We start from the raw sequence: 115,343 nt of genomic DNA on the forward strand, positions 1-115,343 counted from the left end.
TGGTTCTGACTGTCTTGTTGGTCCTGACCGTCTTGCTGGTTCTGACCGTCCTGTTGGTTCTGACCGTCTTGGTCTTTATCACCTTGCTGCTGTTTCTGTTGCTGCTTCATTTTCTTGGTGACTTCCAGATTGGCTTTGGCATCGTTATTTTCAGGATCCAATCTTAGCGCTTGTTCATAAGCCTTGGTTGCTTCGTCAATATTACCGAGTTGCATTAACGCATTACCTTGGTTATACGCAGAATCACTACTTGTATCATCGGCCCATAGGTCGATAGCTTGTTGGTATTCACCGGCTTTATACAGGGCACTCGCTTGCCAATTAGCATCAGAGAAGGAGTCTGCGGCTTGTTGATATTTTTCATCTTGATACAACAATGCTCCATTCTCATTACTGTTTTTCCATATCGAAGTATCAGCCGCATAACTTGATTCTGGTTGTAATAAAAATACCAAAAAAAAGCTGAAAAACAGTTCTTTACGAAAACTAAATGCCGTTAATAAGGCGATCAAAGGCAGTAGCCAAATACCATCATCGTTCCGCTGTTCTGTGGTTAACTCGGTTTTTTGGTTATTTTGACTATTGTTAAATCGAGACGCGTGGTTGAACAAATCTGTTAATTGCTGGCTACCATGGCTGATCACTTGTACTTGGCCTGAATTGGCTTGCGCTGTGTCTTGCAATAACCTCACGTCTAGTTGCGGTACGACAATGGTGCCTTGGTTGTTTTTAAGGAATTGGCCATCACGCAGTTTAATCGGCGCGCCTTGCGCTGTGCCTATACCAAGAATCGATAAGCTGTAATCCGTGTCTGCTAATAACGCGTTGATGCTATCTGCTTGGGCTGGATTGATACCATCAGTAACCAGTAATATTTGGCCTTGCTGATAACCTGCGTTGGTTAATAATTCGATTGCTTGACGAATACCTGCGGTAGGTTTTGACCCTTTCACTGGCATGATTTCTGGTGACAAGTTTGGCAACAAGTTTAATAGGGTGCTTGTGTCTGTAGTTAATGGCGAGATAACGAAGGCATCGCCGGCATAAGCGACTAAACCTATTTCACCTTCTTTAATACTGCTAAGAATATCAGTGCTTTTAAAACGTAGTTGCGTTAAACGGTTAGGTTTTAGATCGGTGGCGCGCATCGAAAGTGACATATCTAATACCATGACTTTAGCTTGCGATATACTGGCAACTGGACGCTCGGTATAGCTAAAACTCGGGCCTGATAATGCAATTGTAGCCAGTAGCCAAATACAAGCTAACGGTATAAAGAAGTTATTCGATTTTGTTGCTGGTTGCTGTTGGGCTAATAAGAACTTAGCGATTTCAGGCGACAGCACGGTATGCCAGCCTTGCGCTTGATCATTCTTACGGAAATACCAAGCAAGGGCGATGAGTGGCAATAGCGCCAATAACCATAATGGTCGTAATAACATAAAATCAGTCATGGTTTTTCCCTGACGTGAATCGTAAACCTTGGCTTAAAGAAAGCCCTTGACGTAGAAAGCAGGCGAAAATTGACAGCAATAACGCGATGGCTAATGGCCAGTGGAATAGATCGGTTTGTGGCCTAAATTGTTGTTGTGCTTGCTCAACAGGTTCGAGTTTATCGAGTTCCGCATAGATAGCCGCTAAGCTCTCGGCATCACGGGCGCGGAAGTATTGCCCACCGGTTTGTGCTGCGATTGCCTTTAGCGTGGTCTCATCTAGATCCTGTGATGGATCTACTTTCTGATTACCGAATATCGTACGTTTATAATAAGCATCGGCGCCGACGCCAATTGTGTAGATTTTAACACCTTGTTCTTTTGCGAACTTAGCGGCTTCAAGTGGTTTAACCTCACCAGCAGTATTCTGGCCATCGGTCAGTAATACCAATACTTTTTGTGCCTTCTTTTTGGCATTTTCGGCGGCATCAAAACGTTTTAATGCCAAGCCAATGCCTTCGCCGATCGCGGTTTGTTGACCAACAAGGCCAAGTACAGCTTGTTGCATGTAGCCACTGACCGTTTTCAAATCGAATGTTAACGGGGCTTGTAAATAGGCATTGTCAGCGAAGAAAATAAGCCCGACACGATCGCCTTTACGTTGTTGGATAAAATCAGCAACCACTGTTTTTACCAATGACAAACGGTCAACCATGCGGTTATTGATTTGCATGTCTTCAATCTGCATCGAACCAGACAGATCGACCGCGAGCATCATTTCACGACCATGTTGAGGAATGGATTGCGGTTCGCCGATCCACATCGGGCGTGCAGCTGCGAGCACCAAACATAACCACATTAAGCTTAATAGCCAGATGGTACGCGGCTTTTTACTAACTGTGCTTGTTGCTGTCTCAATGTAAGGCAGATTTGGTAATACTAATGGGGCTTGTGCTTGACCTGCCTGACTAAAAAAGCGGATCAGCGCGGGTAAGGGTAATAGGATTAACAGCCAAGGCCAGTTAAATTCAAACATGACTGTTCTCCGCTTTATTTTTTATTTTTTTATTCACATGACAATCAATAGGTATAAGCGGGGTTTGCTTGATCCAATCTTGGCATGTTTTAAAGTGTGCTAATTCAGCGAGCATGTTTGGCTTGGCACTATATAAGTCCAGAGTCCATGCCGCGGCGTTATTTGAGAAGGCATTGAAAACACGTTTATTAGTACTGGCTTGTTGGTCGAGGAAAGCTAGCCATGCGTCGCTGTGCAATGATGCCGCTGTTTCACGTGGGAAACTCGACAATACAATGCGTTTGAGCAGATGATGTAAGTCATTTACTTCGCAACCTTGCTGCTGTAATAAGGCTAATTCGGCTAAGGCTAAGCGGGTTAATCTGGTTTTTTTAATGTACTGCAGTACAGCATAAATGGCTAAGCCGACTATTAATACGAGTACGATAATAACTAGCCACCAATACAGTGATAACGGCCACGCCGACACGGGTGTTGGTAAATGAATATCTTTTAACTGTGCTAACGGATCCATGCGCTTTATTTACCCTTACTCTTATCTTGCTTATTTTTGATCTGGCTAAGTAATGACTCACCGCTACTGATTTTATGATGACGAATACCGTATCGATTCATTACTTGTCGTAAGGCTTGTTGTTTAACATCTGCGTGTTGTTGATATTTCTGACGGCTGCTGGCGTCACCTGGACTAACGAAACCTTGTTGTTGCCCATCTGATACGGCAAGACGAACATTGGCGCTAATGCTTGGGAGAGCTTGTTCTAAAGGATCGAAAATTTGCCAAGCTTCGATTTCATTATGGCGTTTTAATAACGCTAATTGCTTTTGGGCTTTGTCGTCTAGATTAAGAAAATCACTGACGATCATAATATGGCTACCGGTTTTACACACCATGCGTAAACGGGTGAGGGCACCTGCTAGCGATTCTGGCGTAGTAACGTCATTGCCATTGGCTACATTTGTCTGGTTAAGTTGGGCGTTATGCAGGGTCACTGTCTGACTGAGTAATTGCATAATACCGCGTTGTTGACGCTGGGGTTTTAATTCTTTATGGCCAAATTCGCCAATGATAATACCGCCTACACGATCACTTTTGTGCTTTGTTGCCCAAGCCAGTAATGCAGTTAGGTGGCAGGCTTGTACTGACTTTAATCGATACTGACTACCAAAATACATGCTCGATGACAGATCAAGTAACACATATACAGGGCGCTCTTTTTCTTCACTGAATAACTTGCAGTAAGTTTTGCCGGTACGGGCGGTAATACGCCAGTCAATACTGCGGATGTCATCACCGGGTTGGTATTGACGACATTCACTAAATTCCATACCGCGGCCTTTGATTGGCGACAGGTGACCGCCAGCAAGTTTTGCTCTTGCTAAGGTCTTATTCGCCAATACGCTGTTGGTTTGGTAGCTGTATTGTTGTAGCTCTTTTAGCGTAACTTCGATTGCTGACATAGGCTAACTCAGTTTACGAAAATGCAATTAATGACAAGATACGGTCAATAACTTGATTGGCGGTAATACCGTCTGCTTCAGCTTCAAAGCTCAGTAATAAGCGATGGCGTAAGATTGGATATAGACATGTCTGGATATCTTCAGGTAATACATGGTCACGGCCGTTTAACCAAGCGCGGGCGCGTACACAGCTAGCAAGGGAAATAGTCGCACGTGGACTGGCACCGAAGGTGATCCAACTAGCAAGTTCTGGATCCAAGGTCGCAGGGTTTCGGGTTGCCATGATCAAATCGACAAGATAATGCTCAAGCGCAGGGGCTAGGTGGATGTTAAGCACTTCTGTTCGCGCTTGCATGATTGCTTGCTGACTTATTTTCGTTATCGGTGCACTGGTACTTTGTTGTGCTTCTTGCGTTGTTAAGCGCAATATTTGTAATTCAGTGTCTTTATCTGGGTAATCAATTTCCAAATGTAACATGAAGCGATCTAGCTGGGCTTCTGGTAATGGGTAAGTACCTTCTTGCTCAATCGGGTTCTGCGTTGCCATTACCATAAACAGCTTTGGTAATAACATGGTTTTGTTGCCAACGGTTATCTGCTGTTCGGCCATAGCTTCTAAAAGCGCAGACTGTACCTTAGCAGGTGCACGATTAATCTCGTCCGCTAGTACGATATTGTGAAACAGAGGACCAGGTTGAAAATCAAAGGTTCCGGTTTCGGCGCGATAGATATCTGTACCAGTTAAATCGGCTGGCAGTAAATCAGGTGTGAACTGAATACGATGGAAGTTGGCATCCAAGCTATCGGCAAGTGCTTTGACTGCACGTGTTTTCGCCAATCCGGGTGGACCTTCTACTAAGATATGTCCATCTGCGAGTAGCGCGATTAATAAATTGTCGACAAGTTTTTCTTGCCCAAGAATTTGGCTGTTAAGATAGCCTCTTAATTGATTAAAGTTTGATTTTGGCATAATTATCTATCGCATAAAGTTAATATAAACACTAGTTTACCGACAATCGATTAACTGTAAAAGTTCAAAAATTATTTTATAGACAGCTTTATAAAACGTTTTACAGAACTTTACTGGTAATGACTATTTTATAGTGTAAATGGTGAGTAATATATCCGTATCTAAACATTGTTTAGGTTGATATGACTATTATTTGGGGCTATTTTTTCACACAATATTTTTTCTAGGTCACAGTTCTAAGATGAAACACTCAATTTTCAAACTAATGTTTGAATATTGTGACCAAAAGGTTAATATTGACTTAATTTTATGAGGTCTGACCTCTCTTACTTAACGGAATGAGGATAAGTGATGGCTAAACCACAAAGCCTAACCACCCGCAACGGCGATCGTATCGCGGTGGTCACTGGATTACGTACCCCGTTTGCTAAACAAGCAACAGCGTTTCATGGGGTTCCAGCATTAGATTTAGGCAAAATGGTTGTTAACGAGATGCTTACTCGTAACGACATTGATCCTAAAATTGTTCAGCAAGTTGTCTTTGGACAAGTAGTTCAAATGCCGGAAGCGCCAAATATTGCGCGTGAAATCGTATTAGGTACTGGTATGGACATCGGTACTGATGCATACAGTGTATCGCGTGCATGTGCGACAAGTTTCCAAGCTATTTCAAATGTTACCGAGTCTATTATGGCTGGTTCGATTGACTGTGGTATTGCTGGTGGTGCTGATTCATCTTCAGTTGTGCCAATTGGCGTATCTAAAAAATTGGCTCATCAGTTAATTAACTTGAGCAAAGCTAAAACGACTGGCGATAAATTAAAGATTGCCCGTCAACTAAGCTTGAAAGATTTAATGCCAGTTGCCCCTGCTGTTTCAGAATACAGTACCGGTATCACGATGGGACAGACTGCAGAACAAATGGCGAAGTCTTATAGCATTACGCGCCAAGCGCAAGATGAATTTGCTCACCGTTCTCACTCTCTTGCAGCTAAAGCATGGGAAGAAGGCAAGTTAAAAGATGAAGTAATGACGGCTTATCCAGAGCCAATGAAGTCATTTATTTCTGAAGATAACAACATTCGTAAAAACTCAACAGTTGAAGGTTACGCTAAATTGCGTCCTGCATTTGACCGTAAACACGGTACTGTTACTGCTGCAACAAGTACGCCACTAACAGATGGCGCTGCTGCGGTATTATTAATGAGTGAAGGACGTGCGAAAGAACTGGGTCTAGAAGTACTCGGTTATATTCGTAGCTATGCTTATGCTGCTGTACCTGCTGATGTTGATGGTCTTATTGGCCCATCTTATGCGATACCTGAAGCGTTAGATCGTGCTGGTATTAAATTCGATGATTTAGCATTATTTGATATGCATGAAGCATTTGCGGCACAGACATTAGCAAACATAAAATGTCTAGAATCTGATACGTTTGCCCAAGAAAAATTAGGCCGTGCAGAGCGCGTTGCTACTATTGATGAAAGCAAATTCAATGTACTCGGTGGTTCACTGGCATATGGTCACCCATTTGCAGCAACTGGTGCACGTATGATCACGCAAACATTACATGAATTAAAACGTCGTGGTGGTGGTCTAGGATTAACAGCTGCCTGTGCTGCTGGTGGTCTAGGTGTAGCAATGATTGTGGAGAGTGCGTAATGAGTCAGCAAGATAAAACATTTTCACTTGAGATCCGTGAAGATAAAATTGGCGTTCTAACAATGGACGTACCCGGCGAAACGATGAACACTTTACGTGCTGAGTTCGCTGATGAAATTTCTGATTTGATGAAAGAGATCAAATCAAACTCAGATCTACAAGGTCTAGTCCTGATCAGTGGCAAGAAAGACAGCTTTGTTGCTGGCGCTGATGTGACTATGATTGATGCATGTGAAACTGCTGCAGACGCAGAGACGTTATCACTTGAAGGTCACCGCGTTATGGGTGAACTGGAAGCATTAAACATTCCTGTTGTTGCTGCTATCCACGGTCCTTGTTTAGGTGGTGGTTTAGAGCTAGCACTGGCATGTCATATCCGTGTATGTACAGAAAGCACTAAAACAGTACTAGGTGTACCTGAAGTCATGTTAGGTCTATTACCTGGCAGTGGTGGTACTCAACGTCTACCGCGTTTAATCGGTGTGGCTAAGTCACTTGATTTGATGCTTACGGGTAAACAAATTCGTGGTAAACAAGCGCTGAAAATGGGCCTTGTTGATGAAGTGGTACCGGAAACTGTATTACTTGAAGTCGCGGTTAAACTAGCGAAAAAAGGTAAGTTCAAACGTGAATTGAAACGTGATCTTACGAGTAAGCTTTTAGAAACAAATAAATTTGGTCGTAACATCATGTTCGATCAAGCTGCAAAGCAAACGTTCTCTAAAACACGTGGCAACTACCCAGCACCTGAAGCCATTCTAGAAGTGGTTAAAGTAGGTCAAGAAAAAGGTTTTGAAGCAGGTTTAAAACTTGAAGCAAAACGTTTTGCTGAACTAGCAATGACATCTGAATCTGCATGTCTACGTGGCATTTTCTTTGCTACAACAGAGATGAAGAAAGAAGACGGCGTTGAAGGTGTTGCACCGAAGAAAGTGAAAAAAGCAATCGTACTTGGTGGTGGTTTAATGGGTGGCGGTATCGCTAACGTTACTGCAACTAAAGCGAAAGTACCTGTGCGAATTAAAGATATTGCGCCACAAGGTCTGCTTAACGCACAAAAATATACGTATGACATTCTAAACAAGAAAGTTAAACGTCGCTTTATGTCTAAAGCTGAAATGCAAAGTCAACTTGCTATGATCACTGGTACAACTGAGTACACTGGTGTGAAGAGTGCTGACATTGTGATTGAAGCGGTATTTGAAGATCTTAAATTGAAGCACCAAATGGTGGCTGATATTGAAGCTAACTGTAACGAAAATACTATTTTCGCATCAAACACGTCTTCTTTACCTATCACGCAAATTGCATCTGAAGCAAAGCGTCCTGAAAACGTAATTGGTTTACATTACTTCAGCCCTGTGGACAAAATGCCACTTGCTGAAATTATTACGCATGAAGGCACGTCTGACCAAACTATCTCGACAACGGTTGAATTTGCGCGTAAGCAAGGCAAAACGCCAATCGTTGTTAAAGATGGTGCTGGTTTCTATGTAAACCGTATTCTTGCGCCTTACATGAACGAAGCAGCACGTTTGGTACTAGAACAAGAACCTATCGAAGCGGTTGATAAAGCGTTGGTTGATTTTGGTTTCCCTGTTGGTCCTGTAACGCTTCTTGATGAAGTTGGTATCGATGTTGGCGCTAAGATCGGTCCAATCCTAACGAAAGAGCTAGGTAGCCGTTTTGAAGCTCCAGCTGCGTTCGATAAGCTATTAGCTGATGATCGTAAAGGTCGTAAGAACGAGAAAGGTTTCTATCTATACGGTAAGAAAGCCAAGAAGGGTAAGAAGCAAGTTGATGAATCAATCTACAAGCTATTTAACCTGAAACCTGAAGCAACAATGGATCCTAAAGCGCTTGCAGAACGTGCAGTATTATTAATGCTGAACGAAGCTGCTCGCTGTCTTGATGAAGGTATCTTACGTAGCGCACGAGATGGTGACATCGGTGCAATCTTCGGTATTGGTTTCCCACCATTCCTAGGTGGTCCATTCCACTATATGGATTCTATCGGTATTGCTGCACTTGTTGACAAGCTAGAACGTCATCAAGATAAATACGGTGAGCGTTTTGCGCCGTGTGACTCGCTTAAAGCAATGGCGAAAGAAGATAAAAAATTCTATAACTAATCGCGAAATGCATTAGCTTATACAATTTACTCATTTATAAAAAATAAAGCGGCGTTAGATGTAAATCTAACGCCGCTTTTTTTGTAACTTATTTTGCGTGAGTAGGCTATATGGAGTGGAATGCTAGCATTCTAGTATCATTTCTATTGAAGTCCCGAACATCGTTATGCTCGGGCTGTACAGTAATGGTCATCTATTATAATTAATTAGAGATCAACATATTGATAATTGAATCATCAATTTCATTAATGTACACCCCTTCACCATAAGTCCAACCCCAAGGTGAAAAATACTGAGAGTAAGATATTTTGAGCTGCTGTTCTCGGTTCGTATTACCGTAATAAAAATAAGATGAATAGCCCGAATTATTTCGGTATACAGCTTCAGTACGTAATAATTGGTATAGTTTTACGCCATTAATATTAATCTCATTTTTGACATTTTTATTGAGCATCGCGGCATTATTAATTGATTCTAGAAGAAGATAATCGTCGTTAAAAACAAAAACATAATTCTTATTTTTAAAGTTGATTTGATGAATTTCTTTAATCGACTTCTGCTGTGCTTCAGCAAGACTTAGCTCACCGTCAAGATAGCCTTGATAGTGACGATTGATGAGAGACCCAATAAATTTAATTTTAGGTTCCAATCCATATCGTTGCTGTTCAATGACATTACAACGGACATATAAAAAATAGCGAGTGCTTAACACAATAAATAGTAACGATAAACTTACTGTTATTAATAGCAGCTTTTTTTTCAGTGAAATTGTACTTAACATTTTATTAATCTCATGGACGTTACACCCTATTGTTCATTCACATCACGAAAGTATTGTAAGTATTATGTGGTTGCTGCATTGATATTACTTTTATATTGTCTTGATATTATGTTGAGGAGCGTCTATTCATTAATTGTGAACGCCGAGGGACTTCGTCGTATAATCGTACAACCCTTCACTCTTTCAGTGAACATCACGTGGATCCCCACTAGTCATTCAATTACTTACTTTATAGATGTATATTGACTTAGTTTAACTAAGCTGTTGTAGTTAAATGTCTATCTAACATAACGACATTCATCATAATGAAAAGGAATTACTATGCTTAGCTATGCAACAATAGGTGTAACGGATTTAGAAAAGTCAGAAGCTTTTTATAATGCATTATTGGCACCAATAGGCGCTAAAACATTAATGAAAATGGAGCGGATTATATTCATTGGTAAGAGTATGAAAGAGCCTATGCTTGCCATTTGTATTCCGTACGATAAAGAAGAACAACACGCTGGTAATGGCAATATGTTAGCTATTGCGCCGGGCTCAAAAGAAAAGTGTGAAGAACTGTACCATAAGGCAATGGCTTTGGGTGCAACCTGTGATGGTGAACCAGGACAACGAATTCCTGACGTTTTTTATGGCGCTTACTTCCGTGATTTAGATGGTAATAAAATAGCTTTTAATCACTTTGGTTAACAGATTTATCGCCCTAAACTAAACTAAACTAAACTAAACTAATCTAGGGTTGGAACAGTCCCGTCGTTTTTAGCCCCACCATTTATACCAAATAAAACAGGGGCTATTTAATAATAGAAATAACTAACAGCTCACCGATGTGGTTACGGGATCACCATTAATTCCAACCGCCATTTTAATACCTGAATCGCCAGTGCAATAACGAATTATATTACCTGTTGCGATAGTTCCATTGGCACGAAAGTTTATAATTTGTGCGCCAAGAGCTCTAAAAGATAAGCTTGAATTACTGCTAGTCGCTATCGTTGTTTTGTTGACGATATCAGCGTCTGATGTCGTTAAGGTTAAAGTATTCCCTGCTACTCGCATATATAACGTTCGGTTATGGGCAATCGCGGTATTTTTCGCATAGATAAGGCTGCTATTAATCAGTGTGGTTGCGTCATCAATACGGCTTTGTTTTACCATGTTTTGGTAACTGGGTACGCCAATACCAACGAGTATTGCGAAGATAGAAATAGTGATCATTAATTCGATGAGGGTAAAACCGACAGATTTTTTCATTCTTATACATCCTTGTTAAAGAAAACAATAGATTAACATGATAAGACGAGATGTATTGATGAATTTATTGTGTTGTTAGGTTATTGAGAGCTGGATAAGGTTTGTTATTAAGATCAAAAAAGGGACCACACTTGAGTATATAGTGTGGTCCCTTGATATTAGCTAATTAGTACTTAATACCGATTAGATTACCAATGCACACCGCGCATGATAGCTGCAAATGCAACTTGTTCAGTGCTTGCTTGTGTCGGTTCATCTTTATCTTCTAGTTTACCTTTAGCCGCTGCTGAATCATTAAACATACGGTAGCCCGTGTTCATGATAATTTCGCTTACTTTAGGGAATAGTGAGTACAGTACTTCTGACATGATACCGACTTTTGTCGCAATACGTTTTGGCTTACGAATAATTGCTTGAACAATTAAATCGGCTGCTTCTGACGGTGCGAGTGTTGGTACATTGTCGTATACTTTTGTAGGACCGATCATCGGAGTACGCACAAGCGGCATATTAATCGTCGTCATGTTGACGTTACGGTCAGAGAACTCTGATGCGGCACAGCGAGTGAATGCATCAAGTGCAGCTTTAGACGCTACGTATGCAGAGAAACGCGGCGAATTTGTTAACACACCAATTGAAGAGATGTTGATAACATGCCCTTTTTTATTCTCTAACATGCTTGGTGAGAAGCCCATGATTAAACGAACCGCACCAAAGTAGTTTAACTGCATCGTTCTTTCGTAATCGTGGAAGCGGTCAAAGGATAAATCAATTGAACGGCGGATTGAACGACCCGCATTGTTGATTAATATATCAACAAAGTTATGCTCTGCAAGTACATTCTTTACTAACTCATCACATGATTCCATGTTGGAAATGTCACATGAATAGATGTGTGCTTCGCCACCAAGCTCCTTGATTTGAGCCTGTGTTGCTTCTAGTTTTGTTACATCACGTGCTACAAGGATTAATTTAGCGCCTGTTGGTGCCAGTTTTAATGCCGTTGCTTCACCAATACCAGAACTTGCACCTGTGATGACGATTGTTTTACCACTAACATTACCTTTTAAAGTCATGTCATTGATTAGGTCATCATTTAGGTTACGTTCCCAATAATCCCATACCGCTGGTGCGTATGCATCTAAACGAGGTACTTTGATGTTAGAGCCTTCTAATGCACGTGCTGTTTCACGGTCATCGAAGCTCGTAGGATAGTTAAGGAAGTTTAATACATCTTTTGGAATGCCAAGGTCACCTAATACCCCTTCAGTAAGCTGTTTCACTGCAGGTAAGTGTGCAACCGCTTGGCGTACTGATGCTGGTAAGAAGTTGGCAATACGAGAATCAATACGGAATGCCGTTTTTGGTGCGTTACCAGCTGTTGCGAAGATATTAAGTACTTCACCAACCTTGAATGGTTTTGGATCGACAAGGTGGAAGCAGTTGCTATGAACGTCTTCTTTATGACTGATGTAGTCAATTGCATCAGCAACATAATCAACCGGTACGATATTAAGGCGACGGCCTTCAACACCGATCATAGGCATCCATGTTGGAATTGTTTCACGAATTTTTTTCAATAATTTAAAGAAGTAGTAAGGACCATCTACTTTGTCGATTTCACCCGTTTTAGAATGGCCAACAACCATGCCTGGACGGTAGATACGGAAAGGAATAGAACATTCATCACGCACTACTTTTTCAGAGATATGTTTGGTACGTAAATATGGGTTGTCCATATTTTCAGCTTCTTCAAACATGTCTTCGTAAAAAGTACCGTTGAACAAACCTGCGGCTGCAATAGAGCTAACATGGTGGAAACTTTTCGCTTTAATATGAACAGAAGCTTCAACCGCGTTACGTGTACCAACAACATTTGCCGTTTCTTGTGATTCAGCATCTGCTTTCATATCGTAGATTGCTGCAAGGTGGTAAACATTATCAATTTGGTCAGTGTGTGTTGCTAACCATTGCTCATTAATCCCTAAATTAGCTTTAGTGATATCACCTGTAACCATTTTGATACGACTTTTAACACTCTTATGCACTCGATCCTGTAATGCATTGAATTTGTGTTCTGAGCCTGGGCGAGTTAATACATAAACTTGCGCATCTTCTCTTTCTACTAAACGTTCAATTAAGAAACGACCAATAAATCCTGTACCACCGGTAACTAAGTATTTCATTCCATTATCCTTAACTAAGCTATGTTTAATTTTTGTTAATTAAAATGACCGTGTATCACTTTTGTAGTAGTAATATCATCGAAATCGAAATGAATGTCAATGATGTGCCGTTAACGTAACTGGAAAATAGGCAAGTTATACAACACGCCGTCAGTATTATGTGACGAGTTGTTGGTTTAATTTGATTGTTAATCCTGTTAACAAATATTCAACGACAAGAGTAAATACTCAATTCGTGTAAATCATCAGTACGTCGAATTTTTACAAGCTCAGAGTTTACTTAGTTACATTCCATTAACAAGTATTGAAGCTAGTCGTTCAAAATAATACTTTATTTGGGTGGTTAATTCTAACTTTTGTAATCGTTGAATTTAGGTGGGGTGGGTATTAAGTTTAATTTCATTTTTGAATAGATAAATACTTTATTTATTAGTTGCTTACTGTAATTTTGGTTTGGTTTTTTGATCCTTAATGAGACGGATACCAATAAACATTCATACTTTAGTGTTAAGTTATATAAAATATAGTGGTTTCTCATCGGAGTTTTTGATGAGTTAGATGTGATTAAAGTCAAAAAAAATAAATTTTTAATGACTCATATGGGAAGGTTACTTTAGTGCTTCAGCATATGTAATTAAGTGACTAATCGTGCGTTATAAGACTTTAATATTAGAATATTTATTCCATCATTAGATAGTATCCCTAAAGTATTAAATTCTGAATTTAGCTTTTTTACAATTTATAATTTTTAAATTCAATTTTTGCTAATGATAGCGGTATCAGCATTCATTTCATCATGATTAATCACTGTCTATTTTTGAGAATGTATATTTAAACCCTGCAACGTCATCATTTTTGCTAATGGTGATGATACGTTGATTACCACTACCTCTAAATTTTAAAGCCGGATCAACTTGCGACTGTTCAAACTTCCCATCGATGAGATAATCGATGTATTGCACGACTGTTTTTTGTTGCGGTGTTAATTGTTCTATCGTATAACCACTCCATAGCCATATATCTTTTCCAACACATTCTTTTTTAACTCTTTTTACTAGTTTTAAAATAGCATCTAGATTCGCGGGGTAAAGTGGATCGCCGCCGCTTAAACTTAATCCTCGACGCCGGATTCGCGGATCATTTAAATCATTGATTATCTTATCTTCCATTGCCTGGCTAAAGAGTGAACCATTAGAGGGAGACCAAGTTGATTGGTTGTAGCAGCCCTTGCATTGATGCTCGCAACCGCTGACAAACAAAGTTACGCGTGTACCTGTGCCATTGATCACATCAAGAGGGTAATATTGAGAATAATGCATAGTTGCTCTTAAACGCTAGCCAATGAGGCATTGGCTAGCCAGTTAATTAAACTGAGGTCGGATGAGTGGTCATTGTTTACATATTATAAAAATATTATAAGTGTTTAACGCGGCGTTTTACTTCTTCTTGTTTACCAGCATTAAAGGGCCGAGCATCGGGACTGCCCAGATAACCACAGACTCGACGGGTCACAGATACCTTGGCAATATCGTGATTGTCGCACTTAGGGCAGGTAAAGCCTTTACTGGTACAGCTAAACTCACCCGTATAGCCACATTCATAACACTCATCAATCGGTGTGTTGGTGCCATAATAAGGAACACGCGTATAGCTGTAGTCCCACACATCTTCTAACGCTTCAATGTTGTGCTGCATATTAGGATATTCGCCATAACAGATAAAACCACCGTTACTGACTGCCGGGTAAGGCATTTCAAAATCGATTTTATCGTACGGATTGACTTGTTTCTCAACATCAAGATGGAAGCTGTTGGTGTAATATCCTTTATCTGTCACGTCTTTGATATCACCAAACGTGATCTTATCTAATTTAGCAAAACGGCTGCATAAGTTTTCACTTGGTGTGGCGTATAAGCTATAAGCATAACCGCTTTCTGCAGTCCATTGTTCAGTGCTGGCTTTCATGTGGCTAAGCATAGCAATGGCTTTTTGTTGTAATACTTCACTATCGTAAGGATGGGTAGCATTACCAAACAGTGCATTAATCGCTTCGTGCAAACCGATGTAACCTAAAGAAATAGAGGCGCGACCATGCTTGAAAATATCTAATACGTCATCATCAGCATTGAGTCTAACACCGCAAGCACCTTCCATATAAAGGATAGGGGCAACACGGGCTTTAACGCCTTTAAGACGAGAAATACGGGTTTCTAGAGCACGTTTACACAGGATTAAACGTTCATCTAATAATTGATAGAAGCGTGATTCATCGCCTTTTGCTTGAATGGCAATGCGCGGTAAATTAAGACTCACTACACCTAAGTTATTACGGCCTTCATGAATTAGTTCACCTTGCTCTTCATAGGTGCCTAAGAAACTACGGCAACCCATAGGCGTTTTAAACGAACCCGTTACTTTAACTACTTGCTCATAGTTTAAAATATCTGGGTACATGCGTTTTGTTGAGCATTCTAGTGCTAGCTGTTTAATATCGTAGCTTGGATCTTCTGGCTTATGGTTTAGGCCATCTTTGATTGCAAACACCAGTTTTGGAAAAACTGCGGTTTTATGGTTTCTGCCTAAACCAGCAATACGATTTTTAAGAATTGATTGCTGAATTAAACGTGCTTCCCAGTTTGTGCCTAAACCAAAACCGAAAGTTACAAACGGTGTTTGTCCATTTGCTGTGTGTAAGGTATTAACTTCATATTCCAATGATTGGAATGCATCGAAACATTCTTTTTCAGTGCGTGAACGTGCAAACTCCGCTTTATTTGGTATCGACCATTCTTCGGCTAGTTGGGTATTTTTATCAAAGCTTGCTGTTACGTAAGGCGCTAAGATCTCGTCAATGCGATTGATCGTGGTGCCACCATAAATATGGCTAGCTACTTGTGCAATGATTTGTGCGGTTACGGCAGTTGCTGTGGTGATTGATTTTGGCGTTTCAATTTCAGCATTACCCATTTTAAAGCCACGGGTCAGCATGCCATCAAGGTCGATCAACATGCAGTTAAACATCGGAAAGAAAGGTGCATAATCAAGATCGTGATAATGAATGTCGCCAGCTTCATGCGCATGGACAATATCGCGAGGTAAGATATGTTGCTTAGCATAATGCTTAGCAACAATACCTGCGAGTAGATCGCGTTGAGTCGGGATCACTTTACTGTCTTTATTGGCATTTTCATTCAACAGTGATTCGTTGCTTTGCTCAATAAGGCCTTTGATCTCGTTAGTCAGAATACTTTGTGTTTCACGAGCAATATCACGTTGATGACGGTATTCGATGTAAGCGCGGGCAATGAGCTTGTTGCTTTCTTGCATTAACACATCTTCAACGGTGTTTTGGATGGTATGGATCTCAATGGCGTGTTCGCTAGAGACATCTTGTTGAATCAGTATTTGATGTACTTTATTTGCCATATTGACCGCATAATCACGGTTTTCTTGTTGCACTGACTTAGCTGCAGCGTAAATAGCGTCTTGTATGCATTGAATGTTGAACGGCACACGACAACCATCTCGTTTGATGACAAATAGATCCACAAAATACTCCTTCAGTTTTAAATTGACATTATCATGCAATACTATATATAGGTGTTGTTTTAATCAACGGCACAATATGTAGTGTATTAGGCTTGAAGTTTGTTTTTGATTCATTGATTTTGATCAATAATTATTACGCCAAAATAGGGGATTGATAAGGGAACTATTCTCGATCAATAAATGGCACTATTACACTTGTAAGTTTATTTTTGAACGATATTCAAACGCAAACTGAACAGCGCAGAGCTCATGATGAATAAAGCTTTACAACTTCAGGTGGTTGCTCTAATATTCGCTCCATTGCTGCGGAGGGGTGGCAGAGTGGCCGAATGCACTGGTCTTGAAAACCAGCAGGGGTTAATAGCTCCTCGAGAGTTCAAATCTCTCCTCCTCCGCCATCCATTCAAGAGAACGCTAATTGATTACTGTTTATAGTAACTGGTTGGCGTTTTTTTATATCTATTTTTCACATAATCAACATTTTTTTCACTAATCCTCAGCTAACTTCATTATCATAGCCAGACATCTATTCAGCCTATTTGAGAATTCAGTTTATGAATCAATCTATCTGTCATCGTCTTCGCGACTTTTTAATTTCTACTTCTATTATTATCAGTGTTGTTTTTTCAACCGCAGTATTTGCTGAGAATAGTGCCAAACTTGCCCCTGATTTTTCATTACCCGGTGTTAATAATAGCCAAATAAACCTTGCTGATTATCGTGGTAAAGTGGTGTTGGTCGATTTTTGGGCTTCGTGGTGTACACCGTGTATTCGTTCGTTCCCGTGGATGGATGAAATGGTTGAAAAATATGGCGAGCAGGGCTTTGAAATTATCGCGATTAATATGGATCAAGAAGCCATTCTTGCGAAGAAGTTTTTAACACGCTACCCGAACAAATTGACTATCGCCTTTGATCCACAAGGTGTGGTGGCTGAGCAATATGAAATCATGGGCTTACCAAATTCGTTTATACTTAATAAACAAGGTGAAATTGTCTATAAGCACGTCGGGTTTAGGTTATCAGAATTAGACAAATATGAAGCAGAGATCTTATCGTTATTACCGTAAAGATGAGAATCGTTAAAACACCATTGATAGAAGTAAATTGATAGAAGTAAATGAGTAGTCATAACTTATAGAAAGCACTTATATAAGTAATTTTTATAAGTAATTGTTTATTTAATGTTTGGAGCGGCTATGAGACGGATTTTATTATTAGCCTGTATATTGAGTTTAACGGCCTGTTCGTCACTTGGGGTAAAACCTTGGGAACGTGACTTGCTGGCTAAACCAGAAATGCAGCTTGCAGAAAACCCAATGGAAATGGGGTTTGACGACCATACCTATTTTAGTAAAGAAGGCTCAAGTGGCGGCGGTAGTTTTGCTGGTGGAGGTTGTGGATGCAACTAAAATGCCAGATTAAGAGTAAAAGAAAGAGTCAAAGCAAGAGTAAAACTTTTGCTAACATTTCGCTGACCCTTGCTGCTGCGACATGTGTACTTGCAGCTCCAGCCATGGCTGAGACGCCTGAATTAGATAGCTGGGATGTCGACCTGGGGTTACTTATCTATGCTGAAAGTGATGACCAAGTGCAAGCTTATGAAGGTGCTCTTTCTGTTACTAAGCAAATTGATGACGAGCGCAGCATTAATGTCAAAGGTGTAATTGATGTGCTGACTGGTGCGTCACCCAATGGCGCGGTTGCTCAAAATAGAGCGCAAACCTTCACCCGGCCTTCTGGTAATGGAACCTATACAACGGCTGCAGGTGATACGCCGCTTGATGATACCTTTAAAGATACCCGCGTTGCCCTTAGTACCCAATATCAACAACAATTAAATCGCTTGTGGCTCTATTCTGGTGGCGCAAACGTGTCTAAAGAATACGATTACCTTGCGTTGTCGATCAACAGTGCATTGGCGCGTGATTTTAATAATCGTAATACTACCGCATCGGTCGGTTTTTCCTATGCCTACGATACCATTGAGCCGGAAGGCGGTATTCCTAATCCTGGTGTGCCAGTCGATGCTGTAGATAATCGTTTAGAAGACCGTGAAACGAAGCAAACGCTTGATTTGTTGTTGGGGTTAACCCAAGTCATTAACCGCCAGACGTTAATGCAATTAAACTACTCGATTAGTGATGTCAGTGGTTATCAAACCGACCCGTTTAAAATATTGTCTGTGGTTGATAGCGATGGTTGGGCAAGTGATTATGTGTATGAAAGCCGCCCTGAACAGCGTACTAAACAAAGCCTATTTTGGCGGACTAAATATAACCTGCAACCATCTGGGCAAGTATTCGATGTTAGTTATCGTTATTTTTGGGATGACTGGGGCATGGCTTCACACACCATAGATAGCAAATGGCGCATGCCGCTGGCGAACAGCCACTTTATCGAGCCGCATATCCGTTATTATAACCAACAAGCGGTCGACTTTTATCAAGTTTATTTGGATGAAGGCCAGCCAATACCAGAGTACATGACGGCTGATTATCGCTTGGGTGAATTACAAACTTATACCATAGGGCTGAAATATGGCTTTCCGATTGCCGGTAATGAATTCAGTGTACGATTTGAATATTACCTGACTCAGGTATCGGGTGATGAATCATTGGCGAAAGGCGCTGGTATGTCAGGTGTTGATCTGTATCCAGACAAAAGTGCTGTTATGTTGCAGAGCTTCTATCGTTTCTGACCTCGTTTCTAATTCGGCTCTCGTCACTGATACGGTTTTAATGTCGATATGAATAGGAATAGGAATATAGTTTGAGCAAAGCTTATAGCCTAAAGCGACAAGCGGATTACTGGTTAGGCGAATTTTTCGTCATGGCCAGCCCTTGTCAGATCTTATTAGATAACGCCACTAAAGCCCAGGCGGATAGTCTTACTGCACTGGCATATGCAGAAGCAAAACGCATTGAATTAAAGTTCAGTCGTTTTCGTGATGACAATATTATTGCCCGCCTTAATCATGCTAAGGGGAGGGGGATAACACTCGATGACGAAACAGTGACATTGATTAATTTAGCCGATTTATGTTTCCAACTCAGTGATGGTTTGTTTGATATCAGCTCTGGAGTATTAGGCAAGCTCTGGCATTTTAAGCAACAAACACAGCTGCCGAGTGATGCTGACATTAAGGCCTTATTACCCAATATCGGTTGGCAACAAGTGAAATGGCAAGCGCCGTTATTAAGTTTACCAATAGGTATGCAAATTGACCTTGGCGGTATTGGTAAAGAGTACGCGGTCGATAAAGTCGCGCAGCTATTAGAAAGTGAAATGCGATTGCAACAAATCGATAGTGCATTTTTGGTTAATTTTGGTGGTGATATTTACGCCAATAAATTACGCCGTAACGGCAATGCTTGGCAGGTTGCAATTGAAGACCCACAGCATCTTGGAAAAAGTAAGCTGATGGTTGGTTTAACCCAAGGCGGACTCGCGAGTAGCGGTGACAGTCAACGTTTTATTGATATTGACGGTCAGCGTTATAGCCATATTCTAAATCCTAAAACCGGTTATCCCATTGCAGGTGGGCCGGCTCAGGTTACTGTCTACGCGCAAAATTGTGTGCAAGCGGGTATGTTAGCCACCATGGCGCTATTACAAGGCGAGTTCGCTGAAGATTTTTTAAAAGTCCAAGATTGCCGTTATTGGTTATGATGCTTATGATTAGCTTGAACCCGAATCTAAGCTAATCATAAGCGCTGTAATCAAACTTGGTTTTGTGGCTTTCCAGCGATAAATTGTTCAATATTATTAATCAACTGATTGGCCAAAGTCTGAATGGCTGAATCGGAACCCCAGGCCACATGTGGGGTTAATATCAGATTTGGTAAGTGGGCATTGGCAATTAACGGGTTACTGTTATCGGCAGGTTCTTGAGTAAACACATCAACACCCGCGCCAGCAATTTGTTGAGTCTGCAATGCTTCTACTAGTGCGACTTCATCAACCAAACCACCACGTCCTGCATTAATCAAAATACTACTGTTTTTCATTCGCTTAAACTCTTCACGACCGATGATGTTTCGGGTCTGTACTGCCAGTGGGCAATGTAATGTCAGCACATCTGCTTGGGCTAAAACGTCTGTAAATGGACTGTAACCTTTACGGCATGTTTCAGCGCCTTTACGCTCTGAAAAAATGACCTTCATACCCAACGCTTTAGCCAATACTGCTACGGCATTACCTAAACCGCCTTTACCTATAACGCCTAATGTTGAACCGGCGATGTCAGAAATCGGGTGACTAAAGAAACAGAACTGTTTTTGCTGCTGCCACACACCCGCTTGAATATCTTGATGGTAACCGACTAGATTGCGTTTTAGCGCAAACATCATCGCCACCACATGTTCAGGTACTGAGTTAGTCGCATAACCTTGGATATTACTGACGGTAATATTGTGCTGATGGCAATACGCCAAATCGATATTATTGGTGCCTGTTGCTGCCACCGCAATCATTTTTAACTGCGGGCATTGGCTTAATATCTGCGCATCTAAAATAACTTTATTGGTAATGACAATACTTGCCGTTTGCAGTCGCTCAATCACTTGTTCTGGCGTCGTTGTCACATATTCTTGCCATTGACATTCAACGTTAGGTTGAGGAATCGTGATGTGTTCTGGGATTGTAGCGCGGTCGAGAAAGACAATAGTTTCCATGCAAGTAAATCCATTTTTAAGTTAATGCTGAAAGTCGGCCTAAATACCGCTTGCGATAATTTTAACAGGCTGATACTTTGAATAGATGAAATTAAACCTTATTTTTACGCTTATCACAACATCTTGGTGGCACTCTCTTCTATAAGAGCGGTGTTGAATACTTTTGTTCACAGATCGCCGGATGGCAGCTGATGAATAAATCGTAAGTATGTCTCCGGTAATTTATTTTGGAGATATACAATGAAAAACAATCAATCAATAGTTTTAAAGCAAGCATCTCATTTAGCCCCAAATACCGATATTAAAGAAAAAATTCTCACTGGCGATCGCGCTACTGGCTCTTTGCACCTCGGCCATTATGTCGGTTCCTTACAACAACGCGTTAAGCTACAGCATCAGTATCAGCAAACGATCTTAGTCGCTGACATGCAGGGGCTTACTGATAACGGCCATAATCCGCAAAAAGTATCATCAAATATTCTCAATGTTGTCGCGGACTATCTTGCCGCAGGCATCGATCCATTAAAAACCACGATCTGTTTACAATCAGGGATCCCTGCACTCGCAGAGCTAACGATGTATTATTCAAACTTGGTGTCTATTGCCCGTTTAGAACGTAATCCCACGGTTAAAAATGAGATCAAAAGTAAATCATTTGGCCGCTCTATTCCTGCTGGTTTCTTAACATATCCAATTAGTCAGGCAGCAGACATTACTGCATTTAAAGCTACATTAGTACCTGTGGGTGAAGATCAGTTACCCATGTTGGAACAGACCAATGAGATCGTCAGAAGATTAAACCATATTGCCCAGCAAAGCATTTTAGTTGAATGTAAGCCATTATTAAGTAAGGTTTCACGTTTACCGAGTGTCGATGGTAAAAGCAAAATGTCTAAATCGATGGGCAATACCATCATGCTAAGTTCAAGTGAAAAAGAGATCAGCAAAGCGGTGAAAGCCATGTATACAGATCCGAATCATTTACGTGTGTGTGATCCAGGGAAAATCGAAGGCAATGTGGTATTTACGTATTTAGATGCATTCCATCAAGATCAAGACTATGTGGCTAATTTAAAAGCGCAATATTCCGCTGGTGGTTTAGGTGATGGCACTGTTAAGAAGATCTTAGAAGAATGTTTACAAGATCTGCTAAAGCCAATTCGTCAGCGCCGAGAAGAATTCATCGCAGATCGCTCACAGCTAATTGCGATCTTGAAAGCAGGAACAGAACGCTCTCAAGATGAGTCTAATGAGGTATTACGTCAGGTAAAAAGTGCCTTTGGGTTAAATCTGTTTTAAAGGATGATTAAACATGCATAATATTTTTGATTCGATCCCCACAGATCTAAGTAACGAGGTATTTGAAGATCTCGTTAGCAGTGACAAGGTAACAATAGAACGTATTATCTCTAAAGGGCATACATCGCCAGATTTTGGTTGGTATGATCAAGAACAGCATGAGTGGGTTATTGTGCTTGCAGGTAGCGCAATTATCGGCTTTGATGACAAGCCATCAGTGACCTTGAAAGCGGGTGATTACCTTAATATCCCTGCACATCAAAAACACAAAGTGGCTTGGACAGATCCAAATGTTGAAACCATCTGGTTAGCAGTGCATTATTGAAGGCTCACGTTGTCATCAGCCAACTGTACAGAACATTACCAATGGGAACTGAAATGGAAATTCGAATTGATGATTTAACAGGTAAAGAAGTCGCGTTGTTGTTGCAAGAGCATCATCAAGACATGCTCGACCATACGCCTGCTGAAAGTGTGCATTCGTTAGATATTAGTGGATTACAGGCGCCAGAAGTGACCTTTTGGAGTGCGTGGATAGCGGGTGAACTTGCTGGCTGTGGTGCGATAAAAGTGATTGAAGCAGGGCATGCGGAGTTAAAATCAATGCGCACATCAAGTACCCATCTTCGACAAGGTGTTGCTCAGCGATTACTCAAACATATTATCACTTCAGCTCAGCAGCAAGGGATCACCAAAATGAGCTTAGAAACGGGTACGCCTGATTCATTCATACCTGCGCAAAAGTTATATCGCGATTTTGGTTTTAATGAATGCGCGCCGTTTGCTGACTATTGTGAAGACCCGTACAGTCTGTATATGACCAAAGAATTAGGTTGATGGCTTTAGCAGCCTTGAGCAATTCTCGGTGTACCCAAATTATGATCAAGGCGCTAAGCTAATGGCATTAAATATGACTTAAATAGTCGTTTCGCTAAAGACCATCACGCCTTCAAGTAAGTTGTACATGATCGCAGTTGATACCGTCATAAACAGTAAGCCGGTAACCAAGTTGATTGCAGGTGCCGCTTTTTGTACGCGCGTTTGTACCGCTGGTTTTGATAAAATTAACGCGATAAATACAAACCATATTAGTGACAGTACTAACATGATAACGGTTGCGACTAATTTCGTCATCAGGCTCACATCGGGCGTGATCATCGCCGAAAATAAGACGATGAAAAACACCATACATTTCGGATTTAATAAGTTAGTCCAAAGCCCTTGCATGAAACCTTGTGTTGGCGTTAATTTATTTAATTTTAGTTGGTTACCATCGACAGATACTCTCGCCTTCCAATGTTGGATTGCGCCTTTTACTGCGCCAAACCCCATCCATGCTAAGTAACTTGCACCCATCATTTGTACGATAATATACAAGGTTTGTGAGCTCTTAATAATCAGACTCACGCCAGTCAAACTCAAAATAGTATGAATTAAAATAGCAATCGAGATACCTACAGCGGATGCGATAGCGGTGTTGCGAGATTCTTGGCTAGCGAGTTTTACCACCAAAGCAAAGTCTGGACCTGGGCTCGCTAATGCGACCGCGTGGATAATAGCGAGAGATAACAGCAGTTCGATGTTCATTGATAAACCTTAATATAGTAATTATGCCGCTATATTGCAGTGTAAAAGAAAACCATTATAGGAAAAAATTGCAGTCAAAGATTAAATTTACAGCACACGACGCTGAAAGTGAGATGGGGTAATCAGGTAGGCATTTTTGAATGCTTTATTAAAATGGCTTTGATCAAAAAAACCAACTTGATGGGCGACATCAGATAGGTTTCCGCCTTTCATTAATGCTTTCTTGGCATATTCTAAACGCACTCGTTTTAAGTAAGCGTGCGGTGTCATGCCCATTGATTGTTTGAATTGACGTAAAAACTGAAATTTACTGAGATCCAGGTTTTGTGCTAATTCATCTAATTGAAATGATTGACTTGGTTCATCATGAAACAAGGCTCTGATGTAGTTTAACTGCTGGGTCGAAAGCTTTTTTGTCGAGGAATATTGTTGTACAGGTATTCCACCATTATGGATAAATAGCTCGGTGATAAAAGCCATCATGGTGGTTTCAATCTGCAATTTTGCACTGCTAACTTGCTCTGTCGTTAACAGTTGATGTAAATGTAAAAATGCATTTGATAGTACCGCATTGTTAACTAAAGGCGCGTTAAAGAAGGTTTCTGATTGATTCATTTCTCGGCTAATATCATTAACATAATCAACAGGTAATGCCATGACATGGGATTGATAACCGCCAAGGGTGATATTGTCGCCGTTATGCGCTTCATCTGGATTTAAAGTTGAGATAAAACCGGGCGCAAGGTGATACACCTTACCTTGGTGGCTATATTGCTGGCAGCCGCTGGTGACAATACCAATGTGGTAATCAAGATGCACATGGCGCTCGAAAGAAAATTTTTCAACATTCGCTGAGCTTAACTCAATATTAGGCAGGATAGGGTTGTGCCAATATTCAATTTTCTCTATTTTTTTCCCATCGACACTCATCTACACGCTCATATTTTTAGATATACGGTCTTCATTTACACGAACTAAGCCATTAACTACCTATGTTAACAGTTAGTGGCCACTTGATTATAGTAAATAATTGCACAGCCTTTTGGGGATTATTATCTGAACAGCGAAATATCATGATCACTATTCTGACGTTATTTCATCACCATATGTGTACTGGTACCTACAAAGTTGTAAGTTTGATGTGACACGTGTTGCATTATGGTTAACAATACTTTACATCGTTATAAACCCTATGTATTGTCCTTGTCACTGGTTTTGACGCTTTATGTAGTCAAGATATCTATATTTACATTGTTAACCAGATAGATACACTGCATTAAATATACCCAAGGATTAATACGTGTTAAATATTAAAAGTAGTCAATCTAATTCTAATTCAGCATCTTCTAGTTGGAACGCGCATGATACTAAGTGGACGCTTAGTTTATTTGGTACCGCTGTAGGGGCTGGCATACTGTTTTTACCTATCAATATTGGTGCTGGTGGATTTTGGCCACTTATTATTATGGCTCTACTTGCTGGGCCGATGACTTTTTTCGCACACAGAGGTTTATCTCGATTCGTGCTTTCCTCTAAGCATCCTGAAGCTGATTTTACCGATGTGGTTGAGGAGCACTTTGGTCCGAATGCGGGTCGTATTATCTCTGTGCTTTATTTTCTCTCTATTTATCCTATCTTACTGATTTATGGTGTTGGCTTAACCAATACGGTCGATAGCTTTATCGTTAATCAGCTTGGCTTTGCATCACCATCTCGTGTATTGCTATCTGGTGTATTGGTTGCTGGTATGGTCGGTGTAATGATGGGAGGAGAAAAACTCGTTCTTAAAGCGTTTGAGATCATCGTGTATCCATTGGTACTTATTCTTGCTGGACTATCAATCTACATGATCCAAGATTGGCAAGTGCCTGACGTATCAATGGCGACGGATATGGCTGAGTTTTCGCGTACATTATGGTTAGCGGTACCAGTTACTGTATTTGCGTTTAGCCATGCTGCGGCAATTTCTAGTTTTACCACGGCACAAAAGCGCCATTACGGTAAACAAGCAGGGCTAAAATCAGAACAGATCCTGAAGCGTACGTCGATTATGCTTATTTCGTTTGTGGTCTTTTTTGTTTTTTCTTGTGTGTTTAGCCTAACGCCAGCGCAGTTGCTAGAAGCTAAAATACAAAACATATCTGTTTTATCGTATCTTGCAAATGTGAAAGATAACGCCTTGATTGCTTCTTTAGGTCCTTTAATCGCTTTCATTGCAATTACATCATCATTCTTTGGGCATTTTTTAGGGGCGCGAGAAGGTCTAAATGGCCTAATACGTAAACAAGTCAACATGAAACCTGCGGCGATAAATAAGCTGACTATTTTTATATTGTTTACCAGTATCTGGGCTGTTTCAGTGATGAATCCAAGTATATTAAATATGATGGAAATGTTTTCTGGCCCGGTTATTGCGATGATTTTGTTTGTGATGCCGATGTATGCGATACACAAAGTCGAAGCATTGGCTCAATACCGTGGCGCGTTAAGTAACATCTTCGTGATGACGATGGGGTTGATTGCCATCTCAGCGTTAATATTTAACGTGTTCTTATAAGTATGACGGAATAATAAAAGAAGGGAATGTCAGTTTCTTGAAGAGGACTCAATTGCATATGTGTAAATGGCACAGGCAATTGAGTCTTATTGTTTATTACAAACAGTTATGACAACGCTTATGACGTAGCTTGAATACTCGCTAAACGCGGCAACTTGCCTTTTAGTGCTGTGATATGCAATGTCTTGTTAGACAGATAATCATTCAGTCCATTGTTACGTAATAGACACGCAGGGCAGTCGCCACAACCTTTCCCAACAACACCGTTATAACAAGTCAGTGATTGGTGCGTCACAAAATCAAGTTCGTCATGCAAGTCTGCAAGTGCCCATGTTTCTGCTTTGTTTAACCACATTAAGGGTGTTTCAAATTTAAAGTCTTTCGCCATGCCTAAGTTACAAGCCTGGTTAATCGATTTAATGAATTCATCGCGACAATCAGGGTAACCAGAAAAATCTGTCTCACATACGCCAGTGATAACCGTGTTAGCACCGACTTGGTAAGCATAGATACTTGCCAGCGTCATGAAGATGATATTACGACCTGGGACAAAAGAATTCGGTAAGCCATTATCCATTAGCTCGTGAGATACGGATATATCGTCACGTGTTAATGAGCTAATTGCGAGTTCACCAAGCACATCAGCATTAATGATTTTATGATTTTTAACACCGAAATAAGCCGCTGTTTTCTTCGCTACCTCGATCTCTTGGCTATGGCGCTGGCCATAATCAAAGGTAATACAGTCTACACTGTCATAACGTTGCAGTGCATCGACTAAACAAGTAGTGCTATCTTGACCACCACTGAATACTAATACGGCTTTGTTTGCTGTCTGCTGTGACATTTTTTGTCCTTATATCTATCATAGTAATGCCTTAATGAGGCGATAATAGCACAAGAATATTCAAACACGGCTAAATCGGTGGTTAAAGTCGCTTAAACAATTGCCTGTCACTGGTTAAAAAAAAACGTAGTAATAGCAACTAGGCAGGATTGATTTGTTTCGGTAGAATGTACTACTGCTGTATATAAACATAGTTGTATAAAGGTGTTTTTTTATAAATCTGTCCTTGTATAAATAGACTCTTGTATAAATACAGCGGCACAGTGGTCAATTTTATCTATCAGTCGGCTCTTGCTGGCTTTTTGTTTTTTATTGGTAAGCACAAGCATGTCAAATAATACTAAAAATACGCAATCAAAGCCGAAGGATCCCGGTTTACAAATTATCTCTGAAGCAGAGCAGGGCAGTCCTTTTTCGCAACTTGCAGCGGCAGATATGTGCTATGCGAGAAGCAATTTTGATGACGCCTTTTATTGGTACAGCATTGCGGTGCGCTCATTTACCAGTAATCCTGATGCGTACTCAGCAGAAGTGATTAAGTATGAAGTATCTGCAGCAGAATGTAACCTTGCAGGTATGTTCTTTAATGGACTTGGCACTGACTCAGATAAGATCCAAGCGTTTAGACTGTACGCAGAAGCGGCGCGTAAGCGTTATGTGAAAGCACAAGTACAGCTAGGCATGATGTATGTGTACGCCGAAGGCATTCAGCAACACTACGGTTTAGGTTATGCTTGGCTTAATGCTGCCCAACTCAATGGCGAAGATAATAAAGACATTAAGAAAGTGTTGAAAATGATCGAAGCTAAAATGGATCGTAAAGCATTGGATAATGCCCGTAAAATGTCAGAACAATGGATTGATGAAGCGATTTTAGAAAAACTCGCGCAACGTAAGAAAACCCGTTTTTCGTTCATCAGCAATTGGTTTAAAAAGTCTAAATAAGACATCAATCATATAATGAAAGAATAATACGTTAACATTACCTGTAAAATTATCTGCACTCTTCTAAACTTAACTTATCGACATATTATTGATAGGTGATGAAGATGGATTTAAGTAATTTTGAACAAATGGATACCGCGATATTACTGGGTATTGTTAACGAAAAACTACGATTAGAATGTCCTGACCTACATGATCTGTCGGCGTCTTATGACATGCCCACCGAAGCTCTCGCTAATAAACTCGATACACTGGGTTATCATTACGACACAAAAACTAACCAGTTTAAAAGCTTTTAGTCGATTAGGTTTGGCTAACATTTTACTATTGCTAATACCCTCCTTATACTGGCTGGATAGAAAATTATCTATTTACCGAAAAAACAATTTATCGGTAAAATAATAAGCCAATATGGAGGGCGCATGTTTAAACAAGTTTTACCTTTAGTCGTATTATCATCTTTAGTTGTCGGCTGTACAGCATCGCCAACAGGCCGTAATCAAGTATTGTTATATTCAAGCGGTGACATGACGCAGCTTGGCGCGCAGTCATTTGATCAAATCAAACAACAAGAAAAAATAAACACAGATCCTAAACTGAATAACTACGTGCAATGTATCGCTGATACTTTGACGCACTATGTCGATCAACCCACTAACTGGGATGTGGTCATTTTTGATAGCCCACAAGTGAATGCCTTTGCCCTGCCGGGTGGTCATATCGGTGTATATACTGGATTACTCAAAGTAGCCAAAACACCATCTCAATTAGCTGCGGTGATGGGACATGAAATTGTTCACGTGACGGCGAATCACAGTAACGAGCGCTTATCACAATCTAAAATTACCAATATTGGGTTGCAGGTAACTGATTACGCTTTGCAAAATCAAGAATACAAAGACACGGCAATGCAAGCGCTCGGTTTAGGCCTACAGTATGGCGTGGTATTACCGTACGGACGTACACAAGAATCTGAAGCGGATATTGTCGGTTTAAAATTGATGGCGAAAGCGGGTTTTGATCCTGAAGAAAGTATTGCGTTGTGGCAGAACATGGCGGCGGCATCGGGTGGCGAACAACCGCCGGAACTATTATCAACGCATCCATCACACGATACCCGTATCAAAGATTTACGTAAGGCTATCGCCAAACTACCTGCAGAATATCGTCGACCAAAAGAGTTAAGCTGCAGCTATTAATCGTAAATAGTGAGGCGTTTATCATTGGCCGTTATGTGCTAAATTGCTGATTTTAAATGATTGATTAAGCGATTGATAAAGCTATTGATAAAACTGTTGATAAAAAAGGGGGCGATGCATGCTTTCTACCCGAGATAGCCATGACATCGCCCTTATTGCTGTTAATACTTAAAGCCTAATGTTGTAACGCAAGTCGATATTACCAAGTCTGGTAACGTTGAGCGGCATGCTGTTGGCGTGATGTTAATTGCTGTTTACGTTGTTCTGTATTAAACATCGGAATGTCTGCAGGTAAATGCTGGCGTAACTCGCTAAGCTTCACTAATTTCGTTTCTGGTGTTGTCGAGGTAATGAGTTTGTCATCAACCCCACTTTGAATACGTAACATCAACACACCAGTCGGTGTACTGCTGGTATCCAGCCAATCTTGGATGCCTGGATCTTGTGGTGACGCAACGATGTAGTAGAAACCATCATCACTTTTATAAGCCTGGGCTTTACCATTAAGACCCCAAGACACACTGCTTTGTTTGTTTACCCAGTCTGGTGATGCAGCCCAGTAGTTCATGACATGGAAGCCGTTATAATCAGATTCTATTTCAGGTAGTTTAATAATCAGCGCTTCGTCTTCTTTTACATCATAGTGACCGACGCTGTTATATTGACCGAGAATACCGATGTCACCCGTTGGGCGGAATGTGATCAAGGTATTCTCTGGTAACCATGAGATCTTATCGGCAAAATCAGGCCAGAATGTACCTTGACGTTTTACCATAGACGTTGCGTTGTTAATTCGCTCTGTTAATGACGCTGCGCTGTCTGGTCTACTTGCAACCCCTTCACTGCCAATACGCTTGATATGAATGTTACCTGCAGATTCTGTTTTCCAATCAGCATGAGTGTAACGGGCGATCACAATCAGATTTTGCTGTTGTTGTGGCAACGCCATCCAGTTACCAGCCACTTTATCCTTACTTATTGTCACACTAAAGTTACCATCGGCATCAAATGTCATGTGGTTATCATCCAGAACGGAAACTGCACCTTGTGGATTCGCTGCTTCAAATAACTCTAATAAAAAGTCAGCGCTGGTGCCACGATTCCCCGTGACGATATAGACATTATTACCCTTTTTATTACTTAAATTTGCCGCGCGGTAATACGTATCGGGATTATCAATACCAATGCGTTTACCGGGATCAAGTAAGTTACGAAAATGTGGGTAACTACCATCACCACCTGCAATCGCGCCACTCATTGCGGCGTTGGTGATTGCTGATAATAGTTCATAAGCGTCGACACGATGTTGTGGATCGCGCTGGTAAATACTGCTGTCGCGAAATTGCTGCTCAACATCACCGAGGGTGCGGTAGAACTCTGCCCAAGCTTGTTCTAATTCTTGTTGCGCCACTACATCAGACTGAATATCACTTTGCGATGGCGTGTCTGCTGTGTTAGCACAGGCGGTGAGCAAACCTGCTAGTAGCAAGCTGCTAGCTATTTTGGTGCAGGGATGGCTTATTAAATTAAATGACCTTGTTTTAAATAACATAGGGATTATATTATCCTATTTGTTCAATTTAGAAATATGGTAATGAACTACAGTTCTGTTTCCATACAGTATTTATCTATAGTGTTATGTGCGTATTATTAAAAAGCTTCTGTGAAATTAAAGTAGAAACCACTACCAAATTCACTCATGCCTAAATCTAGGCGAATGTTCATTTTTGGTTGGATTTGATAACGATAACCAACGCCGTAACTTAAGAATAAATCGTCAGATAGCTTATCGACACTCTCGCCGACACCGCCAATACCAGACCATAATGTCATGCCGTGATTGGATGGTAAGCCGTTAGTGCGGCTAAAGGTATGACGCCATTCAACCGTGGTTTCAAAGGCTGATTTTTCAATAAATTGGCCTTTAAAAATACCGCGCATTGAATTGGCACCACCCAAGGTCGCAAGGTCATAAAAAGGCACATCACCTTTCGTTGCTTGGAACTGAGTAAAGCTGGCAATAGTATTGGTTGGGTTAAAGCTGTAATAAGAGCGGAACTCGACATTAGCTTTATAATAATCACTGTCAGAGCCAATTTTTTCATTAAAATTTAAGTAATTCGTTTTGAAATAGATGCCTTCTTTGGCGTTCACGGCAAAATCACGTGAATCATATTCCAATACTAACCCTAAACCCAATGTAAACGGCTTGTCGGCATAATCTTGAAAGTCTTGGTCTGCTAAAATGTAGTCAGATTGTTCCGTCACTTTCACATAATTCATTTCAGTGTTCGCACCAAGGTACCAGTCACCGAAGACTCGATAAGCAAGGCTACCGATATATTCACCACGATTAGCATCATACGTAGTGTCTTCACCCATCTCTACCGTAGAGCCTTTGTCATAACCAACACCAAAGTATTGCGATGACTGCTGACCGAAGTTGACCACACCTTCATATTTAGTGTTGTTGTGGTTAAAGAAGATGTTTTGTTTCGACTGAAAACCATAACCCATGCTGCCATTAGTCGGGAAGTTGACCATTAAAAATCCGGTCACACTTGAGCGTTGTAAATCTATGTCATTGCTATCAGTGGTAAAAGAGTACAGGCCACCACCGGCCAATAAAGCACCTTGCTCGGGTGTATAAGCAGGACCACCTAGTAGACTAAACATGCTATCGCCATTCTTTTCACGTAATGGTTTGATGGCGTAATCGAGATCTTCAGCGTATTGGCTTAACACCGCTTTATCTTCAGTGTCTTCGGCGTGTTTGGCTAAGTTACTCACGTACGTTTGTGCGTCGTTATAATTAGCGATAATTTGTTGTACGTCATCTTCAGATTGATAACGTGGCAATTCTGCATACAAAGTGGGTAATTGGGTACGCTTCGCGGCAAGTAAGGTATCTGGCGATTGCGTGGTTAACCGCGTTTTAACTTCGCTCGCAGCTTGGCTTATCTCGTCACTTGAAGGGATTGGATTTGTTGCACAACCGACAACGGCAGTGATAGACAGTAATAATATCGTTGGATTATGCAATTTCATAATAACACCACTAAGAATTTTAGAGTGCGATAATAATGCTTAGATAGGGTTGTACATATGTTGTTTATAAAAAAAAGTCGCTAAACGAAATATTTTTAGGTTCTCTTTATTGTTATTGCTGTTTATTTTATTGGCCTGCGCTTGGTCAGTTTATTTTTAATCACATTGACGACAGTAAGTGGGTGATTTGTGCTCTTATCTATCAAGCGCTGAATGTCTTCAGGGTTAATTTCGGTATAACCATCGTGCGCCATTAAGATTTTACTGATGTTGAGTTGTAATAATTTGTTCAGTGACTGCTTGTAGGCATCGGGCTGATAGATGGGGAAAGGGGAGGCGAACTTATTGCGCAGTTTTAAGATCATATCACCGACATACATCTGCTGCGTTGGTTGGTGTAAAAATGATAAATCACGGTCGGTATGTCCGGGCGTAAAGTGCACCATCCAATCATCAAAGTCAGGGACGCTGGTTTGGTCTTGTAAAATAATATCCGGTTTAAGGTAGGGATGGTAATAAATGTTTTGCAGTTTTTTACCTTTACGGCGCGCGACATATAACGCCAACATGACATCAATGGTATGTGCCACTCGGCCTTTGAATCCCTGATACCACTGCTTCTCAAAACCCACTGACGCAATTTTACAGCCAAACTGTTTACGTAATAAGTGCGCGCCGCCAGCATGGTCTGGGTGCATATGTGATACCAATACGAGTGTTAAATCCGCCATATCACGCTTGAGTGTATCGGTAATGAAGGATTTTATTGTTGCTACATCACAACGACAGCCGCCATCAAGCAATAATAACCTGTCTGGATATTCAACTAATAGAATCGTTTGAATATAGCCTTTAATCTGGTGTATCTGCATGGACGCTACTGCTTTTATAATATGGGATGGTGAAACGATCTCAGCTCAGGGCTGTTATTTTCGTACCGGACGCCTATTCTCGCACAGTTCGATGCTGATAAAATCGTGGTATGTTAAATTTTTGTAACTTAAGCGATTAATCTTAAAACAACTGGAAGTAAAACCAGTATTTATCTACACTAGCGATAGCTTACCTTTACCGCTAGGAAACCAACGTTTCATGAAAATACTGCACACCTCAGATTGGCACCTTGGCCAGCATTTCATTACTAAAAGCCGCGCTAACGAACACAGTTGTTTTATGGCTTGGTTGCTCGAACAGATAGAACAGCATCAAGTCGATGCAGTTATTGTCGCGGGTGACATTTTTGATACCGGTACGCCGCCAAGTTATGCGCGCGAGTTATACAATAGTTTTGTTGTCGCGATCAGCAAAGTGCAGTGCCAGTTAATTATTCTAGCGGGTAATCATGATTCCGTGGCGACATTAAATGAATCAAAGCAATTATTATCGCAACTCAATACCCAAGTTATCTCGAGTGTGTCGCTGGATTTAGAGCAGCAGGTTTTAACATTAAAAAATAGAGCTGGCGACGTCGGCGCATTACTTTGCGCTGTCCCGTTTGTACGTCCGCGAGACGTGATGCAAAGTGAAGCATGGCAGTCTGGCACTGAAAAGCAGCAACGTTTAGGTTCGGCTATTACTGAACATTATGCTGGCTTGTATCAGCTGGCACAGCAAAAACGTGAAGCTCTTGGCATTGCAGTACCGGTTATTGCTACTGGCCATTTGACCGCATTAGGTGTATCGGTGACTGAGTCGGTTCGTGATATTTACATTGGTACGCTGGAAGCATTCCCTGCTAATCAATTCCCTGCTGCAGATTACATTGCCCTTGGTCATATTCATCGCGCGCAGAAAGTCGCTAAGTCAGAACATATTCGTTATAGCGGTTCGCCAATTCCATTAAGTTTTGATGAAGTGAAGCAGCAAAAGAGCGTTAATTTAGTCAGCTTTTCACAAGGGAAGTTAGATGCGGTAACGGAATTAACCATTCCCCAGTTTCAGCCTATGCAAGTATTGAAAGGCAACCTAGAAAGTATTGAAGCGCAATTAGCCCAGTTTAAAACTCACGAAGGTGAACTGCCGGTTTGGCTAAGCATTGAAGTGCAAGAACAAGATTATTTAACCGATTTACAAACTCGTATCGAAATGATGACTACTGACTTATCTGTTGAAGTATTACAAGTGCGTCGTGCCCGTAAAGACAGAGAGCAGCATTTGCATAGCCCAGTAAAAGAAACCTTATCAGAATTGTCGGTCAATGATGTTTTTCAACGTTGTTTAGAAGGCGTTGAATTTACTACTGATGCGGAAATTGCCCGTAAATCACGTATCGAGTTAGCGTTTAGCCAAATTGTTGAGCAAGTAGAGCATGCAACTCAGGAGGAGAAATAATGAAGATTAAACGTCTTTCCTTTAAAAATATTAACTCGTTAAAAGGTGAGTGGCAGCTTAACTTCGACCAAGAACCCTTTTTAAGTAATGGTTTGTTTGCTATTACAGGACCAACGGGCGCGGGTAAAACTACGATTTTAGATGCGATCTGTTTGGCCTTGTATCACGAGACACCACGACTGGCAATATCGAAATCTCAGAACGAGGTCATGACCCGTAATACGGCGGAATGTGCAGCTGAAGTTGAATTTGAAGTTCAGGGTAAAGGTTACCGTGCCAGCTGGAGTCAGCGCCGAGCTAAAAATAGTCCGGAGGGTAATTTACAAGACATGAAGGTAGAGTTAGCTGAGGTGGTGTCGGGTGACATTCTTGCTAGCCAAATTAATTTGAAAAAGCAGCTGGTGGCTGAGATCACGGGATTGGATTTTTCACGTTTCCGTAAATCTATGTTGTTATCGCAAGGGGAATTTGCTGCGTTTTTGAACGCCAAAGCGAACGACCGCGCGGAGTTATTAGAAGAACTGACTGGTACCGAAATTTACGGCCAGATCTCGCAAGCGGTATTTGAAAGCCATAATGTAGCGAAAGCAGAGTTAGATAAATTACGCGCTAAAGCGGATGGCGTTAACTTACTCAATGACGAGCAACGCGCCGAGATTGTCACTGAACAAAGCAATGTCGAAATCTTAGTGACCGATTTAACGCAGCAGCAAACCAGTTTACAACAGCAGAAGCAATGGCGTGATCAACTGGGAAAAGCACAAGTCAGCGTCACTGACGCGCAAGTAAGTTTAGCGAATGCAGAACAACAGGCTATAACGCAACAGCCCGAATTAAATAGATTAGAACAAGCTGAACCTGCAGAAGCATTACGTTTACCTTTTACCCATTTAAGCCAAGCCAATACAAAACTAGCGGCGTTAGAACAGCAGCAGCAGATATTACAAACGTCAGTTGTTACCGCGCAAACGGCGGTTGCTGATAACCAACTAAAACTGCAATCGAGCCAAACACAACTTGATGCCAGCAAGCAACAAAGCCAAGCACAAGAAACATTAATCAATGAGCAGATCATGCCATTGGATAATGATTGTGCGCAGTTAAGCAAAGAGCAGCTGCAATTAACATCACAACAGCAACAGCAAAATACTGAACTGCAAACAACCCAACAGAGCTTCGCTACATTAACGCGCACAGCAGAAACAGCGAAGGCTACGGTCAATGCATGCCAAGACTATCAACAGCAACATGCCCAAGATGCGCAGTTAAGTACCCGATTACCGTTATGGCAAAGCCAGATACAACAATGTAATCAACAGCAAACACATGTCACGTCGCTGCAACAGCAAGTGGTTGCTAATCAGCAATCATTACAACAAAGCGTTAGCGCGCAGCAGCAGTTAGCGAACAAGGTGACTGTCAATGCAGAGCGTGAATCATCGGTAAAGTACGCGGTTAATCAAGCGCAGCAGCATGTAGCCGATTTACTCGCTGGTGATGACTTAATCGAGCTTGAACAGGCTTTGAGCCAACAATCACGTTTGCAGGGCATTGTTGATCAGCTATCGGGTTTACAACAGCGTTACCTGGGCGAGTCGCAAGAGTTTGAAACTAACCAAGCAAGCATGGTTGCACTAGAGCAACAACTTGCCGGTATTAATGTTGAGATCAGTGCCAAGCGCGAGTTGTTTAAAAGTAAAAAGAACGAATTGAATGATGTTCAGCGTTTATTAGAACAAGAACAGAAAATTGCCAGCCTAGAACAATTGCGCAGCCAGTTAGAAGTAGGGCAAGCTTGTCAGTTATGTGGTTCGACTGAGCATCCACTGATCGCTGAATATCAGCACATAGCCGATTCATTGACTGTGCAACGTAAGAGCCAGTTAGATCTCGATTTAAAACAGATAGAAACCGAGGGCGGAGAGCTTAAAAATAGCTTGGTCGAAGCCAATACCAAGCTGGATAACTTTAATCGTCGTAATGCGACATTACAGCCACAGTTAGGATCCTTGATTGCGCAATGGCAGGATCATAATCAGCAGCTTAACGCTAACCTGATGATCGCAGATAGCGCTAATACTCAGGCATTTATCCAGCAGCAAGGCATGCAACTTACGCAGTTATCACAACGTATTCAAGCCTTAAAAACCGCGAACATACAGTTACAAAATACGCAGCTAACCTTAACGGAATTCGATAAGAACAGTGCACAGCTGCAACATCAAATAGAGTTAGTGAACCGTGATGTAAAAGCCGCGCAAGATGCTGAGCAGAAGTTAACACAAGACGCCCTGCAACAAGCGCAAGTATTAACGGAACTACAACAAGCTTTAATTAATAGCGTGACCGAGTTAGGCCTTACGTTACCGGAATGGACGCAGCTTGATAACTGGTTAGTACAATGCCAGCAAGCACTGCAAACGTGGGAACAACAAGCGCAGTTATTACAATCGGCGAATGAGCAGTATGTCGGGGCAGAAAGTCAGTTAACACCTTTACGTCAGCAGTTGACGAAATTGGACGTTGCGATAGCGCAGACATCAGAAACATTGTCTAGTTTGTCTGTGGCTCTAACGGCTAAACAGCAGCAACGTCAGCAGTTATTCGGTCAGCGCAGCGTGGCAGATGCAAGACAAGCAATGCAGCAGCAATTAACTACCGCAGAACAAGCATATCAAGCCTGTTCAATGCAAAGTAATGCATTATCGAATCAGTTGCATGCACAGCAAGGTGAATTGACGACATTACAGCAAGGTTTGACGCAGCAACAGCAAGAATCAAGCGACTGTTTAGCGACGTGGCAACTGGCATTAGCTGCAAGTCCTTTTACTACTGAAACTGAGTTTAACCAAGCGTTATTACCAGCAGAAGAAAAGCAACGTTTATTGGCGCTTAAATCACAGCTAACCGCGACGCTAACTCGTTGTCAGGCGCTGTTTGAACAAGCCAATGAGCATTTGCTTACACTGCAACAGACACCATTAACTGAATTAGACATTGCCACTCTGGTTGCTCAGTTAGACGAGATCACTACTCAGCTAAACCAAGGTTTACAGCGTCAAGGTGAGTTAAAGCAGCGCCTTGCTGATGATGCCGCTCGTAGCGCTGATTTAGCTGATTTCTATCAGCAGATTAAAGATTGTGAAGCTGACTACGATGATAAAGCCTATCTACATAGCTTGATTGGCTCGAAAGACGGCAGTAAGTTCCGCCGCTTCGCGCAGGGCTTAACGCTGGATCATCTGGTTACTTTAGCCAACCAACAATTAGACCGTTTACACAGTCGTTATCAGTTGCAACGTAAACTAGCCTCTGGCTCTGAAGCATTGGCACTACAGGTCGTGGATACTTGGCTCGCTGATGCAGTACGTGATACCAAAACCTTATCCGGCGGTGAAAGCTTCTTAGTGAGCTTGGCACTGGCGCTAGGCTTGTCTGACTTGGTTAGCCATAAGACCAGCATTGACTCGTTATTCCTTGATGAAGGCTTTGGTACGCTCGATGCGGAGACATTAGACATCGCTTTGGATGCACTCGATAACTTAAATGCGTCAGGAAAAATGATTGGTGTTATTAGTCACGTTGAAGCATTGAAAGAGCGTATTCCAGTGCAAGTTAAAGTGAACAAGGGCAGTGGGTTAGGGTTGAGCTCGTTTACAGTTGTTAGTTAGTTAGTTTTTAGGTGTATTAATTTAATTAGAAGCGTGTTGTATATAAATTTTCATAACACGCTGTTATAACTCAAGGAAAGTTTGCGCTATCAATTTTTAAGCCCACTTTTAAAAAGGATTCACCATGATTCAACTTCGCTCGATGACATCCGCTGAATATCCAGCTTATTGTGATTATTTCATTGATGATTACAGCCGTGAAATAGCGGAGAACTACGGGCATTCAATGGACAAAGCTATCGCATTAGCCGAGCAAGATCTTACTCGTTGCTTCCCTAATGGATTGGAAACCAATGAACATGATTTATTATGCCTTGAATTTAAATCAGGGGCTGAATCTGAAGTGGTTGGCTATCTATGGCATTCGATTAAGGTCAGTGATAAATCGACGTTTATTTACGATTTTTTCATTTTCTCAAATCACCGTAATAATGGATATGGAAAACTAACCATTCAAGCACTTGAGTCTCAACTACAAACGATTGGTATCGAACAAATAAAGTTAAGAGTCGCCTACCAAAATCAACGCGCGTTAAAGCTATATCAAGAAGTTGGCTTTGCTATTACTGGCTATAATATGTCAAAAACAATAGCGAGTTAACATTTCTAATATGTGCATAAAAATAACGCTATAACTGCACGTCGACCTTTAATTTGAATTCTCAGCGCTACTGAGAACAAGCTTTAATGGTCGCGAACGTTTACCTCGAACCCTTAAGTTGTTAATGTATTGTGAATACGTTAATTTAGGAGGTTCACATGATCCCGTTAGATACATTGATGCTTTTTATAGCCGCTACTTTTGTCGTGGTGCTTTCACCTGGACCTGCCGCAATAGCTGTAACGGCTGAGTCTGCGTCCAATGGATTTAAAAGTTCTGTTTGGGTGATATTAGGTATTGCGATAGCAAATGTTGTGTTTTTCTTCTTGTCGGCGACAGGTATCGCTGGACTCCTCATTGCGTCGCACAGTCTGTTCTCGATAATTAAATGGGTAGGTGTTGCATATCTTCTGTATCTTGGCTTCAGTGCAATTTTTAGTGATGCGGGCCCTTTAAAGATTAACAAGTCAGATAATAAAAAAGGCAGCTGGTATAAAGTATTTTTGAAAGGCTTTATTTTAGAGATATCGAACCCAAAAGCACTTTTATATTTCTCAGCATTACTGCCACAGTTTATTGATATAGCTAATCCCATCATTCCTCAGTTAGCTATATTGTGTTTAATCACTCTTTTTATAGACCTTTTTTGTTATTCGCTATATGGGTATTTAGGCTTCAAATCAATGAGTGTGGGCATAAAACCCATTGTAACTAAATTGATAAATCGTTCTGCTGGTTGTATGTTAATTTTCGCTGGGGTAAAAATGGCTTCTGTGAAAAACTAATCAATAGAACAACTACCTTGAAAAACATCGCATACTAACCAAAAGTTAAAACCACGCACCAGTGCCGGTATGTGCTGCCTCTGGTGTTTCAGAATGAAATATTTAGGAGATAAAATGTCAGTTATCGCTAATACACCTAAACCACCTTATTTTGCTGTTATTTTTACGTCAACCCGTACAGACGGTGATCATGGTTATGATGAAATGGCCAATCGAATGGTTGAATTAGCTGAGCTGCAACCTGGATTTCTGGGCGTGGAATCAGCAAGGGAAAGCGTGGGGATAACCGTGTCTTATTGGGCCGATCTAGAGTCAATTAAACATTGGAAAGCGAACACTGAACACTTAGCGGCGCAAAAGACGGGTCGTGAGTCTTGGTATGATTCTTTTAAGGTTCGTATTTCAAAAGTAGAACGAGATTACGGCATATAATAAATTTTCAATTAAATTAAATTCAATACAATTCAGCATAACTTAATAGGTGAAATATATGAAATACGTTGTTTATTTATCAGGTGAAATTCACAGTGATTGGCGCGCACAAATTATTAATGGTTGCGAGCAGAAAGGCCTCGATATTGAATTTACCTCAGCAATAACAAATCATGAAGCAAGTGATGCCGCTGGCGATTGTTTAGGTGACGAAAGTACTTCATTTTGGCGTGATCATAAATCATCAAAAGTGAACGCGATCCGTATTCAAACCGCTATCAAAAATTGTGATCTTGCAGTAATACGTTTCGGTGACAAGTATAAACAGTGGAATGCTGCGTTCGATGCCGGTTATTGCGCGGCTTTGGGTAAACCTTATATTACCCTGCATGATGAAAGCCTGATCCATGCGTTAAAAGAAGTGGATGGTTCAGCGCAATCTTGGGCTACTTCACCAAGTCAAATTGTGGAAATATTGTCATATTTGGTCGCGAAGTAACAAGTTGAATAAATAAAAATCGAATATATAATAGCAGCTATTACGCCTGCATTGTTTATCGCAGAGTAAAGTGAACTCAATTTCTGATAGGAGAATATGAATGATTGGATATGTAATGTTAGGATCACAAAATATCGACGTTTCGCGTTATTTTTACAGCTCTTTAATGAAGATGATGGGGGCGGAAAAAGTAGCTGATTCGAAAACATTTTTAGCGTGGAGTTTTGGTGAAGGAAAACCTAAGCTCGCAATCGGCAGCCCGTTTGATGGTGAAGATGCAAGTTACGGTAATGGCACCATGGTTGCTTTAAGTGTTTCTTCGGTTGAAGAGGTAGATAAGTTACATAAAAAAGCATTAGCGTTAGGTGGACAAAATGAAGGTGATCCAGGTGTGCGTGCTGGTGGCTTTTATTGTGCTTATTTTAGAGATCTAGATGGTAATAAGTTAAATTTTCATTGTAAGCCGTAAGCCGTAAGCCTTAAACAATAATTACGATTTTAAGGATAAATAATGTATCAGGATGTCGCCCAAATTGTTTTCATCAAAGGTTCTCAAGTACTGCTTAGTTTCCGTCAAAATACCGAGTTTCTCGATCTACAGTGGAGCCTTCCTGGTGGAAGAATAGAAATCGGTGAAACCCCAAAGGTGAGTGCGTTGCGCGAGTCATTTGAAGAAGTGGGAGTTGAACCTATTAGCCTCAACTTTTTAATTCAATTTCCAGATCCTAATGTTGCTTGTCAGCATCACGTTTATGTATGTGATGATTGGCAAGGTGAACTCACAAATGCAGAACCGCATTTATGTGGTGAAGTGAGTTGGTTTGATATTAACGCCGTACCTCGCGTTTGTGCTCCGACAATCGCGCCGATAATCGCTGCACTAAAACGGTATTTAGCGTGAATATCGCATTCTTTGATTTCGATGGCACGATACCAGCGAAGATTTACCTATGCTAGCGCTTGCTGACATAAAGATTTATCAATGGTGTGAAATACTTGATTGATAATGATGAGCAACGAGTCCATTTTGCACTGCAAATTTAATGAGTTCTGCCTGAGATGATAAATTTAGCACGTTTAGCATGAGATATTTATGTGATTCAATGGTGCGATGACTCAGCGTTAACGCTATCGCACACTCTTTGGCTGTCATGCCTGTTGCAAGCAAACTGAGCACTTCTTTTTGACGCGGACTTAACAATGAGGCAGCGTTGTTTGGTGTCACTTTACTCGACAAATGTCGTGAAAGTTTAGAGAATTGCCAATAAACAGCCCACATTTCGGCAAGTAATTTGAGCAGGATTAATTGATTGTATGTTAAAGGCTGGGCATCTTCGCCAAAACGACTCATCGAAAGTGCTCCCCATTTCTTACCGTGGATCTTTAACGGCAAAATAGTATGCCCGCGAACACCATTTTTATAGAGCGTGCTGAGAATGCCATTTTTTTGAGTACTTAGCTGTTCTGCATTAAAGTGAATGGGCATTTGTGCTTGTAACATTTTTAAATAACCTTGAATACCTAGGCTATCCACCGATATGAGCGCATTGTCTATCGTGTTAGGCCATTTGTTTGCCACGTGGATAAATTTAAGTTCGGTACCTGTGCTGGTAGTTTCTTCTACCAATGATTTATCATTTTGGTAAAGGCACATACGATCCAGTTTAAACCAGTCAAGTGCTTGGCTAGCAAGTCGATTCCAGTGTTTTTCAAAATTATCAGGGTCGCAAGTTATTAATGACGATTGTTCGACCAAAAGTTGTTCAAATGATGTAATTGATGTTGTCATTAATATAGCCTTAATAATTTTTTTATACGCCAATATTACACCGCCTCTTATTTTGTTAGTAGTAGTAAAAACACTAGTTTATTTCCTCTAACAGTCCTTAATCCCCTTGTTTGAAAGATTACCGGTACTGAAATTGATTCAGGTCAAATTAGCTTGCGCAAATGATCCATAGTTCGATTTGGTACAGTAGTTTTACGGTATTCAATAAATGATTACATCGCATAATTGCCCTGTTAATTAAAGTTCTTAACTAATAATGGGTACATGAAATGTTAAAACGTAAAACATTACTTCAGCTTTGTATTGGTGCTGCGTTAGCTACCACAGCTACTGCAAGTTTCGCAACAACGGACACCAGCCGTCCAAACATCCTCGCAATCTGGGGCGATGATATTGGTATTGATAACCTGAGTGCATACACGCAAGGTCAAGCGGGTCACTGGACGCCAAATATCGATCGTATTGCTAACGAAGGCGTATTATTTACCGATTTCTACGGTGAAAACTCTTGTACTGCTGGTCGCGCTGCATTCATCACGGGTCAGCATCCAATGCGTACAGGTCTAACGAAAGTGGGTATTCCAGGCGCTAAAGAAGGCATGCGTAAAGAAGATCCAACGCTAGCGGTCATGCTTAAAGACAAAGGCTATGCTACTGGTCAGTTTGGTAAAAACCACCTTGGCGATCGTGATGATCAACTACCAACTGAACATGGTTTTGATGAATTCTTTGGTAACCTTTACCACTTAAATGCAGAAGAAGAACCTGAGAATGTTGATTATCCTAAAAGTGCTGGATTCAAGAAAAAATTCGGTCCTCGTGGTGTTATCCATTCATATGCTGATGGTCGTATCGAAGATACTGGTTCGTTAACACGTAAGCGTATGGAAACGGTAGACGAAGAATTTTTAGGCGCAGCACTTAAATTCATCGACAAAGCGCATGAAGAGAAAAAACCTTTCTTCGTTTGGTTTAACTCTACACGTATGCACGTTTGGACTCACCTTAAAGAAGAGTCTAAAGGTCTTTCTAAGCGTGGTGGTCTATACGGCGATGGTCTAGTTGAGCATGACAACATGGTTGGTCAACTACTCGACAAACTAGATGATCTAAAAATTGCAGACAACACCATTGTTTCTTATACCACTGATAACGGTGCTGAGAAATTTACTTGGCCTGATGGTGCAACAGCACGTTACCGCGGTGAGAAAAACTCAACGTGGGAAGGTGGTTTCCGTGTTCCTGCTATGGTTCGATGGCCAGGTAAAATCCCTGCAGGTCAAGTGGTTAACGAAATCGCTGCGCATAATGATTGGATCCCAACATACATGGCAGCGCTTGGTGATGATTCTATCGTTGCTGATTTGAAAAAAGGTAAAACGCTTAACGGCAAAGACTATAAAGTGCATCTTGATGGTTACAATTTGCTAGATAAACTTAAAGAAGGCAAAAATACCACCGCTGATGACAATACTGATTGGCCGCGAAAATCATTTTTCTATGTAACTGACGGTGGTGAAGTCTCTGGTGTACGTGTTGGTGACTGGAAAATACTTTACAGTGTTCAAGAATGTAAAGGGCTAGAGGTATGGCAGTGTCCGTTGAAAAAACTACGTGTACCTTACGTATTTAACCTACGTCAGGACCCATATGAAGATGCAATGCTGAATTCCGGTAGATATCAATCTTGGATGTTCGAGCGTGCACCTTATGTTTATATGGGCGCAGCAACAACTGCACAGTGGTTACAAACATTTATCGAATTCCCACCACGCCAAGTACCTGGTTCATTCTCTATCGATAAAATCGTAGATAAAATGAATATTTGGGAGAATACACAATACAAATAAACAATTGGAATAATTGTTTATTAATACATTTGTAAACAAGGAAGTTACATCTGGTTATACCGGGTGTAGCTCCTTTTGGTTTTTAAAACCATCAATATAAATAGTCTAAATACTGTATTTTTACAGTTCAGGTAGTGAGTGATATGAGTAATAATCAAATTCGCCAACACAATGGCAAACCTCAGCAACGCATGAATGTGATGACCAAACCTATTGGGCCTGCATGTAACATTGACTGCACGTATTGTTATTATTTGAGTAAGCAACAGCTGCTTGATTATGATAAAGGTTGCAAACCGACAATGAACCCTGAAATGTTAGAGCGCTATATCCGCACCTACATTGAACAGCAAAATTTTCCTGAGATTGTGTTTCACTGGCAAGGTGGTGAACCGACATTGTTAGGCGTTAAATTTTTCCGTGAAGTGGTTAAATTACAAAAGAAATATTGCCCGCCTGGCGTGACTATTGAGAATGATTTACAAACCAACGGTATTCTGCTTGATGATGAGTGGGGTAAATTCCTCGCAAAAAATAAATTTTTGGTCGGTATTAGTATTGATGGTCCAGAGATGATCCACAATACTTACCGAACTAACCGTGCTGGTCGTGGCACGTTTAAACAAACAATGAAAGGTATCGATATTTTACATAAACATAATGTGAATTTCGCTACTTTAACCTGCGTTAACAATGTGTCTGGTGCTGAGCCATTAGCGGTTTATCGCTTTTTACGTGATGTTGTTCGCTCATCACAAATGCAGTTTATTCCGATTGTCGAAGCTAAAAGTTTCCGTGATACCGCACCACAATATTGGGATGAAGCGGAAATACTATTTCAAGGTGCACCTGAAGCAGAACCCGGCCATCCAGACTCTGTTGTTGAAGCTTGGTGTGTATCAGCAGGGCAGTGGGGTGACTTTCTATGTACAATTTTTGATGAATGGTTGAATGAAGATATTGGTAAGATTAATGTGCCTTATTTTGAAGCTGCGATTGAAGCCTGGATGGGACGTGTTAATCCATTATGTACACTCGGCCCTATGTGCGGTAAAGGTTTAGCTATTGAAGCCAATGGTGATGTATTTGCTTGTGATCACTATGTTTATCCTGATTTTAAATTAGGTAATATTAAGCAGGATGACTTGCAAGACATGCAGTTTTCCGAAAAACAGCAAGCGTTTGGTTATGCTAAAGAAAGCACCTTACCGGATCAATGTCGTCAGTGTGATTATCAGTTTGCATGCTTTGGTGAATGTCCAAAAAATAGATTATTGAAAACCTTGCAAGGGCAGAAAGGACTGAATTATTTATGCGCAGGTTGGAATAAGTTTTTCCGTCACATAGACCCTTATATTACCTTGGTAGTGAATACCATGGGTCACAAGGTTTATAAGAAGATTAATCGTCACGCAATGCAGCTTAAATTAAAATAATAAGGTAATTGAAATGAAACATATGAATAACAGATTGCTACTGGTGTTATTGAGCCTTTTTAGCTTGCAAAGCATGGCTGTAGAACCCCAACCTGAACTTGCCAATGCCGTATTCCCACAAGTACAACTACAACCTTTAGTTGAAAAGACATATGCCGAAATGAGCCGTCGTTATACGATATTTGCAGAACAGTTTAATTATTGCCAACAAAAGCCGAAATCAGAAAGTTGTCAGAAGTCGTATGAAGAAGTAAAGCAAAGTTATACGGCGGCTAAAGCCCTTTATGATACGGTTGAAATGACCCAATTACCTCAATTTATGTTACTCGAATCACCACAAGGCAGTTTATCATCATTAAATGTATCTTTGGTAAAACTGAATTACCTTGATGCAGAGTTACCTGCTGAAGAGATAAGTGATGTTGCATTACTTCCTGCAGTAAATAAGTGGTTAAAAGCACATGATCTGCCTGCAACCGAAAAATTGTATTTATTGCAAACCTTGTTGATTGAGTCTGACAACTTACAACAGCAAGCGCTACCGCCGTCGTTACAAGATTAGCAGTTACAACGGTTGCTAAAACATAGTTACAACACGTGGATTATCTATGAAATTATTACGCTATACCGCTGCTAGCTTACTGGTCAGCTTGTTTACTTGGCAAAGCGTGCAAGCTGCGCCTCAATCGAGTACTACTGCGAGATCTATAACGGCCGTTGTGCCACAAGTCCGCACAATTGATAGCCAAACAGAGGAAGAGGAACGCCTTTCTCGTATAGCGCAAGATAATGAACAGTCGATAAAACAGCGGATTCAAGCTGTCGTAGCGCTGGGTCAATACTCAGGGCCAAATGCCTTTATTTCTGTTGCTCGTGCTAGTCGTGCAAAACAACCTGAATTAAGGCTCGCAGCAATTGAAGCTGTTCGGTTCTGGAGTGTGAAAGCACGTTGGGATGTTGTCTCACCGTTGGTGAATGACAGTAATGAACGCGTTCAGGTTGCAGCGGGTAATGTATTGGTCTCGTTGTGGGGTGAGCTTAATATTAATCAACAAGCTTACTTACAACCCGCAGTGGACCAGTACGTAGCGGCGCTTAAGAAAATGCCGACTGATTTTCAATCTCAGTTAGCATTAGCAAATGTATATCGTTATCAGCAACAGACTGAGCAGGCCGAACTCGCTTATAAAGCGTTAATTAAGCAGTTCCCACAGGAAGACGAAAGTTACTTACAACTGGGGGAACTGTATCGTAAAGATTTGGCTAAAGTACAAGAAGTGACGATCTTAAAGCAAGGTATTCTGGTTAATCCGCAAGCGGGTAATTTACATTATGCGCTGGGTCTTACTTATTATCGCCAGAAGGAAAGTGAGCAAGCACAGCGTCAAATACAACTGGCAATCGATAATGAACCAAGTAATGGTCGTTATCCGTATACGTTGGCTGTCATGATAAAAGCAGCTGAGCCAGCTCAAGCAATCAAACTATTCCAACAAGCGTATGACAATGCGGGTTCACCGCAATATTTGTACGCGTTATGTGAGAGCTACCTTGAACAAGGACATGAGGTTCAAGCGCGGCAATGTATCGGAAAATTAAAGCAAGTAGCACCTGACAATATCGTTAAGCAATTGACAGGTAAACGCGCTAATTTACAATGAATTAAGCTGTGTCAGTCTGTTGTTTATGGCTAGATTGATAGGTCTTATTTGGTGTTTCAGCAAACAAACGTTGATATCTCGCGGCGTAGCGGCTCCAGCCGTCAATGTTAATATTACTGGCAGCCTGAATGACGGATTCGGTTGCTGGTTTTTGTAGCTCTTGACGAAAAGCAAATAACTTCATTAACAGATAAAAACGTTTTGGTGCAAATCCGGTATAGTGTTTAAACAATTGGTTGATTGTTTTGGTACTGATATTAAGTGCTTCGGCAGTGCGGTTTAGAGAAAACGGGGTGATACCATCTTGCTCCATCTGGGATACTATTTTGGGAATGAGTACCTTTCTGGGCAGGCGGCTACGTCCTTTTAATGACTGCGGACGCAGTGGCGGTACCTGCTGTTGTAGTTCCGTGGTAAGTTTCAATAATGCACGAGTGCCCCCAAGTGGACTGTTTTCAAGTTGACCTCGATCGGTAATATCGGCAGTTATCCTCAACTTATTCATATATTGCTGATTAACATCTAAAGGGATCAATGCGTTACTAAACTCCCTTAGTTGTTTTCCCGTATCATCAATTTCAGCCAGTAATACACGGGTATAGGCCGGGATGTTAACAACAAAAGGTACCGATGATTGCGCGGATACCAGGGCAATTTGAGACTTACTCAACCATACTCCATTAAAGCAAATTCTTCCCTCATCAATCGACATAATAACTAAACTGAGTTTGGTGTTCGAAGGTTGGTAGCAACTAGATATAAGTGTGACGTCATGTTTAAGCATAATGGCGGTATAACGAACTCGAGGGCGTTTTCCTTGATGAAAATAACAGTGAGGAATATTGACATTATGCTCAACACATTGATCATAATCAAACATCATTTTACCGCAAGTTAACTCACTTAATCGGATATTAAATTCATCCAAAAAATAGAAATGATCTGGCGACAGACAAGGATGAGGTAAGTGATCTTTATGCATGGTTTATCCCTGTTATTTTAGTGTGTCGCATCATAAAATGAATCGTATAACCTAACACTTATACGATTCATTTTTTTGCTTATTGTTTAAATGATGTGACTTCTGTTAATACATCACCTGTTGCACCACTTGGTAAATTAATACCCAGTATATTCGACAATGTTGGTGCTATGTCATAAGGCGTGATATTACGACTAATAATTTGTGATTTCACGTTATAGCCGGCGAAGATAACCGGTACATGCGTATCGTAACGCCAAGGCGAACCATGAGTCGATGCGATAGTTAACCCGTCCATATTGTTTATGTAGGTGCGAGATGAAAATACCAAATGAATATTTCCCGAACGTTGTGGGTGATAGTTTTGTTGCACTAATTTATTAATACGGGTTTGCGGTAGACTATTTTTCTCAATATCAGTTTTGGTTATTGCCGCGCTTATCCCTGTTATTTTTAGCATTTCCTCTGCGATCACGTTTTCAACTTTAGCCACAGAAAGATTATTTTTTTTGATTAAATCGGTATTTAAATAAATGTAAGGTTGAGCGTATAAACGGATCAGTTCATTACCAAGACCAAACGCTTGTTGCAGGCGAGCGTCGAGTGCAGGATTGGTTATTTTATCTTGTTCGAAGTAATGTGCATCATGATCACCTGTATCTTGTGATACTGGTGCTGCTTCTGGCACGCCGTGATCGGCAGAAAACGCAATGACAACATTTTTGAGACCAACTTGGTTATCGATATTGCTAAATAAATCGGCAAGGGTGCGGTCTAAACGGATCAGGTTATCTTCTGTTTCACGGGTTGATGGCCCAAACATATGCGATACATAGTCCGTCGATGAAAAACTAACGGATAAATAATCGGTAATATTATCTTGCCCTAACTTTTCTTCTTTAAGTATCGTCTTAGCAAAATCAGCGGTAAGTTCATCTCCTGCGGGACTGAGTGTGAGTAATGTGCCAAAATATTTACCTTTAGCTGGACCGTAAGGATGGGGAAAGTGTTTGCTGAAACCTGCGAGTCCAACTTTGTGGTCACCATTGCCAACTGCGGGAGCATAAGTGCTTTCTGGTTGGCTCAATGTCCATGCCTTATCTCCGTAACTCGCCGCTAGATCTTGCTGATTCCATGCATTGACCCATTCAGGATATTGTTGGTAGTAGTAATTACTCGTGACAAATTGATGTTTACTTTTTGAGAACCAAAATGCCTTACCATTATCACCACCGAGTGAGATCGCGCCACGATCTTTTACTGAGACCGAGAATATTTTAGCTTGACCATTAGTCGCGATAGATAGTTCATCACTGAATGTCGACGACAACATTGGCAGTGGCGAACGACCGTCTTTTTTAGCTACCTTTTGAGTCGGGTCTACTTCGGTTTCTTTATTGACACCAGCGCCTTTGGTTAGCATGTTGTAGTTTGAATCTTCAACATTATAAACCAGCCTATCTTTGCTGCGATCAAACCACACATTACCAACCATGCCATGCACACTGGGTGGCGCGCCTGTTGCTAGCGATACGTGCCCAACGATTGTTTCGGTATTGGCGTGTTCATAATTGGCATTAGTGAAGTAAGCACCTTGATCCATTAAATAGCGGAAACCGTTTTCACCGAATTGGTGCTTATAGCGCTGAATGAGATCGGCGCGCAGACCGTCGACTGTGATTTGTACTATCAATTTTGGTTGTGTTTGAGGCGGCTCTGCTGCATTCACTGACGTGAAAGCAAATAAACCGCAAAGAACAGAATAAGGGATTTTTTTCATCGTTGTACCTAAGTTGGTATTTATATTTTGGGGTCATGATGAATTAATTTATACCGATAAGGATATGTAAAAACGGAAAAAATGGAAGGCGTGTTGCTTAAATTTAATGGGGATACTATTGTGGAGTCAGATTAAATTAGTTTACCTTTTGTACAGAAATTAGAAATTAGAAATTAGAAATTAGAAATTAGAAATTAGAAATTAGAAATTAGAGGTTAGAGGTTAGAGGTTAGAGGTTAGGATGTTTGAGCTTATCGACGAAGAACCCGTGAATATTGTTATTGCTACAGTTGAAAAAAATGAGTTAATGCCATCAATTTTCGCTTTTAGTGATTTATCTGAAAGCCAATTACGTTCAGAAAAAGTGGACTTTCTGATGGTTTATGGTGCAACTGAAATAGTGAATGATAGGCTAAAAGTGCCGTGTGATAATACAGGGTGTGTGCTTGCAGTTATTGATAGTGAACTGACTAATACAGATCTTGCTACGCAGGTAATGACCAATATTAAAGGTAAGTTAGATGGCCATGAAATGCCAAATAACCTTGATATCTGCGATATTAGACAGCTTGCTGAAGATGCGCATAAACTCGTTGGTTTTGATTGTCTTGATAAGCTGCATCAATTTCTTCAACGCGCTGAATCAAGAACGGTTATTGGTGTTGTATTGTTATTACATGGACGAGTGGATGAAGCGATTTTTAGTGACGCAGGACAAAGAATACAAAAGCATATTTCTGATTTTTCAGTCTTGTATTTAAGTGTGTTTTCTAAAGGTATAGGACGTTGTAGTGCGTTAGTCGGTATAAAATAACCGTCACTTATTAAGTAACTCGTCCTACCTATTTATGATCAACCCATAGAAGTTTCTGCACTTTAATGGTGCTTCCCATCTCTGACTCTACACGAAGTTTGCACTTAAGGTTTTGATTTTATTGTTCTATTTAAACTTGGCATAGAAATGGCTACTTGTAGTTTAATTAACATTACAGGGAGTATGTCAATGTCTTACATTGAACCAAAAGAATTTGTGACCAAGATGGTCGATGCCGGTGAACAGAAAATATTTATGTCCACCCAAGATACATTAGTTCGATCTTTTATGGCTGGCGCTATTTTAGCCTTAGCCGCTTTTTTTGCGATTACCGTGATTGTTAAAACGGGACAACCGTTACTCGGAGCCGTTTTATTCCCAGTCGGTTTTATTATGCTGTATTTAATGAAATTTGATCTGTTAACAGGGGTGTTCACACTTGTCCCTTTGGCTGTCATCGATAAACGACCTGGTTGTACTATCGATCAGCTTTTACGTAACTGGGGACTGGTATTTTTAGGTAACCTAGGTGGTGCGTTAACCGTGGCTTTTTTTGCTTCGTTTATTTTAACTTATGGCTACAATACCGACGGCGGGTCGTTGGCCGCGAAAGTGAGTAGTATTGGTGAAGCGCGTACATTGGGTTATCAGGAGTTCGGCACGGCGGGTTGGTTTACTATTTTTATTCGCGGCATGTTGTGTAACTGGATGGTGTCGATGGGCGTTGTCGGTGCGATGATTTCAACCTCTGCAACCGGTAAAATGTTGGCGATGTGGATGCCTATCATGTTGTTCTTCTATATGGGGTTTGAGCACTCGATTGTAAATATGTTTTTATTCCCATTCTCGATGATTATGGGCGGTGAATTCACGTTAATGGATTACCTTATTTGGAATGAACTCCCAACTGTATTGGGTAACTTAGCGGGTGGTTTATTATTAGTTGGTTTACCGCTGTATATCACCCATGTTAAAACCTCTGCGCAACGTAAGTCACCAGTATTGCCGACTAACAATATGAATGCGTTGAAATAAGATGATTAATCCCGGAAGCTCTGATGCGAGGTGTTAATGTGCAAAAATCATTAACGCTGAGCATTGGCCAAGCTACCCATGCCGGCATAAAACCGCGTAATCAAGATTGTGTTGGGGTATTTGTTCCTCCTGCATCAGTGTTAAGTACGAAGGGGGCTGTGGTAGCCATTGCGGATGGGATAAGTTCGAGTGAGGTCAGTCAGATAGCCAGTAACACGGCTGTCACTGGCTTTATCGCTGATTACTATTGTACGAGTGATGCGTGGTCGGTTAAAACAGCTGCGTTGAAAGTATTAAAAGCAACGAATTATTGGCTTTATGCTCAGGGTCAAGACAGTCCGAATCGGCATAATTTAGATAAAGGTTATGTTTGTACCTTCAGTGCGGCGGTATTTAAATCCCATATAGCGCATCTATTTCATTGCGGTGATTCACGTATATTTAGACTTGTAGGTGAAACTTTAGAGCAACTAACTCAAGATCACCGGCGCAGTGTCGATGACAACAATAGCTATTTAACCCATGCTTTGGGTATCCATCAATCATTAGATATCGATTATCAGACTTTGCCACTAAGCAGAGGTGATATATTTGTGTTTACCACCGATGGTGTACATGAATTTTTGACCAATAAAACGATTGCGCTGTTTATTAACAAATCGATAAAGCAATCGATAAACCAATCAATAGCATCATCCATACTATCTGCTGAACAACATACCGACACTTTATTTGATGATATCGCGAATGACTTAGTGGCAATGGCACTTGCGGCGGGGAGTGATGATAACGTATCAATTCAGATTGTACGTGTTAATAGTTTACCCGAAACTGGCTATGCTGAGATCCAAGCGCAAGCCATGTTACTGCCGCTGCCTCCGGTATTACAGCCTAAGCAAGTGTTTGATGGGTTTGAAATAGTACGTGATATTTATATCAGTAGCCGCAGTCATGTGTTTTTGGCCAAACAGCTCGCGACCCAACAGTTAGTGGTTTTAAAAACACCGTCAGTAGAGCTCCGTAATGATGCTAATTATCGAGAAAGCTTATTGATGGAAGATTGGATTGCGAATCGGATTAATAATGTACACGTGTTAAAGGCGATCAAACCCATACAAGCGCGAAATTACCTGTATACCGTTACTGAATATATTGAGGGTAAGCACTTAGCACAGTGGTTTAATGATAACCCCAAGCCCGATTTGGACGTGGTTCGTGACATTGTTAAGCAGATAGCCAAAGGGTTACAGGCTTTGCATCGCCAAGAGATGGTGCATCAAGATATCCGTCCTAATAACATCATGATTGATATTGCAGGTACGGTGAAAATTATTGATTTTGGCGCTATCCGAGTCGCGGGTATTGCCGAAACTGGCAATGATACCGTCGATATCTTGGGGACCGCGCAATATACCGCTCCAGAGTATTTTGTTGGTGAACAAGGCAATAATAGAGCCGATATTTTCTCATTAGCGGTCATTACTTATCAATTGCTAACGGGGCGACTACCTTATGGTAACGAAGTCGCTAAGTCACACAGCCGAAAAGCTCAGCAACGACTGCGCTACATATCGGCATGTCATCATGATAATAATGTCCCACATTGGGTCGATTTTGCGTTAAATAAAGCCTTAGCGGTTGAGCCTAATAAGCGTTATGCCGAAGTCGGTGAGTTTATTCATGATCTCTACCATCCTAATCCCGAAGCTTTATTGTGTCACAAACTGCCAATGATAGAGCGTGACCCTCTCGTCTTTTGGCAAGGTTTTTGTCTATTACTTACTGTACTACTGGTCTTTGCTGTACTTAATTAAATTAAAGCGGATGTCCTCAGAACATTTACCAGATAACGTATGATTGTTAAGATATTATTCATTAGATAATTAGAAACTTAAGATTTAAAGGAAAGCCAGTGGACATCGCACTTTTTGATTTTGACGGTACGATCACCCATGAAGATGCGTTTACCAAATTCATCTTTTACGCTACCCCCAAGCATCGCTTAATTGCAGGCATGGTACTGCTATCCCCAGTTATCTTATTACACAAGTTAGGCGTATTTCCGGCTGCTAGAGTTCGGCCTCTTTTAGCGAAATTTGCATTTTGGCATCGCAGTGAACAGCAGGTGCTTGAGCTGGGATCACAGTTTGCAACGGATTATTTACCTTCTGTATTAAGACCAAAGGCAATGGAGCAGATTAACTGGCATAAAAGCCGCGGAGATAAAATAGTTGTCGTCTCAGCGTCATTAAATGCCTATCTCTACTTCTGGTGCAAAGCACATAATTTAGAACTGATATGCAGTGAATTGGAATCAAACGATTCAGTGCTGACTGGTCATTATATCCAAGGTGATTGTGGCGGTGAAAACAAAGTAGTCTTCATACATCGTCGTATTGATCTTACTGAATTTGACGTTGTGTTTGCATATGGTGATACCGAAGAGGATTTACCTATGTTGGCATTAGCGCAAACCAAGTATTATCAGTGGCGTGAAATGGCTTAAAGTAAGCGGGGTAGAGAGTCATGAATGTAGCTTCTTTGGCGCGTATTAAATTAAAAATTTATGCTTAGTGCCGATTTGAACGAATAGGGTAAATATTCACCACTCCTCGCCTTTTTTATTTTTTTGCCTTACACTTATTTTAAATTTATATCACCTCGTAAAATAAAGGAAAAAAACATGGCTCAAGCAACAGCACGACACATTTTAGTAGACGACGAAGCAAAATGTAATGAACTAAAAGCGCAAATTGAAGCGGGTACTGATTTTGCTGAAGTTGCAAAGCAACATTCAAATTGCCCATCAGGCGCTAAAGGCGGTGATTTAGGTAAATTTGGTCCAGGTATGATGGTTCCAGAATTCGATAAAGTTGTATTTTCAGCACCGGTAAATACAGTTCAAGGCCCAGTGAAAACACAGTTTGGTTATCACTTATTAGAAGTGACTAGCCGTAGCTAATCACTATTCTATGTTTCTCGCATCCTCTGTGGTGCGAGAGATTACCCCTTCTGAATTCAGTTTCAATGTCAGATAATGTCTAATCCAACAATCCACGATTCAAATATGCCGAAATAACAGCTAATGTAACCCAAAAACTAAATCTCATAAAAAATAATATACATGCACTATATAAAATAATTTATAAATCAATGTGATTTTTGTTGACTCGAAATCAAATCGGGATTAAATTCCGCTCGATGTTTTCACGACCCTGTCCCAAGCAGTGTAAACAAGCGCTAGTAACCTCCTACCCAGCTAGTGTTTTGCGCATGTAAAGCAGCATTAAACTCAGATAAAAACACCTGTTCCATTTGAGTCTTTTAATTTACTTAGCCATTTTGGCTCTATTTTAGAAGGATCTTAAAGCATGTCAGAAGCGACAGCCTTAAGTCTTATTCCACCTGTGGTGGTTTTGGTGTTAGCCGTTGTATTACGACGTCCTATCCTTTCGTTGGTTATTGGTTCATTTGTCGGACTCATGTTAATTGAGTCTGCTAGTGCGTTGACCAGTTTTTCTGCAATATCTCTCTCTGTGATGACAGATGAGACTATCGGTTGGCTTATTTTAGTCTGCGGTGGTTTTGGTGCCTTAATTGCATTACTCGTTAAAACGGGTGGCTCGATGGCATTTGGCCGCTATGCGATGAGATTTGCCAAAGGGCCTAAATCGTCCTTGTTAATGACATTTTTATTAGGCGTCGCTATTTTTATCGACGACTATTTAAACGCATTAACGGTTGGCTCGACGATGAAGCGCGTGACAGATAAGTTTAAAGTGTCTCGCGAAATGCTGGCTTATGTTGTTGATTCGACTGCCGCACCGATTTGTGTGTTAGTCCCCTTATCGACATGGGCGGTATTTTTTGGCGGCTTACTTGTCGACAATGGTATTGCTGCTGAAGGGCAGGGCATCGCGGTTTATATGGAAGCCATTCCTTATATGTTATACGCGTGGCTGTCGGTGATCATGGTGGTATTAGTGATTGTTGGTATTGTGCCTACATTTGGTCCGATGAAGAAAGCACAGTTAGCCGCGGCGCAAGGTGTACCGGCTTTGGTCCAAGTTAATTTAGGCGAGATCCAAACCTCGGATGAATACGCGCTTAAAGCCATTGAAGATGAATTTAGGCATGCTGACGACACGGGTAAGTTACATAACTTTGTTGTGCCTATTCTATTGTTAGTTGGCTTTACTGTGTATTTTGACATTGATGTTTTAATGGGGTTGTTAGCGACATTAGCTATTACATTGCCGTTTTATGCAGTGCAAAAAATAATGCCATTGGCTGAAATGATGGAGCAAATGATTGATGGTTTTAAATCCATGCTACCGGCGATTTGCACCGTTATAGCTGCTTTTATTTTTAAAGATGTGAGCGACCAATTACTGTTGTCACAATATGTCATTGAGCATTTGACGCCATTTATGACACCGAAATTATTACCAGCAGTGGTGTTTTTATCTATGTCTATATTAGCGTTTGTTACTGGATCTAGCTGGGGTATTTTTGCCGTCTCTATTCCAATTGTAATGCCGTTAGCGCAATCGCTGAATGCGGATATTCCGTTAGTGATTGGTGCGTTATTATCGGCATCATCATTTGGTAGTCAGGCTTGTTTTTACTCTGACTCGACGGTATTAGCTGCACAAGGTTCTGATTGTAATTTGATGAGCCACGCTATAACACAATTACCTTATACATTGATTGCTGCAGCGGTTACGTTTTTCGGATTTATATGGCTTGCTTAGTCGTCAATCGTAGATTCGTTATCTGATATCCCCAATTAAAGGTGTCGTATGTACTAATACGGCACCTTTGTTAGATAATTAACATTCGTTATCCGCAACGATTTAAAATATAGCTCTTAGTGTCAAATATTAGTTTATTGCAGTGGTTTATTGTTATCACTTAGATTTCACCCCCTTTATTTAATATCTTTAATTTACAATTATTGAGCGTTTAGTTATGAAAAAATCACTCTCTTTTAGAGCGTTTATCACTACAGTGTGTGTCGCTATCATCTTATTGCTGAGCATTGTGTTAATTCGAGTCAGTATTAATCATTCACGTGAAGTCACGACCAGTCTTTCTGAAGATATAGTAGCAAGTCACGCTGAAGCGCTCATTGGCCGGATTGGATTGCTGGGCACACCGCTAGCAACGCTACTCGATACCTTAGCGTTTACCGATTTTGTCCATTCAAAATTAGACGTAAAAGACCGTGTCTGGTTGGGGACGTTAGCTAAAATTTTGGCTAAAAATCCACATTTATCGACATTGTATTTTGGAGATGAAAACGGTAATTCCTTTGTGGTTAGACCTATTTATGATGCGAGTGATCGTGGGCGGTTAAGTGCGCCTGAACATTCGCTGATCATGGTCGATTATAATCAATTCAATGGCGAGCAGACCCGTATTTTCTTTGATCGAAATATGTTAGTTATTACCGAGTTTCTTTATGATAATGACAACTATGATCCGCGTGTTAGGCCTTGGTTTATTGAAACCAAGCAAGGTGGCAATATTAATGTCACTGAACCGTACTATTTTTATTTCTTCCAACATTTTGGTATTACTTTTTCGCGTCGTTCCCTTGATGGTAAGAGTGTTATAGCTGCTGATTTCACGCTTGATTCGCTTAACGATGTCATGACTGAAATGGCCTATTCAGCAGACTCTAAAATATATTTGTTTACGGCGAAAGAAAGCTTATTAGCAAGCAATCAAATAATTAAATCGGACGACCCCACCAAAAAAGTAGCATTAAAGGATTTGGGGTTAAAAGCGTTTATTCCAAATTTAAGCCACGTGAGTCGAGCTGATGGTGAAAGCCGTCGTATTGACTGGCAAGGCCAAGAGTGGCAGCTAATTATTACCCCGATGGTGATGAGCGAATATGAAATTCTGTACTTGGTTAATGTTGTCTCGTTAGAGTCGGTGTTGGCGGATTCCAATGATTTTTATAATGACTTACTGCTGATCTCTTTAGCCGTGGTGGTATTATCGTTATTTATTGTGATTATTGCGACTCGCCATGTGGTTCGCCCGCTGACATTTTTAACTAAATCATTGAAAGATATTCAACGTTTTAGTTTTAAAAAGCGTCCATATAAAAGTTCTGGTATTACAGAAATAGATCAAATAAACGAAACCATGTTGATGATGGAAGAGGTACTCTTTAACTTTATCCAAAACCTAAAGCAGGTTGCGCGATCAACGGCGCCAGAAGAGATGTCATCATCTTTGGTATCGCAGGTTCAAGACATTTTAAAATCAGATGATTGTTCGTTATTTACTAACTCTCGTCAGTGTCGTTCTGAGTTTTCATTAGCGGCGAGTATTGGTCAGTATGGCGAGATGAATGTACAAGCGCTGTTTGATATCAACCCGACTGCTTTTGAGCAATCAGTATATGAATTAAGCCAAGGTGAGATGGCATTGTTGTCAACGCAACACCATTCTGGTTTTTTAATGCCGCTATTTAACCGGAATAAGCAAAATACCGGCGCGCTCTTGATCTGTTTCAACCAGCGCATTGATGCTGATATTCGTGGACGACTCGCATTTGTGCAAGAATTCATCGGCTTTAACGAATTGGTATTAGAGCACTTGGAAACAGCAGAAGCACAAACGAATTTATTCCACGCCTTTGTAATGATGACGGCCAGTGCGGTTGACGTTAAGTCTGCTTATACCGGAGAACATTGTAAACGAGTGCCAGAGATCACGCAGATGTTGGCGGAGAAAGTGGTGGCGGATAAGGACGCATTTGCCCACTTTGAACTGGATAAAAAGCAATGGGAAGAGCTGTTACTGGCCGCTTGGTTACATGACTGCGGTAAAGTATCGACGCCTGATTTTATCATGGATAAATCGACGAAATTGGAAACTGTCTACGATCGTATTCATGAAGTAAGAATGCGCTATGAAGTGCTGAAACGGGATGCCGAAATAGATTATTTAGAATCTGTACTTGAGGGTAATGATAAGCTAAAAGCGCAAGCACAATGCGAAAAACTAAAGTTAACCTTGGATAATGAGTTTGCTTTTGTCGCAGAGTGTAATCTTGGCAGTGAATTTATGGTTGATGATAAGATTGCACGTTTGGATAAACTCGCGCAACGTACTTGGTTACGTACCTTACCTGATGATATTGGTATTTCTCACCAAGAAAAAGTGAAAAAAATAGCACAAACATTACCGGCTGTTGAAACTGTTCTCACTAACAAAATTGAACATTTGTATGCTTGGGATGAGAAGAAGAAGTTACAAGTTAATGGCCTACGAGACTTTAAAATCAAGCAGCCAGAGTATCAATATAACCGTGGCGAGCTATACAATCTTGGTATTAAAGCGGGCACGTTAACAGCGGAAGATCGTTACAATATTAATGAGCATATAGTGCAAACTTATATGATGCTGGATCAACTGCCATACCCAGAGCATTTAAAGAATGTGCCGATTATTGCCGGTAGTCATCATGAACGTATTGACGGTAAAGGTTATCCATTGGAATTGGCTGGGGAAGAGATCCCATTGCAAGGTCGTATCATCGCGGTGGCTGATGTATTTGAGGCGTTAACCGCATCGGATCGCCCGTACAAAGAGGCGAAACCATTAAGTTTAGCGCTTAAAATCATGGCGAATATGGTCAAAGATAAACACTTGGATCTGGAATTATTTGACTTATTCCTAACTACTGGCGTATACAGTCAGTACGCAGCCGAATATTTAACATCGCAGCAGATTGATGTTGTTGATATTGATAGTATTCGAGGCATTTATATTCCGACAATCGATGACGACTCATTGATCGCTAAGCAAAAGGTTACCACTTGTTCAACACCCATAAATTTACCCTCGCAGGCTGTTTAGCTATTTTATTATGGAGCACTATTGTAGGGCTTATTCGTAATGTTGCCGAGCAATTAGGCCCTATTGGTGGCGCAGCCATGATCTATACCGTCAGCTCGGTATTCTTATGGATATTTTTAGGCGCACCTAAACTGAAACTTTTCCCGCCTCGTTATCTGTTCATTGGTGGTGGCTTGTTTGTGAGTTATGAAATTTGCTTGTCTTTAGCGCTGGGAATGGCGAACGATCGCACCCAAGCGGTAGAGATGGGAGTGATTAACTATCTATGGCCTTCGTTAACAGTGTTAATGGCGGTGTTTATGAGTCACAAACCCGTTAATAAACTCTTATATCCAGCTATCGCGTTGTCGTTCTTTGGCGTTGCTTGGACGGTTGGCGGTGATGAAGGTATTTCGATTAGTCAACTTAGTAGTAATATAGCCACTAATCCGGCGAGCTATTCGATGGCCTTTTTTGGTGCCTTTATTTGGGCATTTTATTGTAATATCACCAAGAAACTCGCTAACGGCATGAATGGTATTACTTGGTTCTTTATCGGAACTGCTATTGCATTATGGATTAAATATTTAATCAGTAATGAACCAGCGATGGTATTTACCACCGACGCGACGTTTGATTTGTTACTTGCGGGAATTGTCATGGGCAGTGGTTATGCACTGTGGAATATTGGTATTCTCGGTGGCAACATGGTGTTTTTAGCGACGTTATCGTATTTCACACCTATTCTATCGACATTTTTTTCAGCAATGATACTCGATATTGAACTGACGACTAAATTCTGGCAAGGCGTAGTGATGGTGACCGTCGCGTCATTAATATGCTGGTGGTTGACGCGTGAAAAGTCTTAGTCAGATGTTTGAATCACCTTGTCATACAAGGTGATTCCGCTACTAACATTTAGACTGTTTTTTATTGTAAGGCTTGTGAATACATCGGTTCCGCCCTAAATCTTTGGCTTCAAAGAGGGCGTCATCAGCGGTTTTAACTATATTTTTAATTGTTGATTCATCAAACTCAATGGCTAATGTTGAGCCTATACTGCAGGTTATCTTGATATCAGCATGTTTGGGTATTTTAACCTTTCTGACACTTTCTAGTACGCGTTGTATTATTTGTTCTAATTCTTCGTTTGATACATGCTTTAAAATAATAGCAAATTCTTCCCCGCCAATGCGAGCATGAAAATCGTTGCCTTTGGGGAGTATCGATGAAACCGCGTTTACCGTTGCAATTAAACATTCATCACCCACGTCATGTCCATATTGATCATTGATTTGTTTAAAATGGTCTAAATCATAAATAATGATCGCCAACGGTAGACTATTTTGGCAGTTTTGATTGATTATGTTATCACTGAATTCTTCATATGAACGACGGTTTGCAATTAATGTCAGTGAATCGGTGTACGCCATTTCATTTAATATGGTAGTGCGTATTTTTACTTTTTTGTCGAGTTCTCTAGATTGCTGGTGGGTGCGTTTAAGCGTGACAAACATGCCCAGCAAGCTAATAACTGAAAACGCCATAAAGATGATATAAGAATAGCGAACGATAGCGGCGAGCTTATCATTCCCGCCATTTAAAGGCACAGTGACATCAATCGCGCCACGAATATCGCCGACTTGCCAATCTTTCTTTGGACTATTTGGATGAGTATTATGGCAATTCACACAACTTTGCTCCATAAAAATAGCTTCTGCATGGCGTAGCACCTGTCTCTTGTCCAACTCTTCTATACGCTCAAATACCGGTTGCGATGTAGTAAGGTGTGCAAGTGCATCATGTTGAAATTTGTCTTGTGGGCCGCCTGTCAACGCTCTACTTTTAAATGGATATCTGCTGTAGGTATGTACAATAACTCCCGTCTCTGGATTGGATACGGCTTCACCGAGTTCAATGGCGAATGTTGTTGGGTTGGGTATTGATAATGGTTTGCCATGATATAAAGCTTCGACAGTAATATCTGGGTGCGATCTTAATTTTGCTATACGTGCACTATACGAGATGCGTGCTTGATTAACCGTGGTGGCGATAACTTCTGCCGTACGGCTTGCCAATAACGTTGTGGTCGAGTATTGGAATTTTTGGACTGCAAACAATGAGATACTGGCCATTAGCATAAAGATAACGCTGAAAAAAGCGATCGCGTGAGTTTGGGTTATCTTCATTTTATTTCTGCGCCAAGGTTAAGATTATTAATTTGCTAATATAATGGTAATTGATTAAGTGGTAAATTATCGGATAAATGCTAGATAGGGTGACGGACAGCACAGTTATATAAGATGCTGGGGACTGGTTATAAATTATGTTGTGATGCATTGTAGTAACTTAGGTTTGTGGTTAAATAAAGTACAGGTCTACATCTATTTTTATTCCTATTGGCTACTATTTAACTTATAACACATTTTATTCGATTTCATTTAATTATGTTTAATCGTAAATAAAGTTGAATCTTAACGTCACTCTGTAGTCTAAATCCAAATGCACTGTGAAACTCCAATTAGGGTTTAATCGTAATTTAAAGTAGTAATATAAGGCGATAACATGAGAACACTGGGTAATATAATTTGGTTTCTATTTGGCGGTGCGGTGATGGGATTAGCCTGGGTGTTATTCGGCATACTCGCCTGTATTAGTATTGTCGGTATTCCTTGGGGTCGTTCTTGCTTTGTTATTGCTGGTTTTTCATTTTTCCCTTTTGGTAAAGAAGCCATATTTCGAGATGAATTAACGCGAGCTGAAGATATTGGTACTGGTAGTTTCGGATTTGTCGGCAATGCGTTGTGGTTTATCTTTGCGGGCGTATGGCTAGCACTCGGTCATGTAGCATCTGCGATTGCTTGTTTCGTGACGATTATTGGTATTCCGTTTGCACTACAGCACTTGAAATTAGCGGTTATCTCGCTTGCCCCAATAGGGCAAACGATAGTTGATAAAGACGTTGCTGCAATGGCGCGTTATAAGAACAATAAATTCAAATTATAACTGCACATAAAACCCGTTTGACATATTCGTAGATGAAGATTGAACGGGTTTAAATAGCGGCTTAGCTTACACGTTGTAACAGACGTTTAAACGCTTCACTTTCTTTATCGTTTTCAGCACATACACTTAGCAAGTCATCAATAAAATGCAGTAAAGCACGATTCTCTATTTGTTTCACTTGCGCTTGCTGTGTGTCAGTTAACATGTGGTACATGGTAGCGGCGCCAAAATCACCAAAGATGATATCTGCATCAACGTCAAACAGCGTGTTGTGCGCGTACAAATCACCGTGGCAAACTTGATTGTCGTGTAAATACGTAAACACTTCATCCATCTGCGAGACGATCTTGTCAATTTGCGTAATCGATAAGCTAAAGTCTGTCGGGAAGGTATCACGCGTACAGCTGTTAAAGCACGGTGGTAGTCCTAAGTTAGCGTAGTGAGCTGGGATCAAGTTCATGATCAGTGCTAAGTAACCGTCTTCTTTTACCTGTGCTAATGATTGTACTAGGCTAGGGTGGTTACCGACTTTCAAACACGCTTGTAACTCATCTTCTGGATAACCATCACTGGTCACTTCACCTTTAAATACTTTGACTGCAATTTCATCAGGGAACTGAGTTTGTTGCTCATTCCACTCCGCTTTTGAGATCACGCCTGATGCGCCTTGGCCAAGTACGTTTTGTAATGTATAACTTGATGAGGCTAACTGCGGCACGCTATCAATTGATACGTTAGTCTGGCTAAATGGATTGCCCGAGAAGGCAAACCAAGCCAGTTTAGGCAAGCCGAACAGCTGTTCTGGGCATTCCGTCAGGCGGTTCGCTGAAATACGGACTAGCTCTAGGTTATGACACTGAGACATCGTCTGCGGTAACGCTGTTAAACAGTTGCCTGCTAGGGCTAGTTTTTGTAAACGCGGGCGCTCACCTAGTGAGTCCGGTAATACTTCAAGGCGATTATCCGTTAAGATCAACCAACGTAATTTTATTGGTAATGATGCGACCGGTACTTGGTTAATTTGGTTTGATTTAAAGCCAACCATTTCTAGATTTGGGCACTGACCAAGTACTTCAGGTAGCGTTACAAATAAGTTGTTTGATGCAAACAAGATCTTCAACTTGGTTAACTGGGTTATCTCTTCTGGCAGCGTTGTTAACTGGTTATTGGATAAATCGAGGATCTCTAAGCTGCTCGCGAGTGACAAGATTTCGAGTGGGAAAGCGGTTAGGTTTTCAGATAATGTTAAACGCTTAATACCTGTTAATTCACCAGATTTTAGCTGAGATAAAGTGTGCAAAATGATTTAGCCCGTTATTAGAATGATACAAAACCGGGCTAGTTTACGCGAAAACGAAGTCAAAAGGGGAATTAACCACTTAGCTGTGCTTCATTATCATTACGTTTTGCTATTTTATGGCCATCTTCAGTACAGCCTGATTTCCAGTAACTGCTGATATAAATATTATCTTTGTCGATGGCTTTATCATTTCTAAAGTAAGTACGTAAGGCGCGCATATCCGAAAACTCACAAGCACACCAAACCGAGACCTCACCTTGTTGCCAGGTTAATGTTTTTACTGCCGTCAGTAAGTTTGTCTTGGCAGTATTAGCGATAACCCAAATAACCTCGATACCATCAGGCTTAGTTAACGCTTGTTTATCATCGCCATGATTTATTTTGATAACCGCATAACTATTAGCTGTTGCTGGCAGTTTGGTTAGCTGCGCAGCTAGGGCTGGTAACGCTGTCATATCTGCAACTAAAAAGTACCAATCAGTATCTACATTAATGGGTTTAATTTCCCCAGGGCCTGCGATTGAAATGGTATCGCCTACGGTTGCTGATTGTGACCAGTGCGCTGCAAAACCACCCCCATTATGATCATGCTCATGGCGCACAAAATCAACGTCAAATTGATCGAGCGATTGGCGTAAATGACGAATGGTATAAGTACGCATCTTAGGACGTTCATCAGCCCCAAGCTGTGAAAGGTCTGTATCACCTTGTTCCGTGAATAAGAGCTTAATATAGCCACCTGCTGCATCGGCGGGGAAGTCAGACAAGTCATCAGCCTGAAAGCTAATACGTTGCATGTTAGGCGTGATTTGTTGGCTGTCTATTACCGTTACTAACCTACCGTTTGGTTTCTTGCTCATCTTTATCCCCTTAATATTCTGGTTGCGATTACTGCCCGTAGTACATGCAAATACGTTTGCCGTTGATTTCGTGAATATCAAAATCAGTGTCGTAAATTTCAGATAATGTGGCTTGGTTAATGATCTCTGCGACGGTGCCGTTGGCAACCACCTTGCCTTTCTTCAATGCCACAATATTGTCTGAATAACACGATGCAAAGTTAATATCGTGGATCACAATAACCACGGCTTTACCTAACTCATGCGCTAAGGTTTTAATGTTTTGCATTATTTGTAATGAATGCTTAATGTCGAGATTATTCAGAGGTTCATCTAAAAATACATAGTCGGTATCTTGCGCTACCACCATGGCAATAAACGCTAATTGACGTTGGCCACCACTGAGCTCGTCAAGATACTTGTTTTCAATCGGTGTTAAATCTAAATAGCCAATGGCTTTGTTAATAACGTCATTATCGTTAGCTGTCAGCTTGCCCTGGCTATAAGGATAGCGCCCAAACGCGACTAATTCTCGCACTGTAAAGCGCATGTTGAGATTGTTAGATTGGCGTAATACCGCCAGTTTTTTAGCCAGTGCTTTGGTATCCCAATCTAATACGTCTTGGTTATCGATAACCACACTACCACTGTCTTTGTTTAATAAACGACTGGCCATCGACAATACGGTACTTTTTCCTGCGCCATTGGGGCCGATAATCGAAGTGACTTGGCCTTTAATAAACGAGGCCGAAGCTTGGTCGACAACTTTGTGCTGGCCAAATGACTTAGATAAATTAGTTAATGAAATCATGTTGTATATATCCTGCCTGTTCTAGTAAGTAGTTAACCGTAAGTAGTCAGTAGCGATGCTATTGGATTTTTTGTCGCACAAGCAGCGATAAGAAATACAAACCACCAACAAAATTGATCACCACACTGAGCGTGGTCGAAAAACTAAAGACATTTTCGATTATCCATTGCCCCGATAACAACATCGACATTGCCATTAAACTGCTGGCAATCAGTAAGGTGTGATGACGATAGGTGTGGAAGAACTCTTTGGTTAAATTAGCCACCAATAAGCCAAAGAACATGACTGGGCCAACCAAGGCTGTTGATAACGAGATCATGATAGCGACCAATATCAATACTTGTTTAGTGACGCGTCGCGTATCTACGCCTAAGCTAATGGCATTGTCATTGTCTAACCAAAATACATCTAACACAGGTGCGAGTTTGAATAGCAGCGCGCTGATGATAAGTAGTGGGATCACGCATAAGTACACCAGTTCTTGGTTCACATTGTTAAAGCTGGCAAACATGCTTGATTGAATGCTTAAGAAGTCATTGGGATCAACCAACATCATAAAAAACGACGACACATTATTGAATAGTTGGCCGAAGACAACCCCGAGCAATAACAGCGTGATAACGTTACCCTTGCCATTGTTGCTGGCGAAGTAGAAGCCAAACAGCAATAACGAAAACCCAACCATAATGGCAACAGACAAAGCAAAGTTAACAAACGGGTTTAAGAGCAAGACACTAAAGCCGCCAAAGATAACCACGACCAATACTTGAGTGAGTAAATACAAGGCATCAAAACCCATGATACTCGGGGTTAAAATACGATTATGGGTAATGGTTTGAAACACTAATGATGATTGTGCTATGGCAATACTGGCAATGATCATGGCTAATACTTTCGGCACACGGCGGGATAAAAAGTATTCATAGTTTGACGCATCTAAGCCAATACCGATGAATAAAAATGTAAACAGTACCGTGATAACAGCCAGCGCGGTGAGCTTGATTGAATCAGACATGTTGCTTGCTCTTTACAATGAAGAAGATAAATACTGAGCCGCCGAGTATGCTGATGATCATCGAAATTGGCATCTCGTAAGGGAAGATGATAACGCGACCAACAACATCACAAAGTAAAATCAAAATCGCGCCGATAATAGCGGTTAATGGAATGTTTTTGCGTAAATTGTCACCGTAGAATTGCGCTACTAAGTTCGGTACTATCAGGCCTAAGAAGGGCAGCTGTCCAACAATCATCACCACAGATGCAGACATCACAGAGACAAGAATAATACCAATGAAGAGTACCTGTTTGTAATTCAGACCAATATTGGTGGCGAAGTCTTTACCCATACCAACCGCAGACAAGCGCGTTGCGTACCAATAGCTAATAATAGAAATGGGTAGGGCGATATAAAGCAATTCATAGTTACCTTGCAGAATGCTGGCAAAGTTAGCCACTGTCCATGCTGATAAGTTTTGCACCGCGTCATATTTGTAAGCAACGAAGGTGGCAGCAGAAGACACCACATTACCAAAAATGATACCGATTAACGGCACATAGATAGCGTTCTTAAATTGGATGCGATGGATAAACTGAATAAACACCAATGTACCCGCGATCGCCATACCAAAGATAAGTAGCAGACTGTCGCCATGGCCAAGAAAGACTAAACTTAATACATAGCCGAGCATGGCACATTCAATGGTGCCAGATGTCGATGGCGACGCAAATCGGTTTTGACTGATTTGCTGCATGATAAGTCCGGCAATACTCAGTCCTGCGCCTGATAACAAGATGGCTAACAAGCGGGGCAGGCGACTGATGAACAACAGCTCGATAGCGTCAGTATCGCCAGCTAAAATGGCAGTTAAAGACAAGTCTGCCACGCCAACAAATACCGATGCAATGCTGAGTAATACCAGCACAAATAATAACTTTTTCAAGGTAAGCCTCAATTACAGTGCGCGTGATTGCTGCATATCTTCGATCATTTTATCGGTTGCAGTGACGCCCGAAAGCGCAATGTACCAGGCGTTAATATCAAGATAATTTAACTTATCGTCTTTATAGGCTTTGGTTGATTTAACCAGTGGGTTAGCAAACTCTTCACGGGTACGACTTTTGTCTTTATTAATCAGTTTGTCTTTGTCGATAATGAATAGGTTAGCGGGATTTACGTTGCTAATAAACTCATACGAGATCAAGTCACCATGACGAGATTCTTTAATATTCGGCACCGCCTCTTGGAAACCAAAGTCACGGTAGATAGCAGAGAAACGAGATTGTGCACCAAACGTCGTGATATTACCGCCTGCACTCATGACGGTTAAGGCTTTTACGTCGTTGGTTTTGTTGTAGTTGGCAATTTCGTTGATTTGAGTATCAACGCTGGCGATCTTAGCTTCTACTTTTGGCTGAATTTCAAAGATGTCACCCAGCATACGCCATTGTTGTTGGGTGCTCTGCCAATAGCCATCTGATTCTGGTGCGAACATCACTGTTGGAGCAATTTTTGATAATTCTTTATACGATTCGACAGCGCGAGAACCAATAATAATCACGTCTGGTCTTTGCATATAAATAGTTTCAAAATCAGGTTCGTTTAAGCTACCTGAAGACGCGAATTCTTTACTTTGATATTTCAATAAATAGTCAGGCATCGTTGTCGCTTTACTTAATGCCACAGGCTTAATACCAAAATAATCTAACGCATCTAATGTACCGGTGCCAATCACCACAACGCGCTGAGGCTTAGTCTCTAATGTGGTTTTACCTAATTGATGGGTGACAGTGATGGTGTCTGATAAAGCGCTGGCTGAAAATAATAATCCAAAGAAAGTAGCTACAACTGGTCGTTTCATACTAGTGTTAATCCAAATGATAATTGTTCGTATTTCCATATCATATAGTAAAACAAACCCTAATGACCAGCAAATTATAAGTAAAGAATGTAAATCAAAAAATGTAATGTAAAACACTGTAAATTAACGTAATTTAGTGATTGTACATGTTGATTTTAGCGGTGTGCTGTTAACAGTAATGTGAAGAAAGTAAAGGACGTACTAAGGCGATAATAACTGTGTTATCTTGATTACGTTGTTTTAACGCTTTAATTTTATGAGGTATTTATGAGTTCTAACACCCATACTCGAATCCATGACAGTTATCATGCTCATTTTTATTTTGATGAGACATCGCTGGCATTAGCGACTGTATTACGAACTACGATCCGTGATGAACTTGGCTTAGAAGTCGGAAATTTAAATACCCGGTTGGTGGGGCCACATCCACAGTGGAGCTTTGCTGCTACGTTTAGCCACGATGATTTTGCTGCTTTTGTGCCTTGGGTTAAAGCCAATAGACAGGAGTTGAGTGTGTTGATACATGCAGTGACTGGCGATGATTTAATTGATCATACCAAGCATGTGCATTGGTTGGGAACACCGGTTAAACTTGATCTATCAGGTTTTTAACACAAGCTTTTTAATACCGGTGAACACCTAGGTTATTTCTGCACTAACCAGTTGATACCTGAAATATGTTTCGGGCCTTCTAAATCAACTAAGATCTCGGTTGGATCTTCAGGGTTAATTTTGATTGGAAATGCTTTTTTTGGAGCAAGTCTTGGTTCTAGTCCAGCACTAGGATAAATATCATCTTGATCTAGAGTGCCATTGTAAATTTTTTGATCGTATGAATAGGCAATATCAATCAGCACATCATTATAATCATCATATTCTTGGCTGATCACTATGGCATTTGATGGTGTCTAATCATCTGTGCCACTAAAAACAAAAAAATAAACCGCTGCCATCATTACAATAAAAGAGATTAATGCGGGTTTATTCTGTATTTCAATTCTTTCCGACATACTGCTATAACTTCCTACTGTTTATTACCCATATAAAATATAGGGGGATAATATATGGAAACAGCTCCTAACACTATTGAATTATAACTTCTTTTTTTCTGCTGAATTTATAATTAAAATGCTGATTCGTAACAACTGTACTACATTAGTTAACATTGATTGATCATATTATTCAATAACAAAAGCCAAAATGACATTCAATATTTAATTGTGTTTATAACATGGAGTACAGATAACATGGTTACTACAATGCAGAAAAGGTTAAGGCTGCTTTCATTTGCAGCCTTGGGGTTGGCGTCGCTTAATCTAAGTGCAGCTGAAAAACCGAATATTCTGGTTATTTGGGGGGATGATATTGGCCAGTCAAATGTCAGTGCTTATACCTTTGGTTTAATGGGCTATAAAACACCGAGTATTGATAGTATTGCGAAAGAAGGCATGATGTTTACCGATTACTATGCTGAGCAATCTTGTACCGCGGGTCGTTCAACGTTTATTACTGGCCAAAGTGTATTGCGTACAGGCTTAAGTAAAGTTGGTTTACCTGGTGCTGACGTTGGTTTGCAAGCATCGGACGCCACGATTGCTGAAATCCTTAAACCTATGGGTTATGCAACAGGTCAATTTGGTAAAAATCACCTTGGTGATCAAGATAAATTCTTGCCAACTGCACACGGTTTTGATGAGTTCTTTGGTAATTTATATCACTTAAATGCTGAAGAAGAACCTGAGAATATTGATTATCCGAAAGATCCTGAATTCCGTAAAAAATTCGGCCCTCGTGGTGTTATTCATTCTTATGCAGATGGAAAAATTGAAGATACAGGTCCATTAACTAAAAAACGCATGGAAACAATTGATGATGAAAGCATCGTTGCAGCCATGAAGTTTATGGATAAATCAGTAAAAGCTAAAAAGCCATTCTTTGTTTGGTGGAATGCAACACGTATGCATTTCCGTACTCATATCCAACCTTCACAGCAAGGTCAATCTAACTTAAGTAATTATGCTGATGGTATGATTGAACATGATAAACATGTTGGTACATTATTGAAGAAAGTCGATGATCTAGGTATTAAAGATAATACGATCGTGTTCTATTCTACAGATAACGGCCCACACATGAACAGCTGGCCTGATGCCGGTGCAACGCCTTTCCGTGGCGAGAAAAATACTAACTGGGAAGGTGCTTATCGTGTTCCCGCTATGGTTCGCTGGCCTGGCAAAATTAAAGCTGGTGAAGTGTCTAACGAGATCATGCATCACATGGACTGGTTACCAACGTTTGCAGCAGCAGCTGGTGATTCAGATGTGAAAGCGAAACTATTGAAAGGTCATAAAGCTGGCCCTAAGAAGTTTAAAAATCATTTAGACGGTTACAACTTCTTACCTTACCTTACGGGTAAATCAGAAACTGCACCACGTAAAGAAATCTTTTACTTCACTGATGATGGTGATTTAGCTGCATTACGTTATAACAACTGGAAAGCGGTGTTCATGGAGCAGCGTGTTCAAGGTACGATGCAAATCTGGTCTGAACCGTTTGTGACATTACGTTTACCTAAATTGTTTAACTTACGTATGGACCCATACGAAACTGCAGATATTACGTCTAATACATACTACGATTGGTTATTAGACCATGCGTACATGTTTGTGCCTGCACAAGCGTATGTTGGTGATTTCTTAAAAACATTCCAAGAGTTCCCTCCTAGTCAAAAAGCGGCAAGTTTCAGCTTAGATCAGGTAATGGATAAACTACAAGAAAGCCACAATAAATAAGTAATATCATGTTAAAGGGCGCATTGGCGCCCTTTATTTTTTATGCTTATTTATATAAGTGAGCGATAAAAAATAACACATATTCAATCTTAATCTCGTTTCAGTCATATCAGTGGTGTCATTATGGATAAACAAGCAGTCTATACGCAGCTTGAGCTACTTAAAAATGGATTACAATCGCAGGTATTGGGCCAAGCAGATATAGTCAAAGGTTTGTTAGTTGCCTTACTCGCGGATGGTCATGTACTGTTGGAAGGTTTACCAGGTACAGCTAAAACCCGCAGTGTTAAAGCGTTATCTGAATTGTTAGGACTAAGCCAAGGGCGAGTGCAATTTACCCCGGACTTATTGCCTTCTGATGTGATTGGGTATGAATCCCTATCAGTGAACAATGGTCAGCAAATTGATTTTAACCCTGGACCTGTATTTAACAGTGTGTTGTTGGCGGATGAGATCAATCGTGCGCCGCCTAAAGTACAGTCAGCACTGTTAGAGGCGATGGAAGAACGACAAGTGACCGTCGGCAATACCAGTCATAAGATGCAGCCTGTATTTATGGTAATGGCAACACAAAATCCCATAGAGCAAGAAGGTACTTATCCATTGCCTGAAGCACAAATGGACCGTTTTCTTTTTAAGCTTATCTTAGACTATCCCGACCATGACACTGAACTAGCTATCATTCGTTTAGTGCGAGGGCAGAATAAACACAAAAGTATGCAATTAACGCCATTAGATAACGCCGAGGCATTCATTTTAACGGCGCGTGATTTAGTGGATGAAGTATATATTTCTGAAAATATTGAGCAGTACATTGTTTCGTTGGTGATGGCAACACGTGATCCAACTATCACTAATAATGAACAGTTAGCCGAACTTATTCGTGTTGGAGCGAGCCCTCGAGCAAGTATTGCGTTGGATAAAGCGGCCCGTGCCCACGCATTATTGTCAGGCCGTGATTTTGTTGATCCAGATGATGTAAGAGCTGTGGCTGTACCAGTATTGAATCATCGGATCACGCTCAGTTATAACGCGGTTGCCTTGGGTAAATCAGCATCGCAAGTCGTGATTGATTTGATTAAAGCGACGCCGGTGCTTTAGGAGGCGCAATAGCAATGGATGATGCGCGGATTTACACTAATCTAGCCAGGTTAATCGCATTAAAGCAATATGCGGTGAAAATACGCCTGAGTGCCAGTTATCGGCCTGCGGGTATGCTATCTGGACAGCATGCCTCACGCTTGCGTGGCAGTGGTTTAAATTTTGAAGAATTAAGACAATATCAAGATGGGGATAATATTCGTCAAATTGATTCACGTACCAGTGCTCGTCTAGGTAAACCTTATGTGCGTATTTACTCTGAAGAAACAGATCGTCCTGTCTCGATAGTAATTGATCAACGCCTGTCTATGTTTTTTGGTAGTGTCGATAAAACCAAATCAGTGGTTGCTGCAGAGGTGGCGGCTTTATTTGCATGGATGGCACATTCAGCTGGCGACAGAGTGGGTGGTTTGGTGATCGCAGATAAAATTCACCAAATCAGCACTAAGCGTACCAGCCGAGGTGTACTGCAATTGTTAGAAACGATAGTGACAGCAAATAATCAACTGTCACTTGATCCAATAAAAGCGTCAAACAACCCCCAAACGTCTATTTTTAGCCAAGTTAAACCTTGGTTATCAAGCTTGAATAATCAAAGCGTCGTGATTCTAATTACTGACATTGAAGGTCTTGCAGAAGATGATATTAATGAATTAGAGGTGATACATCACAAGGCTAATGTTCTGTTATTTATCGTACAAGATCCGTTGGAAGTCGATATTAGTCGGGCTCATGGCCTGAGCGTTTCACAAGGACAACAGCAGATAAATATTCAAGCAAATAGTGACAGTCAGAATAAGTTTGACCAGTTATATCAAGCTAAGTTACAGCGATTAGAAAAAGCATTGGTGGCAAGCACTTTACCGATTGGATTAGTTAATACGACTGACCCGGTAGATTTGCAAATAGCGACATTATTACAGGGACATAAATAATGAATTCGTTGCAGCAACTGACAGGATTGATATTACCACAGCATGTGAGCTGGTGGCCGTTAGCGCCTGGTTGGTACGTATTGATGATGTTGTTTGTACTTGTGTTAGGTATCTTTATTTACCATAAGCGTAAGCATTATATTAACAATGCCTATCGACGCAATGCATTATCACAGCTGCAGTTGTTATCAATGCAGGATGCGACGCAGATGTTAGGTATCTTACAGCATGCACTTAGCTATGCACTTAACCATGCTCTTAATGATGCGCTTAGTCATACTACTGCACAGCAGGTTGAATTACAGGAGGAGACATTTTTAGTGAGTCTAAACAAAGGCACCGAAAGTGTGTCTTTTACTCATGTTGATTGGCAGTTATTAAACCAATTGGCTTTTCAGCAGGTAGATAAAATTAACTGTAATGATGATGAGTTCGCTACCTTGAAAACGAAGTGCCAACAATGGCTACAGGGGCATCATTATGAACATCACACTTGAGTACCCTTGGTTACTATTGCTATTAGTATTACCTTATTTTATTCATCGTTTTTTACCTGCATATATGCAGCCGAGTGTGTCGATTTATATCCCATTCTTTCAGCGTGTCGTCGCTGCCACAGGTCAAACTCCTAACGCTGGGGCTGTTGCACATCAACGTCAGCTTATTCAGTCTATTGCGTTGATTTTATTTTGGGTTGGATTGATATTTAGCTTAGCTCGGCCGGTCTTATTAGGTGAAGTCCAGATCACGGAGAAAACCGGCCGTGACTTGATGATCGCAGTCGATTTATCGCAATCGATGGAACAAAAAGATTACTTTATGGCGGGTGATGACCAGCAGGCTATTTCAAGAATTGATGCGCTTAAAGCAGTACTAAGTGCATTTTCCAAGGAGAGAACTGGCGATCGTCTGGGATTGATTGTGTTTGGATCTGGTGCGTATTTACAAGTCCCTTTCACTGACGATCTACAATTATGGTTAAATTTACTCAATGACATGGACACTCAAATGGCTGGGCCTGCCACCGCGATTGGTGATGCTATTGGCTTATCTATTCGTGCATTTGAGCAATCTAATTCGACTCAACGTTTGTTACTGCTAGTGACTGATGGTAGTGATACCAACTCACGGCTTGATGCTGTTGATGCTGCTCGTGTCGCGGCAATTGATGGTATAAAAATTTATACCTTAGGCATGGGCGATCCTGAAACCGAAGGTGATGATAAAGTCGATTTTACCAGCCTTGAGAAGATCGCGAGTGTCAGTAATGGGGCGAGTTATGTCGCCGCAGATAGTGATAGTTTACAAAAGGTGTTAGCTGATATTAATAATATAGCGCCTGCTAATTATGAACAGCAGCACTTTCAGCCTAAAACCGATCTATACCCTTGGCTGATGGGGCCATTGTTACTTTTTTATGTGTTTGTTTGGAGTTTTCTAACGATAAAAACTTATTGGCAGAATAGCAGGAGAGGCAAATATGTTGAGTGACCTCCAGTTTGTTCAACCGTTATGGTTGCTGTTATTTTTACCCATTTCATTATTGTTATTTTTGTTGTGGCGTAGCCGTATTCAGGCCGTCTCGCTGGCAGGTCAGGGTATTATTGCTAATCATCTGGCACGTGTATTTTCATTACAGGGTAATAAAAAAACCAGTTTAAAACCTATTCTGCTCGCGCTCATTGGTACTGGTCTTGTTATTATTGCCATCGCCGGGCCGCAAATACAGTTGGCTGGCGATGAGAAAATAAATGCACCGCTTATTATTGCATTAGACCTGTCCATATCGATGGAAAATGAAAAGCAGTCTGGTGTTTCAGATTTACAGCGCGGTAAATTAATAGCCGATCAGCTATTGCAGCAAGGGTTCAACCGTCCCGTGTCATTACTTGCGTTTGCGGGTAGTAGCCATCAAGTTTTACCTGTTTCAGAACAGTTAAAATTATTGCGCTTGTATCTAGGTTATTTAGCGCCCTCGGTCATGCCTGAAGAAGGAGATGATCTTAATCAGTTATTACAGGAAGTTAATCGGATTAAAGACGGACAGCAATTTGGTTATGACTTATTAATTATCAGTGATGGTTTTAGTGTCAACGTGGCTGATTTTAACCAGGCTAAAAAATCCAATAATGTGTTACTTGTTGCCTTAACGGACACTGCCGTACAGCAAGCTAAATCACTAGATATAGCCGTATTAACGGGTAAATACTTAGACAGTGCAGACAGTAGTCTTTACCTGCGATTAACGGATCTCGCAGATAATCATCGTGCTGGAGATCAAGCGCTGACCAGTATAGGCTACTGGTTGTTGTATCCGGTGTTATTGATGGCGTTGTATTTCTTCCGACGTGGTTTTAACTTGCACTGGGCTGCTGTAATCGTACTTGTTGTTAACTTGAGCCCAAATACTGCAGAAGCTGCTTTTATTGATTGGTGGATGACGGCCGATCAACAAGGGGCTTATTATTTTAATCAACAAGACTACAAAGAAGCTGCGATACGTTTTCAGGATCCAAACTGGCAAGCTGCGGCTTATGTCTATGCGAAGGATTATCGTAAAGCGGCGGCTATTTATGAACAGCAAGATGATTTGACTGGGTTATTTAATTTAGCTGTGACTAACAGCGAAGGGCGTAATTATCATCGAGCGCAAAAGTTGTATCAATTATTATTAGAAATTGATCCTGATAACGCTGATGCATTAAATAATCTACGTATTATTACCGCACTAATCGAAGAAATTAAGCTCACAGCTGAAAACCAACAAGAAGAAAAACCGCCCAGTGAGAATGCCGATTCAGAGGATATGATCGATGAACAATTGGCTGCAGAACGCGAACAAATAGGCAAGGTAACGCTTGAATTAGAAACGCTTTCACTAGATGAATTACTGGGTAGCGAACAGAAAAAGCAGCAATGGTTACGTGATATAAGTCGTGATCCTAAGTTGTTTCTAGGATCCAAGTTTCAAGCACAATATAATAAAAAGCATAATAAACAGTATAATAAAAATTATGACAAACAGAATAATAAACAATTAGACACTACAGGTGGTGTGAATGAATAAACTCATCATCCTTCTTTGCATTGTACCGCATCTGCTATGGGCTAAAAGTATACCCGCTGAAAAGCAATCTCAAGTAGCAGTGATCACGTCAACGATTAATGAATATCACCCCGTGGTTGGGCAAAAGGTAACGATAAACTATTTGCTTGCGGTGAAAGGGTATTTTAATGGTGCGACGCGATTTCAATTACCTTCTTTATCCAAGGCGCGTTTGGCACAATCGTCTCAATTTGCCATTAATGGTAGCACTGTTATTGACGGTGAAAAATATGCGACTCAGCTTTGGCAGATAGATGTATACCCAGAGCATAGCGGTTTACTCGAATTACCGGCCTTGAGCTTCAATGTTGAATATAAGGGCGCTGAAAGTGATAATCATGTGAGTCAATTGCGCAGTGAAAACTTAGCTGTATTTGCTTATGTGCCTGAACCTTTAAAACAAATTAAAAAATATATCGTGTCTAGCGATGTGCAGCTTACTCAACGTTGGTCTGAGCCGCAGACAAGTTATCAAGTGGGGGATATCATTCAGCGAGATATCACGATTAATGCCAGCGATATAAAGAGTATCCAAATACCGGCAATCAAGTTTCCTATTGTTGAGGGCATACAAATCAATGTCCAAGAGCCAAAGCTTGATGATCAAAGTAATCGTGGAGAGCAAACCGCATCAATAAAGCAAACGATTACTTATGTCATCAAACAGGCTGGTGATTATCAGCTTGGCGGTGAACAGTTAAATTGGTGGCATCTCGAAAAAGGTTTACAGCAAAGCTATTTTGAAGAAAATACTATCAAGGTATCAGGCTTTAGCCCTCTGCAAAAAAAACGCTTAATCGTCATCAGCACCGTTATTCTATTATTGTTATTTAGCTATTTAAAATATCGAAAAATGCCACCCAGTCTTAATTCCCAGCTTAAAAAATCGTTAAAAAACAAACAGTGGCCACGGTTTATCGCTTTGCTTTACCAAAAAGCAGATCTACATGCTAATTTGGGGTTATTGAAAGAAAACCAAAATAGTGAAACTGTCGCGCAGTTATTTGAAGCGTCTTATCAAGCACCGGCCAAAACAGCTGGAAAAGACAAGTTCAGCGCCTGCAAATTAAAAGAATTAATCAAATGAGTTATTTAATGCCTTTAATCATGTTGTTGTTCAACTTAATTTTATTCTCGTTAAGCGCTGTTGTGCTTGCCCAGCCCAGCTATATGGTTAATGAAAACTATGTGGGTAACGACACTTGTATTGATTGCCATCAAAGTGAAACTGCCAACTGGAAACCTTCCCATCACGCTAATTCTATGCTGCCAGCTAGCGACAATAATGTACTCGGGGACTTTAATAATGTTCGCTTTGAGTCTAAAGACGGCTGGACTATTTTCAATCAAGACCAAGCGGGCTATTACATTGAAACTGGGCAGACAGGTCAAAAAGGCAGGCGCTATGAAGTGCCTTACGTATTTGCTTATACACCTTTACAGCAAATATTGGTTGATATTGGTAAGGGGCGCTTACAAGCATACCCTGTGGCTTGGGATTCTCGAGATAAAGAAGAGGGAGGCCAACGTTGGTACAGCCTTTATGAAGACACGCATACACCAGGCACTCCTTTTAATTGGCAGGGACAGTTTAACAATTGGAACGCCCGTTGCGCTGAGTGTCACTCCACGGATCTAAAGCGTGGCTATGATGTTGAAAAAGACAGTTATAACACGACATTTAGTGAAGTGAATGTCAGTTGTGAAGCTTGCCATGGACCAGCTGAAAAACATATCAACTTAACCAAAGCGCAGCAAGGCTCAGTTGCCAATTCAGGCTTTAAAAACAAGCAGTATAAAAAGTTGGCTTGGATATTCCAAGATGGGAAGAATACTGCCGAGGTACTTCAAGGCAAACCCGTTTCTATTGACCATGGCCAACCAGACCAATGCGCAGCATGCCATAGTCGACGTGCATCATTAACTGATGGCAATGATCCAAGTGAGTTTACTCAGCACTATATTCCGCGTTTGGCACTACCTGAACTATATTACAGTGATGGACAAATTCAGGATGAAGTATACGTTTATGGTTCATTCAGTCAAAGCAAGATGGCTGCTGCTGGTGTGACTTGCAGTAATTGCCACGATCCCCATTCTGGTAAGGTGCTAACACTAGATAATAACCTGTGTGCGCAATGTCATGTGCCAAGCAAGTTTGATCCACCTGAGCATACTCTGCATGATTCAGGATCACCCGGTAGCCAATGTATTGACTGCCACATGCCTGAAAAACGTTACATGGGCGTCGATGATCGTCGTGACCATGCTTTCCGTATTCCGAATCCTTGGGTGAGCGAAAAACTAGGTACACCGGATGTATGTTTAGACTGCCACCAAGATAAGAATAGCCAGTGGTCACAAGGCCAGTTAAAGAGTAGAAAAGCTGACGTATTTGGTCAATACGATGATATCGGTACCGCGTTAGTCCTAAATGCAGAAAATCCGCCACAAGGGCAAGCTAATATCGCGAAACTGGTGGTTGATGAAAGCCAACCTGCAATGCGCCGTGCTGTATTACTTGGTCATCTTGATATGACTAAAATGGAAAATATGCAGATCTTGAATGAGGCGGCTAACTCTTCTGAAAGTTTAGTTAAGTTAGGTGTTATTGCTGTTTTAGAGCGTTCTTCACAGCAGCTTCAATTGCAAGTCGGTTTTGGGTTGCTATATGACGACCATAAAAATGTGCGCCTGCAAGCGATTAAATTACTCGCCCCTGCATTTCGCCGGGAGTTACCTGAGAAAGCGCAAAAACCAATGCAAGATGCTTTGATGGAAGCGGTCACGACTTATCAAAAGCAACAGGATTTATTATCAGCACAAATTGCGCTGGCAGACCTCGCTTATAAAGTCGGGGATCTTGAACAGGCGCAGGTGCAGTATTTAAATGCTGTGCGGATCCAGCCCAGCTTTTTACCAAGTAAACTTAACCTCGCGAGTGTCTATCGTGAAACCAGTCAGTTAGATAAAGCCCGTGTGTTACTCGAAGAGATATTAGTGGTTGAGCCAAAGCACGCGATGGCCTTACATAACTTAGGGCTGATATATGTCGTCAAACGTGACTGGCCTCAAGCCTTGGATGCGCTGATTAAAGCCAAGCAGATTGAACCTGATAATGCGCGCTTCTCTTTTGTCTATGTATTGGCTTTGGAAGCGAGTGGTAATTATAAAGACGCGTTAATGCAGGTCGATATGCTAGAGCAACGTACACCTGGTGATCCCGCGTTAAAACAATTACGAGAGCGGTTACAAAGCCAGCTATAAAAAACTATAAAACCAAGTGAAATAAATGGAGTTGATATGGTTTCTAAAAAGATGCAAAAAACAATAACCACGATTGCTTGTCTGCTCGTTACGACAGCGTCGGGAAGTGTACTTGCCAAACCGCAGGGACAACCTAAGTTAGTACTACAAATAACGGTAGATGCGTTGCGTGGTGATTTACCAACGCGGTTTTTAGGAAAAATGGAGAAGGGTGGTTTTCGCTATTTACTAGAAGAAGGTGTTGTATACAACAATGCCCATTATCAGCATGCTAATACTGAAACCATTGTCGGCCATAGTTCGTTAGCGACAGGCGCGCCACCATCGGTGCACGGCATGGTTGGCAATGTGTGGTTTGATCGTAAGCTTGATCGCGTCGTTTATAATATTGAAGATGAGGATTACCATCTATTAGGCAGCGGTGGCGTAGATAAAAATACCGAGATAGATTCAACCCAAAAAGCAGCAAAGGGTGATGGGCGCTCACCATTACCGTTATTATCAAGTACGTTAAGTGATGAGATATATACCGCTTTTAATGGTAAGTCGAAAGTCTTTGGGGTCTCAGTTAAAGACCGTGCAGCGGTTTCTCTGGCTGGTCAATACGGTAAGGCTCTGTGGTTTTCTAAGTCCACTAAACAGTTTGTAAGCAGTGACTATTATTATAAAAATTATCCAGAATGGGTCAATAATTGGAATCAACTTAACAAAGCGGACAAATTCGGTCAGCAAAGTTGGTCGCTTATGTTTGAAGAGCAGGACTACTTATTTTCAAATGAAAAACAGGTAGATTACAAAACCGATTTAGCCGGTTTTGGTCAACGTTTTCCACATCCTTACGGCAAAGCATCGGGTAAATATTTTGGTACGCTGTTAACGCTTAGTCCGGCAGGTGATGAACTGACGTTAGACTTTGCTAAAACATTAATCGAACAAGAAAAAATGGGTCAGAATTCGGTACCGGATTATCTATCTGTCAGTTTCTCTTCTACAGATTATGTCATTCATATGTTTGGTCCATCGAGTTTAGAGGCTGAGGATAATATATTACGTCTAGACCGCACGTTGGCGGAGTTATTCCGTTATGTTGATGCCACGGTAGGGCTAGATAATACTTTGATTGTATTGTCGGCGGATCACGGCGCGGCTGATGCCCCTGGTTATTTGAATGAATTGGGTGCGAAAAAACCAAAATACTTCGATGAAAAGTTAATGGCGGATGCGGGAATTTATAAAGTATTAGAACAAAAGTTTGGCGTAGGTAAAGCACTCGTAAAACTTTACTCTAAACCTTATATTTACCTTGATCATAAAGTCATAAAAAGTAATAAACTTAAGCTTGAAGATGTGCAAGCAGTGCTCGCCAAGGAAATTGAAAAAATTAGTGGCGTTGAATATGCCGTGACAACAGAAGACGTTAAGCATGGTCGTTTAGATGATCAACGTGTCTTACGTTTGGTCGCGAATAACTTTAACAAACAGCGCTCTGGAGATATCCACATTGTGTTTTCTCCGAATACCTTTATTAATGATTTTGATGGTTTAAAAGTCGCGTCGACTCATGGTTCGCCGTGGTCATATGATACGCATGTACCGATAATATTTGCTGGTATGGATATCGATGATGAGCAGGTAAGTCGCGCTGTCACGCCTTATGATATTGCGCCAACGATTGCTAACTATCTAGGGATCACTCAGCCAACAGGCACGACAGGTGAAGTGTTAAAAGAAGTCGTTACCGATGATTAGTATGGTCGATGCCGTGAATAATGAGCCTGCATATAGGCTCATTATTTGTGCTATTTAGCATTAATATTTAAAGCAATATATTGAAACTAAACGACAAACAGCCTACCATCAAAATATCAATAATACTTAAATCATAACCATTTATAGAGAGTACACATATGCACAATGATGACCTTAAAGCGCTGTTAAACAATATCCAATCTGCAGTAAATAATGATGCTGCCTCTGGTAGTAATGTAACAACTTACACATTATCAGATGAGGCGCTTACTGAAAAAGGGCTTGATGTACTTGCTGAAAATTTGAAGGGTTACAAAGACGTTAGAATTGACGGTAGTAATTTAGTGCTGACTCACGCTGAATAATAATATTATTTATCGTAAACAGAGGCTTGTTAACGGCCTCTGAATTTTCTTTGTCATTAGAACGATATTTCTACTTATACATTAAATCTTAAAGTTAATACCCATCTCATACTATCCCCTTATTGCTTGGCCTACTTACAATTCGATACACTGCTGCCCATCAACCGTATGTAAGAGATTGACCTTACTCGCAGGTGTTATTTCACTTTTTATAATGGTTAAAGTCGCAGTGTTGATCAGGATGCTAACGCAACTTAGAAAGGATTAAGGGATATGAAGAAATTTATTGTGCTGATAGTCGCGGTCGCGTTTGTGAATCACTATAATCCAAGCCTATTTAATTTTATTTGGCAAAAGGATGGGGCGTTTAATGCCAGTGGTACTGCGAAAGCTTTGCTGTTTGTGCATGACGAATGTGGCGCACCTTGCAATGCAGCGTTAGCACACCTTAAAAGTAAGTCAATAAAGCCTGAAATCATAGATATAAAAGATAATCCAGAAGGTAGAAAGCGGTTACAGAAGTTCGTGGATAGTACGACGTTACCGGTATTGGTCGTGGGTAATAACATCTACAACGGCTTTAATTCGCGCAGCTACAATGAGTTTCTATACGAGATAAAAGGCGATAGCGTTTTTAGTTGGAAAGATAAGCGTGTTTACAAACAACACTTCAATGAGTTTAATCAACCCAAGGTCGTGATTTACAGTGCGCGAAGTTGTGCTCGCTGTAGTGACATTCGCGATAGTTTTGATTCACATGATATTGAGTACATAGAATGGGATATTAATAACAATAATGACGCGAGAACCCGTTATCATATTTTGGCGCAGGCATATGGTGGTTCAAATGACGCGTTATTGTATGTCGGTACAAGACTAATAGAAGCGTTTGAAGTTGGCGGTGTATTACAGGCAATAAAAGATTTGATGTGAGGATTTAATACGATGGACCATCGCTAATTAAGGTTAATTAGCGATGGCGTCAGACGTTGCTTATATCAAGGTGATATTAAGCGTCGTCTTCTTCTGATTCGTCAGACTCTTCAGCACGATCTTCAGCACTCTCTGCAGCATTATCTTCAACGCTTTCTGAAACTAAACGAATACGACGTGCGTTACGGTCGATTTGGTTTTGTAAGAAACCTTTTAATTCAGTTTCAGCCCAAACCTGTGCTTCTGCTTCTGAAGCAAAACCAGCTTGGCTTTTTGATACTACTGTTTTTTTAGATGTGATTTTTCTAACGATTTCAGCAGTCCAAGAACCGTCTACTAATACCAAATTAAAATCGTACTTTTTACCTTTAGCCATGTGTCTATTTCCTAGCAGTTATTCAGTGTTGTATACTCAAACTGCTTGAAGGTGTGTTATCAGAGTGCGTGCTTGAGTATCTTGTTTGTGCTTTTTCATTCAATTTAATCATCGCGATAGCTTTTGTTATCAACACTGGATAAAGAGAAATGAACTAGAGGGCGGGATTCTAGGCTAAAATGACAAAAATACCAGCAGTTAATTAAATTACGCACTAGATTTTAGTATATAGCAGCGATTTTTAGCGTTTTTTGGTAAAGAAGGGTAATTTTAACAAGCCTGACTTGTGGTATTTAATGATTATCGGTAAAAAGAGACTCTATGACGAATTTAACCATAAGAATGTATGCGCTTAACTAAACCCACACACAATGCCAATATAAGCTTGCTATTAATAGTAACGTTTTTGATTGCTTGTATGGTTAACAACGCTTATACATTTAATCAACCACTTATTAATGTTGAACAGCTTGGCGATAAGCCGTTAAATCGTCAGGCTAGTGCTAATCAAAGTACTAATCAAAGTTCGAGTCAGAATACAAACAACAGCACTGAAGCTAATTTCAGTGCAACAGCTAAGATTGAACTTTACGATGCCAGTTATGTTGATAACAGTGATGGTGTTTGTAAATTGACTGAAAAGCTATTGCAGAAAGCCAGTACTCATATGGATGAACTGGTAATGGTCATTTTAATGATCATTATGTTTAGCCATTACTTTATGCGCCAGACGCCTAATGTTACCTATCTCACCAACTTATTCGTTCCTTCGCAACGCCGCCACCTCATTTTGTGTAAATTCGACGAGTAATATGTCGTTCTATCTTAGACAGAGTTAAAGACGCGATTCGTTAATAATCATTTGATATTAAATGTTTTATATTTAAATCGTCAGTCTTTACTTTAACTCAGGTATATTAACGCATTCTTATGCTTATCTATAAACACTGTCGGTGAGAATCGCACATCTGCGTGCCGTTACTTTACGAGTATTGCACTCGGCATGACCTGTTTATTGACAACTGACTAAATACAATTGGTATTGAAGTATCGATATGATGACTTTGAGTACTTTTTGGAGACAGATTTGAAGACTAATTTTAAAACTAATTTTAAGGTAATCAAAACCTTATTCGTAACTTGTTTACTGTTTATATCGGCGAGTATTTCGGCGCAAACAACAGGTTGGTTACAAGACCCGTCGCATCCTCCGATCCAGTTACGCTTTATGTTAACCGGGCAAGTGGATAAAACTAATAATACCGTACCTGCGGTACTGGAAGTAAAACTTGCAGACGATTGGAAGACCTATTGGCGCTCACCGGGTGATGGTGGCATCGCTCCCAGTATTGATTGGCAAGATTCGAGCAACCTGGTTAACACTGATTGGCAGTGGCCTGTACCTAAGCACTTTACATTACTTGGCTTAGATACTTATGGTTATAAGGATACAGTCAGTTTTCCCATTCAATTACAGTTAGAAGATCTTAATGAACCACTGATATTGGCAGGTAAATTAACCTTGTCGTCGTGTACGACTATTTGCGTGTTAACGGATTACGACATCAATATGTCGGTGGATATTCAAGCCCTTCAAGCCGATGCTGAAGCGATGTTTTTATATAATAGGAGCATCGTCCAAGTACCCAAAAAAGTAGCTGATGAGAACGCGATCCAATTGGTATGGGATCAAGCGAATAGCCAATTACAAGCGACGGTCTCGGGTTATAATTGGCTTGGAACACCGACATTATTAATCGATGGTGACTTAGACACTAGCTTTAAACTAAAGACGACAGAGGTGACCGGTGATAGCGTAATTGCCGTATTTGATGCTAGCAGTTGGTTGGGTGATGTTGAGCTAATCGATAAGCCGTTAAATTTAACGGTTATCGACTCTGAACAAGCCCTTGAGTTTTCAACGTCTGTTATTGCTGGGCAAGTCACTATCGCCGGTCAGTCTTTGGTCGGGATAGTACTATTTGCTTTGTTAGGTGGTTTGATCTTAAACATAATGCCGTGTGTATTGCCTGTGTTAGGGATGAAGTTAAGCACGATTATCGATGCGCCACGTGTTGAAAAAGGTAAAATCAGACAGCAGTTCCTTGCTTCAGCAGCGGGTATTGTCGTGTCATTCTGGTTACTTGCCGCCTTCATCTTTGCATTAAAAGTGTCAGGGCAAGCGATAGGGTGGGGAATTCAGTTCCAAAGCCCTTGGTTTATCGCTGTCATGGTTGTGATCACCGCGGTGTTCTCATTAAATATGCTCGGCGCATTTGAATTTAGCTTATCGTCAAATGTACAAACCAAACTGGCTACTGCTGGTGATGACAGTAACCGTGGGCATTTCTTGCAAGGCATGTTCGCGACGTTACTCGCTACACCTTGTAGCGCACCATTTTTAGGTACAGCCGTTGCTTATGCACTCGGCGCTGATACGCTGAGTTTATTTGTTATCTTTACCGCATTGGCGGTTGGTATGGCGCTGCCATGGTTGTTAGTGGCAACTTTCCCAAGCCTTGTCGGTCTATTACCTAAACCGGGTCGTTGGATGGGGTCGGTTAAAACGGTGTTTGCTGGTCTGTTGATGCTGACTTGTTTGTGGTTAGTTACCTTGCTTTCAAGCTTCTTACCTACGCTGGTTATTTATGTTCTATTTAGTGTTGTGAGCCTGGTATTCATTGGCTTTATGATAAAGCTAAAAGGTAAACGAGCAGTACTTATCAGTGTCAGTATTGGTTTATTACTGGGTAGTGCTGGTATGTTAGCTGCGTCGTTAACAACCAGTAAATGGTCACAAGGTCTTCCTGATGATTTAGTCTGGCAAGTACTTGATACTGCGGCTATTGAAGAACAAGTCAATGCCGGTAAAACAGTATTTGTGGATGTTACTGCAGATTGGTGTATTACTTGTAAAGCCAATAAAATCGGCGTGGTATTACAAGATCCTGTTTACAGCAAACTACAAGCAGACAACATGGTGACAATGAAAGGCGATTGGACCGTTCGTTCTGAAAAAGTGACGAATTACCTACAAAACAATGGTCGTTTTGGTGTGCCCTTTAATATCGTTTACGGCCCGAAAGCGCCAAACGGTATTCCATTACCGGTTATTTTAACGGACGATGCCGTCATCAGTGCCATTAAACGGGCGAGCGGCGAATAATCATTAATTGCCATCCTGTGTTTTTACGTGGGATGGGCGATTTATATAACCTTTGATCTAAGATAAACAGCTGCTCTGACATAAAGCAGCTACTTAACATAACACTAGGGCGCTATTCACAGAGCAATGGCGTCAACAAATTTGCTAATAGGAATAACCATGAACACGAAATCATTAACACTTTCAATTGCCATCTCTGCCGCACTTTCGATCGGCGCTTTAACTGCACCAATGGCATGGGCGGCATCGGCAAAAACAGAGATGACAGCAATGCCACAAGTAGAATTTAACCAAATGTTAAAAGAAGCCTTGGTGAATAATCCTGAGATCTTGAAAGAAGCCATTATTGCCCTGCAAGCACATGAACAGAACAAAGTGAAAGAGCAGCAAGGTGCAAGTCTAGATAGCAATAAAGCGGCGTTGTTTAACAACAAAATGGACCCGTGGATGGGCGCTGAAAACCCAGAGTTAACCATCGCTTACTTTAGTGACTTTAATTGCTCTTACTGTAAAAAAATTGAACCGTTATTAGAGCGATTAGTTAAAGAATACCCTGAAGTACGTGTTGTATATAAACTGGTGCCGATTTTAGGCCCTAGCTCGAAAGAAGCAACCGACTTTGCATTAACAGTATGGGCAAATGAACCAGCTAAATTTGCCGAGTTACATAAAAAACTAATGTCACGTCCAAGTCATTTAGACAGCAGTGCAATTGAGAAAGTGAGTAAGATCACCGACACAAATGAATGGCTAGATGATACAGCTGACAGCGTTGAAAAAACCATTGGCGGCAACATGGAATTGATGCGTGAGTTTGGTTTATCTGGTACGCCAGCGTTAATTTTTGCCGATCAGATTGTCGGCGGTCTAGTACCTTACTCACAACTAGAGAAACAAGTGAAAGCGGCACTTGAGGCAAAACGTAATAAATAATTTAGCTATTAAATTCATTATCAAAGGAAGTGAATAAATGAAACAACGATTGCTTGGTTGGAGTAAACAATTAGCTATATTCTTACTCTTAGCATTGATTATTACGGCTGTTGTAGATGTATGGCGCGGCAAAGATTTCCCTAAAGATAATGTACCTGCGTTAGTTGGGATGACATTAGCTGGAGAAGAGGTCGATCTTGCTGAGTTAAGCAAAGATCAAGCTGTGGTTGTCTATTTTTGGGCTACTTGGTGTCCAGTGTGTAGTTTTGTTAGCCCTGCTGTTGATACGCTATCGGAATATTATCCGGTAGTGACGGTGGCATTAAGTTCAGGTGAGAATCTGCGGGTGAAAAAATACATGCAGCATAATGAATATGACTTTGATGTGGTTAACGATGAAAATTATGATTTGGGTAAGGACTGGAAAGTAAAAGTTACCCCAACCATCTTAATTGTTAAAGATGGCGAGGTTAAATGGTTAACCACCGGATTTACCAGTTTACCTGGGATCTGGTGGCGCTTAATGATGAGTTAAAATTCATCCCAGCTATCATTGTTTGATAATGCGGCTATCGCCTTGTTATTGGATTGCAGCTGTTGCGCCGTTACTGGCTGTGCAGTCTGCTGTCCACTACGTTGGTTATGGTTTGCATTTGTTGAACGACGTTGGCTACCTTGTTGACGCGGTGCGCCTTGATTATGTTGTAACTGCCCTGGAGCAGGGTGTTGTCCATTTTGAATTTGACGTTCTTCTTGCTCTGACTGGATTAGCTTAAAGAATTGGATTAACTGGGTCATGTGATTGACCTGTTCTGACATCGCAGAGCTGGCTACTGAGGCTTGCTCTACCAGTGCTGCGTTCTGTTGCGTTACTTCATCCATTTGATTCACGGCCAAATTAACTTGCTCAATACCGCTAGATTGCTCTGTCGCCGCATTACTGACTTCAGATATCATATTGGCCACGTGTTCAACCGAATGCACTATCTCTTGTAAAGTCTCCCCCGAATCGTTAACTAATGATGAACCTACTTTTACTTTTTCAACACTGTCACGGATCAGATCTTTGATTTCTTTTGCTGCATCGGCAGAGCGTTGCGATAAGTTACGCACCTCACCAGCCACCACTGCAAAACCACGGCCTTGTTCACCGGCACGTGCAGCTTCGACCGCCGCATTCAATGCCAGCAGGTTGGTTTGAAACGCAATTTCATCAATAACGCCGATAATGTCATTAATACGGTTACTTGCAGTTAAGATCTCTTTCATTGCCGAGACGGCGTCTTGTACCGTCTTACCGCCATTCTGCGCTTTGTTTTTTGCCTCTGTTGCGAGTTTATTGGCTTCATCAGTATTCGCTGCACTTTGTTTCACGGTCGCGGTGATTTCTTCCATGCTCGAGGCTGTTTCTTCTAATGAACAAGCCTGTTCTTCGGTGCGTTGACTGAGGTCGGTATTACCCAGTGCAATTTCGTGTGATGCGGTACTTACCGTATTCGCTGATTCGCGGATCTGGCTGATAATGGAGGTTAATTTATCTATGGTGTTGTTTGCATCATTTTTGATCTGTTGAAATTCGCCATTGTATTCTTGCTCAATGGATTGGGTTAAATCACCTTCAGACATACGCGAGAACAAGCTGCCGACATCACTGACAAACAATGATGAGCTTTCCAGTAATTCATTTAATCCACTGCTTAACTTGGTAAAGAATTCATTTTTACCTTCAAGGCTAATACGCTTGGATAAATCACCGTTGGCAGCGGCGGCAACAATTTCGTCAATCTCCTGTTCAATGGCCAGTTCAGCGGTTTTATCATTCCACTCAACGACTGTACCAAGACGTTCATTGGCGGCGTTGGTGACTGGATTAAGCGTTAACTGCATCGTTCTGCCACCGAGCTTTATATTCGCTTGGTGAGTGGATGATAACCCTTGTAACATTTGCTGCTGATGTTGTGGACGTTTATGGAATACATCAATGTTAGCACCGAGTAAGTTTTCAACACTAAAATCAGGTAAGTCTTTTTTGAAGTCTTTTTCGGCGTTACTCAGTAGTTTATTTACCGACTCATTCATGTAGATAATATTACGTTGACCATCTGCTACCATGACATTGGCGGTGACATTATCGAGTGCATTTTTGATGCGCAGTGCTTCTTCTGCGGTTAAGCGAGACTCTTGGATATCAAAGTTAAGTTTGGTTTGCGTGACGTAAATGGCTTGGAATAGTTTGCCAAACTCACTGTTGTTACGAATTTCAAATTTGTTTTCGTATTTACCTTCATTAATATTGTTGAAAATACCAATTAACTGTTTGATTGGTTTCATGATTGCGCGGCTTAATACCATGACAGAAAGCAAGGCTAAAATGAGGAACGTCACAAGTCTTTCAGCCCCTAGACTGATAAATGAATCATTAATTTGTGTGTGTAGGGTATTGGTGGCTTGTTGTGTCAGAGATGCGTAGTTTTGTTGTAATAGCACAAGCGCATTAAGCGCAGGTTTACTATCTACTTTCACACTGCTATCAATTGCCTTAATTCCTGCACCGTTGGTGATGAGAGATTGGACGCTATCGAGGTTCTGACGATATTGGTTTGCAACATTAACAATGTCTTTTAGTGCATTTTGTTCTTTTGCAGTAATGCCAGATAAAGCTTGGTAATGATTGACCTGGCTTAGTAGGCTTGTGTAGCGTTGAATAAATGTTTGTCTGTAAGCATCATCTTGACGCAGAATATAATTTTTGAATTGATGGACAATACCGCCATAGCCTAATGATGCGGTGATTTCATTGATAACAGTGCCACGTGCAGAAATGTTGGCTTGATAGCTATCCCAAGCGGTATCAATTTTGTGGACGTTATCATATTGAATAAGCGCACCTGCCACGAGTATAAAAGCGATAAAGGTGGTTAATATGGTTAGCTTGGCTTTTAGACCGGTGTTAACAAGCAGTGTCTTGAGTGTGACGAGTGGATTTTTACGGGGAACACTATCGGTGTTCATCGCTTGATAGGTGAGTTCAGCTTCTTTTATTTCTTGCAGTGTTGGTTTCGTTCTTACCGACATAAATTCGATAACTTGGCCATTTTTCTTAATCGGGATGACATTTGCTACAACCCAGTAAAAGTCACCATTTTTGACTCTGTTTTTAATGATGCCAGTCCAAGGGCAACCTTTTTGTATGGTTTCCCAAAGGTCTTTAAAAGCAGCAGGTGGCATATCCGGATGTCGAACGATACTGTGGCTTTTGCGTAATAGTTCCTCTTCGGTGAAGCCACTTAATTCAATAAATGCTCTATTCACAAAGGTAATAGAACCTTTTAAATCTGTCTTGGAGACAAGAATATCTCCCTCTTTCATAAATTGTTCTGTATCCGTAATTGGCATGTTGATTTTCATTGCCATAGCCTCCAGCTTGAGTAAGTTCCTATGAACAACCCTAGCTCTAAATCGGTATTTGGAGAGGCTTTAGTAATAGTAAGTAGATAACTGCGAGCTAGATCGATAAAAAGAGGTATTTATTCAAAACTACGTGTGATTAGTCGTCACTGGATTTAAGTAATAACAGTCGCACGCGTAAGAACTTGGTTATGAAGATGGCTATTAACTATTAGCCATTCAAAGCTTTAACACCTTTTAATACCGAGATGGTATAACCGTATTGGTTTTGATAAAACTTAGATAGATAGCCACTGATGTAAATATATGACTTTTCAGTTATGGCTTGTCCATGGTTAAACTGCACTACGCGACCAGTATCATCTTTACCACGAATATCGTAGCGCTTGTTGATGACTTGGTATTTGCAGCTATTCACCGTTATACGGCAACGGACATAATCACCGAGTTTGCCTTTTAGTCGTAACGCTTCACTGATATCGCTGCCATCGTTATGTAGCGCCAGGTTTTTATCGGTTGCCAGTGGTGATTTATGGCTTAAAAGACCTTGGTTATTAACGATGTAATTAGAGATGATTAAGGTTGCCGTGGCCAATTCATTTTCAGCTAATACACTTTGATTACAGAGCTGTTTTAATTTGTCATTTAAGCTGGTGGACTTCATCTGTTTGGTATACAAAATAGCTTTTTCAACAAACTCAAAACTTAGATCTTTAGGATACGATGAGGTTTTGTAGCACTGCGCCGCTTTATTGTAACTGGCATGCTTAAAGTCATGGTGAAACTGGATCGCGTCTTGTTTACTGACAAAGCCGTGTTGGCTAATTTCATTCTCGACAATGGCCAAATACAAGCGTAGTGGGGCTCCGGATGCATAAGTTTGATTAAATACACTGTTTTGCAGCTGCTCAAGGTGTTCAACTAATGCGGGTAGTTTTTGCAAATAATGCACAAATGGCATTAATTCTGGCAAACGCTTTTTGACACAAGCGAGATGAGCACAAAAATCACCTTGTTGCGGATGACTAAATATTAGCCCTTGGCTACGGTTGGTGGTGGTATTACAGATGCTACAAGTACGAGTGAAACTGGGGTTTTTTAATAAATTGATCGGTTGTGCGTATTCATTTATCGCATAGATATTTTTGTTATCAGTGATATCATAATAAGCTTCGATAATGTATCGCTCGTCGCTTTGTTCCAAAAGATCTAATGTAATTTCATAACCTTGAGCAGTCACAAGTTGGTCTGCTTTTTTTACTGTTAGCGCCGCTACTGGGTTCACAGTAACAAAGTCTGAAAAAGCAAAGGAATCAAAAGGTGCAAGTAAGTCTTCTATGGTAGACTTTAGGTTAGCGTATTGCTCAGTTGTAATTAAATATGGCATTGTGGTGTTAAACAGTTATGAATAGAAAAATGGAGAGCACATACTTTATCGTGCCCGATCATATCGCGCAATCATCATCACTTTCTGATGCTGCATTTCGCTTATTGGTATGGATGTTATGCAAAAAGAATAAAGATCGCATTGCGGACTTTTCGCGTTTTTCGCTGCAATCTGATAAACAGCATAGCATTACTGAACTGATTAATAAAAACTATCTTCAGCAAGATGACAGTGGCTTGTACATCAACAGTGCCATTATGTATGAAGACTTTAAAGAACAGCTTGCAGCGCCTGTTGAAGCGGTTGATCCTAGCCTGCAGTATTTTCAGCAAGTGTTTGATTTAGTCGCTGAGTATTCGCAAAAAAGACTGAATTTTAATAACAGTAAATTCCGTGTGCGTTGTGATGAATTCATGCGCCAAGGTTTTACAATTGAGCATATCAAGGTGTTATGTATTCAGCTCAATAGTCGTAATCCAGCCTTTGATTGGTATGAGCTTGATGGCACTGAATTACAGCATATTAAAGATGTATCGGCAGTAAACCGGGTGAATGCACCCGCCAGTATTCAGTCGACTCATAATCCGAATTCTGAAGCTCGTCAGCCTTTTCAACCAACTATCAGCCGTCAAGGTGTTCGTCATATTCAAAACCAAAGTGGGTTTATGCCGAACTACCACCAGATTAGGCAAGATCCGCAAAAGATGGCTGACATTAAGCAAGTTTATGATTATTGGTTTAGTTCGAAGCGCCTGCAACAGTCGCAATATATTGCGCCAAAACAAGCACACTTTGAAAAGTTACACAGCCTGTTAATGTTACATTCGATTACTGAACTAAAGCGTGCGGTTGATGGTGTTGATCACCGTCGCGACTTGGTCAATAAAGGCCGTAATTTTAATGATATCTTTACTAACTCGGGCAATATCGAAAGCTTGGTTAGCTTAGCGGACAGCATGGAAGTAAGCCAAGCTGATTCTCCGGCGTTACGCATCTTTAATTATTGGGTTGAACGTACTCAAACTGCGGTGGGTATTAACTTACGCATGACGGCAGAGCAACGCGACCGATTGTTACTGCGTTTGGAAGTCTTTACTGAAGTCGACCTTAAATTAGCCATTGATGGCGCGCAAGTAGACCCGTATTATCAGTCTGTTAACTTTGCTTTTGGACTATTATTCAAAGATGATACCAGCGTGCATAGCCTGATATCGTTAGCATTAAATGGAAAACAAGATGTATCGAGAGCGAGCCGTCGAAATAGTAACTTGAAAAAAGCCCTAGCCGATATGGGAATTAGTAAGTTAACGGTTGGCATGACAGATCAAAACGGTGGTGTCGTGAAACCGATGACGCACGAACGGTCGATAACTCCAGCACCGTTGAAAAGATTACCTCCGCGATTTATTGATCCGGGCTTTACAGATAACGACGATGATTAACGCTATATTAGTTAGATATTTGTTCGGTAAATATAGTTTTTCACATTTTAATAGTAGGGTGTATGGAACAAAGAATTGATTTAACACAATTACAAACCGAAGCAACTGCAACTATGTACACGATGCTCGTTAGTTGTTTTCCTTCATTTAATTATGATTACGATTCTGAAGAGTTTACGATTTGGAAGTTGACGCTGATAAAATATCCACCTGAAGCCACAATTAAGGCTGCAGAACAGATCCCTACGCTACGCCGCAGTAATGGGTTACCTTATGACTTTCCGCCAAGTCTGCCTGTGGTAGCGGATATGATCATGCGTGAATCAATCGTCTTAATGGGTCACTCTGATCACGATAAAGCCTTTGAGCGTTTGTTTAAATTTAAACGTAAGACTCCGGCGGAACGTGCCGAGACTGGTGATAACTTTGTTTATACGTTATATCGTCAATTAAACCGTTACATGGCAATGGATGCAGATAAATTTAGACCTATTTTTACCCGCGAATATTTGAAACTGGCAGATGGTGTGACTAAAGGCACCATGTTGTTAGACGAGATCCCGTTAGCGATTGAGAGTAAATAAGCGATATTTTTCAACCGCATTAACCACACTTCTCCATATCCCTGCTTTACTTATAATGTTGCTCCAGCATTAGATCAATAAGCAGGGATGTTTAATGATAGGTCTCAATACGGTTACCCCACGAGTGCAAATATTACTCAGTTTGATACTAACCCTTGTGGTTGGTCTATTGTGGTATAAAACTAAAATATGGTTGGTGCCTGTAGTTTTTGTTGTCACGCCTCTGGTGCTGATTGGGCTGTTAAGGATCCCGTTTTATATTGTCATTACTTTTATTATTTTTTCCTATTTTCGTATTCATGAAGCCTTTCCGGTACTGATCCCTTTACATATTCCTTTGGCATTTTCGCTAGCGTCTTTTTTCGTGCTAGGTTGGCATATTTTCTTATCCAATAATATCAAAATATACTGGTCGACAGAACTGACCTTAGTCTGTCTATTTTTAGGTTGGGCGACGTTTGGGATGATGTTTGCTTATAATAGAGGTGCCGCGTTTAACACCTTTAGTGGTGTATTAAGTAAAGTATGGGTGATGACGATCGCGATCTGTTGGCTGGTGCGTACTATTCATCACTTTCGTATTGCCACTTATTTATATGTGATCGCTGGCGTAATGGTGGGATTAAAAGCTATTACTAACAAATTACAAGGGATTGGGCTTGTTGAGGGCACGCGGGTCACTATTTCACGAGATATAGGGTCGCTAATTGGCGATCCGAATGATTTGTCGCTAGTGCTGATGTTCCCCATGTCGTTTACCTTATCTAATCTACTACAACCGAACATAGGTAAATTACACCGAGCTTTATTAGCGGTGGCGTATGTTATTTTATTTTGGGCTATTATCGCTACGCAAAGTCGCGGTGGCCTGATGGGAATCATGGCGGTGACGGGCTACTTTGCGTTTAAGCGCATCAAAAATAAGCTATATATTATCGCTGGCGCAGCTGCGTTATTGCCTATTTTACTGGTGATGGCAGGGGTATCTGATCGTTCGTCAGGGGGCGCTGCAGAAGATGGGGTTGATGAATCCGCGATGGGGCGTATTTATGCGTGGATGGCAGCATGGGGCATGGCGGTAGAGAACCCTTTTACCGGCGTTGGGATCAATAACTTCTACCTTAACTATTATTTGTTTAGTCCACATTGGGATGGTAAAAATCATGCTGTTCACAGTACTTGGTTTCAGGTGTTAGCTGAAACTGGTTTTGTCGGATTAGGTCTGCTTATTGCACTTATTACCATGACGTTCAAACGTTTATGGCGCACTGAAGTCGATAGTCGGTTGTTACCCATGCATGAACGTAATGTTATTGTGACTTGTAATGATGGTATTTTTGCTGGGTTAATCGCATTTTGTGTTGCTGGTACGTTTCTGACTCAGGGCTTTACGTGGCCTTTGTATATCTTATTGTCGATGACCGTGGCCTTAGCTAAAATCTTATCGGAAAGACTGGAAGTTGAAGATCTCACTAAAGGAAGTAAGGAAGCGACGAATTAGTAATAAAGTTAACGCCATGTATTAAATAATTGCGGTGATTGTGCTATGTTTTCCCTACTGTTTATTATTGAGTTCATCTGCATTGCCTGATTATTCTTTTTCTAATGTCGCTCAGTTATTTGGTGCTAATTGCCGCACCTTATCATTTCGTCCTGAAGGGGCGGTTTTTACCACTAAGCGACAACAAATCTATCATTATCCTTGGGCAAGCTTTGAACCTAAATTAAAGCACTATCGGGGATCCTTCTTTGATACGATCGTACTTAACTGGGAAGACCAACGCGTACGTTTAAATGGCGTGACAAAAACCGACGTTGCAAGACTTATTGATGACTTGTACTTTCATGCGTTAGTCGGTCAAGAAGCGGAGATCCTCGGTCTCTATCAACCGCTCACACAAGTGATCGAACAAGGTTATATTCCCCACTCAAAATGGGTTAGTTTAAAGCAACAGTTATCACCTTGGGCTGAATGGTTGGAAATACTGCCGCAGATCAATAACATCCCCACAACACTCAAACTCCCTTTAGCACACTTACGTTTTTGGCAGCAAAGTCAGATAGACAACCTAGATAAATATAATCAAGCCGTGATGAACAAGCAGAAACTAAACCACAAAACGTTGTTTGATAACCTTGAAAGCCATCCTCTGACTGAAAAACAGCGAGATGCCTGTATTGTCGCCAATGACGCCAACTTAGTGCTAGCGGGCGCAGGGTGTGGTAAAACCAGTGTCATGCTGGGGCGGTGTGCTTATTTACTCGAGTCACAACAAGCCACTGCTGATTCAATTTTGATTTTGGCGTTTGCAAAAGATGCTGCGCAAGAGATGAAAACCAGACTTGCCGAGCGTTTGCCCAATGCCAAGATAACCGTCAAAACATTCCATGCACTTGCTTTAGATATTATTAAGCAAGTAGAGAGTGACAAGCCGAAAGTCAGTAAACTTGCCAGCAGTGATAGTGCCAAGCAACAATTCTTTAAACAAAAGATTGCGGCGCTGTTACTTAGTAAGGACGGAGTTGGTAATGAAGTACTTGATAGCGAATTGCCTAATAAAGAATTACCAAATAAAGAATCGGGGGATGAAGACTTTAATGCCTTGTTCAGTGCGTATTGTTACGCTTATGTCGCTTGGCTTGGTAAGCTGCCTGAGGCTAAACATGACGCTGAAGTTAAGCGATTATTAGCAGGCAAGGGCGGTTATAAAAAATTATTAAATCAGCTTGTCGAATTGACTATGCAGTATAAAAACACCCTAACAGAGCAATCTAAGCAAACATTAAATACCATACCAGATACGCACTTCGCCGCGCTAACGCATGAGATCGTTGAGATACTACTTTGTCATTATCAGGCCGATTTAGACGACAAAAATGAGTTAGATTTTGATGTCATGATAACCAAAGCCAGTGATTATGTTAGCAATGGCCAGTTTAACTCACCTTGGTTGCATATTCTTGTTGATGAATTTCAAGATATATCTCAAGCGCGCGCAACTTTAGTCAGACAGTTACAAACGCAACACGACGACAGTAAGCTATTCTGTGTTGGTGATGATTGGCAGGCTATTTATCAATTCGCAGGCAGCGACATCGCGGTGACTACGCGTTTCAGTGATTATTTTGGTATAACCAGTACCTTACCGCTTGATACCACATTCCGCTTTAATGATCAGATTAGTGCTGTGGCCAGTAAGTTTGTAATGGCCAATGATGAGCAAATGTATAAGCAAATAAGCACACATACCAAGGCCAAGAAAGCCTGTATACAGATTTGCTATTATCAGCTTGGACAGAAGCAGAAAAGTAGTAACACGCAAGATGATGCGGCACTATTGCTAGAAAAGAAATTAATTCAATTAGCGGCGGCGAGTAAAAGTGAAGGGAAAGGTAAAAATAAAGATGAAGGCAAGCAAAAGTCTGTGTTATTACTCGCACGTTTTAACTTTCAATTACCTGATGCTAAAACGCTGGCTGCATTATCTTCACAATATCCGCAGTTAGATATCAAGGCCATGACAGTACATAGCGCGAAAGGTCAAGAAGCCGATAATGTCATTGTATTAGCGATGGAGGCTGGTGAGCATGGTTTCCCTTGTCGTAAACTTCGCCATCCGTTTGCACTAATATTACAACCTGATGTGTCCGGCTTCCCTGATGCAGAAGAACGCCGCTTGTTTTATGTCGCACTCACACGTGCGCGACAGCAGGTCACTTTATTGTGTAATAAAGACAAACCATCAAGTTTTGTGGAAGAGCTAGTGGCTGGTGATTACGCCGTTACTGTGACTAAATAGCTGTAGATGTTGTCAATGAAGCGATTAAGTTACCTGGTTAACTGGCAATTCTGCTGGTTTCAGCGTCAAGTTTACGCTGGAAATCTTGTTGCACGATCGCTAATGCCTGCACGACAGTTGCTGTTGGCATCTGGTTTTCTTCGAGTAATTGAATAAGGTCCACGGCAAGTTTTATATGTTTTGGTGCGTTTTCTAACGACATGATAAAGAATCCTTAAATATTTTAGTCATTTATTTTAGTGAAATATTACGTATTAAGATTTTTAATTGTTAACGATATATTTTATTACAATCAAACTGATATTATTAGCCCATATTCATTGATTAACAACTTAATGCCGAGGCTATTATGAACAAAGAACAAGTACACCACGTTATCCAGTTATTACGCGAAGGTCATTCATTAACTAACATTACTAAAATTGCAAAAATCAACGTAATGTATGTAAGTGTAATTCGTAAGTTAATGGTAATGGATCTTCTGCAAGTAGAAGCTTAATTCATGTGGTTATCGTTCAATTGAATGGTACTTAATGGGTTACTTTTAGTACTAGCACTAGTTTTAAATCTAAACTAACTAAGATCTTTCTTTTGTTCATAGCGTTGTAGTTGTTGTCGCACTTTTGCTGTTGCGGCCTGACAACGCTGTAGCCTTTGCTTAGTTTGCTGCAATTGAAGTGGATCGCTTTGTTGATCTATCATTGTTTGTAAACGGCGTTCAAACTCGACTTGTTGCGCTAACTTTTCATATAAGTAGTGTGATTTCTGCAATAATTTCTTCGCCATTACATCATAATTGGTTGGTTCATCTTTAACTTCACCACGCCTAAAATGACACTTTTGTAATACGCCGTTAATCGCTCTAAATTGATGCGCTACTTTCTCTAATAACACTTCTTCTATCGATAATGTATTGTTTATAGCTAATGCATCTTTTGTAACTAATAAACTGTCTCGCGATGTGCTTGGCTTATTATCGTGTGCTGTGTGTTTATCAAAATAAGCTTGTAAACGCGTCATGCTCTGTTCTAATTCTGCCACGAATTGATGAATATCTTGGTTTTTACAAAGGAATAAACCCGGATAGAACAACGCGCGATCGCGTAATTTATAGTTGATCGTGGTGGTGTGACTGGAGTTAACTTGCTTACTCAATACACTCAGTTGTCGAATACGCTGAGCGAGTTGGTTGAGTTGTTGCTGCTGACGGTCTATTGTAGCCATGCTTGGTAAGCCAATTTAAACGCGATAATAATAACGACAGTAATGAACAACGGTCGAATGAATTTAGCACCAAAATGAATAGCAGTATGCGCACCGACAATCGCGCCAATCATAATGCACACTCCCATGCTTAAACCAAGATACCAATTGATATGCCCAAGGTAGATGAAGGTCAATAACGAGGTAAAGTTACTGGTGAAATTCATCGCTTTAGCGACGCCAGAGGCAAGCAGAATATTCAGTTTGTACAATGCCATTGTCGACACAGTCCAAAATGCACCGGTTCCAGGACCCGCTACACCATCATAGAAACCAATGATATAACCTTGAATACCCTGTTTCTTATGCAGTGCAGGAGTATCATCAGGTAATGTTTCACCTGTGTGTTCTTGGGTTTTGCTAAAAATAGAATAGATAGCGGTAAAGATAATCACCACGGGTAACAACTTATCTAACCAAGCGTTGCTGATGAAGTTGACCATTAAGGTACCGCAAATAGCGCCGACGGCAGTGAATATAAATGATCGCCACCAAAATCGGGGATTAAATAAGCGTTTTTTATAAAAGGTAATGGCGGCAGCGCATGAACCAAAGCTCGCCGCTAATTTATTGGTACCTAATGCCAGGTGTGGCGGCAGACCAGCACTGAGTAGTGCCGGTACTGTTAATAGACCACCACCACCGGCAATGGCATCTATGAAACCAGCAACCAGTGCGACACTGCATAAAATTATAAAAACCGAAGGTTCTAAACCAAGTTCTAACATCAAAATTCTATATTTCTTTTATAAGGGGGGAGCGAATTAAGCAATGCTGGTCCGTAGCGTTTACTGATAACTCGACGATCAAGTAGCGTGATTCTACCAGAATCTTTTTCTTTTCTCAGCAATCGGCCACAAGATTGGATCAATTTTTTACTGGCTTCGGGTACTGACACTTGCATAAACGGATTGCCCCCCGATTTAGTTATCCATTCTGACTGCGCTTCTTCAACTGGCGAAGTGGGTACTGAGAACGGGATCTTAGTGATAATTAAATTAGTTAATAAGTCACCCGGTAAATCCAGACCTTCAGACAAACTGCTAGTGCCAAATAAGATACTGGTTTTATTGGCTTTGACGTTGTCGCTGTGTTTTTGCAGTTGTTCTGTACGTGAACTTTCTTTTTGTACCAATAGCTCAAGTTTAGTCGTGCTACGGATAATTTCAGCCACTTGATTCATTTGACGGTACGAACTGAATAACACCAATGAGGCTTTTTTGTCTGGTAATAAGCTTGGCAGTTTTTCCCCTAACAACTCAGTAAAACCTTGTTCATTGGGCGCGAGTGCCAAATTCGGTATATACAGCTCTGCTTGTTCAAACTCAAACGGTGAGTTGAGTTGCAGATGTTGCGTGGATTCATCGTTGAATAAACCAACCTGGCGACGGAAATAATCAAAGTTGCCGAGTGAGGTTAATGTTGCTGATGTTAGGATCGCAGCACCGCACTGTGACCACAACATATGCTCAAGTTTACTGTCCACATCAATCAAACTGGCGGCAAAGATATGGTCGTCTTGGCGGTTGCTGCTTTTCTCAACCCATTTTGCCAGTGGCGTACCTTTGGTTTCTTTAATCAGCATATTCCATACTTGGTGTAGGTTTTCGATACGTTGTAAATAAAAACCGACCTCGGAAATGAGCTTATTAGCTTTAGCTTGTGGTAGTTGATCTTGTTTTAATTGCTCGGCAAGCACATCCACAATTTTCGCTGTTTGTGATACACCACGTTTAGTTTCGTGATTCATGTTGGCTGCTAGCTCTGCTAATGCTTCAGGTAATTGACCATCGGCAAAGCGCCAAGAATCATCACTAAACTGAGCGTCATTGGCCGACATTAAACTGTGAATTTGAGTTAATTCTTTATTGATGCTGTTGATTGAGCCGAGCAGTTTGGTGACCGGATCTGAAATATCACTCGATGCAATTGTCTGCGTGAGTTGGCGCATTGATACTGCCATGGTTTGTAGCCAGGCTTTAGCCCCTAATACTGATGCATGTGCTGACGAAAAATCACGGGTAATACGCGGTAAGTGATGGGCTTCATCAATGACGTAATAGCAGTCTTCTGGTTTAGGTAAAATAATACCGCCACCAAGTTCTAAATCGGCTAATAGCAACGCGTGGTTAACAATGAGAACATCACACTGATCTAAGGCCTCACGGGCTTTATGGAACGGACAATTACGGTGAGCGCTAAATGATTTACTGCAACTGTGGCGATCAGACACGATCATTTGCCAGATTTCATTAGGGATCTGAGTCGGCCAGCTGTCGATATCACCTTGCCATTTACCGGCTGCGTAAGCGGTAAACAGGCGCTTGATAAGTTGTAAGTCGCGTTTCTTAGGGATCGTGGTTAAGTCAGCAAGCAGTTCTATTTGGTCATCCGCTTGGGCAAGCATCGCTAATTTTTGTTCACAGCAATAACGCTGACGACCTTTCACCAAGGCAAATTCGAATTTAAGTCCCGATTGACGGCGAAAGAAAGGCAATTCTTTCTGTATTAATTGCTCTTGCAAAGCTACTGTGGCGGTCGATATAACTAACTTCTGCTTGGCTTCAGTGGCGAGTGGAATACCTGCAATCAGATAAGCTAATGATTTTCCTGTACCTGTGCCTGCTTCAGCAATAATCAAACGACGGTTCTTATCAAAGTTACCGGCGAGGGTTTTTGCCATTTCAGCCACAAGGATATTTTGTGATCGACGGACTGCAAAGTCAGGTAGTGAATCACGGATGTTCTGATAAACATCACGAATCGCTTTTTTACTCTTATCTGAAAGCATGTTTACTCTTAATCTGAAGAAAGGTCGTTAGCACTTTTATAATGACTCTATTTTAGCGCAATTATAAAATCTGTATAGATATTACGTCGGTGAACACTGATAAATTTACAGTAGTTTATAAAAATGCCGGTTGAGCGCTAATTCCCCACTGACAAAGCTGACAAAACTGACAAATTAGAGACTGAATGCTGACCATAGCTTTTATATGATAGTGCCGTTATATGATCGTGCTGTTATTTACACATCATCAAACAAAGAAGCCTATATACATAGGCTTGCTCGTCGCACAGTGGTATATTGCGCGCTATAAAGAACTTTGTGGAAAAAGTGCTTTACTTAATTAACAACGGTATGGGGTATCCTTAAATATGTTAGAAAATGACAAAAAACACATTTTAATTGTTGAAGATGATTTAGAGATTTGTCGACTTCTCGATATGTTCTTACGCAGTAAAGGTTACCAAGTATCGCTGAGTAATAATGGCACTGATGGGCTCGCTGATATTGCCCGATTACAACCTGATTTAGTGGTATTAGATATCATGATGCCCGGTTTGGACGGAATTGAAGTATGCAAACAAAGTCGTGAGCACTTTAGTGGGCCGATCATTATGCTTACCGCTTGCAGTGAAGAGATATCTGAAATGTCAGCGTTAGATATGGGCGCTGACGGCTATTTACACAAGCCATTGCGACCACACATTTTGTTATCGCACATCGAAGCATTTTTACGTCGTGAAAACAGAAGTAATAAAAATCGTAACGCGCTAAGTCATACCGGTTGCTTAACCATCGATACGTTAAAACGTCAGGTTACTCGTGATAATGAAGAGGTCGTTTTAACGGGTGCAGAATACGAAATGTTAGCTTATTTAGCCAAGCAAGCTGGAACTATTGTCAGCCGAGATGAATGTTATCGGGCACTCAAAGGTGTTGAGTTTGATGGCTTAGATAGAGCCTTGGATATGCGTTTATCCAGCTTACGTAAAAAGATAAAAGATGATGTTCCACCATATCAGATCATTAAAACCATTCGCTGTAAGGGCTATCTATTTGTTAAGCAATAATATGTTTACCAAACTGAAAAAATTCATCAGTTATAATTCGCCGAATACGCTGTTTTTCAAGTTGTATATCAGTGTGACTGCCGTGATCGTAGGTAGTATTGTCGTGGTTAGCCTCTCGATGGATTATTACTACGAAAACCTTGATGATATTACATTTGTTCACGATGCGAGTTTTGCGGCGAGATTACTTGATGATTTTGTTGAAGATACAGATGTTTGGAACATGGAAGTCGACTTACTAAGCCGGTTTACTGGTTTTACGATTGAAAATATTTCGATGAAAAATGCACTGCAATATCACAACAAACATGAATTGTTAGATGTTGTTGACATCGAACCCAATAAAAACTATCCGCCTCTGCCTGTTGGTGTCGGTAAATGGGGAGTCTTCGTCTATAAGCATAATGACGAAAGTGGCCTTCTTGCAGTGATCCTGCCGCATAATGATGGGCTATTACTGATTGTTGACAGTACAGGCGTTAATTTACCGATAGATGGACCTGAAGATTGGGAGGGTTATGATGCTGAGCTATATTTATTAGGTTTTATCTTTTTAAGTATTGCCTTAGTCCTGTATTCGACTGTCAGAAATATATCCAATCACGTCTATCGGTTAAGTGATGCGAGTTTAGAATTGGCAAAGGGTGATCTAAACACGCGAGTTAACGATAAAATTCCAGCGCCTTTGAACCAAATGGCAGCAAGTTTTAATAAAATGGCAGCCTCGTTGCAGCATTCACAACACCAACAACGTGTTATGGCTAATGCCATTGCGCATGAATTACGCACACCGTTAACCCGTATTCAGTTGGTTATGGGTTTATTAAGTGATGAAGCACATAGTGAATATACCACTGCGTTACATGATGATTTGAGTCGTTATTCAGTCGAAATGGAAGCCTTGGCTAATGATATTTTGATGCTGCAAACCATAGAACACAATCCATCTTTGATTCATCAATATGTCGACTTAAGTGCACTGATGCAATCACGCCAAGTAGAGTTTCAGCTGCAATATCCTCACGTACAGCTGTCTGCTGATATCGACACTGTGAAAGTAGATGCAAATGCGCGTTACTTACAACTTATTGTGGATAACTTGGTGAAGAATGCCTGTTTATATGCAGATTCAGTCGTCAAAATTAGCCTCCAAAGTCATGGTGAGTATTATCGAATTATTGTCGAGGATGATGGTGATGGGATTTCGGTACAGCAGCGCGAGCAAGTACTCGATGCGTTTACCCGTTTAGATAACAGCCGAAGTCGGCAAACAGGCGGATTTGGTTTAGGCTTAGCGATTGTAAATACGATTGTTAAAACTATGCACGGTGACATACTGATTGAAACCAGTGATCTTGGTGGTGCACTGTTTATTATTGAGTTTAAACATAAACATGAACAGTAAAAAATGACGACCGCTGGTGCTTGTCGTCATTTTATTTCATCGTTAATGTGACGCTTTATACCGTGCGCAACTCTTGTTATACAGTGCGTAACTCTCGACGTAAAATCTTACCGACAGCGGTCTTTGGTAACTCATCCATAAACACAATCTGCTTCGGCACCTTGTAAGCCGTTAAAAATTCTTTACAGTGTGAAATGACCTCTTCTTCAGCAAGATCTGGGTTTTCCTTTGATTTCACGATGAAGGCTTTAACCGCTTCACCGGTTTTTTCGAGCGGTACACCAATGACGGCGGCTTCTAGAATACCTGCGTGATTAGCTAAAATCTCTTCGACTTCGTTTGGATACACATTAAAGCCAGAAACGATGATCATGTCTTTTTTACGATCTACAATCTTGTAATAGCCGTTTTCTAGTTGTTCGGCAATATCACCTGTTTTGAAGAAACCATCTCGAGTCATGACTTCAGCTGTCGCTGTTTCACTATGCCAATAACCTTGCATCACTTGTGGACCTCGAACGGATAGTTCACCCGCTTGACCAGCTGCGACTTCATTATCATCGTCATCAAGTAGCTTAATCTCTGTGCCTGGCAGGGCTGCACCAATCGAGCCTATTAAGGTTTCTCCTGGGCGGTTAAACGTAACTACTGGCGCGGTTTCAGATAAACCATAACCTTCACAAATATCGCAACCCGTTACATCTTTCCATAATTTAGCCGTTGAACTAGTGAGTGCAGTACCACCTGACGTGGTTATTTTTAGTTGGCTGAAATCCAATGCTTTAAAGTCAGGTTGGGTACATAAACCAACAAATAAGGTATTGAGACCTGAGAACGCGGTGAATTTAACTGTTTTAATTGCGTTCACAAAGCCCGGCATATCACGTGGATTTGGGATTAATACAGTGTGGGCACCAGTACTGAAGTACAGTAATAAGGTGATGTTAAATGCATAAATATGATACAGCGGCAGTGGTGATATCAGTATTTCTTCACCTTGAGTGATCTCATTGGTTAAGCGGTGTTTGGTTTGGATGGTATTACTTAATACATTGCGGTGGCTCAGCATTGCGCCTTTTGATAACCCCGTGGTACCACCTGTGTATTGTAAAATAGCTAAATCATCTGCATCACAAGACACTGGCAGGTAAGGAGCCTGCTCACCGAGTGCAATCGCATCAAGTAATGATATTGTATCTAGTTGCGTTGAGCCTTGCGCTTGTGGGGCGAGCAAGTCTGCTGCATGGGTCGTAATAACTGTCTTTATGTTGGTATCAGGTAGTACTTTTTCTGCGACCGGTAATAAATCAGATAAGATTACTAATGCCGTTGCTTCTGAATTATTAAATTGATGTAGCATCTCTCTTGGCGTATATAGCGGGTTGGTATTAACTAAGACTAACCCTGCGCGAGTTGCACCATAAGCGGCAACCGGGAATTGAGTAATACTCGGTAATTGGATCGCAATTTTATCGCCGGGTTTTAGGTCTGTATGGTTTTGCAAATAAGATGCAAAGGCCGCAGAGAGATCATCTATTTCTTTAAAAGTAAGGGTTTTGCCTAAACAAGTATAAGCAGGTCTATTCGCATATTCTTCACACGTATCTTGTATCAAATCAGCAATACAATTGAGTCCGTTCAATTCGATTTTTTCTACAGCAGCATTCGATGACATAAATTATTCCTATCCATTAAGTTGTGTGGTGCATATCAAGTGACACCAGATAGCAGTAGTCGTTGCAATCTATTTATAATTAGCTATTTGTTACTAGCGATTTTTACAAACAGGTTATTTAAGCTGATTTTTTTTGAATAATAAATTTAAACAGTCGTATGATTTATTATCATACTGGCGAATTTATTGATTGCCGCGATCAACTCGTTATTTTTGCATATAGCTCAACTGGTCGGTTTAGTTTGTTGGGAATTTAAATATCAGCGTAATAGCAGGTTGAGCGGTTAGCAGCTAGGCTTTTATATATCGTTTTAATTTAATTCACGTAGCATATGTTAAATCATGCTTATAAAAGGTTGGATTTATGACTAAGTTGAAGATAAATATCATGTTTACATTACTGTTAATTTATCCCTTTAATAGTTTTTCAAAACAGCAAGTGGCTATCTTTTTGGGTAGCCCTATGTCTGGGTTTCAATATCAACAGGATGACTTACGATTTTCTTTGGGGCTTAAAGATTTCGGCTTTGCATTTGATCAGGTGTTTCGTGTCGCAGAATTATTGCAGAAACCTGAGTTGGATCCTTTATATGTGTATCTGGGAGCGCAGCTTGTCGATGACAATAAACATAAAGTAGCAGTGCGTTCTGGTATTGGCTTTCAGCAACCCTTCGACAAAGTCACATTGTATGCGGAGCTTGGTCCTAGCTTGTACGTGATAGAGGATGTGGATTTGAAACTAGAAGCGAGCTTAGGGTTAAAAATCGATTTTTAATCCTAAGCTCGCCTCGGGGTCGGTTGTTGTTTAAAGCTGCTGTTTAAAGTCGTGGCGATTACAAGTCCAAATACATTAATAGTGGAATGAGAATAATATTACAAATGACCAGAGAACTGGCCACGGTAAATATTTTTTTAACCTTGCTGCAGCGATAAATAAAATATTCGTCAAAATGCTGTAAATGCTCATTACGATGGATGTAATGAAATAATTGCATCTGCTTTGAGTAGTTACCTTCAGTTTTGAAAAACACGCGCCCATTTACCCGTTGATAAAGTAGCGGGTCTATATCCCTCATGTGATAAAGCAGGCAGCGTAACGAAGATACTGCACGCGCAACATTAATTAGAGTAATCAGTGAAAACGCGATAAAAATAAGATCACTATTATTCATATTTTCCCCTCAGCAAGTGCTGCACAGTGCTTGTCAGTTTCATTATCCTTATTATTATTAGTTTAATATATATTTTTACTTTCGGTATGTTATGCCGAATAAAAGCGAATTATTTATATTATTAAACGTTAATTTAACACCCTGTAAACACATTACTAAAACTAATCTGAACTCACTGAAAATATAGTGTTTTCTGAGTCTGATTTTACTTGCCTAACACTTGCCTCAAGACTATTATCCCGCCTGAAATGAAGAGTAAGATATTGCGTATATGGATTTAGCCTGTCAACAATCTTTACATTATCAATCCAAATAGAGTTTATCTCTAATTATTGCGGTTTTTAACCTTAATTACCGTTTTATATTCGTATATTATTATGAGGGTATGGTTGTGCTACAACAATCGTCTTCTGCCAACATGGCAAAGTTACTATTTCTAATTATTATCCTGACTGCGGTTGGCCAAATGACGCAAACGATGTATGTGCCATCAATTGCGGCGATGGCCACCGATTTTGCTGTTCAACCGACGTATTTACAAGCCGTTATGGCTGCTTACTTGATCCCTTATGGGTTATCACAGTTTATTTATGGGCCATTATCAGATCGCATTGGCAGACGTCCAGTGATCATGGTAGGTATGCTGATATTTTTACTGGGTACATTAGGGGCGTTGTTTGCACCGTCTTTTGAATGGTTCCTATTAGCCAGCTTTATCCAAGGTTCTGGCACGGGTTGTGCGGGCGCAATGTCGAGAACGGTCACGCGTGACTGTTACGATGGCGCAGCGCTGCATAAAGCCAATAGCTTAGTCAGTATGGGGGTGATATTTTCACCGTTATTGGCGCCGGTCGTTGGTGGTTACCTTTCAATGGCGTTTGATTGGCACGCAAGTTATGTGTTTTTACTGGTTTTTGGTGCGCTAGTGACGTTAGCTATGTTTACTATGTTTGATGAAACATTACCGCAAGAAAACCGCCGTAATGAGCCCGTTTGGACAAGCTATAGCTATGTGTTAAGTAACCGTCAGTTTCAAGGTTATGTATTTTGTTTGATCGCGACATTTGCCGGCATTGCTGTGTTTGAAGCGGCGGCAGGTGTATTACTGGGCAGTGTACTTAAACTTGATCCAACGACTATTAGCTGGTTATTTGTATTACCACTGCCGGGTTATTTACTTGGAGCGTGGTTATCGGCAACATTATCTGCACGTATCGGCCAGCGTCACTTGTTTAATATTGGCATGGCGACGTTAATCATTGGCGCGGTAGTGATTGTTATCCCAGGTATGAGCGGGCTAGTGACTGTTGTATCTTTGATTGGTGGTGGGTTTATTTCGTTTATTGGTGCTGGCATTATATTTCCAGCAGCAACGACAGCGGCAATTCAACCTTTCCCACATCATGCAGGCACTGCCGGTGCTATATTAGGTGGTATGCAAAATTTAGGGGCGGGTCTGGTGACATTATCTGCATCTTTGATGGGCGCAAAAGATCAATTTAACCTTGGTACTGTGATGCTAGTAGCTGCATTGTTAGTGGTGGTTAGCATATTATGGGTACGTCGTCGATTTACCAGTGATGCTGCAATGACGCCGAGTTTATAAATAGCTTATAAGAAAGACTGCGGGAACAGGACGTTCCCGTTTTAGTTACTGTTGATGCGCTCGATAATGTGGGTCTGTCCAGCAAAGTGGTAATTCTTCACCTGATAAGAAAAGCAAATCTGATTTTTTAAATGATTCAGGATCTTGCTGCTCCTCACCAACTTGATAACGACCTAATACTGTCTCATGGAATAGATTGGTAAGGTCATCTTGCCCTATCACTTCTATCATATCGTTATTGTTTCTATGTTTGAAAAACATAATAGACTCCACTTACTGTTTTCTATTAGTAGAGTATAGCTTGGGCTCACCTTTTATTTTGATTATCAGTTAAACTGCTTGTGCCAATGAACCCGTAATGTAGGTGTAATATGACAAAACCATTCTCGCAACCTTGTGAAAACAATAAACACGCGATTTTAACTGTATTAACACGTGAATTTATCCAACCCCAGCGAATACTGGAAGTGGGGACGGGCAGCGCCCAGCATGCGGTGTATTTTGCTGAACAGCTGGCGCATTTAACTTGGCAAACGAGTGACTTAGTTAGTAATCATGCTGGTATACACAGTTGGTTAGACAGTGTGTGTTTGGATAATTTACAGCGACCTTTAGCATTAGATCTCAATCAAGTTTGGCCAGTTGAAAAAGTGGATGGTATTTTTACTGCGAATACCTTGCATATCGTTAGTTGGTCTTTAGTGTGTAATTTCTTTAACGGGGTTGGTGCGCATTTATCACCTGGTGGCAAGTTGTGTATCTATGGGCCGTTTAACTATCAGGGACAATTTACCTGCCAGAGCAATGCTGATTTTGATGTGTGGTTAAAGAATATTGATATTGAGCGTGGCATTCGTGATATTGACGCGATTAATCAGCTGGCAAATGCACAAGGTCTGACATTAATACATGATCATACGATGCCTGCGAATAACCGTTTATTAGTGTTTGTTAAGTCTTAACTAACGGTTAACGCCTTTCACAAGACGTGCAGCCGCGACAAGCCGCACGTGTCTTACTACTACGATCAAGTCGACCTCGTTGTACTTTACAATAAGCATTCTTTAAACAGCGACGATAATCAAACCAGTCTTGCGGTTTTGTTAAGATCACATAACCGTTGAAGCGCTTGAGTAAATCATCTTGCCATTCATGCAATAAGCCACGGTCAAAACCAATCTCAAAGAAGTCTAATAATGCCGGAATACTGGCGAGTTTTTTTATCTGTTCAGCAGTACTGGGTTTGTTTGTTGCTTGCATCGTGACCTTTTCTGTTAATTCTGCCATAGCGATTCCATCGCGTAAATCTAAAGCCGACGCTTCGTTGCTGTGGATCAGTTGTTGTGGATTAAAAAATACAAATGATAATAATTATCATTTGTATTGAGGTGGTTTAGATTTATTGCTAGTATTGATGAATACCGATAAATAACGAACTAATCAGCTAACCAACCAAGGAAGGAATCAAGATGCAAGGTCAATTGGGTTTCATCACCTCATCACAACTTATATTCTCCCTGTTGTTATCTATGTCCATATGGACAAGCAACGCCATCGCTGCAGAAGCGCAATTTAAAGTAGTGACCACATTTACAGTTATCGCAGATATGGTTAGAAACGTGGCAGGTGATGCCGCTATCGTTACATCGATAACTAAACCAAATGCAGAGATCCATAATTACCAAGTAACGCCGGGTGATATTCGTCGTGCGCAAGGTGCAGATCTGATTATTTATAACGGACTTAATTTAGAGTTATGGTTTGATAAATTTTTCCGTAACTTAACCGATGTACCCAGTATTGTGGTGACTAAAGGCATCGTGCCTATGGGGATTGCCAAAGGCCCTTATTCCGGGAAACCCAACCCGCATGCTTGGATGTCAGCGAGCAATGCCTTAATTTATGTTGAAAACATTCGACAGGCCTTGGTTGAATATGACCGTGATAACAGCGCTGTTTATAACCAAAATGCACTGCGTTACAGTGCCCAAATACTCGATGCTGTTGAACCGTTTAAGCAGCAACTTACTCGGTTACCAAAGCATAAACGCTGGCTAGTGACGAGTGAGGGTGCCTTTAGTTATTTAACCCGTGATTACGATCTAAAAGAGCTTTATTTATGGCCGATTAATGCGGATTCACAAGGTACGCCGCAGCAAGTTCGCCATGTTATTGATGCAGTCAAAGCGAATAATATTGCGGCTATTTTCAGTGAAAGCACGGTATCTGCTCGGCCTGCGCAACAAGTCGCGCGTGAAACGGGCAGTCGTTATGCTGGCGTATTATACGTTGACTCCCTCAGCGGGGTTGATGGGCCAGTACCAACCTATATCGATTTACTGCAAGTCACATTGAGTACGATCACAGAAGGATTACAGCAATAATGATGGGATTAGAAGTGAACGATATTAGTGTGACGTATCGCAACGGCCATACTGCATTATTTAATGCCAGTTTTACCTTGCCACAGGGTTCTATTACCGCCTTGGTTGGTATTAATGGCAGTGGTAAGTCGACCTTGTTCAAGGCCATTATGGGTTTTGTTCGTTTAGCGAAAGGTTCTGTGAATATTTTAGGCTTACCGGTTAACAAGGCGTTAAAAAGTAACCTTGTCGCTTATGTGCCTCAGAGTGAAGAGATTGATTGGCATTTTCCTATTTTAGTTGAAGACGTGGTGATGATGGGACGTTATGGTCATATGAATATGTTTCGCATCGCCAAACCGACTGATCACGATAAGGTCAATATGGCGCTTGATCGCGTCAATATGGGCGAATTTAAGCATCGTCAGATTGGAGAGTTATCTGGTGGGCAGAAAAAAAGAGTGTTTCTGGCGCGCGCACTAGCACAAGAAAGCCAAGTGATTTTACTCGATGAACCCTTTACTGGTGTTGATGTAAAAACCGAAGAGCAGATCATGGCGTTGTTACGTGAGCTGCGCAGTGAAGGAAAAGTCATTTTAGTATCAACCCATAATTTGGGCAGTGTGCCTGAGTTTTGTGATAGGACGGTATTAATTAATCGCACCATTTTGGGTGCAGGACTAACCCGCGAAGTATTTACCCAGGATAACTTACAGAAAACCTTTGGTGGGGTATTACGCCACTTCATTCTTGCTGGTGATGAACTGCATGACGATGATGATGCCAGAAAGGTCACTGTGCTTTCTGATCACGAACGGCCTGTCGTGCTTTATGGTGACGGCGAACAAACGCCAGTAGTGAGGGACAGATGTTAGAAACGTTATTAAGTCCTTTTTATTATGGTTATATGGTTAATGCTATTTTAATCAGTGCGCTGGTGGGTGGTGTCTGCGCTTTTCTGTCTGCCTATTTGATGTTAAAAGGCTGGTCATTAATTGGTGATGCATTGTCACATTCTATTGTACCGGGTGTTGCTGGTGCTTATATGCTGGGATTACCGTTTTCGTTAGGCGCATTTTTTTCCGGCGGTTTAGCGGCCACGACGATGCTATTTTTAAATCAACGCACCAAATTGAAAGAAGACGCTATTATCGGGCTGATCTTTACTTCTTTTTTTGGATTAGGTCTGTTTATGGTGTCATTGGCTCCGACATCCGTGAATATTCAAACCATTGTATTGGGTAATATTTTAGCGATAACACCTGCTGATACATTACAGTTAGTGCTGATATCTGGTGTTTCATTGTTGGTGTTGATCGTCAAATGGAAAGATTTGATGGTGGTTTTTTTTGATGAAAATCATGCCCGCAGCATCGGTTTAAACCCCAATGCGTTAAAGGTTTTATTTTTTACATTACTCAGTGCGTGTACGGTTGCAGCATTGCAAACTGTCGGTGCATTTTTGGTGATCGCCATGGTGGTGACACCCGGCGCAACCGCTTATTTATTAAGTGACCGATTCTCTTGGGTGATAATACTGAGTGTGATCATCGGTGCGGTTAGTTCATTTATGGGGGCTTATCTAAGTTATTTCATTGATGGCGCAACTGGCGGGATCATTGTGGTTTTGCAAGCGATGGTATTTATGCTGGCCTTTGTATTCGCACCTAAGCATGGTTATCTTGCTGCTCGCTATAAAGCCAGACAAATCACGAGGACGTTATGATGTTAGAACCTTTTACCTTTATTTTTATGCAACAAGCATTTCTAATCGTATTGCTGGTGGCTATTCCGACCGCCTTATTATCGTGTTTCTTAGTATTAAAAGGCTGGTCATTAATGGGCGATGCTATCTCTCATTCTGTTTTACCTGGTGTGGTTATCGCTTATGTACTGGCTATTCCTTATATCATCGGCGCTTTTGTCGCGGGTATGTTCTGCGCCCTCGCAACTGGTTTTATTAAAGATAATAGTCGCTTGAAAGAAGATACCGTCATGGGCGTGGTGTTTTCGAGTATGTTCGGCTTAGGTTTGGTATTAATGACTAAAATTGAATCGGGTGTGCATTTAGATCATATTTTATTTGGTGATGTACTGGGCGTGAGTTGGACTGATATTATAGAAGTGAGTCTTATCGCACTGTTAGTCGTGATATTCATGCTGATAAAAGGCAAGGACTTATTGGTTTTTGTGTTTGACCATCAACATGCGAAAGCGATTGGTTTACCGACTGGATTATTACATTACGGTTTGTTGTCGTTATTATCTTTAACCATCGTATGTGCGCTGAAAGCGGTGGGGATGATCTTGGTTATTGCGATGTTGATAGCCCCTGGTGCAATCGCATTTTTACTGACGAATAAATTTCAAAATATGCTCATTGTTGCTTTATTAGTGTCGTTATTCGCTTCATTCTTTGGCGTATATCTGAGCTTTTTCCTCGACAGTGCTCCCGCGCCGACAATTATCATGTTGTTGAGCATTATCTTTATTTTAGTGTTTATCTATCGAAGTTACCAAGCCAAAGTAACTGCATCAAAATGCCCAACGCAGCAAGAGGATACTGCCTTAAACTATGTGTAAATCAGTAAGCCACTGCGCTTCGAATTCTTTCATTCTTAAGTGTTTACGTGAACTTTCATGGGCTTGTTTATGTTGCTCTGAGGTGAATGGACCTGCTTGACAAAAATGACAACAATCATCACCTAATATCGGCGGCCGAACGAGCTGCGAGCTAAGCCCTTGAACTACCTGTGATGCCGGGCGTGGACTCCACACATAGGTAATACCTTTCGTGTCTTTCACATGCTTATCACGGTCGACATTACGAATTCGGTATCCAGGGAAGTTAGTGATGTCGAACTTCATTTCACCCAGATAATTTATGTCGGTATTGAGTATTAACGCGTGTTCAATATTCCATTCAGAATAAGGTTTTACGTCTTTACTAGTGATGTAACACAGCTGTGAACCTTCAGGGTCGAGTAACAGTTGACAGCTATTGATTAAAAACTGGCGTAAAAGTCGGCGATTAAGGGTGTTAATACCAATACCGGCACATTTGTCATTAAATTCTGTTTTAGAGGTGAACCCTGGTACTAATGGAAACTGGAAAATGACTACGTCAAAGCTACGTCGGTTTATGTCAGACCAAGTCTCAGGATTGGTGATGTCGAACCCGGTTAATACTTGGCAATTGTTGGCGAGTAATTTTTGATAAAAATCATCACCATACTTATTTTCCAACGTTGCGAGCGGATCGTAAATCGTTGCTGTTAATTGCTTTGGCGCGTAGTGCTTAAGTAAGGCGTTAGAAAACGATAAATCGCCATCGCCAATTGTGAGGATGCGCCAGTTAGGATCAATATGCATGGTCAAAAATACTCATTAGTACGTTAGAGCGGGAGATTATACGGCAGTGCTGCGAAAATTTCACTTCTACAATGCCATTATCGTTATTATTTCTATACTTAGGTTAACTCTCTTATTAAGGGGCATAACAATGAAGCATATCGCAATTGTTGTTCCTGAATTCCCAATCGCTGCTGAAACATTTGTTGTCACGGAAATACGCGCGTTAGCAAAGGCGGGGCATCAAGTTACTGTATTTTGTTTTATTAAGCGTGATTCAGCAGTGACGTTGCCAAGTAATGTCACTGTAATTGATGTAAATACTGCATCAAATAAAC

At 40.9% G+C, this 115,343-nt stretch carries 105 protein-coding genes and 1 tRNA gene (1 of these 106 running past the window's edge); 66 read left to right on the forward strand and 40 right to left on the reverse strand.

Annotation, left to right across the window (positions count from 1 at the left end; genetic code table 11):
• From A923_RS0104090 to A923_RS0104110, 5 genes are all read right to left on the reverse strand, one after another.
• On the reverse strand, positions 1 to 1,454 hold a 1,454-nt coding region (locus tag A923_RS0104090; protein ID WP_017220381.1), incomplete at its 3' end, for a vWA domain-containing protein.
• Positions 1,447 to 2,469, reverse strand: a complete 1,023-nt coding sequence (locus tag A923_RS0104095; protein ID WP_017220382.1) for a vWA domain-containing protein — start codon at positions 2,467 to 2,469, stop codon at positions 1,447 to 1,449. The genes A923_RS0104090 and A923_RS0104095, both read right to left, overlap by 8 nt.
• Positions 2,462 to 2,983 (reverse strand): DUF4381 domain-containing protein, encoded by a 522-nt coding sequence (locus A923_RS0104100; protein ID WP_017220383.1) that lies wholly within the window; start codon positions 2,981 to 2,983, stop codon positions 2,462 to 2,464. Before A923_RS0104100 ends, A923_RS0104095 begins: the two co-directional genes overlap by 8 nt.
• 5 nt (positions 2,984 to 2,988) lie before the next feature.
• Entirely contained in the window at positions 2,989 to 3,930 is a 942-nt protein-coding gene (locus A923_RS0104105) for a DUF58 domain-containing protein (RefSeq protein WP_017220384.1), read from the reverse strand.
• Between the two features lie 13 nt (positions 3,931 to 3,943).
• A complete protein-coding gene (locus A923_RS0104110) occupies positions 3,944 to 4,900 on the reverse strand; it encodes an AAA family ATPase (protein ID WP_017220385.1) in 957 nt (318 codons plus the stop codon).
• 351 nt (positions 4,901 to 5,251) lie between these two features.
• Between A923_RS0104110 and fadI the strand changes: the two genes are divergently transcribed.
• Together fadI and fadJ are read left to right on the forward strand one after the other, a co-directional pair.
• Entirely contained in the window at positions 5,252 to 6,562 is a 1,311-nt protein-coding gene (gene fadI, locus A923_RS0104115) for an acetyl-CoA C-acyltransferase FadI (protein ID WP_017220386.1), read from the forward strand.
• Positions 6,562 to 8,694 carry a fatty acid oxidation complex subunit alpha FadJ gene (fadJ, locus tag A923_RS0104120; protein WP_017220387.1) on the forward strand — a complete coding sequence of 711 codons (2,133 nt, stop codon included), beginning with the start codon at positions 6,562 to 6,564 and terminating at the stop codon, positions 8,692 to 8,694. The genes fadI and fadJ overlap by 1 nt, the downstream gene beginning before the upstream one ends.
• Before the next feature lie 202 nt (positions 8,695 to 8,896).
• On the opposite strand, the gene A923_RS0104125 is transcribed toward fadJ, so the two are convergent.
• Complete coding sequence (locus A923_RS0104125) at positions 8,897 to 9,475, reverse strand: cache domain-containing protein (RefSeq protein ID WP_017220388.1); 579 nt, start codon at positions 9,473 to 9,475, stop codon at positions 8,897 to 8,899.
• A 321-nt stretch (positions 9,476 to 9,796) separates the two neighbouring features.
• Here A923_RS0104125 and A923_RS0104130 point away from each other — a divergent pair, with 321 nt between their 5' ends.
• On the forward strand, positions 9,797 to 10,168 hold the full coding sequence (locus A923_RS0104130) for a VOC family protein (protein ID WP_017220389.1): 372 nt from the start codon (positions 9,797 to 9,799) through the stop codon (positions 10,166 to 10,168).
• Positions 10,169 to 10,291: 123 nt separating this feature from the next.
• Here the strand turns inward: A923_RS0104130 and A923_RS0104135 are convergent, their stop codons facing one another.
• The 4 genes from A923_RS0104135 to nrdD form a co-directional block, all read right to left on the reverse strand.
• A complete protein-coding gene (locus A923_RS0104135; RefSeq protein WP_017220390.1) occupies positions 10,292 to 10,732 on the reverse strand; it encodes a GspH/FimT family pseudopilin in 441 nt (146 codons plus the stop codon).
• A gap of 188 nt (positions 10,733 to 10,920) precedes the next feature.
• Complete coding sequence (locus A923_RS0104140) at positions 10,921 to 12,918, reverse strand: SDR family oxidoreductase (RefSeq protein ID WP_017220391.1); 1,998 nt, start codon at positions 12,916 to 12,918, stop codon at positions 10,921 to 10,923.
• An 800-nt stretch (positions 12,919 to 13,718) separates the two neighbouring features.
• Positions 13,719 to 14,237: an anaerobic ribonucleoside-triphosphate reductase-activating protein gene (gene nrdG, locus A923_RS0104145; RefSeq protein ID WP_017220392.1), complete on the reverse strand. Its 519-nt coding sequence runs from the start codon at positions 14,235 to 14,237 to the stop codon at positions 13,719 to 13,721.
• Between the two features lie 94 nt (positions 14,238 to 14,331).
• Positions 14,332 to 16,467 carry an anaerobic ribonucleoside-triphosphate reductase gene (gene nrdD, locus A923_RS0104150; protein ID WP_017220393.1) on the reverse strand — a complete coding sequence of 712 codons (2,136 nt, stop codon included), beginning with the start codon at positions 16,465 to 16,467 and terminating at the stop codon, positions 14,332 to 14,334.
• Positions 16,468 to 16,774: 307 nt separating this feature from the next.
• On the opposite strand from nrdD, the gene A923_RS0104155 reads away from it, so the two are divergent.
• The 5 genes from A923_RS0104155 to A923_RS0104175 all read left to right on the forward strand — a co-directional run bounded on the left by A923_RS0104155 (position 16,775) and on the right by A923_RS0104175 (position 20,139).
• Positions 16,775 to 16,865 (forward strand) — tRNA-Ser (locus A923_RS0104155).
• 156 nt (positions 16,866 to 17,021) lie between these two features.
• Positions 17,022 to 17,537 (forward strand): TlpA family protein disulfide reductase, encoded by a 516-nt coding sequence (locus tag A923_RS0104160; RefSeq protein WP_017220394.1) that lies wholly within the window; start codon positions 17,022 to 17,024, stop codon positions 17,535 to 17,537.
• Between the two features lie 129 nt (positions 17,538 to 17,666).
• Complete coding sequence (locus tag A923_RS0104165) at positions 17,667 to 17,879, forward strand: DUF4266 domain-containing protein (RefSeq protein WP_017220395.1); 213 nt, start codon at positions 17,667 to 17,669, stop codon at positions 17,877 to 17,879.
• Positions 17,870 to 19,168: a DUF3570 domain-containing protein gene (locus tag A923_RS0104170; RefSeq protein ID WP_017220396.1), complete on the forward strand. Its 1,299-nt coding sequence runs from the start codon at positions 17,870 to 17,872 to the stop codon at positions 19,166 to 19,168. Before A923_RS0104165 ends, A923_RS0104170 begins: the two co-directional genes overlap by 10 nt.
• Positions 19,169 to 19,239: 71 nt before the next feature.
• A complete protein-coding gene (locus A923_RS0104175; protein ID WP_017220397.1) occupies positions 19,240 to 20,139 on the forward strand; it encodes an FAD:protein FMN transferase in 900 nt (299 codons plus the stop codon).
• Positions 20,140 to 20,189: 50 nt separating this feature from the next.
• On the opposite strand, the gene A923_RS0104180 is transcribed toward A923_RS0104175, so the two are convergent.
• Positions 20,190 to 21,143, reverse strand: a complete 954-nt coding sequence (locus A923_RS0104180; protein ID WP_017220398.1) for a D-2-hydroxyacid dehydrogenase — start codon at positions 21,141 to 21,143, stop codon at positions 20,190 to 20,192.
• A 240-nt stretch (positions 21,144 to 21,383) separates the two neighbouring features.
• Between A923_RS0104180 and trpS the strand changes: the two genes are divergently transcribed.
• Genes trpS through A923_RS0104195 form a run of 3 tightly spaced genes read left to right on the forward strand, consistent with a single transcriptional unit; the run spans position 21,384 to position 23,279 of the window.
• Entirely contained in the window at positions 21,384 to 22,442 is a 1,059-nt protein-coding gene (trpS, locus tag A923_RS0104185) for a tryptophan--tRNA ligase (RefSeq protein WP_017220399.1), read from the forward strand.
• 13 nt (positions 22,443 to 22,455) lie between these two features.
• A complete protein-coding gene (locus tag A923_RS0104190) occupies positions 22,456 to 22,767 on the forward strand; it encodes a cupin domain-containing protein (RefSeq protein WP_017220400.1) in 312 nt (103 codons plus the stop codon).
• Between the two features lie 53 nt (positions 22,768 to 22,820).
• On the forward strand, positions 22,821 to 23,279 hold the full coding sequence (locus tag A923_RS0104195; protein WP_017220401.1) for a GNAT family N-acetyltransferase: 459 nt from the start codon (positions 22,821 to 22,823) through the stop codon (positions 23,277 to 23,279).
• Between the two features lie 78 nt (positions 23,280 to 23,357).
• Here A923_RS0104195 and A923_RS0104200 read toward each other — a convergent pair whose 3' ends face one another.
• Both A923_RS0104200 and A923_RS0104205 read right to left on the reverse strand, forming a co-directional pair.
• Positions 23,358 to 24,029 carry a LysE family translocator gene (locus A923_RS0104200; protein ID WP_017220402.1) on the reverse strand — a complete coding sequence of 224 codons (672 nt, stop codon included), beginning with the start codon at positions 24,027 to 24,029 and terminating at the stop codon, positions 23,358 to 23,360.
• 87 nt (positions 24,030 to 24,116) lie between these two features.
• Entirely contained in the window at positions 24,117 to 24,959 is an 843-nt protein-coding gene (locus tag A923_RS0104205) for an AraC family transcriptional regulator (protein ID WP_017220403.1), read from the reverse strand.
• Positions 24,960 to 25,329: 370 nt separating this feature from the next.
• Between A923_RS0104205 and A923_RS0104210 the strand changes: the two genes are divergently transcribed.
• Positions 25,330 to 26,586, forward strand: a complete 1,257-nt coding sequence (locus A923_RS0104210; RefSeq protein ID WP_017220404.1) for an SLC5/6 family protein — start codon at positions 25,330 to 25,332, stop codon at positions 26,584 to 26,586.
• A gap of 118 nt (positions 26,587 to 26,704) precedes the next feature.
• On the opposite strand, the gene queC is transcribed toward A923_RS0104210, so the two are convergent.
• Complete coding sequence (gene queC / locus A923_RS0104215; RefSeq protein WP_017220405.1) at positions 26,705 to 27,433, reverse strand: 7-cyano-7-deazaguanine synthase QueC; 729 nt, start codon at positions 27,431 to 27,433, stop codon at positions 26,705 to 26,707.
• A 327-nt stretch (positions 27,434 to 27,760) separates the two neighbouring features.
• Between queC and A923_RS0104220 the strand changes: the two genes are divergently transcribed.
• The 3 genes from A923_RS0104220 (at position 27,761) to A923_RS0104230 (ending at position 29,577) form a co-directional block, all read left to right on the forward strand.
• Complete coding sequence (locus A923_RS0104220) at positions 27,761 to 28,378, forward strand: tetratricopeptide repeat protein (protein ID WP_017220406.1); 618 nt, start codon at positions 27,761 to 27,763, stop codon at positions 28,376 to 28,378.
• 104 nt (positions 28,379 to 28,482) lie between these two features.
• Entirely contained in the window at positions 28,483 to 28,677 is a 195-nt protein-coding gene (locus A923_RS0104225; RefSeq protein ID WP_017220407.1) for a DUF4250 domain-containing protein, read from the forward strand.
• Between the two features lie 123 nt (positions 28,678 to 28,800).
• Positions 28,801 to 29,577 (forward strand): M48 family metallopeptidase, encoded by a 777-nt coding sequence (locus A923_RS0104230; protein ID WP_017220408.1) that lies wholly within the window; start codon positions 28,801 to 28,803, stop codon positions 29,575 to 29,577.
• A gap of 199 nt (positions 29,578 to 29,776) precedes the next feature.
• Here the strand turns inward: A923_RS0104230 and A923_RS0104235 are convergent, their stop codons facing one another.
• The 3 genes from A923_RS0104235 to A923_RS0104245 form a co-directional block, all read right to left on the reverse strand.
• Positions 29,777 to 31,066 carry a DUF1214 domain-containing protein gene (locus tag A923_RS0104235; protein WP_237716170.1) on the reverse strand — a complete coding sequence of 430 codons (1,290 nt, stop codon included), beginning with the start codon at positions 31,064 to 31,066 and terminating at the stop codon, positions 29,777 to 29,779.
• A gap of 161 nt (positions 31,067 to 31,227) precedes the next feature.
• Positions 31,228 to 32,625 carry a BamA/TamA family outer membrane protein gene (locus A923_RS0104240; RefSeq protein WP_017220410.1) on the reverse strand — a complete coding sequence of 466 codons (1,398 nt, stop codon included), beginning with the start codon at positions 32,623 to 32,625 and terminating at the stop codon, positions 31,228 to 31,230.
• A gap of 122 nt (positions 32,626 to 32,747) precedes the next feature.
• On the reverse strand, positions 32,748 to 33,497 hold the full coding sequence (locus A923_RS0104245; RefSeq protein WP_017220411.1) for an MBL fold metallo-hydrolase: 750 nt from the start codon (positions 33,495 to 33,497) through the stop codon (positions 32,748 to 32,750).
• Positions 33,498 to 33,717: 220 nt separating this feature from the next.
• Here A923_RS0104245 and sbcD point away from each other — a divergent pair, with 220 nt between their 5' ends.
• From sbcD to A923_RS0104285, 8 genes are all read left to right on the forward strand, one after another.
• On the forward strand, positions 33,718 to 34,956 hold the full coding sequence (sbcD, locus tag A923_RS0104250) for an exonuclease subunit SbcD (RefSeq protein ID WP_017220412.1): 1,239 nt from the start codon (positions 33,718 to 33,720) through the stop codon (positions 34,954 to 34,956).
• Positions 34,956 to 38,627 carry an AAA family ATPase gene (locus tag A923_RS0104255; RefSeq protein ID WP_017220413.1) on the forward strand — a complete coding sequence of 1,224 codons (3,672 nt, stop codon included), beginning with the start codon at positions 34,956 to 34,958 and terminating at the stop codon, positions 38,625 to 38,627. Before sbcD ends, A923_RS0104255 begins: the two co-directional genes overlap by 1 nt.
• A 124-nt stretch (positions 38,628 to 38,751) precedes the next feature.
• The gene (locus A923_RS0104260; RefSeq protein WP_017220414.1) at positions 38,752 to 39,228 is read left to right on the forward strand and encodes a GNAT family N-acetyltransferase; all 477 of its coding nucleotides are present in this window, start codon (positions 38,752 to 38,754) and stop codon (positions 39,226 to 39,228) included.
• Positions 39,229 to 39,386: 158 nt separating this feature from the next.
• Positions 39,387 to 40,013 carry a LysE family translocator gene (locus tag A923_RS0104265; protein ID WP_017220415.1) on the forward strand — a complete coding sequence of 209 codons (627 nt, stop codon included), beginning with the start codon at positions 39,387 to 39,389 and terminating at the stop codon, positions 40,011 to 40,013.
• Between the two features lie 114 nt (positions 40,014 to 40,127).
• Positions 40,128 to 40,445 carry an antibiotic biosynthesis monooxygenase family protein gene (locus tag A923_RS0104270; RefSeq protein ID WP_017220416.1) on the forward strand — a complete coding sequence of 106 codons (318 nt, stop codon included), beginning with the start codon at positions 40,128 to 40,130 and terminating at the stop codon, positions 40,443 to 40,445.
• A gap of 58 nt (positions 40,446 to 40,503) precedes the next feature.
• Positions 40,504 to 40,944 (forward strand): YtoQ family protein, encoded by a 441-nt coding sequence (locus A923_RS0104275; protein WP_017220417.1) that lies wholly within the window; start codon positions 40,504 to 40,506, stop codon positions 40,942 to 40,944.
• Between the two features lie 115 nt (positions 40,945 to 41,059).
• A complete protein-coding gene (locus A923_RS0104280; protein ID WP_237716171.1) occupies positions 41,060 to 41,413 on the forward strand; it encodes a VOC family protein in 354 nt (117 codons plus the stop codon).
• 42 nt (positions 41,414 to 41,455) lie between these two features.
• A complete protein-coding gene (locus A923_RS0104285; protein ID WP_017220419.1) occupies positions 41,456 to 41,845 on the forward strand; it encodes an NUDIX domain-containing protein in 390 nt (129 codons plus the stop codon).
• 78 nt (positions 41,846 to 41,923) lie between these two features.
• Here A923_RS0104285 and A923_RS0104290 read toward each other — a convergent pair whose 3' ends face one another.
• Positions 41,924 to 42,733: a response regulator transcription factor gene (locus A923_RS0104290; RefSeq protein WP_017220420.1), complete on the reverse strand. Its 810-nt coding sequence runs from the start codon at positions 42,731 to 42,733 to the stop codon at positions 41,924 to 41,926.
• A gap of 269 nt (positions 42,734 to 43,002) precedes the next feature.
• Between A923_RS0104290 and A923_RS0104295 the strand changes: the two genes are divergently transcribed.
• The 4 genes from A923_RS0104295 (at position 43,003) to A923_RS0104310 (ending at position 47,680) form a co-directional block, all read left to right on the forward strand.
• On the forward strand, positions 43,003 to 44,583 hold the full coding sequence (locus A923_RS0104295; RefSeq protein ID WP_017220421.1) for an arylsulfatase: 1,581 nt from the start codon (positions 43,003 to 43,005) through the stop codon (positions 44,581 to 44,583).
• Between the two features lie 143 nt (positions 44,584 to 44,726).
• Entirely contained in the window at positions 44,727 to 46,019 is a 1,293-nt protein-coding gene (locus tag A923_RS0104300; protein WP_017220422.1) for an anaerobic sulfatase maturase, read from the forward strand.
• A gap of 13 nt (positions 46,020 to 46,032) precedes the next feature.
• Positions 46,033 to 46,581 carry a hypothetical protein gene (locus A923_RS0104305; protein ID WP_017220423.1) on the forward strand — a complete coding sequence of 183 codons (549 nt, stop codon included), beginning with the start codon at positions 46,033 to 46,035 and terminating at the stop codon, positions 46,579 to 46,581.
• Positions 46,582 to 46,627: 46 nt separating this feature from the next.
• Positions 46,628 to 47,680 (forward strand): tetratricopeptide repeat protein, encoded by a 1,053-nt coding sequence (locus A923_RS0104310; RefSeq protein WP_017220424.1) that lies wholly within the window; start codon positions 46,628 to 46,630, stop codon positions 47,678 to 47,680.
• Position 47,681: 1 nt separating this feature from the next.
• Here A923_RS0104310 and A923_RS0104315 read toward each other — a convergent pair whose 3' ends face one another.
• Entirely contained in the window at positions 47,682 to 48,662 is a 981-nt protein-coding gene (locus A923_RS0104315) for a helix-turn-helix domain-containing protein (protein ID WP_017220425.1), read from the reverse strand.
• Between the two features lie 79 nt (positions 48,663 to 48,741).
• The gene (locus A923_RS0104320; protein ID WP_017220426.1) at positions 48,742 to 50,442 is read right to left on the reverse strand and encodes an alkaline phosphatase family protein; all 1,701 of its coding nucleotides are present in this window, start codon (positions 50,440 to 50,442) and stop codon (positions 48,742 to 48,744) included.
• Positions 50,443 to 50,683: 241 nt separating this feature from the next.
• Between A923_RS0104320 and A923_RS0104325 the strand changes: the two genes are divergently transcribed.
• The 8 genes from A923_RS0104325 (at position 50,684) to yddG (ending at position 61,020) form a co-directional block, all read left to right on the forward strand.
• A complete protein-coding gene (locus A923_RS0104325) occupies positions 50,684 to 51,256 on the forward strand; it encodes a hypothetical protein (protein WP_017220427.1) in 573 nt (190 codons plus the stop codon).
• Positions 51,257 to 51,445: 189 nt separating this feature from the next.
• Positions 51,446 to 52,291 carry a formate/nitrite transporter family protein gene (locus A923_RS0104330; protein ID WP_017220428.1) on the forward strand — a complete coding sequence of 282 codons (846 nt, stop codon included), beginning with the start codon at positions 51,446 to 51,448 and terminating at the stop codon, positions 52,289 to 52,291.
• Positions 52,292 to 52,329: 38 nt separating this feature from the next.
• Complete coding sequence (locus tag A923_RS0104335; protein WP_026006061.1) at positions 52,330 to 54,105, forward strand: bifunctional protein-serine/threonine kinase/phosphatase; 1,776 nt, start codon at positions 52,330 to 52,332, stop codon at positions 54,103 to 54,105.
• Between the two features lie 98 nt (positions 54,106 to 54,203).
• The gene (locus tag A923_RS0104340) at positions 54,204 to 54,797 is read left to right on the forward strand and encodes an HAD-IB family hydrolase (protein ID WP_017220430.1); all 594 of its coding nucleotides are present in this window, start codon (positions 54,204 to 54,206) and stop codon (positions 54,795 to 54,797) included.
• A 177-nt stretch (positions 54,798 to 54,974) separates the two neighbouring features.
• Positions 54,975 to 55,253, forward strand: a complete 279-nt coding sequence (locus A923_RS0104345) for a peptidylprolyl isomerase (RefSeq protein WP_017220431.1) — start codon at positions 54,975 to 54,977, stop codon at positions 55,251 to 55,253.
• A gap of 409 nt (positions 55,254 to 55,662) precedes the next feature.
• A complete protein-coding gene (locus tag A923_RS0104350; protein WP_017220432.1) occupies positions 55,663 to 57,045 on the forward strand; it encodes a Na+/H+ antiporter NhaC family protein in 1,383 nt (460 codons plus the stop codon).
• Positions 57,046 to 57,262: 217 nt separating this feature from the next.
• Complete coding sequence (locus tag A923_RS23310) at positions 57,263 to 60,172, forward strand: HD domain-containing phosphohydrolase (RefSeq protein WP_017220433.1); 2,910 nt, start codon at positions 57,263 to 57,265, stop codon at positions 60,170 to 60,172.
• Positions 60,133 to 61,020 carry an aromatic amino acid DMT transporter YddG gene (gene yddG, locus A923_RS0104360; protein ID WP_017220434.1) on the forward strand — a complete coding sequence of 296 codons (888 nt, stop codon included), beginning with the start codon at positions 60,133 to 60,135 and terminating at the stop codon, positions 61,018 to 61,020. Before A923_RS23310 ends, yddG begins: the two co-directional genes overlap by 40 nt.
• Positions 61,021 to 61,062: 42 nt before the next feature.
• On the opposite strand, the gene A923_RS0104365 is transcribed toward yddG, so the two are convergent.
• Positions 61,063 to 62,340: a diguanylate cyclase domain-containing protein gene (locus tag A923_RS0104365; RefSeq protein WP_017220435.1), complete on the reverse strand. Its 1,278-nt coding sequence runs from the start codon at positions 62,338 to 62,340 to the stop codon at positions 61,063 to 61,065.
• A 376-nt stretch (positions 62,341 to 62,716) separates the two neighbouring features.
• Between A923_RS0104365 and A923_RS0104370 the strand changes: the two genes are divergently transcribed.
• Complete coding sequence (locus tag A923_RS0104370; RefSeq protein ID WP_017220436.1) at positions 62,717 to 63,157, forward strand: YccF domain-containing protein; 441 nt, start codon at positions 62,717 to 62,719, stop codon at positions 63,155 to 63,157.
• Between the two features lie 61 nt (positions 63,158 to 63,218).
• Here A923_RS0104370 and A923_RS0104375 read toward each other — a convergent pair whose 3' ends face one another.
• From A923_RS0104375 to A923_RS0104400, 6 genes are all read right to left on the reverse strand, one after another.
• Entirely contained in the window at positions 63,219 to 64,457 is a 1,239-nt protein-coding gene (locus A923_RS0104375; RefSeq protein ID WP_017220437.1) for a leucine-rich repeat-containing protein kinase family protein, read from the reverse strand.
• A 71-nt stretch (positions 64,458 to 64,528) separates the two neighbouring features.
• A complete protein-coding gene (locus tag A923_RS0104380) occupies positions 64,529 to 65,317 on the reverse strand; it encodes a siderophore-interacting protein (protein WP_017220438.1) in 789 nt (262 codons plus the stop codon).
• 28 nt (positions 65,318 to 65,345) lie between these two features.
• Positions 65,346 to 66,107: an iron ABC transporter ATP-binding protein gene (locus A923_RS0104385; RefSeq protein WP_017220439.1), complete on the reverse strand. Its 762-nt coding sequence runs from the start codon at positions 66,105 to 66,107 to the stop codon at positions 65,346 to 65,348.
• Between the two features lie 58 nt (positions 66,108 to 66,165).
• Positions 66,166 to 67,122, reverse strand: a complete 957-nt coding sequence (locus A923_RS0104390) for an iron chelate uptake ABC transporter family permease subunit (protein WP_017220440.1) — start codon at positions 67,120 to 67,122, stop codon at positions 66,166 to 66,168.
• Positions 67,115 to 68,050: an iron chelate uptake ABC transporter permease subunit VctD gene (gene vctD / locus A923_RS0104395; RefSeq protein WP_017220441.1), complete on the reverse strand. Its 936-nt coding sequence runs from the start codon at positions 68,048 to 68,050 to the stop codon at positions 67,115 to 67,117. The genes A923_RS0104390 and vctD overlap by 8 nt, the downstream gene beginning before the upstream one ends.
• 12 nt (positions 68,051 to 68,062) lie before the next feature.
• Positions 68,063 to 68,968, reverse strand: coding sequence for a siderophore ABC transporter substrate-binding protein (locus A923_RS0104400; RefSeq protein ID WP_017220442.1), 906 nt, complete (start codon positions 68,966 to 68,968; stop codon positions 68,063 to 68,065).
• A 267-nt stretch (positions 68,969 to 69,235) separates the two neighbouring features.
• On the opposite strand from A923_RS0104400, the gene A923_RS0104405 reads away from it, so the two are divergent.
• Positions 69,236 to 69,580, forward strand: coding sequence for a DOPA 4,5-dioxygenase family protein (locus A923_RS0104405; RefSeq protein ID WP_017220443.1), 345 nt, complete (start codon positions 69,236 to 69,238; stop codon positions 69,578 to 69,580).
• Between the two features lie 32 nt (positions 69,581 to 69,612).
• On the opposite strand, the gene A923_RS0104410 is transcribed toward A923_RS0104405, so the two are convergent.
• The gene (locus tag A923_RS0104410; RefSeq protein WP_017220444.1) at positions 69,613 to 69,858 is read right to left on the reverse strand and encodes a hypothetical protein; all 246 of its coding nucleotides are present in this window, start codon (positions 69,856 to 69,858) and stop codon (positions 69,613 to 69,615) included.
• A 357-nt stretch (positions 69,859 to 70,215) separates the two neighbouring features.
• On the opposite strand from A923_RS0104410, the gene A923_RS0104420 reads away from it, so the two are divergent.
• From A923_RS0104420 to A923_RS0104470, 11 genes are all read left to right on the forward strand, one after another.
• A complete protein-coding gene (locus A923_RS0104420; RefSeq protein WP_017220446.1) occupies positions 70,216 to 71,760 on the forward strand; it encodes an arylsulfatase in 1,545 nt (514 codons plus the stop codon).
• 123 nt (positions 71,761 to 71,883) lie between these two features.
• Complete coding sequence (locus A923_RS0104425; protein WP_017220447.1) at positions 71,884 to 72,861, forward strand: AAA family ATPase; 978 nt, start codon at positions 71,884 to 71,886, stop codon at positions 72,859 to 72,861.
• 14 nt (positions 72,862 to 72,875) lie between these two features.
• Complete coding sequence (locus A923_RS0104430) at positions 72,876 to 73,796, forward strand: DUF58 domain-containing protein (protein ID WP_017220448.1); 921 nt, start codon at positions 72,876 to 72,878, stop codon at positions 73,794 to 73,796.
• Complete coding sequence (locus tag A923_RS0104435) at positions 73,796 to 74,293, forward strand: DUF4381 domain-containing protein (RefSeq protein ID WP_017220449.1); 498 nt, start codon at positions 73,796 to 73,798, stop codon at positions 74,291 to 74,293. Before A923_RS0104430 ends, A923_RS0104435 begins: the two co-directional genes overlap by 1 nt.
• Positions 74,277 to 75,287: a VWA domain-containing protein gene (locus tag A923_RS0104440; RefSeq protein WP_017220450.1), complete on the forward strand. Its 1,011-nt coding sequence runs from the start codon at positions 74,277 to 74,279 to the stop codon at positions 75,285 to 75,287. Before A923_RS0104435 ends, A923_RS0104440 begins: the two co-directional genes overlap by 17 nt.
• Positions 75,277 to 76,863, forward strand: a complete 1,587-nt coding sequence (locus A923_RS0104445) for a vWA domain-containing protein (RefSeq protein WP_017220451.1) — start codon at positions 75,277 to 75,279, stop codon at positions 76,861 to 76,863. The genes A923_RS0104440 and A923_RS0104445 overlap by 11 nt, the downstream gene beginning before the upstream one ends.
• Positions 76,856 to 77,989, forward strand: coding sequence for a BatD family protein (locus A923_RS0104450; RefSeq protein WP_017220452.1), 1,134 nt, complete (start codon positions 76,856 to 76,858; stop codon positions 77,987 to 77,989). Before A923_RS0104445 ends, A923_RS0104450 begins: the two co-directional genes overlap by 8 nt.
• A complete protein-coding gene (locus tag A923_RS0104455; RefSeq protein ID WP_017220453.1) occupies positions 77,986 to 80,169 on the forward strand; it encodes an ammonia-forming cytochrome c nitrite reductase subunit c552 in 2,184 nt (727 codons plus the stop codon). The genes A923_RS0104450 and A923_RS0104455 overlap by 4 nt, the downstream gene beginning before the upstream one ends.
• Before the next feature lie 36 nt (positions 80,170 to 80,205).
• A complete protein-coding gene (locus tag A923_RS0104460; RefSeq protein ID WP_017220454.1) occupies positions 80,206 to 81,918 on the forward strand; it encodes an alkaline phosphatase family protein in 1,713 nt (570 codons plus the stop codon).
• 158 nt (positions 81,919 to 82,076) lie between these two features.
• Positions 82,077 to 82,283, forward strand: a complete 207-nt coding sequence (locus tag A923_RS0104465) for a hypothetical protein (RefSeq protein ID WP_017220455.1) — start codon at positions 82,077 to 82,079, stop codon at positions 82,281 to 82,283.
• A 273-nt stretch (positions 82,284 to 82,556) separates the two neighbouring features.
• Positions 82,557 to 83,216, forward strand: a complete 660-nt coding sequence (locus tag A923_RS0104470) for a glutaredoxin domain-containing protein (RefSeq protein WP_017220456.1) — start codon at positions 82,557 to 82,559, stop codon at positions 83,214 to 83,216.
• A 76-nt stretch (positions 83,217 to 83,292) separates the two neighbouring features.
• On the opposite strand, the gene A923_RS0104475 is transcribed toward A923_RS0104470, so the two are convergent.
• Positions 83,293 to 83,592, reverse strand: coding sequence for a DUF3622 domain-containing protein (locus A923_RS0104475; protein WP_017220457.1), 300 nt, complete (start codon positions 83,590 to 83,592; stop codon positions 83,293 to 83,295).
• Positions 83,593 to 84,010: 418 nt separating this feature from the next.
• On the opposite strand from A923_RS0104475, the gene A923_RS0104480 reads away from it, so the two are divergent.
• From A923_RS0104480 to A923_RS0104495, 4 genes are all read left to right on the forward strand, one after another.
• A complete protein-coding gene (locus A923_RS0104480) occupies positions 84,011 to 84,403 on the forward strand; it encodes a hypothetical protein (protein ID WP_237716172.1) in 393 nt (130 codons plus the stop codon).
• Positions 84,404 to 84,679: 276 nt separating this feature from the next.
• Positions 84,680 to 86,758, forward strand: coding sequence for a protein-disulfide reductase DsbD family protein (locus A923_RS0104485; RefSeq protein WP_017220459.1), 2,079 nt, complete (start codon positions 84,680 to 84,682; stop codon positions 86,756 to 86,758).
• Between the two features lie 159 nt (positions 86,759 to 86,917).
• Positions 86,918 to 87,691, forward strand: a complete 774-nt coding sequence (locus A923_RS0104490) for a DsbA family protein (RefSeq protein ID WP_017220460.1) — start codon at positions 86,918 to 86,920, stop codon at positions 87,689 to 87,691.
• 37 nt (positions 87,692 to 87,728) lie between these two features.
• The gene (locus A923_RS0104495) at positions 87,729 to 88,226 is read left to right on the forward strand and encodes a protein disulfide oxidoreductase (protein ID WP_017220461.1); all 498 of its coding nucleotides are present in this window, start codon (positions 87,729 to 87,731) and stop codon (positions 88,224 to 88,226) included.
• On the opposite strand, the gene A923_RS0104500 is transcribed toward A923_RS0104495, so the two are convergent.
• Together A923_RS0104500 and A923_RS0104505 are read right to left on the reverse strand one after the other, a co-directional pair.
• Complete coding sequence (locus A923_RS0104500; protein ID WP_017220462.1) at positions 88,223 to 91,105, reverse strand: methyl-accepting chemotaxis protein; 2,883 nt, start codon at positions 91,103 to 91,105, stop codon at positions 88,223 to 88,225. The two genes, A923_RS0104495 and A923_RS0104500, sit on opposite strands and share 4 nt — an antisense overlap.
• A 205-nt stretch (positions 91,106 to 91,310) precedes the next feature.
• Entirely contained in the window at positions 91,311 to 92,486 is a 1,176-nt protein-coding gene (locus A923_RS0104505; RefSeq protein WP_017220463.1) for a hypothetical protein, read from the reverse strand.
• Between the two features lie 17 nt (positions 92,487 to 92,503).
• On the opposite strand from A923_RS0104505, the gene A923_RS0104510 reads away from it, so the two are divergent.
• The 4 genes from A923_RS0104510 to A923_RS0104525 all read left to right on the forward strand — a co-directional run bounded on the left by A923_RS0104510 (position 92,504) and on the right by A923_RS0104525 (position 98,312).
• A complete protein-coding gene (locus A923_RS0104510) occupies positions 92,504 to 93,928 on the forward strand; it encodes a hypothetical protein (protein ID WP_237716173.1) in 1,425 nt (474 codons plus the stop codon).
• Between the two features lie 62 nt (positions 93,929 to 93,990).
• Positions 93,991 to 94,512, forward strand: coding sequence for a hypothetical protein (locus A923_RS0104515; protein WP_017220465.1), 522 nt, complete (start codon positions 93,991 to 93,993; stop codon positions 94,510 to 94,512).
• A gap of 94 nt (positions 94,513 to 94,606) precedes the next feature.
• Positions 94,607 to 96,013 carry an oligosaccharide repeat unit polymerase gene (locus A923_RS0104520; RefSeq protein ID WP_017220466.1) on the forward strand — a complete coding sequence of 469 codons (1,407 nt, stop codon included), beginning with the start codon at positions 94,607 to 94,609 and terminating at the stop codon, positions 96,011 to 96,013.
• 67 nt (positions 96,014 to 96,080) lie between these two features.
• Positions 96,081 to 98,312 (forward strand): UvrD-helicase domain-containing protein, encoded by a 2,232-nt coding sequence (locus A923_RS0104525; RefSeq protein WP_026006062.1) that lies wholly within the window; start codon positions 96,081 to 96,083, stop codon positions 98,310 to 98,312.
• A gap of 37 nt (positions 98,313 to 98,349) precedes the next feature.
• Here the strand turns inward: A923_RS0104525 and rsmS are convergent, their stop codons facing one another.
• The 4 genes from rsmS to dinG form a co-directional block, all read right to left on the reverse strand.
• Complete coding sequence (gene rsmS, locus A923_RS22720; protein WP_017220468.1) at positions 98,350 to 98,514, reverse strand: pleiotropic regulatory protein RsmS; 165 nt, start codon at positions 98,512 to 98,514, stop codon at positions 98,350 to 98,352.
• A 371-nt stretch (positions 98,515 to 98,885) separates the two neighbouring features.
• A complete protein-coding gene (gene priC, locus A923_RS0104540) occupies positions 98,886 to 99,536 on the reverse strand; it encodes a primosomal replication protein PriC (RefSeq protein ID WP_017220470.1) in 651 nt (216 codons plus the stop codon).
• A complete protein-coding gene (locus tag A923_RS0104545) occupies positions 99,524 to 100,303 on the reverse strand; it encodes a sulfite exporter TauE/SafE family protein (protein ID WP_017220471.1) in 780 nt (259 codons plus the stop codon). The genes priC and A923_RS0104545 overlap by 13 nt, the downstream gene beginning before the upstream one ends.
• The gene (gene dinG / locus A923_RS0104550) at positions 100,303 to 102,366 is read right to left on the reverse strand and encodes an ATP-dependent DNA helicase DinG (RefSeq protein WP_017220472.1); all 2,064 of its coding nucleotides are present in this window, start codon (positions 102,364 to 102,366) and stop codon (positions 100,303 to 100,305) included. The genes A923_RS0104545 and dinG overlap by 1 nt, the downstream gene beginning before the upstream one ends.
• Before the next feature lie 368 nt (positions 102,367 to 102,734).
• On the opposite strand from dinG, the gene A923_RS0104555 reads away from it, so the two are divergent.
• Both A923_RS0104555 and A923_RS0104560 read left to right on the forward strand, forming a co-directional pair.
• Complete coding sequence (locus tag A923_RS0104555; RefSeq protein WP_017220473.1) at positions 102,735 to 103,433, forward strand: response regulator transcription factor; 699 nt, start codon at positions 102,735 to 102,737, stop codon at positions 103,431 to 103,433.
• A gap of 1 nt (position 103,434) precedes the next feature.
• Positions 103,435 to 104,838: an ATP-binding protein gene (locus A923_RS0104560; RefSeq protein WP_157532754.1), complete on the forward strand. Its 1,404-nt coding sequence runs from the start codon at positions 103,435 to 103,437 to the stop codon at positions 104,836 to 104,838.
• Between the two features lie 76 nt (positions 104,839 to 104,914).
• Here A923_RS0104560 and A923_RS0104565 read toward each other — a convergent pair whose 3' ends face one another.
• Positions 104,915 to 106,513 carry an AMP-binding protein gene (locus A923_RS0104565; RefSeq protein WP_017220475.1) on the reverse strand — a complete coding sequence of 533 codons (1,599 nt, stop codon included), beginning with the start codon at positions 106,511 to 106,513 and terminating at the stop codon, positions 104,915 to 104,917.
• 364 nt (positions 106,514 to 106,877) lie between these two features.
• Between A923_RS0104565 and A923_RS0104570 the strand changes: the two genes are divergently transcribed.
• Positions 106,878 to 107,288: a hypothetical protein gene (locus A923_RS0104570; protein WP_017220476.1), complete on the forward strand. Its 411-nt coding sequence runs from the start codon at positions 106,878 to 106,880 to the stop codon at positions 107,286 to 107,288.
• A 58-nt stretch (positions 107,289 to 107,346) separates the two neighbouring features.
• On the opposite strand, the gene A923_RS0104575 is transcribed toward A923_RS0104570, so the two are convergent.
• Complete coding sequence (locus tag A923_RS0104575) at positions 107,347 to 107,685, reverse strand: hypothetical protein (protein ID WP_017220477.1); 339 nt, start codon at positions 107,683 to 107,685, stop codon at positions 107,347 to 107,349.
• A gap of 385 nt (positions 107,686 to 108,070) precedes the next feature.
• On the opposite strand from A923_RS0104575, the gene emrD reads away from it, so the two are divergent.
• Positions 108,071 to 109,291, forward strand: coding sequence for a multidrug efflux MFS transporter EmrD (gene emrD / locus A923_RS0104580; protein WP_017220478.1), 1,221 nt, complete (start codon positions 108,071 to 108,073; stop codon positions 109,289 to 109,291).
• Between the two features lie 45 nt (positions 109,292 to 109,336).
• On the opposite strand, the gene A923_RS0104585 is transcribed toward emrD, so the two are convergent.
• A complete protein-coding gene (locus A923_RS0104585) occupies positions 109,337 to 109,552 on the reverse strand; it encodes a hypothetical protein (RefSeq protein ID WP_017220479.1) in 216 nt (71 codons plus the stop codon).
• A gap of 110 nt (positions 109,553 to 109,662) precedes the next feature.
• On the opposite strand from A923_RS0104585, the gene A923_RS0104590 reads away from it, so the two are divergent.
• Complete coding sequence (locus A923_RS0104590) at positions 109,663 to 110,253, forward strand: DUF938 domain-containing protein (RefSeq protein WP_017220480.1); 591 nt, start codon at positions 109,663 to 109,665, stop codon at positions 110,251 to 110,253.
• A gap of 7 nt (positions 110,254 to 110,260) precedes the next feature.
• Here the strand turns inward: A923_RS0104590 and A923_RS0104595 are convergent, their stop codons facing one another.
• On the reverse strand, positions 110,261 to 110,578 hold the full coding sequence (locus tag A923_RS0104595; protein WP_017220481.1) for a hypothetical protein: 318 nt from the start codon (positions 110,576 to 110,578) through the stop codon (positions 110,261 to 110,263).
• Between the two features lie 182 nt (positions 110,579 to 110,760).
• Between A923_RS0104595 and A923_RS0104600 the strand changes: the two genes are divergently transcribed.
• Genes A923_RS0104600 through A923_RS21995 form a run of 4 tightly spaced genes read left to right on the forward strand, consistent with a single transcriptional unit; the run spans position 110,761 to position 114,237 of the window.
• Entirely contained in the window at positions 110,761 to 111,675 is a 915-nt protein-coding gene (locus tag A923_RS0104600; RefSeq protein ID WP_017220482.1) for a metal ABC transporter substrate-binding protein, read from the forward strand.
• Positions 111,675 to 112,529: a manganese/iron ABC transporter ATP-binding protein gene (locus A923_RS0104605; protein WP_017220483.1), complete on the forward strand. Its 855-nt coding sequence runs from the start codon at positions 111,675 to 111,677 to the stop codon at positions 112,527 to 112,529. The genes A923_RS0104600 and A923_RS0104605 overlap by 1 nt, the downstream gene beginning before the upstream one ends.
• Positions 112,523 to 113,380: a metal ABC transporter permease gene (locus A923_RS0104610; protein ID WP_017220484.1), complete on the forward strand. Its 858-nt coding sequence runs from the start codon at positions 112,523 to 112,525 to the stop codon at positions 113,378 to 113,380. The genes A923_RS0104605 and A923_RS0104610 overlap by 7 nt, the downstream gene beginning before the upstream one ends.
• The gene (locus tag A923_RS21995; RefSeq protein WP_017220485.1) at positions 113,380 to 114,237 is read left to right on the forward strand and encodes a metal ABC transporter permease; all 858 of its coding nucleotides are present in this window, start codon (positions 113,380 to 113,382) and stop codon (positions 114,235 to 114,237) included. The genes A923_RS0104610 and A923_RS21995 overlap by 1 nt, the downstream gene beginning before the upstream one ends.
• Here the strand turns inward: A923_RS21995 and A923_RS0104620 are convergent.
• Entirely contained in the window at positions 114,223 to 115,026 is an 804-nt protein-coding gene (locus tag A923_RS0104620) for a class I SAM-dependent methyltransferase (protein WP_017220486.1), read from the reverse strand. The genes A923_RS21995 and A923_RS0104620 overlap by 15 nt on opposite strands.
• A gap of 130 nt (positions 115,027 to 115,156) precedes the next feature.
• Here A923_RS0104620 and A923_RS0104625 point away from each other — a divergent pair, with 130 nt between their 5' ends.
• Positions 115,157 to 115,343 carry the 5' portion of a glycosyltransferase gene (locus tag A923_RS0104625; RefSeq protein WP_017220487.1) on the forward strand. Its footprint extends 977 nt past the window's final position, so the window shows 187 of its 1,164 coding nt (coding positions 1-187); the start codon lies at positions 115,157 to 115,159; the stop codon falls past the right edge of the window.

The sequence above is a fragment of the Moritella dasanensis ArB 0140 genome (assembly GCF_000276805.1).
In the GTDB taxonomy this organism is placed as follows: domain Bacteria; phylum Pseudomonadota; class Gammaproteobacteria; order Enterobacterales; family Moritellaceae; genus Moritella; species Moritella dasanensis.

Coding starts and splice junctions, on each gene's coding strand:
- A923_RS0104095 (WP_017220382.1), bottom strand. CDS start 2,469: ATGTTTGAATTTAACTGGCCTTGGCTGTTAATCCTATTACCCTTACCC.
- A923_RS0104100 (WP_017220383.1), bottom strand. CDS start 2,983: ATGGATCCGTTAGCACAGTTAAAAGATATTCATTTACCAACACCCGTG.
- A923_RS0104105 (WP_017220384.1), bottom strand. CDS start 3,930: ATGTCAGCAATCGAAGTTACGCTAAAAGAGCTACAACAATACAGCTAC.
- A923_RS0104110 (WP_017220385.1), bottom strand. CDS start 4,900: ATGCCAAAATCAAACTTTAATCAATTAAGAGGCTATCTTAACAGCCAA.
- fadI (WP_017220386.1), top strand. CDS start 5,252: ATGGCTAAACCACAAAGCCTAACCACCCGCAACGGCGATCGTATCGCG.
- fadJ (WP_017220387.1), top strand. CDS start 6,562: ATGAGTCAGCAAGATAAAACATTTTCACTTGAGATCCGTGAAGATAAA.
- A923_RS0104125 (WP_017220388.1), bottom strand. CDS start 9,475: ATGTTAAGTACAATTTCACTGAAAAAAAAGCTGCTATTAATAACAGTA.
- A923_RS0104130 (WP_017220389.1), top strand. CDS start 9,797: ATGCTTAGCTATGCAACAATAGGTGTAACGGATTTAGAAAAGTCAGAA.
- A923_RS0104135 (WP_017220390.1), bottom strand. CDS start 10,732: ATGAAAAAATCTGTCGGTTTTACCCTCATCGAATTAATGATCACTATT.
- A923_RS0104140 (WP_017220391.1), bottom strand. CDS start 12,918: ATGAAATACTTAGTTACCGGTGGTACAGGATTTATTGGTCGTTTCTTA.
- nrdG (WP_017220392.1), bottom strand. CDS start 14,237: ATGCATTATTCTCAATATTACCCTCTTGATGTGATCAATGGCACAGGT.
- A923_RS0104160 (WP_017220394.1), top strand. CDS start 17,022: ATGAATCAATCTATCTGTCATCGTCTTCGCGACTTTTTAATTTCTACT.
- A923_RS0104165 (WP_017220395.1), top strand. CDS start 17,667: ATGAGACGGATTTTATTATTAGCCTGTATATTGAGTTTAACGGCCTGT.
- A923_RS0104170 (WP_017220396.1), top strand. CDS start 17,870: ATGCAACTAAAATGCCAGATTAAGAGTAAAAGAAAGAGTCAAAGCAAG.
- A923_RS0104180 (WP_017220398.1), bottom strand. CDS start 21,143: ATGGAAACTATTGTCTTTCTCGACCGCGCTACAATCCCAGAACACATC.
- trpS (WP_017220399.1), top strand. CDS start 21,384: ATGAAAAACAATCAATCAATAGTTTTAAAGCAAGCATCTCATTTAGCC.
- A923_RS0104190 (WP_017220400.1), top strand. CDS start 22,456: ATGCATAATATTTTTGATTCGATCCCCACAGATCTAAGTAACGAGGTA.
- A923_RS0104195 (WP_017220401.1), top strand. CDS start 22,821: ATGGAAATTCGAATTGATGATTTAACAGGTAAAGAAGTCGCGTTGTTG.
- A923_RS0104200 (WP_017220402.1), bottom strand. CDS start 24,029: ATGAACATCGAACTGCTGTTATCTCTCGCTATTATCCACGCGGTCGCA.
- A923_RS0104205 (WP_017220403.1), bottom strand. CDS start 24,959: ATGAGTGTCGATGGGAAAAAAATAGAGAAAATTGAATATTGGCACAAC.
- queC (WP_017220405.1), bottom strand. CDS start 27,433: ATGTCACAGCAGACAGCAAACAAAGCCGTATTAGTATTCAGTGGTGGT.
- A923_RS0104220 (WP_017220406.1), top strand. CDS start 27,761: ATGTCAAATAATACTAAAAATACGCAATCAAAGCCGAAGGATCCCGGT.
- A923_RS0104225 (WP_017220407.1), top strand. CDS start 28,483: ATGGATTTAAGTAATTTTGAACAAATGGATACCGCGATATTACTGGGT.
- A923_RS0104230 (WP_017220408.1), top strand. CDS start 28,801: ATGTTTAAACAAGTTTTACCTTTAGTCGTATTATCATCTTTAGTTGTC.
- A923_RS0104240 (WP_017220410.1), bottom strand. CDS start 32,625: ATGAAATTGCATAATCCAACGATATTATTACTGTCTATCACTGCCGTT.
- A923_RS0104245 (WP_017220411.1), bottom strand. CDS start 33,497: ATGCAGATACACCAGATTAAAGGCTATATTCAAACGATTCTATTAGTT.
- sbcD (WP_017220412.1), top strand. CDS start 33,718: ATGAAAATACTGCACACCTCAGATTGGCACCTTGGCCAGCATTTCATT.
- A923_RS0104255 (WP_017220413.1), top strand. CDS start 34,956: ATGAAGATTAAACGTCTTTCCTTTAAAAATATTAACTCGTTAAAAGGT.
- A923_RS0104260 (WP_017220414.1), top strand. CDS start 38,752: ATGATTCAACTTCGCTCGATGACATCCGCTGAATATCCAGCTTATTGT.
- A923_RS0104265 (WP_017220415.1), top strand. CDS start 39,387: ATGATCCCGTTAGATACATTGATGCTTTTTATAGCCGCTACTTTTGTC.
- A923_RS0104270 (WP_017220416.1), top strand. CDS start 40,128: ATGTCAGTTATCGCTAATACACCTAAACCACCTTATTTTGCTGTTATT.
- A923_RS0104275 (WP_017220417.1), top strand. CDS start 40,504: ATGAAATACGTTGTTTATTTATCAGGTGAAATTCACAGTGATTGGCGC.
- A923_RS0104280 (WP_237716171.1), top strand. CDS start 41,060: ATGTTAGGATCACAAAATATCGACGTTTCGCGTTATTTTTACAGCTCT.
- A923_RS0104285 (WP_017220419.1), top strand. CDS start 41,456: ATGTATCAGGATGTCGCCCAAATTGTTTTCATCAAAGGTTCTCAAGTA.
- A923_RS0104290 (WP_017220420.1), bottom strand. CDS start 42,733: ATGACAACATCAATTACATCATTTGAACAACTTTTGGTCGAACAATCG.
- A923_RS0104295 (WP_017220421.1), top strand. CDS start 43,003: ATGTTAAAACGTAAAACATTACTTCAGCTTTGTATTGGTGCTGCGTTA.
- A923_RS0104300 (WP_017220422.1), top strand. CDS start 44,727: ATGAGTAATAATCAAATTCGCCAACACAATGGCAAACCTCAGCAACGC.
- A923_RS0104305 (WP_017220423.1), top strand. CDS start 46,033: ATGAAACATATGAATAACAGATTGCTACTGGTGTTATTGAGCCTTTTT.
- A923_RS0104310 (WP_017220424.1), top strand. CDS start 46,628: ATGAAATTATTACGCTATACCGCTGCTAGCTTACTGGTCAGCTTGTTT.
- A923_RS0104315 (WP_017220425.1), bottom strand. CDS start 48,662: ATGCATAAAGATCACTTACCTCATCCTTGTCTGTCGCCAGATCATTTC.
- A923_RS0104320 (WP_017220426.1), bottom strand. CDS start 50,442: ATGAAAAAAATCCCTTATTCTGTTCTTTGCGGTTTATTTGCTTTCACG.
- A923_RS0104325 (WP_017220427.1), top strand. CDS start 50,684: ATGTTTGAGCTTATCGACGAAGAACCCGTGAATATTGTTATTGCTACA.
- A923_RS0104330 (WP_017220428.1), top strand. CDS start 51,446: ATGTCTTACATTGAACCAAAAGAATTTGTGACCAAGATGGTCGATGCC.
- A923_RS0104345 (WP_017220431.1), top strand. CDS start 54,975: ATGGCTCAAGCAACAGCACGACACATTTTAGTAGACGACGAAGCAAAA.
- A923_RS0104350 (WP_017220432.1), top strand. CDS start 55,663: ATGTCAGAAGCGACAGCCTTAAGTCTTATTCCACCTGTGGTGGTTTTG.
- A923_RS23310 (WP_017220433.1), top strand. CDS start 57,263: ATGAAAAAATCACTCTCTTTTAGAGCGTTTATCACTACAGTGTGTGTC.
- A923_RS0104365 (WP_017220435.1), bottom strand. CDS start 62,340: ATGAAGATAACCCAAACTCACGCGATCGCTTTTTTCAGCGTTATCTTT.
- A923_RS0104370 (WP_017220436.1), top strand. CDS start 62,717: ATGAGAACACTGGGTAATATAATTTGGTTTCTATTTGGCGGTGCGGTG.
- A923_RS0104380 (WP_017220438.1), bottom strand. CDS start 65,317: ATGAGCAAGAAACCAAACGGTAGGTTAGTAACGGTAATAGACAGCCAA.
- A923_RS0104385 (WP_017220439.1), bottom strand. CDS start 66,107: ATGATTTCATTAACTAATTTATCTAAGTCATTTGGCCAGCACAAAGTT.
- A923_RS0104390 (WP_017220440.1), bottom strand. CDS start 67,122: ATGTCTGATTCAATCAAGCTCACCGCGCTGGCTGTTATCACGGTACTG.
- A923_RS0104400 (WP_017220442.1), bottom strand. CDS start 68,968: ATGAAACGACCAGTTGTAGCTACTTTCTTTGGATTATTATTTTCAGCC.
- A923_RS0104405 (WP_017220443.1), top strand. CDS start 69,236: ATGAGTTCTAACACCCATACTCGAATCCATGACAGTTATCATGCTCAT.
- A923_RS0104420 (WP_017220446.1), top strand. CDS start 70,216: ATGGTTACTACAATGCAGAAAAGGTTAAGGCTGCTTTCATTTGCAGCC.
- A923_RS0104425 (WP_017220447.1), top strand. CDS start 71,884: ATGGATAAACAAGCAGTCTATACGCAGCTTGAGCTACTTAAAAATGGA.
- A923_RS0104430 (WP_017220448.1), top strand. CDS start 72,876: ATGGATGATGCGCGGATTTACACTAATCTAGCCAGGTTAATCGCATTA.
- A923_RS0104435 (WP_017220449.1), top strand. CDS start 73,796: ATGAATTCGTTGCAGCAACTGACAGGATTGATATTACCACAGCATGTG.
- A923_RS0104440 (WP_017220450.1), top strand. CDS start 74,277: ATGAACATCACACTTGAGTACCCTTGGTTACTATTGCTATTAGTATTA.
- A923_RS0104445 (WP_017220451.1), top strand. CDS start 75,277: ATGTTGAGTGACCTCCAGTTTGTTCAACCGTTATGGTTGCTGTTATTT.
- A923_RS0104450 (WP_017220452.1), top strand. CDS start 76,856: ATGAATAAACTCATCATCCTTCTTTGCATTGTACCGCATCTGCTATGG.
- A923_RS0104455 (WP_017220453.1), top strand. CDS start 77,986: ATGAGTTATTTAATGCCTTTAATCATGTTGTTGTTCAACTTAATTTTA.
- A923_RS0104460 (WP_017220454.1), top strand. CDS start 80,206: ATGGTTTCTAAAAAGATGCAAAAAACAATAACCACGATTGCTTGTCTG.
- A923_RS0104465 (WP_017220455.1), top strand. CDS start 82,077: ATGCACAATGATGACCTTAAAGCGCTGTTAAACAATATCCAATCTGCA.
- A923_RS0104470 (WP_017220456.1), top strand. CDS start 82,557: ATGAAGAAATTTATTGTGCTGATAGTCGCGGTCGCGTTTGTGAATCAC.
- A923_RS0104475 (WP_017220457.1), bottom strand. CDS start 83,592: ATGGCTAAAGGTAAAAAGTACGATTTTAATTTGGTATTAGTAGACGGT.
- A923_RS0104480 (WP_237716172.1), top strand. CDS start 84,011: ATGGTTAACAACGCTTATACATTTAATCAACCACTTATTAATGTTGAA.
- A923_RS0104490 (WP_017220460.1), top strand. CDS start 86,918: ATGAACACGAAATCATTAACACTTTCAATTGCCATCTCTGCCGCACTT.
- A923_RS0104495 (WP_017220461.1), top strand. CDS start 87,729: ATGAAACAACGATTGCTTGGTTGGAGTAAACAATTAGCTATATTCTTA.
- A923_RS0104500 (WP_017220462.1), bottom strand. CDS start 91,105: ATGGCAATGAAAATCAACATGCCAATTACGGATACAGAACAATTTATG.
- A923_RS0104505 (WP_017220463.1), bottom strand. CDS start 92,486: ATGCCATATTTAATTACAACTGAGCAATACGCTAACCTAAAGTCTACC.
- A923_RS0104510 (WP_237716173.1), top strand. CDS start 92,504: ATGAATAGAAAAATGGAGAGCACATACTTTATCGTGCCCGATCATATC.
- A923_RS0104515 (WP_017220465.1), top strand. CDS start 93,991: ATGGAACAAAGAATTGATTTAACACAATTACAAACCGAAGCAACTGCA.
- A923_RS0104520 (WP_017220466.1), top strand. CDS start 94,607: ATGATAGGTCTCAATACGGTTACCCCACGAGTGCAAATATTACTCAGT.
- rsmS (WP_017220468.1), bottom strand. CDS start 98,514: ATGTCGTTAGAAAACGCACCAAAACATATAAAACTTGCCGTGGACCTT.
- priC (WP_017220470.1), bottom strand. CDS start 99,536: ATGGCTACAATAGACCGTCAGCAGCAACAACTCAACCAACTCGCTCAG.
- A923_RS0104545 (WP_017220471.1), bottom strand. CDS start 100,303: ATGTTAGAACTTGGTTTAGAACCTTCGGTTTTTATAATTTTATGCAGT.
- dinG (WP_017220472.1), bottom strand. CDS start 102,366: ATGCTTTCAGATAAGAGTAAAAAAGCGATTCGTGATGTTTATCAGAAC.
- A923_RS0104555 (WP_017220473.1), top strand. CDS start 102,735: ATGTTAGAAAATGACAAAAAACACATTTTAATTGTTGAAGATGATTTA.
- A923_RS0104560 (WP_157532754.1), top strand. CDS start 103,435: ATGTTTACCAAACTGAAAAAATTCATCAGTTATAATTCGCCGAATACG.
- A923_RS0104565 (WP_017220475.1), bottom strand. CDS start 106,513: ATGTCATCGAATGCTGCTGTAGAAAAAATCGAATTGAACGGACTCAAT.
- A923_RS0104570 (WP_017220476.1), top strand. CDS start 106,878: ATGACTAAGTTGAAGATAAATATCATGTTTACATTACTGTTAATTTAT.
- A923_RS0104575 (WP_017220477.1), bottom strand. CDS start 107,685: ATGAATAATAGTGATCTTATTTTTATCGCGTTTTCACTGATTACTCTA.
- emrD (WP_017220478.1), top strand. CDS start 108,071: ATGGTTGTGCTACAACAATCGTCTTCTGCCAACATGGCAAAGTTACTA.
- A923_RS0104585 (WP_017220479.1), bottom strand. CDS start 109,552: ATGTTTTTCAAACATAGAAACAATAACGATATGATAGAAGTGATAGGG.
- A923_RS0104590 (WP_017220480.1), top strand. CDS start 109,663: ATGACAAAACCATTCTCGCAACCTTGTGAAAACAATAAACACGCGATT.
- A923_RS0104595 (WP_017220481.1), bottom strand. CDS start 110,578: ATGGCAGAATTAACAGAAAAGGTCACGATGCAAGCAACAAACAAACCC.
- A923_RS0104600 (WP_017220482.1), top strand. CDS start 110,761: ATGCAAGGTCAATTGGGTTTCATCACCTCATCACAACTTATATTCTCC.
- A923_RS0104605 (WP_017220483.1), top strand. CDS start 111,675: ATGATGGGATTAGAAGTGAACGATATTAGTGTGACGTATCGCAACGGC.
- A923_RS0104610 (WP_017220484.1), top strand. CDS start 112,523: ATGTTAGAAACGTTATTAAGTCCTTTTTATTATGGTTATATGGTTAAT.
- A923_RS21995 (WP_017220485.1), top strand. CDS start 113,380: ATGTTAGAACCTTTTACCTTTATTTTTATGCAACAAGCATTTCTAATC.
- A923_RS0104620 (WP_017220486.1), bottom strand. CDS start 115,026: ATGCATATTGATCCTAACTGGCGCATCCTCACAATTGGCGATGGCGAT.